109 protein-coding genes, 7 pseudogenes, 2 CRISPR repeat arrays and 1 other annotated feature (2 of these 119 only partly in view) are annotated in these 114332 nt (G+C 70.3%); of the genes and pseudogenes, 65 read left to right on the forward strand and 51 right to left on the reverse strand.

Annotated elements, in window-relative coordinates:
• Both BS75_RS40545 and BS75_RS40550 read left to right on the forward strand, forming a co-directional pair.
• Positions 1-759, forward strand: the 3' portion of a protein-coding gene (locus BS75_RS40545; protein ID WP_081983086.1) for an alpha/beta hydrolase. Its footprint begins 186 nt before the window's first position; the window shows 759 of its 945 coding nt (coding positions 187-945); the start codon falls outside the window, past its left edge; its stop codon occupies positions 757-759.
• Positions 756-2093 (forward strand): aminotransferase class I/II-fold pyridoxal phosphate-dependent enzyme, encoded by a 1338-nt coding sequence (locus tag BS75_RS40550; RefSeq protein ID WP_042438023.1) that lies wholly within the window; start codon positions 756-758, stop codon positions 2091-2093. Before BS75_RS40545 ends, BS75_RS40550 begins: the two co-directional genes overlap by 4 nt.
• Positions 2094-2212: 119 nt before the next feature.
• Here the strand turns inward: BS75_RS40550 and BS75_RS40555 are convergent, their stop codons facing one another.
• The 4 genes from BS75_RS40555 to BS75_RS40570 all read right to left on the reverse strand — a co-directional run bounded on the left by BS75_RS40555 (position 2213) and on the right by BS75_RS40570 (position 5554).
• Complete coding sequence (locus BS75_RS40555; protein WP_034091781.1) at positions 2213-2977, reverse strand: ABC transporter permease; 765 nt, start codon at positions 2975-2977, stop codon at positions 2213-2215.
• Between the two features lie 22 nt (positions 2978-2999).
• The gene (locus BS75_RS40560; RefSeq protein ID WP_034091782.1) at positions 3000-3953 is read right to left on the reverse strand and encodes a daunorubicin resistance protein DrrA family ABC transporter ATP-binding protein; all 954 of its coding nucleotides are present in this window, start codon (positions 3951-3953) and stop codon (positions 3000-3002) included.
• 102 nt (positions 3954-4055) lie between these two features.
• Positions 4056-5228: a glycosyltransferase gene (locus tag BS75_RS40565; RefSeq protein ID WP_034091783.1), complete on the reverse strand. Its 1173-nt coding sequence runs from the start codon at positions 5226-5228 to the stop codon at positions 4056-4058.
• A complete protein-coding gene (locus tag BS75_RS40570; RefSeq protein ID WP_034091784.1) occupies positions 5225-5554 on the reverse strand; it encodes a hypothetical protein in 330 nt (109 codons plus the stop codon). The genes BS75_RS40565 and BS75_RS40570 overlap by 4 nt, the downstream gene beginning before the upstream one ends.
• A gap of 97 nt (positions 5555-5651) precedes the next feature.
• Here BS75_RS40570 and BS75_RS40575 point away from each other — a divergent pair, with 97 nt between their 5' ends.
• The 4 genes from BS75_RS40575 to BS75_RS40590 all read left to right on the forward strand — a co-directional run bounded on the left by BS75_RS40575 (position 5652) and on the right by BS75_RS40590 (position 8541).
• Positions 5652-6584, forward strand: coding sequence for a 3-oxoacyl-[acyl-carrier-protein] synthase III C-terminal domain-containing protein (locus BS75_RS40575; RefSeq protein WP_034091785.1), 933 nt, complete (start codon positions 5652-5654; stop codon positions 6582-6584).
• Positions 6585-6666: 82 nt separating this feature from the next.
• Complete coding sequence (locus BS75_RS40580; protein ID WP_042438024.1) at positions 6667-6966, forward strand: acyl carrier protein; 300 nt, start codon at positions 6667-6669, stop codon at positions 6964-6966.
• Between the two features lie 4 nt (positions 6967-6970).
• Entirely contained in the window at positions 6971-7810 is an 840-nt protein-coding gene (locus BS75_RS49705) for a hypothetical protein (protein ID WP_052070372.1), read from the forward strand.
• Positions 7807-8541 carry a 4'-phosphopantetheinyl transferase family protein gene (locus BS75_RS40590; protein ID WP_052070375.1) on the forward strand — a complete coding sequence of 245 codons (735 nt, stop codon included), beginning with the start codon at positions 7807-7809 and terminating at the stop codon, positions 8539-8541. Before BS75_RS49705 ends, BS75_RS40590 begins: the two co-directional genes overlap by 4 nt.
• A gap of 320 nt (positions 8542-8861) precedes the next feature.
• Here BS75_RS40590 and BS75_RS40595 read toward each other — a convergent pair whose 3' ends face one another.
• From BS75_RS40595 to BS75_RS43735, 3 genes are all read right to left on the reverse strand, one after another.
• Positions 8862-9359, reverse strand: coding sequence for a GNAT family N-acetyltransferase (locus tag BS75_RS40595; RefSeq protein WP_034091786.1), 498 nt, complete (start codon positions 9357-9359; stop codon positions 8862-8864).
• Positions 9356-10675: a DUF6271 family protein gene (locus tag BS75_RS40600; RefSeq protein ID WP_034091787.1), complete on the reverse strand. Its 1320-nt coding sequence runs from the start codon at positions 10673-10675 to the stop codon at positions 9356-9358. Before BS75_RS40600 ends, BS75_RS40595 begins: the two co-directional genes overlap by 4 nt.
• Before the next feature lie 424 nt (positions 10676-11099).
• On the reverse strand, positions 11100-14159 hold the full coding sequence (locus BS75_RS43735; RefSeq protein ID WP_081983088.1) for an AfsR/SARP family transcriptional regulator: 3060 nt from the start codon (positions 14157-14159) through the stop codon (positions 11100-11102).
• Positions 14160-14498: 339 nt separating this feature from the next.
• Here BS75_RS43735 and BS75_RS40610 point away from each other — a divergent pair, with 339 nt between their 5' ends.
• Entirely contained in the window at positions 14499-15158 is a 660-nt protein-coding gene (locus BS75_RS40610) for a helix-turn-helix transcriptional regulator (RefSeq protein ID WP_042438026.1), read from the forward strand.
• A 268-nt stretch (positions 15159-15426) separates the two neighbouring features.
• Here the strand turns inward: BS75_RS40610 and BS75_RS40615 are convergent, their stop codons facing one another.
• From BS75_RS40615 to BS75_RS40640, 6 genes are all read right to left on the reverse strand, one after another.
• A complete protein-coding gene (locus BS75_RS40615; protein ID WP_034091788.1) occupies positions 15427-15801 on the reverse strand; it encodes a VOC family protein in 375 nt (124 codons plus the stop codon).
• A gap of 65 nt (positions 15802-15866) precedes the next feature.
• Positions 15867-16229 (reverse strand): VOC family protein, encoded by a 363-nt coding sequence (locus BS75_RS40620; protein WP_034091789.1) that lies wholly within the window; start codon positions 16227-16229, stop codon positions 15867-15869.
• A complete protein-coding gene (locus BS75_RS40625) occupies positions 16226-17053 on the reverse strand; it encodes a MerR family transcriptional regulator (protein WP_034091790.1) in 828 nt (275 codons plus the stop codon). The genes BS75_RS40620 and BS75_RS40625 overlap by 4 nt, the downstream gene beginning before the upstream one ends.
• Positions 17054-17345: 292 nt before the next feature.
• Positions 17346-18323 carry a nuclear transport factor 2 family protein gene (locus BS75_RS40630; RefSeq protein ID WP_081983089.1) on the reverse strand — a complete coding sequence of 326 codons (978 nt, stop codon included), beginning with the start codon at positions 18321-18323 and terminating at the stop codon, positions 17346-17348.
• A gap of 269 nt (positions 18324-18592) precedes the next feature.
• Entirely contained in the window at positions 18593-18877 is a 285-nt protein-coding gene (locus tag BS75_RS40635; RefSeq protein WP_152645862.1) for a hypothetical protein, read from the reverse strand.
• Between the two features lie 115 nt (positions 18878-18992).
• Positions 18993-19439: an STAS domain-containing protein gene (locus tag BS75_RS40640; protein ID WP_034091792.1), complete on the reverse strand. Its 447-nt coding sequence runs from the start codon at positions 19437-19439 to the stop codon at positions 18993-18995.
• A gap of 224 nt (positions 19440-19663) precedes the next feature.
• On the opposite strand from BS75_RS40640, the gene BS75_RS40645 reads away from it, so the two are divergent.
• The 7 genes from BS75_RS40645 to gnd all read left to right on the forward strand — a co-directional run bounded on the left by BS75_RS40645 (position 19664) and on the right by gnd (position 26774).
• Positions 19664-20110 (forward strand): ATP-binding protein, encoded by a 447-nt coding sequence (locus BS75_RS40645; protein ID WP_052070382.1) that lies wholly within the window; start codon positions 19664-19666, stop codon positions 20108-20110.
• A gap of 115 nt (positions 20111-20225) precedes the next feature.
• A complete protein-coding gene (locus BS75_RS40650; protein ID WP_034091793.1) occupies positions 20226-20558 on the forward strand; it encodes an STAS domain-containing protein in 333 nt (110 codons plus the stop codon).
• A gap of 316 nt (positions 20559-20874) precedes the next feature.
• Positions 20875-22578, forward strand: a complete 1704-nt coding sequence (locus BS75_RS40655) for a PP2C family protein-serine/threonine phosphatase (protein WP_081983091.1) — start codon at positions 20875-20877, stop codon at positions 22576-22578.
• Between the two features lie 41 nt (positions 22579-22619).
• Positions 22620-23723, forward strand: coding sequence for a cobalamin B12-binding domain-containing protein (locus BS75_RS40660; protein ID WP_042438030.1), 1104 nt, complete (start codon positions 22620-22622; stop codon positions 23721-23723).
• Entirely contained in the window at positions 23720-24103 is a 384-nt protein-coding gene (locus BS75_RS45370; protein ID WP_052070386.1) for an STAS domain-containing protein, read from the forward strand. Before BS75_RS40660 ends, BS75_RS45370 begins: the two co-directional genes overlap by 4 nt.
• 199 nt (positions 24104-24302) lie before the next feature.
• Entirely contained in the window at positions 24303-25688 is a 1386-nt protein-coding gene (gene zwf, locus BS75_RS40670; RefSeq protein WP_034091794.1) for a glucose-6-phosphate dehydrogenase, read from the forward strand.
• Between the two features lie 54 nt (positions 25689-25742).
• On the forward strand, positions 25743-26774 hold the full coding sequence (gene gnd / locus BS75_RS40675; protein ID WP_331281464.1) for a phosphogluconate dehydrogenase (NAD(+)-dependent, decarboxylating): 1032 nt from the start codon (positions 25743-25745) through the stop codon (positions 26772-26774).
• A gap of 51 nt (positions 26775-26825) precedes the next feature.
• Here gnd and BS75_RS40680 read toward each other — a convergent pair whose 3' ends face one another.
• Positions 26826-27248, reverse strand: coding sequence for a DapH/DapD/GlmU-related protein (locus BS75_RS40680; RefSeq protein WP_034091796.1), 423 nt, complete (start codon positions 27246-27248; stop codon positions 26826-26828).
• Between the two features lie 16 nt (positions 27249-27264).
• On the opposite strand from BS75_RS40680, the pseudogene BS75_RS52375 reads away from it, so the two are divergent.
• Positions 27265-27945 (forward strand): annotated as a pseudogene (locus BS75_RS52375) (zinc-binding dehydrogenase); the annotation flags it as partial.
• An 82-nt stretch (positions 27946-28027) separates the two neighbouring features.
• Here the strand turns inward: BS75_RS52375 and BS75_RS40690 are convergent.
• Positions 28028-28324, reverse strand: coding sequence for a DUF4193 domain-containing protein (locus BS75_RS40690; RefSeq protein WP_034091797.1), 297 nt, complete (start codon positions 28322-28324; stop codon positions 28028-28030).
• A 512-nt stretch (positions 28325-28836) separates the two neighbouring features.
• Here BS75_RS40690 and BS75_RS45375 point away from each other — a divergent pair.
• Positions 28837-29403 carry a hypothetical protein gene (locus BS75_RS45375; protein WP_052070388.1) on the forward strand — a complete coding sequence of 189 codons (567 nt, stop codon included), beginning with the start codon at positions 28837-28839 and terminating at the stop codon, positions 29401-29403.
• Between the two features lie 137 nt (positions 29404-29540).
• Entirely contained in the window at positions 29541-30248 is a 708-nt protein-coding gene (locus BS75_RS40700; protein WP_081983094.1) for a helix-turn-helix transcriptional regulator, read from the forward strand.
• A gap of 121 nt (positions 30249-30369) precedes the next feature.
• On the opposite strand, the gene BS75_RS40705 is transcribed toward BS75_RS40700, so the two are convergent.
• Positions 30370-31887, reverse strand: coding sequence for a catalase (locus tag BS75_RS40705; protein ID WP_034091798.1), 1518 nt, complete (start codon positions 31885-31887; stop codon positions 30370-30372).
• A 607-nt stretch (positions 31888-32494) separates the two neighbouring features.
• On the opposite strand from BS75_RS40705, the gene BS75_RS40710 reads away from it, so the two are divergent.
• The 3 genes from BS75_RS40710 to BS75_RS40720 all read left to right on the forward strand — a co-directional run bounded on the left by BS75_RS40710 (position 32495) and on the right by BS75_RS40720 (position 33727).
• A complete protein-coding gene (locus BS75_RS40710; RefSeq protein WP_034091799.1) occupies positions 32495-32704 on the forward strand; it encodes a hypothetical protein in 210 nt (69 codons plus the stop codon).
• 264 nt (positions 32705-32968) lie between these two features.
• Positions 32969-33175, forward strand: a complete 207-nt coding sequence (locus BS75_RS40715) for a DUF5133 domain-containing protein (protein ID WP_081983095.1) — start codon at positions 32969-32971, stop codon at positions 33173-33175.
• A gap of 258 nt (positions 33176-33433) precedes the next feature.
• A complete protein-coding gene (locus BS75_RS40720) occupies positions 33434-33727 on the forward strand; it encodes a hypothetical protein (protein WP_052070392.1) in 294 nt (97 codons plus the stop codon).
• Positions 33728-34136: 409 nt separating this feature from the next.
• Here the strand turns inward: BS75_RS40720 and BS75_RS40725 are convergent, their stop codons facing one another.
• Positions 34137-34295, reverse strand: a complete 159-nt coding sequence (locus tag BS75_RS40725; protein WP_034091801.1) for a hypothetical protein — start codon at positions 34293-34295, stop codon at positions 34137-34139.
• 328 nt (positions 34296-34623) lie between these two features.
• Between BS75_RS40725 and BS75_RS40730 the strand changes: the two genes are divergently transcribed.
• The 5 genes from BS75_RS40730 to BS75_RS40750 all read left to right on the forward strand — a co-directional run bounded on the left by BS75_RS40730 (position 34624) and on the right by BS75_RS40750 (position 39022).
• Entirely contained in the window at positions 34624-35427 is an 804-nt protein-coding gene (locus tag BS75_RS40730) for an alpha/beta fold hydrolase (RefSeq protein WP_034091802.1), read from the forward strand.
• On the forward strand, positions 35427-36716 hold the full coding sequence (locus BS75_RS40735; protein WP_034091803.1) for a PP2C family protein-serine/threonine phosphatase: 1290 nt from the start codon (positions 35427-35429) through the stop codon (positions 36714-36716). Before BS75_RS40730 ends, BS75_RS40735 begins: the two co-directional genes overlap by 1 nt.
• Positions 36713-37084 (forward strand): STAS domain-containing protein, encoded by a 372-nt coding sequence (locus BS75_RS40740; protein ID WP_034091804.1) that lies wholly within the window; start codon positions 36713-36715, stop codon positions 37082-37084. Before BS75_RS40735 ends, BS75_RS40740 begins: the two co-directional genes overlap by 4 nt.
• A gap of 113 nt (positions 37085-37197) precedes the next feature.
• On the forward strand, positions 37198-38202 hold the full coding sequence (locus BS75_RS40745) for a YdcF family protein (protein ID WP_034091805.1): 1005 nt from the start codon (positions 37198-37200) through the stop codon (positions 38200-38202).
• A 241-nt stretch (positions 38203-38443) separates the two neighbouring features.
• On the forward strand, positions 38444-39022 hold the full coding sequence (locus BS75_RS40750; RefSeq protein WP_034091806.1) for a flavodoxin family protein: 579 nt from the start codon (positions 38444-38446) through the stop codon (positions 39020-39022).
• A gap of 582 nt (positions 39023-39604) precedes the next feature.
• Here BS75_RS40750 and lanKC read toward each other — a convergent pair.
• Positions 39605-42190 carry a class III lanthionine synthetase LanKC gene (lanKC, locus tag BS75_RS40755; protein ID WP_052070394.1) on the reverse strand — a complete coding sequence of 862 codons (2586 nt, stop codon included), beginning with the start codon at positions 42188-42190 and terminating at the stop codon, positions 39605-39607.
• A gap of 459 nt (positions 42191-42649) precedes the next feature.
• Between lanKC and BS75_RS51155 the strand changes: the two are divergent.
• Positions 42650-42955 (forward strand): annotated as a pseudogene (locus BS75_RS51155) (IS3 family transposase); the annotation flags it as partial.
• Positions 42956-43052: 97 nt separating this feature from the next.
• Here BS75_RS51155 and BS75_RS40760 read toward each other — a convergent pair.
• Positions 43053-44375: an ammonium transporter gene (locus BS75_RS40760; RefSeq protein ID WP_063771491.1), complete on the reverse strand. Its 1323-nt coding sequence runs from the start codon at positions 44373-44375 to the stop codon at positions 43053-43055.
• 705 nt (positions 44376-45080) lie between these two features.
• On the opposite strand from BS75_RS40760, the pseudogene BS75_RS40765 reads away from it, so the two are divergent.
• Positions 45081-45422: pseudogene (locus BS75_RS40765) on the forward strand (IS5/IS1182 family transposase); the annotation flags it as partial.
• Positions 45423-45461: 39 nt separating this feature from the next.
• On the opposite strand, the gene BS75_RS40770 reads toward BS75_RS40765, so the two are convergent.
• The gene (locus BS75_RS40770; RefSeq protein WP_034091808.1) at positions 45462-45833 is read right to left on the reverse strand and encodes a hypothetical protein; all 372 of its coding nucleotides are present in this window, start codon (positions 45831-45833) and stop codon (positions 45462-45464) included.
• A 75-nt stretch (positions 45834-45908) separates the two neighbouring features.
• Between BS75_RS40770 and BS75_RS48885 the strand changes: the two genes are divergently transcribed.
• Complete coding sequence (locus BS75_RS48885) at positions 45909-46619, forward strand: hypothetical protein (protein WP_152645864.1); 711 nt, start codon at positions 45909-45911, stop codon at positions 46617-46619.
• Between the two features lie 71 nt (positions 46620-46690).
• Here BS75_RS48885 and BS75_RS40780 read toward each other — a convergent pair whose 3' ends face one another.
• The 3 genes from BS75_RS40780 to BS75_RS48890 all read right to left on the reverse strand — a co-directional run bounded on the left by BS75_RS40780 (position 46691) and on the right by BS75_RS48890 (position 47760).
• The gene (locus BS75_RS40780; RefSeq protein ID WP_034091810.1) at positions 46691-46894 is read right to left on the reverse strand and encodes a hypothetical protein; all 204 of its coding nucleotides are present in this window, start codon (positions 46892-46894) and stop codon (positions 46691-46693) included.
• A 75-nt stretch (positions 46895-46969) separates the two neighbouring features.
• A complete protein-coding gene (locus tag BS75_RS40785; protein ID WP_034091811.1) occupies positions 46970-47518 on the reverse strand; it encodes a hypothetical protein in 549 nt (182 codons plus the stop codon).
• A gap of 86 nt (positions 47519-47604) precedes the next feature.
• Complete coding sequence (locus BS75_RS48890; protein ID WP_156164336.1) at positions 47605-47760, reverse strand: hypothetical protein; 156 nt, start codon at positions 47758-47760, stop codon at positions 47605-47607.
• Between the two features lie 735 nt (positions 47761-48495).
• Between BS75_RS48890 and BS75_RS40790 the strand changes: the two genes are divergently transcribed.
• Complete coding sequence (locus tag BS75_RS40790; RefSeq protein ID WP_034091812.1) at positions 48496-49077, forward strand: hypothetical protein; 582 nt, start codon at positions 48496-48498, stop codon at positions 49075-49077.
• Here BS75_RS40790 and BS75_RS40795 read toward each other — a convergent pair.
• Positions 49046-49282 (reverse strand): response regulator transcription factor, encoded by a 237-nt coding sequence (locus tag BS75_RS40795; protein ID WP_081983096.1) that lies wholly within the window; start codon positions 49280-49282, stop codon positions 49046-49048. The genes BS75_RS40790 and BS75_RS40795 overlap by 32 nt on opposite strands.
• A 20-nt stretch (positions 49283-49302) precedes the next feature.
• Positions 49303-49497 carry a hypothetical protein gene (locus BS75_RS40800; RefSeq protein ID WP_034091813.1) on the reverse strand — a complete coding sequence of 65 codons (195 nt, stop codon included), beginning with the start codon at positions 49495-49497 and terminating at the stop codon, positions 49303-49305.
• A gap of 114 nt (positions 49498-49611) precedes the next feature.
• On the opposite strand from BS75_RS40800, the gene BS75_RS40805 reads away from it, so the two are divergent.
• The 8 genes and pseudogenes from BS75_RS40805 to BS75_RS49710 all read left to right on the forward strand — a co-directional run.
• Positions 49612-50706: a helix-turn-helix transcriptional regulator gene (locus tag BS75_RS40805; RefSeq protein ID WP_231608047.1), complete on the forward strand. Its 1095-nt coding sequence runs from the start codon at positions 49612-49614 to the stop codon at positions 50704-50706.
• Positions 50707-50775: 69 nt separating this feature from the next.
• Positions 50776-51288, forward strand: coding sequence for a hypothetical protein (locus BS75_RS40810; protein ID WP_152645865.1), 513 nt, complete (start codon positions 50776-50778; stop codon positions 51286-51288).
• A gap of 166 nt (positions 51289-51454) precedes the next feature.
• Entirely contained in the window at positions 51455-51631 is a 177-nt protein-coding gene (locus tag BS75_RS48895) for a hypothetical protein (RefSeq protein WP_156164337.1), read from the forward strand.
• An 88-nt stretch (positions 51632-51719) separates the two neighbouring features.
• Positions 51720-52649, forward strand: a complete 930-nt coding sequence (locus tag BS75_RS40815) for a TauD/TfdA family dioxygenase (protein ID WP_081983098.1) — start codon at positions 51720-51722, stop codon at positions 52647-52649.
• A 104-nt stretch (positions 52650-52753) separates the two neighbouring features.
• Positions 52754-54001, forward strand: a complete 1248-nt coding sequence (locus BS75_RS40820) for a glycosyltransferase (protein ID WP_081983099.1) — start codon at positions 52754-52756, stop codon at positions 53999-54001.
• Positions 54002-54055: 54 nt separating this feature from the next.
• Positions 54056-54736, forward strand: a complete 681-nt coding sequence (locus tag BS75_RS40825) for a sterol desaturase family protein (RefSeq protein WP_052070396.1) — start codon at positions 54056-54058, stop codon at positions 54734-54736.
• Position 54737: 1 nt separating this feature from the next.
• The gene (locus BS75_RS40830; protein ID WP_034091817.1) at positions 54738-55781 is read left to right on the forward strand and encodes an alpha/beta hydrolase; all 1044 of its coding nucleotides are present in this window, start codon (positions 54738-54740) and stop codon (positions 55779-55781) included.
• A gap of 3 nt (positions 55782-55784) precedes the next feature.
• Positions 55785-55965: pseudogene (locus BS75_RS49710) on the forward strand (IS5/IS1182 family transposase); the annotation flags it as partial.
• A gap of 25 nt (positions 55966-55990) precedes the next feature.
• Here the strand turns inward: BS75_RS49710 and BS75_RS40835 are convergent.
• Together BS75_RS40835 and BS75_RS40840 are read right to left on the reverse strand one after the other, a co-directional pair.
• Complete coding sequence (locus BS75_RS40835) at positions 55991-57379, reverse strand: condensation domain-containing protein (RefSeq protein ID WP_034091818.1); 1389 nt, start codon at positions 57377-57379, stop codon at positions 55991-55993.
• Between the two features lie 647 nt (positions 57380-58026).
• Positions 58027-59025 carry an ArsR/SmtB family transcription factor gene (locus BS75_RS40840; protein WP_152645867.1) on the reverse strand — a complete coding sequence of 333 codons (999 nt, stop codon included), beginning with the start codon at positions 59023-59025 and terminating at the stop codon, positions 58027-58029.
• Positions 59026-59299: 274 nt separating this feature from the next.
• On the opposite strand from BS75_RS40840, the gene BS75_RS40845 reads away from it, so the two are divergent.
• The 3 genes from BS75_RS40845 to BS75_RS52380 all read left to right on the forward strand — a co-directional run bounded on the left by BS75_RS40845 (position 59300) and on the right by BS75_RS52380 (position 61613).
• Positions 59300-59716 carry a hypothetical protein gene (locus BS75_RS40845; protein WP_152645868.1) on the forward strand — a complete coding sequence of 139 codons (417 nt, stop codon included), beginning with the start codon at positions 59300-59302 and terminating at the stop codon, positions 59714-59716.
• 205 nt (positions 59717-59921) lie between these two features.
• Positions 59922-60749: a hypothetical protein gene (locus tag BS75_RS45380; RefSeq protein WP_152645869.1), complete on the forward strand. Its 828-nt coding sequence runs from the start codon at positions 59922-59924 to the stop codon at positions 60747-60749.
• A 408-nt stretch (positions 60750-61157) separates the two neighbouring features.
• Positions 61158-61613: a transposase family protein gene (locus tag BS75_RS52380; RefSeq protein ID WP_052070399.1), complete on the forward strand. Its 456-nt coding sequence runs from the start codon at positions 61158-61160 to the stop codon at positions 61611-61613.
• Between the two features lie 44 nt (positions 61614-61657).
• Here the strand turns inward: BS75_RS52380 and BS75_RS51160 are convergent.
• The 5 genes and pseudogenes from BS75_RS51160 to BS75_RS40870 all read right to left on the reverse strand — a co-directional run.
• Positions 61658-61753: pseudogene (locus BS75_RS51160) on the reverse strand (FAD-dependent oxidoreductase); the annotation flags it as partial.
• Positions 61750-61896, reverse strand: coding sequence for a hypothetical protein (locus BS75_RS51165; protein ID WP_231608048.1), 147 nt, complete (start codon positions 61894-61896; stop codon positions 61750-61752). The pseudogene BS75_RS51160 and the gene BS75_RS51165, both read right to left, overlap by 4 nt.
• Before the next feature lie 563 nt (positions 61897-62459).
• Entirely contained in the window at positions 62460-64592 is a 2133-nt protein-coding gene (locus BS75_RS40860) for an IPT/TIG domain-containing protein (protein ID WP_160312261.1), read from the reverse strand.
• Positions 64593-65192: 600 nt separating this feature from the next.
• Complete coding sequence (locus tag BS75_RS40865) at positions 65193-65528, reverse strand: hypothetical protein (RefSeq protein WP_034091821.1); 336 nt, start codon at positions 65526-65528, stop codon at positions 65193-65195.
• Between the two features lie 32 nt (positions 65529-65560).
• A pseudogene (locus tag BS75_RS40870) lies at positions 65561-65770 on the reverse strand (sortase domain-containing protein); the annotation flags it as partial.
• Positions 65771-66021: 251 nt separating this feature from the next.
• Between BS75_RS40870 and BS75_RS40875 the strand changes: the two are divergent.
• Entirely contained in the window at positions 66022-68058 is a 2037-nt protein-coding gene (locus tag BS75_RS40875) for an alpha/beta hydrolase (protein ID WP_034091823.1), read from the forward strand.
• A gap of 77 nt (positions 68059-68135) precedes the next feature.
• Here BS75_RS40875 and BS75_RS48900 read toward each other — a convergent pair whose 3' ends face one another.
• Both BS75_RS48900 and BS75_RS40885 read right to left on the reverse strand, forming a co-directional pair.
• Positions 68136-68303, reverse strand: coding sequence for a hypothetical protein (locus BS75_RS48900; protein WP_156164339.1), 168 nt, complete (start codon positions 68301-68303; stop codon positions 68136-68138).
• 288 nt (positions 68304-68591) lie between these two features.
• A complete protein-coding gene (locus BS75_RS40885) occupies positions 68592-69770 on the reverse strand; it encodes a hypothetical protein (protein ID WP_034091824.1) in 1179 nt (392 codons plus the stop codon).
• 1028 nt (positions 69771-70798) lie between these two features.
• Here BS75_RS40885 and BS75_RS40890 point away from each other — a divergent pair.
• A complete protein-coding gene (locus BS75_RS40890; protein ID WP_152645870.1) occupies positions 70799-71170 on the forward strand; it encodes a hypothetical protein in 372 nt (123 codons plus the stop codon).
• Between the two features lie 288 nt (positions 71171-71458).
• Here BS75_RS40890 and BS75_RS40895 read toward each other — a convergent pair whose 3' ends face one another.
• A complete protein-coding gene (locus tag BS75_RS40895) occupies positions 71459-71854 on the reverse strand; it encodes a glycoside hydrolase domain-containing protein (protein ID WP_052070402.1) in 396 nt (131 codons plus the stop codon).
• A 93-nt stretch (positions 71855-71947) separates the two neighbouring features.
• Entirely contained in the window at positions 71948-74332 is a 2385-nt protein-coding gene (locus BS75_RS40900; protein ID WP_052070404.1) for a lectin, read from the reverse strand.
• Between the two features lie 214 nt (positions 74333-74546).
• Between BS75_RS40900 and BS75_RS52385 the strand changes: the two genes are divergently transcribed.
• Positions 74547-74897, forward strand: a complete 351-nt coding sequence (locus BS75_RS52385; RefSeq protein WP_152645871.1) for a lantibiotic dehydratase — start codon at positions 74547-74549, stop codon at positions 74895-74897.
• The gene (locus BS75_RS49720) at positions 74861-75136 is read left to right on the forward strand and encodes a transposase family protein (protein ID WP_160312263.1); all 276 of its coding nucleotides are present in this window, start codon (positions 74861-74863) and stop codon (positions 75134-75136) included. The genes BS75_RS52385 and BS75_RS49720 overlap by 37 nt, the downstream gene beginning before the upstream one ends.
• On the opposite strand, the gene pdxR is transcribed toward BS75_RS49720, so the two are convergent.
• The gene (pdxR, locus tag BS75_RS40910) at positions 75108-76511 is read right to left on the reverse strand and encodes a MocR-like pyridoxine biosynthesis transcription factor PdxR (protein WP_034091827.1); all 1404 of its coding nucleotides are present in this window, start codon (positions 76509-76511) and stop codon (positions 75108-75110) included. The two genes, BS75_RS49720 and pdxR, sit on opposite strands and share 29 nt — an antisense overlap.
• A 47-nt stretch (positions 76512-76558) precedes the next feature.
• Between pdxR and BS75_RS40915 the strand changes: the two genes are divergently transcribed.
• Together BS75_RS40915 and BS75_RS40920 are read left to right on the forward strand one after the other, a co-directional pair.
• Positions 76559-78283, forward strand: coding sequence for a DUF885 domain-containing protein (locus tag BS75_RS40915; RefSeq protein ID WP_231608049.1), 1725 nt, complete (start codon positions 76559-76561; stop codon positions 78281-78283).
• On the forward strand, positions 78280-79500 hold the full coding sequence (locus BS75_RS40920) for an MFS transporter (protein WP_042438041.1): 1221 nt from the start codon (positions 78280-78282) through the stop codon (positions 79498-79500). Before BS75_RS40915 ends, BS75_RS40920 begins: the two co-directional genes overlap by 4 nt.
• 270 nt (positions 79501-79770) lie before the next feature.
• On the opposite strand, the gene BS75_RS40925 is transcribed toward BS75_RS40920, so the two are convergent.
• The 5 genes from BS75_RS40925 to BS75_RS51175 form a co-directional block, all read right to left on the reverse strand.
• Positions 79771-80172, reverse strand: coding sequence for a DUF6193 family natural product biosynthesis protein (locus BS75_RS40925; RefSeq protein WP_231608050.1), 402 nt, complete (start codon positions 80170-80172; stop codon positions 79771-79773).
• Positions 80173-80436: 264 nt separating this feature from the next.
• The gene (locus BS75_RS40930) at positions 80437-80628 is read right to left on the reverse strand and encodes a hypothetical protein (RefSeq protein WP_034091828.1); all 192 of its coding nucleotides are present in this window, start codon (positions 80626-80628) and stop codon (positions 80437-80439) included.
• Between the two features lie 499 nt (positions 80629-81127).
• Positions 81128-81352, reverse strand: coding sequence for a hypothetical protein (locus BS75_RS40935; RefSeq protein ID WP_034091829.1), 225 nt, complete (start codon positions 81350-81352; stop codon positions 81128-81130).
• 16 nt (positions 81353-81368) lie between these two features.
• Positions 81369-81641, reverse strand: coding sequence for a tetratricopeptide repeat protein (locus tag BS75_RS51170; protein ID WP_034091830.1), 273 nt, complete (start codon positions 81639-81641; stop codon positions 81369-81371).
• Between the two features lie 64 nt (positions 81642-81705).
• Positions 81706-84009, reverse strand: a complete 2304-nt coding sequence (locus BS75_RS51175) for an ATP-binding protein (protein ID WP_267970468.1) — start codon at positions 84007-84009, stop codon at positions 81706-81708.
• 449 nt (positions 84010-84458) lie between these two features.
• Here BS75_RS51175 and BS75_RS40950 point away from each other — a divergent pair, with 449 nt between their 5' ends.
• From BS75_RS40950 to BS75_RS40975, 6 genes are all read left to right on the forward strand, one after another.
• A complete protein-coding gene (locus BS75_RS40950) occupies positions 84459-84680 on the forward strand; it encodes a hypothetical protein (RefSeq protein WP_034091831.1) in 222 nt (73 codons plus the stop codon).
• A gap of 117 nt (positions 84681-84797) precedes the next feature.
• Entirely contained in the window at positions 84798-85256 is a 459-nt protein-coding gene (locus BS75_RS40955) for a hypothetical protein (protein WP_034091832.1), read from the forward strand.
• Between the two features lie 92 nt (positions 85257-85348).
• Positions 85349-86620: an ISKra4 family transposase gene (locus tag BS75_RS40960; RefSeq protein WP_456243017.1), complete on the forward strand. Its 1272-nt coding sequence runs from the start codon at positions 85349-85351 to the stop codon at positions 86618-86620.
• A 65-nt stretch (positions 86621-86685) separates the two neighbouring features.
• Positions 86686-87915, forward strand: a complete 1230-nt coding sequence (locus tag BS75_RS40965; protein WP_034086849.1) for a tyrosine-type recombinase/integrase — start codon at positions 86686-86688, stop codon at positions 87913-87915.
• A 131-nt stretch (positions 87916-88046) separates the two neighbouring features.
• Positions 88047-90428: a tyrosine-type recombinase/integrase gene (locus tag BS75_RS40970; protein WP_156164192.1), complete on the forward strand. Its 2382-nt coding sequence runs from the start codon at positions 88047-88049 to the stop codon at positions 90426-90428.
• 24 nt (positions 90429-90452) lie between these two features.
• Positions 90453-90638, forward strand: coding sequence for a hypothetical protein (locus BS75_RS40975; protein WP_052070412.1), 186 nt, complete (start codon positions 90453-90455; stop codon positions 90636-90638).
• Between the two features lie 34 nt (positions 90639-90672).
• On the opposite strand, the gene BS75_RS48910 is transcribed toward BS75_RS40975, so the two are convergent.
• Positions 90673-90909: a hypothetical protein gene (locus tag BS75_RS48910; RefSeq protein ID WP_152646390.1), complete on the reverse strand. Its 237-nt coding sequence runs from the start codon at positions 90907-90909 to the stop codon at positions 90673-90675.
• Positions 90910-90990: 81 nt separating this feature from the next.
• Here BS75_RS48910 and BS75_RS40985 point away from each other — a divergent pair, with 81 nt between their 5' ends.
• The 8 genes from BS75_RS40985 to cas2e all read left to right on the forward strand — a co-directional run bounded on the left by BS75_RS40985 (position 90991) and on the right by cas2e (position 102642).
• Positions 90991-91575: a hypothetical protein gene (locus BS75_RS40985; RefSeq protein WP_034091833.1), complete on the forward strand. Its 585-nt coding sequence runs from the start codon at positions 90991-90993 to the stop codon at positions 91573-91575.
• Between the two features lie 246 nt (positions 91576-91821).
• Positions 91822-92277: direct repeats of the CRISPR family, unit length 29 nt; unit sequence CGGTTCACCTCCGCCTGCGCGGAGAGCAC.
• A gap of 207 nt (positions 92278-92484) precedes the next feature.
• A complete protein-coding gene (locus tag BS75_RS40990; protein ID WP_034091834.1) occupies positions 92485-95433 on the forward strand; it encodes a CRISPR-associated helicase/endonuclease Cas3 in 2949 nt (982 codons plus the stop codon).
• A 332-nt stretch (positions 95434-95765) separates the two neighbouring features.
• Entirely contained in the window at positions 95766-98117 is a 2352-nt protein-coding gene (gene casA, locus BS75_RS45740) for a type I-E CRISPR-associated protein Cse1/CasA (RefSeq protein ID WP_081983106.1), read from the forward strand.
• A gap of 232 nt (positions 98118-98349) precedes the next feature.
• The gene (cas7e, locus tag BS75_RS41000; RefSeq protein WP_034091835.1) at positions 98350-99564 is read left to right on the forward strand and encodes a type I-E CRISPR-associated protein Cas7/Cse4/CasC; all 1215 of its coding nucleotides are present in this window, start codon (positions 98350-98352) and stop codon (positions 99562-99564) included.
• Positions 99561-100472 carry a type I-E CRISPR-associated protein Cas5/CasD gene (gene cas5e, locus BS75_RS41005; RefSeq protein WP_081983107.1) on the forward strand — a complete coding sequence of 304 codons (912 nt, stop codon included), beginning with the start codon at positions 99561-99563 and terminating at the stop codon, positions 100470-100472. The genes cas7e and cas5e overlap by 4 nt, the downstream gene beginning before the upstream one ends.
• A complete protein-coding gene (cas6e, locus tag BS75_RS41010) occupies positions 100469-101254 on the forward strand; it encodes a type I-E CRISPR-associated protein Cas6/Cse3/CasE (RefSeq protein WP_034091836.1) in 786 nt (261 codons plus the stop codon). Before cas5e ends, cas6e begins: the two co-directional genes overlap by 4 nt.
• 83 nt (positions 101255-101337) lie before the next feature.
• Positions 101338-102318, forward strand: a complete 981-nt coding sequence (cas1e, locus tag BS75_RS41015) for a type I-E CRISPR-associated endonuclease Cas1e (RefSeq protein WP_034091837.1) — start codon at positions 101338-101340, stop codon at positions 102316-102318.
• Positions 102319-102324: 6 nt separating this feature from the next.
• The gene (gene cas2e, locus BS75_RS41020) at positions 102325-102642 is read left to right on the forward strand and encodes a type I-E CRISPR-associated endoribonuclease Cas2e (RefSeq protein ID WP_034091838.1); all 318 of its coding nucleotides are present in this window, start codon (positions 102325-102327) and stop codon (positions 102640-102642) included.
• Between the two features lie 18 nt (positions 102643-102660).
• Positions 102661-104824: a CRISPR direct-repeat array (repeat unit 29 nt; unit sequence GTGCTCTCCGCGCAGGCGGAGGTGAACCG).
• A gap of 37 nt (positions 104825-104861) precedes the next feature.
• On the opposite strand, the gene BS75_RS47450 is transcribed toward cas2e, so the two are convergent.
• Positions 104862-105736 (reverse strand): IS5 family transposase gene (locus BS75_RS47450; protein ID WP_408022579.1). Its coding sequence is split into 2 segments (ribosomal slippage): positions 104862-105359 and positions 105362-105736, totalling 873 coding nucleotides; the frame shifts between segments, so codons are not numbered across the junction.
• 354 nt (positions 105737-106090) lie between these two features.
• Between BS75_RS47450 and BS75_RS41035 the strand changes: the two genes are divergently transcribed.
• On the forward strand, positions 106091-106435 hold the full coding sequence (locus BS75_RS41035; protein ID WP_034091841.1) for a hypothetical protein: 345 nt from the start codon (positions 106091-106093) through the stop codon (positions 106433-106435).
• 386 nt (positions 106436-106821) lie between these two features.
• Here BS75_RS41035 and BS75_RS41040 read toward each other — a convergent pair whose 3' ends face one another.
• From BS75_RS41040 to BS75_RS41070, 5 genes and pseudogenes are all read right to left on the reverse strand, one after another.
• A complete protein-coding gene (locus BS75_RS41040; RefSeq protein ID WP_034091842.1) occupies positions 106822-107370 on the reverse strand; it encodes a hypothetical protein in 549 nt (182 codons plus the stop codon).
• Between the two features lie 88 nt (positions 107371-107458).
• On the reverse strand, positions 107459-107614 hold the full coding sequence (locus BS75_RS48915; RefSeq protein ID WP_156164341.1) for a hypothetical protein: 156 nt from the start codon (positions 107612-107614) through the stop codon (positions 107459-107461).
• A 299-nt stretch (positions 107615-107913) separates the two neighbouring features.
• Positions 107914-109163 (reverse strand): IS3 family transposase gene (locus BS75_RS41045; protein ID WP_152646428.1). Its coding sequence is split into 2 segments (ribosomal slippage): positions 107914-108827 and positions 108827-109163, totalling 1251 coding nucleotides; the frame shifts between segments, so codons are not numbered across the junction.
• Positions 109164-109236: 73 nt separating this feature from the next.
• Positions 109237-110439, reverse strand: a pseudogene (locus BS75_RS47455) (IS256 family transposase); the annotation flags it as partial.
• 115 nt (positions 110440-110554) lie between these two features.
• Positions 110555-111148, reverse strand: a complete 594-nt coding sequence (locus tag BS75_RS41070) for a DUF4291 domain-containing protein (protein WP_034091848.1) — start codon at positions 111146-111148, stop codon at positions 110555-110557.
• Between the two features lie 118 nt (positions 111149-111266).
• On the opposite strand from BS75_RS41070, the gene BS75_RS48920 reads away from it, so the two are divergent.
• Entirely contained in the window at positions 111267-111611 is a 345-nt protein-coding gene (locus BS75_RS48920; protein ID WP_052070414.1) for a hypothetical protein, read from the forward strand.
• Between the two features lie 96 nt (positions 111612-111707).
• Here BS75_RS48920 and BS75_RS52390 read toward each other — a convergent pair whose 3' ends face one another.
• The gene (locus BS75_RS52390) at positions 111708-111845 is read right to left on the reverse strand and encodes a S1 RNA-binding domain-containing protein (protein ID WP_081983480.1); all 138 of its coding nucleotides are present in this window, start codon (positions 111843-111845) and stop codon (positions 111708-111710) included.
• A 30-nt stretch (positions 111846-111875) separates the two neighbouring features.
• Here BS75_RS52390 and BS75_RS48925 point away from each other — a divergent pair, with 30 nt between their 5' ends.
• Both BS75_RS48925 and BS75_RS41085 read left to right on the forward strand, forming a co-directional pair.
• The gene (locus BS75_RS48925) at positions 111876-112037 is read left to right on the forward strand and encodes a hypothetical protein (RefSeq protein WP_034091849.1); all 162 of its coding nucleotides are present in this window, start codon (positions 111876-111878) and stop codon (positions 112035-112037) included.
• Positions 111998-112126: a sequence feature (AL1L pseudoknot), on the forward strand. Its footprint overlaps the gene before it by 40 nt.
• The gene (locus BS75_RS41085) at positions 112034-112462 is read left to right on the forward strand and encodes an IS3 family transposase (protein WP_034091850.1); all 429 of its coding nucleotides are present in this window, start codon (positions 112034-112036) and stop codon (positions 112460-112462) included. Its footprint overlaps the feature before it by 93 nt. Before BS75_RS48925 ends, BS75_RS41085 begins: the two co-directional genes overlap by 4 nt.
• Here the strand turns inward: BS75_RS41085 and BS75_RS41090 are convergent.
• Positions 112446-113042, reverse strand: a complete 597-nt coding sequence (locus BS75_RS41090; RefSeq protein WP_034091851.1) for a TetR/AcrR family transcriptional regulator — start codon at positions 113040-113042, stop codon at positions 112446-112448. The two genes, BS75_RS41085 and BS75_RS41090, sit on opposite strands and share 17 nt — an antisense overlap.
• 167 nt (positions 113043-113209) lie before the next feature.
• Between BS75_RS41090 and BS75_RS41095 the strand changes: the two genes are divergently transcribed.
• Positions 113210-114332, forward strand: the 5' portion of a protein-coding gene (locus BS75_RS41095; protein WP_231608053.1) for an AMP-binding protein. It continues 401 nt past the right edge of the window; the window shows 1123 of its 1524 coding nt (coding positions 1-1123); its start codon is at positions 113210-113212; its stop codon lies beyond the right edge, outside the window.

Raw genomic sequence — 114332 nt, forward strand, 5'->3', positions numbered from 1 at the left:
CTGACCCTGCGGATCCACCGCCCGTTCGCCCACGCCGTCCCGGCCGGTCCACTGCCCGCCCTGCTCTACCTGTTCGGCGGCGGCTGGACCCTCGGCTCACTGGACACCGGCGACGCGATCTGCCGCCGACTCACCAACGCCGTCGGCTGCGTCACCGTCTCGGTCGACTACCGACTCGCCCCCGAGCACCCCTTCCCGGCAGCCGTCCACGACGTCGCCGCCGCCGCCGAGTGGATCGCCGGGCACGCCGCCGACCTGGGCATCGACCCCGAGCGGCTGGCCGTGGCCGGCGACAGCGCCGGCGGCAACCTCGCCGCCGCGCTCACCCTTCTCGCCCGCGAGCGCGGCGGCCCCGCGCTGCGCCACCAACTGCTGGTCTACCCCAACACCGACCACGGCGCAGACACCCCGTCGCTCCGCGAGCACGACGACCCGCTGCTGTTCAACCGCCGCTCGGTCGACTGGTATTGGGGCCACTACCTGGCCGACCCGGCCGACGGCGCCGACCCGCTGGCCTCGCCGCTGCGCGCGCCCTCGCTGGCCGGACTGCCGCCCGCCACCGTGATCACCGCCGAGTACGACCCGCTGCGCGACGAGGGCGAGCTGTACGCCGAGGCGTTGCGGGCCGCCGGCGTCCCGGTGCAGGCTCGCCGCTACGAGGGCATGCCGCACGGTTTCTTCGCCATGGCCGGCGTCCTGGACGGCGGCCGTGAGGCGCAGCGGTACGCCGCCGAGCGGCTGCGCGAGGCCCTGCAGTGAGCGCCGCCGCCACCGGGGCGACGACCGGTCCGGAGACCGCGCCCCTGCTGCTGGGCGAGCTGCACGCCAGCCTCGCGGACCCGCTGCTGGATGCGATGACCTTCCTCAACGAGGTCACCGAGCGCTATCCGGACGCGCTGTCCTTCGCCCCCGGCCGCCCGCACGAGGGGTTCTTCGAGCCCGAGAGCGTCCACGAGTACCTGGACACCTACCTCGCCCACCTCGCCGATCGCGGCCTGAGCCGCAGCGCCGTGCGCAGCGCACTGTTCCAGTACGGGCCCACCAAGGGCATCATCGCCGACCTGGTCGCCCGCACCCTGGCCAACGACGAGGGGCTGGACGTGGCCCCCGAGTCGCTGGTGCTCACCGTCGGCGCCCAGGAGGGCATGCTGCTGGTGCTGCGCGCCCTCTGCGCCACGCCCGAGGACGTCCTGCTGGTCAGCTCGCCCTGCTACGTCGGCGTCACCGGCGCCGCCCGGCTGCTCGACCTGGCGACGGTCCCGGTGCCCGAAGGACCCGGGGGCGGCCCGGACCCGCAGGCCGTGCACGAGGCGGCCCGCGCCGTCCGGGCCTCCGGCCGCCGCCCGCGGGCGCTCTACGTGGTCCCCGACTTCGCCAACCCGTCCGGCACCAGCATGCCGGTCGAGGCCCGCGCCGGACTGCTGGCGGCGGCGGCCGAGGAGGGGCTGCTGGTGATCGAGGACAACCCGTACGGCTTCTTCGCCCGAGGGCCCGGCGCCCGGCCCACCCTGAAGGCCCTGGACCGGCGCCGGCAGGTGGTCTACCTCGGCTCCTTCGCCAAGACCTGTTTCCCCGGCGCCCGGCTGGGCTACGTCGTCGCCGACCAGGAGGTGGTCACGCCGGCCGGCCGGACCAGTCTGCTCGCCGACGAACTGGCCAAGCTGAAGAGCATGACCACGGTCAACACCCCGGCGCTCAGCCAGGCCGTGATCGGTGGGCTGCTGCTGCGCCACGACTGCCGGCTGCGGGCCGCCAACGCCCCCGCGAGCGCCTACTACGCGGCCAACCTCGCAGCGCTGCTGCGGGAGTTGGAGCGACAGTTCCCGGCGGCCGAGCGGGCCCGACTGGGTCTGTCCTGGACCGAGCCCGAGGGTGGCTTCTTCGTCGTGCTGGACGTGCCGTTCACCGCGGACCAGGCGGCGATGGAACGCTGCGCCCGCGACCACGGGGTGCTCTGGACCCCGATGGCCGCCTTCTACCCGGCGGGCGGCGGCGAGCGCCGGCTGCGGCTCTCCATCAGCGCCCTGAGCGAGCAGCAGATCGAGGCGGGTGTGGCCCGGCTGGCCGACTTCGTCCGGGAGTCCGCAGGCTGAACGCAACCGGGTACGGAAGAAGGGAGGGGCCGGGTTCTTCGCCCGGCCCCTCCCCTCTTCTCTTCTCCTCCGTACCGGCTCAGGAGCTCCGGGACAGCTCCCGGACCGCTCCCGGACCGCTACCGGATCCGGGCCGAGAACAGCCGGGCCGACCAGTAGACCGCGGCGACCGTCATCACCAGGACGATCAGCAGCCCCTGCCAGACCACGTTGTCCCCGAGGTGGCCGGAGAACAGCGCCCGCATGCCCTCCACCGCCCAGTAGAAGGGGTTCCACTTGGCCATCGACTGCAGCCACATCGGCGCGAGCGCCAGCGGCAGCAGCGTTCCGGAGAGCAGGGCGATGGGTTGGGCGAGGGTGTTCACCACCGGCGCCATCGCCGAGTCGTTGGGCAGCACCAGGGCGATGCCGTACGAGATGGCCGAGGTCATCAGCGCCAGCAGCCCGAGCAGCAGGTAGGCCAGCAGCAGACTCAGCGGGGCGACCCGCAGGCCGAACGGCAGCGCGATCAGCGTGATCAGGACCGCCTGGGCGAGCAGCGCCACCACCTCGCGCAAGGCCCGCCCCAGCAGCAGGGCGAGCCGACTGACCGGGGTCACCCGGGAGCGCTCGATGATGCCGGCCTTCAGCTCGCCGAGCAGGCTGAATCCGGTGTAGAGCCCGCCGAAGATGCAGAGCACCGCCAACAGGCCGGGGACGTATATCTGGTAGGCCTCGGCGTAGGTGGTGGCGCCCATGGGCGCCAGTACCTTCCTGAGCAGCGGGGCGAACAGCAGCAGGTAGAAGATCGGCTGGATCACCCCGACGACGATCCAGATCGGTGTACGCCACATCAGCAGCAACTGCCGCTGGAAGACCAGCCAGGTGTCACGGGCGAGCTTCACGGAAGGGACCCCAGGGAGATTGTCAGGACTGTTCGATGGAGCGGCCGGTGCGGGCCAGGAACACGTCGTCCAGGCTCGGCCGTTGGAGCTGGACGGTCCCGGGGACGACGCCGGCCCCGTCCAGGACGCGCAGCAGCTGCGGGATGGCCGCGGCGCCGTCGTGCAGGTAGAGCCGTAGACCGTCCTCGCCCTGCTCCAGCCGGTGCAGGTAGGGCTGGTCGCGGAGGGCGTCGGCTGCGGGCCCGGTCTCGTCCGCGGCGACTCCGAGGAGGACGACGTCGCCCGAGATCTCGCGCTTGAGTGCCTCGGGCGTGCCCTCGGCGACGACCTGGCCCTGGTCGACGATCGCGACCCGGTCGCAGAGCGCGTCGGCCTCGTCCAGGTAGTGGGTGGTCACCACCACCGTCATGCCCTCGGTGCGCAGCCGCTTGATCTCGGCCCACACCTGGCTGCGGCTGGCCGGGTCGAGGCCCACCGTCGGCTCGTCGAGGAACAGCACCTTCGGGGCGTGGATCACCCCGAGGGCGATGTCCACCCGCCGGCGCTGGCCGCCGGAGTAGGTGCTGCAGGGACGGTCGGCGAAGTCGGTGAGGTCGAAGGCCTTGAGGGCGTCCTCGGTCTGCCCGTGGGCTTCGGCCTTGCGGCTGCCGTGCATCCTCGCCTGCAGCACCAGTTCCTCGCGGGCGGTGACCGCGTCGGTGGTGCCGCCGCCCTGGGCGACGTAGCCGATCCGGCGGCGGACCCCGGCCGGGTCGGCCATCAGGTCGGCGCCGGCGATCAGGGCTCTGCCGCCGTCGGGGCGGATGAGGGTGGCGAGCATTCGCAGGGTGGTCGTCTTCCCGGCGCCGTTGGGGCCGAGGAAGCCGAAGATCTCACTTGGTCGGACGTCCAGGTCGATGCCGCGGACGGCATCGACCACGGTTCGGCCGTGTTTTCCGGACGGATAGGACTTACGAAGTCCCTGGGTCTCGATCAACCAGAACTCCCGTGCTGGGATGGGATGCGGGGCTCCTGGGAACCGGTGCTTCGGCCTCACCCTAGAGGCTCGGGCACCCAGGAAACAATGGCCTAGACCAATTTAGGAAACTGTCGGCGAGCCCGTGACCAGTGCTTCGAGCCTGTCGGCGGCCGACACGGCCCCACCACCGGACATCAGTTGACGTCCGATCAGCTGCGCAGCGGTTCGGTGGGCGGTTTCGTCGAGCACCTGCCGGAGCCGCTCGGCGATGACCTGCGGGCCGACCCGGGCGAACGGAACCCGGAGGCCGGCTCCGGCCTCGGCGACCCGCTGCGCCACGAAGGGCTGGTCGTTCCGGATCGGCGCCATCAGCAGGGGGACGCCGTGGGCCAGCGACTCGCCCACGGTGTTCATCCCACCATGGCAGAGCACCGCGTCCAGCGCACCCTTCGACAGGAGCTCCAGAATCGGTGCCCGATCGACCACCACCACGCTGTCCGGGAGGTCGGCGGGCAGTGCCCCCCGGGGCGCGGCGATCACGGCCTGGATGCCCTCGCCGTAACGGGTCACGGCGCGGACGGTGCGGTCCAGGAAGTCCGCGCCGACCGCGTCCGACATGGTTCCCATGGTGACCAGGACGGTGCGCCGGCCCGGGTCCAGCCGCTCCCACGGGAAGGCCGGATCCGCCGAACGCTCGGTCAGCACCGGTCCCACCAGGGCACACTGCGGCGGTAGCGGGAGGTCGCCGAGCAGCGCCCGGCCGGTGGTGGCCAGCACCAGGTGCGGCGAGAACCGCGGATCCGTGAACTCGGCGGCGGGGAGCCCGGCCCGCCGCCACAGCTCTGCCAGCAGGCCCGCCGTCCAGGCCTCGACCTGCGGCAGGGCCCGGTACGGGCGGCCCAGTTCCATCGCCCCCGGCGCCAGGCTCGCCCACGGAAGTCCGTGTCGGTGCGCGATCAGCGCGCCGGCCGGGGTGTGCTGGTCCACCAGCAGCGCGTCGGGCCGGAACTCCCGCACCACCGCGTCCAGCGGCTTGGTGGTGAACCGCGCGTACGGGACGACGAAGCCCTCCCACAGCGAGCGCAGCGAGGCCAGGCCGTGGCCCCCCAGCGCCCGGAACGCCCGGGTGCCGGTGCCGAAGACCCGTGCGTCCGGGCCCAGCAGCGCACGGAACACGGTCTCGGTGCCGGTCCAGGCCACCTCGTGGCCGCGCGCGGCCAGCTCCTCCGCGATTCCGGACGCCGGATTGACGTGCCCGGTCAGCGGGGGCACCACCATCAGGAAGCGGCTCATCGGCGCACCAGCTCGGCCAGGTCGCCGACGGTCAGCGCGGCCAGCGCATCCAGGTCCAGGCCGGCCCGCAGCGCGCCCAGATCGGCGCCGAAGCGTTCCCGCAGCAACGCGTCGAGGACCGCGAACTCGCTTTCGTCCAGGGCCAGATCAGCGTCGAGTCGGGCATGGGGCACCACCAGCTCTGCCCATTCGGGCAGCGCATCGGCGGCGGTGACCAGCAGCGCCACGAGCTCCGGGTCCAGCGGGGGCGGCGGCGCGGACGGCGTGTCGGGGGACAGGTCGGAATCGGTTTCGGGGTGTACGAAGGAAGCCTGGAAATCGGTCATCTGGGGCTCCACCTGCTCGACGGCATCGGGGTGAGAGGGAGGGCTCCGGGTCGGTGATCACTTGTGCGACCCGCGGAGCGTGGGAATACTAGCCCGGGTGACAGCACTGGAGGCAGTGGCCGTCCACCTCCCCCCACGACTCGAATCGATCGAGGACGTGGGCGCGCGGATCGGCCTGACCCCACGCCAACTTCGACTCTTCCGCCGCTTCCACGGCCTGGACCAGGTGCGCCTGGACCCGGACGGGACGCTGCTCGACCTGTTGGACGCCGCAGTTCGGGGCCTTCCCGAACTGCGCGGCAACGAACACCGGGTCCGGTACCTGCTGCACGCACGCAGCATGCCGGTCGCGGTGCCCTATCCGCTCAACCCCCTGCACCAACTCCAGGAACGCTTCGGCCTCACCCGGGCCAACGCGTTCACCGTCACCCAGCAGGCCTGCGCGGCCTCTCTGCTGGCCGTCGACCTCGCCGGGCGACTGCTGGCGGACGACGCCGATCCGTCGGCGCTGGCGCTGGTGGTGGCGGGGGAGAAGACCTTCACCCGGGACGCCCAGGTCGTCCCGGACACCTCGATCTTCGCCGAGGCCTCGGCCGCCTGCCTGGTCAGCCCCGACGGCGCCCGCGACCGCGTGCTCTCCTACGCGGTCCGCCAGCGGCCCGAGTTCGACGGCCGGCTGGCCGAGGACCCGGAACTGCTGGTGCGCTACCAGCGGGAGTACCAGTCCACCATGATCGAAACCTTGGAGGCCGCGCTCGATCAGGCTGGTCTAAACCTCTCCGGGATCGCGCTGGTGCTTCCGCACAACGTCAACCAGGCTTCCTGGCGCATGATCTGCCGTCAGCTGGGCTATCCTGTCGACCAGGTGGTGCTGGACAACGTGCCCTCGGTCGGGCACAGTTTCGCTGCGGACGCCTTCATCAACCTCCGCACGGCCATCACCGGCGGACTGCTCCGGCCGGGTGACCACTACCTGATCGCCGCCGCCGGCGTCGGCGCAACCTTCTCGGCCATGGCCCTCCGGCACTGACGTGCCGTCGGCGGACTGCCGCCGCGCGCGCACCAGCGCCTCGCCCCCGTATCCCCATCACCCACCACGGGACGGTTCACCCATGTCAGACTCCGCCCTCTCCACCACCGAACCGGTCGACACCGAGTTGCGCGGCCGCATCATGCGCGGCATCGAGGAAGTCCTGCCCCGCGTCCTCAACATCGAGCTCGCCGCCATCCCGGAGAACGCCTGCTTCTTCGAGGACTACGGCCTCACCTCCTCCGGCACCATCGAGCTGGTCCTCGAAATCGAGGCGGAGCTCGACATCCAGGTCGACATCGAGCACCTCGGGGTGGACGACCTCCGCTCGGTCAACAGTCTCACCGACTATGTCGCCGGGCACCTCGTCGACGAGGACTGACCCGGTGCCCGCCGAGGCCCGGGGGCTGCGCGTCACCAGGGCGGTCGCGGCCGGATTCGACGGCCGCTCCGAAGCCTCGCTCCATCCTGATCTGCGGACCTTCGTCGGCGACCTGGTCCGCCCGTACGGCCTGCCGCTCCGCGAGGACCTGCTGAGCGAGGGGGTCGGCCACGACTACGGTCAGATGGCCGAGGGCCTGGTCGGGAGGGCCCTGTCCGCAGACGAACCCGCGGACCTGTTGATCCTCGCCTTCTCCTCCCCCGACGTCCGGCCCGGGGCGCCCAGCGCCCTCCACCTCAGCCGGCACTGCCCGGGGCAGCCGACCGCCTTCGCCGTCTGCGACCAGGGCAGCGCGGCAGCCTTCACGGCTCTTCGGATCGCCGCCGCCCACCACCGCACCGGTGGCTGTCGGCGGGCAGTGGTCGTCCTCGCCGAGCAGAGCGCCCTGCACTACGAGGCCCCCGAGCCGGTCGGCCTGCCCGAGGAGCACCGCGCTGTCGTCCTGGTCTGTGAGGAGGGCGCGGGGGCGGGCATGCGCATCCGCCAGGAGGCGCAGCCGGACGGATCGCAGGCCCTGCGGTCGGTACTCGCCGACCACCGGGAACTCGGCCTGGGGGCCGGACTGTTGCTGGCCGCAGACCTGGCCGGCGCCGCCCGGCCGGCGGACTCCGACCCCCACGGCGCCCCCGAAGCCGTCGGGACGGCCCGACCGGGACAGCCGTTCACCGGCGTCTGGACCCTGCTGGCCGACCGCCTCGCACAGCGCCCGGAAGCCTCCGGCCCACTGCTGGTCGCGGACCACGACCGGCGTCTGGGCAGGCTCAGCACCCTGTCGCTGCCGTGAACGCCGATCCCGTCGGCGAGACGGTCGACGCCGCCGACGTGATCGACGTCTGGACCCTCTGCACCGACCAGCCCCCGGCCGTCGTGCGCCGACTGCGGGGCCTGCTCGACCCCGATGAACGGGACCGGGCCGACCGGGCCCACGACCCGGTTCAGGGCGAGCGCTTCACCGTGGTCAGGGGCGCTGTCCGGCTGCTGGTCGCCGACCGGCTCGGCACCGGAGCCGCCGACCTGGTGTGGCAGCGCGGCCCGCACGGCAAACCCGCGCCCGTCCTCCCGCCGGCCTCCGAAAGGATCCACGTCAACTGGTCCGCCTCGGGCGCCCTGGCAGTCCTGGCGGTCGCCTACGGGCGCCGGGTCGGCGCGGACGTCGAGGAGATCCGCCCACCCGGCGTCGGCGCGCGGATCGCCCAACGCCACTTCCCGGCCCCCGACGCCGCGCTCGTCCTCGAAGCACCGACCCCGGCCGTCAGCGCCGACCGCTTCACCCGGCTCTGGTGCCGTCGCGAGGCCTGCGTCAAGGTCCACGGCGGCCGGCTCGCCCAGGGCCTCGGCCTCCCGCTGGCCGGCCCCTCGCCGCTGCGGCTGGCCGACGCGGGCCCGCTGGGGCCCGGCCCGCTGTGGTTGACCGACGTCACGGTGCCCGGCCCGTTCCGCGCGGCGGTCGCCGCCGACGTCGACCGTCCCTTCACGGTCCGTCACCGCAGCTGGGTCGCCCCGCGCCTGCCCTGAACGCCCCTGATCGACGCCCGGGCAGGCCGGAACGACGGCTGTCCACCCGCCGTCGGCTGGTGGACAGCCGCAGCCATGCAGAGTGCGCGGCACCCCGGGGCCGGACACAGCGGCGTCCTGCGGCCCTGGCGCATCCTTCCTTCGGCCGCCGGAATCCGTCACGGCAAGCGGATCTGAGTACCCGTCACCTGCACAGTGGAGTGGAGGCGCGTCCGGGTGACGCCGCCGACGGGCCGACGCATCCCCGACGGGGCGGTCGACACGGCAGCTGGTGCAGGGGGCGGACCCGCCGGCGGCGTCACCACGCACAGCGTCGCTTGTCAGTGCACGGGCATCGACATGTAGACCGCGCGCCGCCCGTAGGACGCGGGGACGGCCACCTCCCGGTTGGCGCGGTAGCCGAGGAGCCGCAGCAGGATGTCGGTGCCGCGCACCGCGACCATCGAGATCTGCTCGAATTCCAACTCCGCCGCCCGCGCCTGCAAGTACCGCATGAACTCCTCCGCGATCTCCCGGCCGCGCAGTTCCTCGGCGATCACCAGGTCGTGCACGTGCAGGTTGCCCGACTCGAACGCGGTCTCCTCCGCCTCGGCGAGGTCCGGGCAGCGCAGCGGCGGGTACGGCAGGCTGAGCAGGTAGCCGCGGACCGCGCCGTGCTGCTCCAGCACGAAGCAGGTTCCCGGCGAGCCGAGGGCACGGGACTGGAGTGACTCCCGGCCCTCCGACAGGCCGTCGGCCGCGTAGGCGTCGTGTTCCAGCGCGACCACGGCGTCCCAGTCGTCGTCGGTCAGCTGCCGGATCAGGAACTCCCCGCTCACCCGGCCGCGCCGTCCACGCCGAGGCCCTCCGCGCGGGCGGCGGCGACCATCCCCGCCCAGGCCTCCACCAGCACGGCCCAGCGCTCGGCGTCCTCCTGGGCCTCGTCCAGGAGCTGCTGGCGCTGCCCGGCCACCACGTCCGCGAGCTCGGTGTACTTGCCGCCCAGCGCGCGGTACGAGCGGTCCACGACGTCCAGGCAGTGCTCGTTCCCGGCCCGGTCCCAGCCGACGGTGCCCCGCACCAGGTCGAGGATGGGTTCGACCATCAGCCCGTTCTGCTCGTCCAGCATCCCGCGGCCGAGGTCGATCATCCCGCCGTAGACCGGGTAGAGGTACAGCATCGAGAGCAGGAACTTCACGAACCGCATCTGGTAGGAGATGAAGCCGGCGCCGATGCGGCGTTCGGGGGTGTAGTAGTTGACGATGTGCCGCTTGTGGACGACGCCGGGCAGCCGGGCGTGGACCAGGGCGTGCAGCAGGGCGTAGTCGCTGCCGATGGTCTGGATCGACGGCAGCAGCGGCAGCACCTCGTAGGCCCGGTGGTCCAGGGCGATGTTGCACATGTAGACGTCCCAGATGTCCGGCACGCCGAGGACGGAGTCGTCGGCGCCGAACGGCTCGGAGCCGGCGCCCTTGAAGGAGACGTCCACCATCGCGTCCCGGTCCTCGTCCGACCACACCGGCGGCGTCCACAGGCGCACCAGGTCGCGGTAGACGGCCGGGTTCAGCTCCTGGATCTCGCCGATGTCCACGTTGAGTTCGCCGATGAAGGAGCCGCTGACCAGCATCACCGGCTTGTCCGCGTCGGCGGGGTCGAGCTTGGAGAGGGACACGCCGGCCACCGCCTCGCCGGCCGGTTTGCCGATGGAGAGCAACTCGTGGTGGATCGGGAACATCTTCCGACCGTCGACGACCTGGAAGTCGAAGTCGTCGTTGCGCAGGTGCGCCGAGGTGCAGCCCAGGGCGGCCGCGGCGAGGAAGAGCCGGTTGACGCAGGAGCCGTACGCGACGCCCTGCGGGAGCATCAGGTCGAGCAGCAGCTCGGGGTCGGCGGCGCCGGAGCGCTCGGCCACCCCGCGCAGGAACTCCCGCTGCTGCGCGTTGCCGAGGTGGTGGACGAACACGCCGGGAGTGGGGGTCAGTGAGGCCACCGCGTCCGCGTTCTTCGCGAACTCGGCGGCTTCGGTGGTGTCGAGGACGAGGAGGTGGACCTCGACCCCGAAGGTCGCGACGGCGTAGGCCGCCTCCTCGGCGAGGTCCACGACAGTGCCGGGGCAGGCACGCATGGTGGGCAGGGCGAGGCAGACTCGCTGCATAGTGTGGGACTCTCCGTCTGGTCGTCAGGTTCGTTGCATCAGTAGTCAGTTGATCGATGAGAGGGGGAGGCGCCGGCGGAAGAGCCGGACGGTCGGCGAACCGGGCGTACCCGGCCCGGGCGCGCGTGCGCGGCCCCCGTGCCCACGGCCGCGATCGATCGATCGTCAGGTCCGGGTGCGCGTCCGAGGACCAAGGCACGGCAACGCCGCATGCGCCCTCGAAGCTGCCATGATGTAGTCGGGTTGGATGGGCTGGGTGAGTCCCGGGCGGGCCGGGGAGCGGGGCTCGTGCGGTTGACCTTGCTGCACCACATTGGACTAGACCAAAGTTTGGTGTCAATGAGGTGACTTCAGGGATGGCGTGGCGCAGGCCGACAGTGCCCAATCGGGCAGGCCTCCCTGCCCGCACCCGGACGCGGGGGACTCACCCACCCAGCGTGGCGAGTCGTTCGAACTCGGCCTGTGCCTCAGCCAGGCAGGCCCGGCCGCGGTCGTCCTGCCCGAGGTCGCACAGGGCATGACCGAGGGCGGTCAGCGCGTTGGCCCTGCGGTGTTCCAGACCGACCTCCTGGGCGATCGCCAACGCCTGTTCGGCCGCCTCCAACGCCTCGGTCGGCCGTCCGGCGGCCCGGCAGGACTCGGCCAGTCCCACGAGCACACCCGGCATCCGGTCCCAGGAGCCGAGCGTGCGCAGGGCGCCGAGACACTCCTGGTAGTCCTCGCAGGCCGCCTCGAACAGGCCCAGTCCGTGCAGCGCCGTCGCCCGGGCGTAGAGCATGTGGACCTGACCGACGAAGTCGCCGAGTTCCTCGAAGGTCGCCAGACTGCGCTCGGCCCGGCGGCGCGCCGACTCCGGCCGGCCGATGGCGACATCGGCCAGGGCAGCCATCCCCTCGACGAAGGCGTGCGAGGACCGGTTCCCCAGTTCCACGGTCCGGCTGACGGCCTCGTCGCACCAGGCAGCGACCTCCTCCGCAGCGCAGTGGCCGATGCTGCTCAGCGCGAGTGCGATCAGTGCGGGGGGCAGCAGGGCGGCCTGCCCGGTCTGCCGCGCCAACGCGATCACCCGGGTCGCTTCGGCGTGGGCCTGCCGATTGCGCTGCAACTCCCGCTGGGCCCAGAGCAGCGTGTAGCGGGCACGCGCCTCGCTCCGCGGCAGGCCGGCCGCGCGGGTGGCCTCGGCGATGCGCCCGGCCAGGTCGCACAGCTCCTGCACGGCCATGCCCAGGTCGATCAGTTGGATCAGCACCAGCGTCAGATCCGCGGCCACCGCCAACGGACCGTCAGGGTCGCGGGAGACCTGCTCGGCCACCGCCAGGACGGCGGGGATCTCCTGCCTGGCCCAGCGCAGTCCGTCGACCGGTCCGTCGAACCTCCGCTCGGCGACCTCCGACGCCACCAGGTCGGGGAAGGGGTAGCCGGGCCTGACCACTCGGTACAGGCCGGCCACGGTCGCCAGGTAGTGCCGCAGCAACCGCTCGACGGCGGCCCGCTCGGCGACGGCGCCGTCCTCCTCCTGGACCAGTTGGCGCGCGAACAGCCGCAGCAGGTCGTGGTACTGGTAGCGGCCCGGGTACGGGCAGGACAGCAGTCCCAGATCGGTCAGTGACTCGGCCAGCCGTTCGGCCACCTGCTCCGGCAGCGCCAGCAGCACTGCGGCGGCCGCCGACGATATGCCCGGGCCGTCCGGCAGCGCCAGCAGCCGGAACGCGCGGGCGGCCTCGCGGTCGAGCTGGTCGTAGCTGAGCCGGAACGACGCGGCGACAGCCAGCTCACCGGTCTCCAGTTCGGCCAGACGCCGGCGTTCGGAGGCCAGGCGGGCAACCATGTGCGACAGGTGCCAGGCCGGGCGGGCAGCCAGGCGGGATGCCGCGGTCCGCACCGCCAGCGGCAGGAAGCCGCAGGCCTCCGCCAGCCGGTGGGCCGCATCGGGCTCGGCGGCCACCCGTGACTCCCCGGCGATCGCCGCGAACAGCCGCACCGACTCCTCCAAGGTCAGCGGCTCCAGGCCCACCTGCCGCGTCATCGGCGTCCCCGCCAGATATGCCCTGCTGGTCACCAGCACCGCGCACGACCGGCTGCCGGGCAGGAGCGGCCCGATCTGGGAGCCGTCGCGGGCGTCGTCCAGCAGTATCAGCACCCGCAGGCCCGCCACCCGGGACCGGAACAACGCGGCTCGTTCCGCGGTCCCCTGGGGGATCGCTGCGTCGGCCACGCCCAGCGCGCCGAGGAAGGCGGCCAGCACCTCGCCGGGGTCGGCCGGAAAGGCACTGGCCCCGCGGAGGTTGATGTACAGCTGACCGTCGGGGTACCGGTCGCACACGGCATGGGCGACATGCACGGCGAGCGTGGACTTGCCCACCCCGCCCATGCCGGACACCCCCACCACCGGCATGGCCGGGCCATCAGCGGTCAGGTCGGCGCACATGGCCCGGCCGAGCACGTCCCGGCCGGTGTAGTCGGCGATGTCGGCGGGCAACTGCGCCGGAGGGAACCAGGAGGAACCGGGCGGCCCGACCCTTGCGCCGCAGGCCGGCACCGGCAGCACGGCCGGCGCGGCCAGCTTCGGATCGCCCGACAGTATTCCCTGATGGAGCTCGCGCAGGCGTGGCCCCGGGTCGACGCCCAGCTGCTCCATGAGCGCGCGACGGCCGTCGGCGAACACCCCCAGCGCCTCGGCCTGCCGTCCGCTGCGCCACAGCGCCAGCATCAGCAGCTCCCGCATCGGCTCCAGCAGGGGATGCTGGTTCACCCAGACGGTCAGCTCACCGATGACACCTGCGTGCCTCCCCGCCTCCAGCTCCGTCGCCAACCACGTCTGGACGGCAGCCAGTCGCCGTTCGACCAGCCGGGCCCGATGCGCCTGGGCGAAGGGCCCCGGCAGCCCGGCCAGCGGCTCGCCGTTCCACAGCTCGCACGCCTCCTTGAGCAGCTCGACCGCACCGGGGGTGTCACCCAGGGTGCGGGCCCGGCCTGCCGCCGCGACCCAGGTCTCGAACACTTCGACGTCCACGGATTCCGCGGCCAGCCGCAACACGTAGCCGCTGCCCGAGGACACCAGAACCGTCGGATGCGCCCGGTCCGTCTCCAGCACGCGCCGCAGCCGCGAGACGTAGGTGCGCACGACGGTGACGGCGCGGGCCGGAGGCTCTTCCCACAGGGCGTCGATGAGCTCGTCGACGGAGACGATCCGGCGCGCCCGGAGCGCCAACGCAGCAAGCATCGCCCGCTGCTGGGGGGGACCGAGATCGAGCTCGGTCTCTCCCAGCCAAGCCTGCACCGGCCCGAGCAGGCAGAGGCGCAGCTGTCTCCCGCCACCCGGGGTCGACGCACCGTGGGGCTCTCCGATGCCCGTCACCGCCAGACGGAAGCGCAGCCGGACGGACCGCAGCCGGACGGACCGCAGCTCCGGGCCCGCCGCATTCCGGTCACCGACGGTGGCGTCGTGTCGGTCACGTGTCCTCGCGCATTCGATCTGCCGCACGCAGGTACGCGCGGAACCGGCTGTACGACACGGATCGTCCTACCAAGGTGCCGACATTGCAAACTGCGCCCGTCGGAGCGAGCGCGAACCACCCTCGGCGGCACCACAGGTAGGGTCCCGTCAATCTTTTGTTGATCGGCAGCAGCTAGCTTGCGCCCAACGCGCATGTCAGCCGAGCCGTCGGCGGACATGGGGAACTCCTGCGGTGCCACCAGCAGCACAGGAGAAGGAATGACGGTGTCGCGTGCGGTCGATGCCTTTGCCGACCGGTCCTGACGGGGTGCTGCCGCCTGGAGGCGGCAGGTGCACCGTCAGGCGCAAAGAAAGGAACCAAACGCCGTGCCGCAGCAGGCCGACGACGTTCGTACGACCCGATCGATCCCGGTGGCCATTCATGCCCCGGACCCGCTCTCCCGGGCCGGCGTGGTGAGCTACCTCCGGCCGTGTCCGGAGATATCGCTCGTGGACGGCAACCAGCAGACCGGAGCCGGGGTGGCGCTGCTGATCGCCGACACCTTCGACCAGACGGCCCTGACGAGGCTGTCCCAACTCGTTCGGGGCGAGAGGACGCGCGTGGTGCTGGTCCTGGAGCGGATCCAGGAGCCGGAGCTGCTCAATGTCGTCTCGCTCGGTGTGACCACGATCCTGTGGCGCCGCGAGGTGACGGGGGAGCGCTTGCGCCAAGCCGTCCTCACCGCCGACCGGGGACACGGCGACCTTCCCCCCGACCTGCTGGGGAAACTGATCGGATGCATGGGCCGCCACCGGTGGGGCGAAGGCCCGGCGCAGGAGAGTACCTCCGCCGACTTCGGCCTGGAGCCGCGCGAGGTCGACGTACTGCGGCTGGTGGCCGACGGTATGGACACCGGGGAGATAGCGGTCAAGCTCCTGTACTCGGAGCGGACGATCAAGAACATCCTGCACACCGTGACGACACGGTTCAAGTTGCGCAACCGTGCCCATGCGGTGGCCTACGCACTGCGCGAGGGCTACATCTAGCACTGGCGGGTCCGGCTGTGCGCCGACCTGACGTGCAGTGCTCCGGAGCCGACCCGGCTTTCAACCCCTCCTTGCAGCATTCGGGCTGATCGGGGCCTCGTGCCCCGATCGGTCCCGATCCGCTCTCTCCGCCGCCGACCATGGTTCGGCTGCGGCACGGACGGCGGAGCATCGCTGTGGCAGGGTCGGCCCCGGTCTCCCGCTGGTGGGCAGGGGCCGGGGCCGTTGTGGGGAGGTCAGGAGAACTACTGCAGTTGCACCGCCGCGACTACGCAGGCTGCGATGTCACCAGGTCGAATTCGTTGCCCTCCGGGTCTGCGAACGTGGTCCACCGCAACGAGGGCTTCTCGAAGTCGCCCAGGGACTCGGCGCCGAGGCCGATCAGCCGCAGCGACTCGGTCTCGAACCGGTCGGTGCGCAGGGCCAGGCGCAGCCGATTCCTGACGGGCTTGAGCTCCGGGTCATGGTGGAGGGTGATCTTCGGCCCGCCGGCGGGGTCGGTGGCGTCGATCGCCGCGTATGCGGGGGTCGCGCCCGGGTTGACCGGCCGGCCGAGGACTCGTGCCCAGAAGTCCGCCAGGGCGACGGGGTCGGCGCAGTTGATGCTCAGAGCCGCGATGCTCAGGTGCACCGGAGTGCTCATGCCTGTTTCCTTTCGACGGGTTCGTTCATGAGGGTCGATCAACTTCGCTCGCTGATGACGTGCTGTCACGCCGCCTCGGCGGCCACGTCGAATTCGTTGCCCTCCGGATCCAGCAGCGTGGTCCAGCGCACGCTGCCCGACTTGAGGTCCGCCTTCCAGGTCGCGCCGAGGCCGACCAGCCGCTCGACCTCCGCCTCGAGGTCCGGGGCCACCAGGTCGGGGTGCACCCGGTTCTTCGCGGACCTGCCCTCGGGAACCTGCGCGAAGAACCAGTGCGGCTCGGGTCGGCCGGGGTCCTGCAGCCCGATGGAGGCGAATTCCTCGACGGCGCCGGGATCCAACTCCCGGCCGAGTGCCTGGGCCCAGAATCCGCCGAGCGCGGCGGCGTCCGCGCAGTCGAAGGTCAATGCCTGCAGACGGATCGTCATGATTCCTTTTGTCCTCTCGTGGAGAGCACCGGCCAGCACAGCTCAGTGACCAGTGCCTGTTCGTCATCGGTGTCAAACCGGCTCACCAGGTAGTTCTCCCGGATCGCCGTGCGTTCGCGCGAGCCCAGCCCTCGTTCGGCGACGAAACTGCCCAGTGCGGTGTAGGTCCGGTCGAGTTCGCCGAGCGAGCCGCGATGCACTGCCACCGCAACCGGCCCCTCGGCCCCGATCGGACAGCTGTGACCGGCGGACGCGCTCAGTGGAATGAAGGCGGTGACCTCGCCGATGTGCGATTCGAAGAACTCCGCGCTGTAGACCGCGCCGTCCGGGCCGGCGCGCAGATCGCTGTCCGAGCCGAGTTCCCGGCGTAGGTCCGCGAGCGTGTCGGGCAGCCACTGGAAGGCCTCGTCCCAGGCCACCCGCGCGCTGACCAGGAGGGCCGAGGCGCCGGCCAGGGTGCGGAAGGCGACGTCCAGCGCGGGTGATCCACCGCCTTCCAGCAGTTGCCGCAGCGAGGCCACCGCTGTTCTGGTCTGCTCCAGTTGGCGCTCCATGCTGCGTAGGTGACCGGCGATGACCTCCTCGCGCACCGTCGGATCGGTCGCGGTCAGCACGACCTTGACCTGGTCCAGCGGCATCCCGAGATCCCGGAAGCGCCGGATGAGCTGGGCCGTAGGGGCCTGGGCCGTGGCATAGAACCGGTATCCACTGCCCGGGTCGATCCGCGCGGGGCACAGCAGGCCCAGATCGTGGTAGTGACGAAGGGCCTTGACACTGACATGGGTCATCCGGGAGAACTCCCCGATGCTCAGCAAAGCAGCCACCAGTTCACTCCTCCGTCCCGGCGGGCGTCCCAGGGCGCGCGACGCCCGCCGGGACCTCCCCGCCTGCCGGGGCCGCAGCCATGGCGGCCCGTACCTCCAGGGCGCACTTCACGGAAACTCCTTCCAGGTGTCTTCCAACCGGTGCACACGACTCTCGTCCCTCCCCCTACAGGAGAGTCAACACGTGATCAACCCCGTGCCGCCAACTGCGACAGGACCACCGAGTCCAAGTCGCCGACCTCGACGACGACCGGGACACGAGCCTTGCCGCAGGCCCTGCCGCCCACGAGGGTCAGTGTTCGAGGGTGTCTGCGAGCAGCGCGGCCATGGTGGCGTCGTCGAGTCGGGACGCGTCCCAGGTCGCGGTGAACCGGGTGATGCGGTCGGCCGGGTCGAGTTCGACCGCGATGATCCCGTGACTGCCGAGGAATCCGTTGCCGATCCACTCGTAGCCGCCTCCCCGGCCGCTGCCCAGGGTGCGGCGCACGGTGGCGCCGACGCCGTAGGGCAGACGGGTGTATGCCCGGCCGACGTAGGCATCGACGGCCAGAGCGCCGGTGAACTCGGTGTGCAGCGCGAGGTCCTCGAAGACGGCGTCCTCGGCGAACAGCCCCGTGGTGTCACCGGTGGCGAGCGCCGCGCAGAGGCGGTCGAGTACCGGGCGCAGAGCCGGCGAGGAACGCTCGGCGACGTACTCCTCGCCATAGGTCGTCGGGAACCGGGCGTCCGGGGTGCGCAGCGCATTGACGGCAGCGATGCCGAAATGACGCCCGTCCCAGTAGTCGACCTCGCGCACGATCAGGCCGTCCCGGAAGTCGACGGCGGCGATCGCCCGTATCTCGTGGCCGAACAGCTCCGGCGAGTCGGTGAACTCGACGATCGCACTGTTCTCGTCCCCGATGATCCGGGTGGCGTAGGAACGCGCGGTGTCGGGCCACGTCGGCATGTACTGCGCGAAGACCGCCTCCAGTGCTGCCCGACCCGGCACGTACCAGCCCAGGGTGGCGTCCGTGTAGTACAGCGAGTTCGGCGAGAAGTGCGACATGAAGCTGTCGACGTCGCGGGCCGTCTTGTCCCGGAACAGGCTGTTGACCCGCCGCACGAGCAGGGGCGTCGCATGCGTGACGTCCTGCGGTGGATCCGGGAGGGGGACCACGGGCGGCGTGCCCGGGGCCGCGGCAAGGGCAGGGCTCGACGCGCCGGCAAGAGCCGTGGCGGCGGCGATCGCCCCCGCTGCTCCCAGTACGGCACGACGGGTGGGCTGGCGCATGATGGCTCCTCAGAGTTGACTTCACCGTTCTCCGGCCGGTGCCACGACTCTCGGTCCTCCCGCTACAGGAGAGTCAACACGCCATCCATGGTGCGGAGACGAACGGATCCGGTGCGGCAGCTACTCCGATGGACTCCCCGCCGCCCTCGTCGATGCGCAACGCGCCGGGCGCGATGTTCTCCACCGCGCTGCTTCCGCACCGCTGCGAGGACGACCGGGGGTGAGGTGTTGCCGCGGGTGCCGGACCTGAGACCGGCACCCGCCGTGCCTCAGGTGTGCAGCAGGTCGGCCTCGGTGACCGAGTGGCACAGCGTCAGCCGCAGGGCATGGGCGGGTTCGGCGTCCCGGCGCTGCCAGTGCACAGCGCGGACCGTGTAGCCGGGGCCCTCGCGCAGCCAGTCGGCCGCAGCGGCGAACAGGTCGGCGGGATCCTCCCCGGCCAGCACCAGTGTTCCTCCGGTCTCGACCGCGACCCACAGGCCCACGTGCCCGTCCGCGAACACCCCCGCCCGCTCCCGCAGCTCCACGGCCACACCTTCCTGCCCTGTGTCCACCTGATCCACTCCCTTTCGTGTCGACGCCCGGTGGTGCCCTCCTGCCCCTCCGGACACCGGGCACTCCCACGTCGTCAAGAGCACCTTGCCCCTACGGGCGGCGTTGTGGCTGCCGCTACGGAGCGGTGGGGAGCTCTGCCGCGGCGCCCAGTGCGTGGGCCAGGTCCGGATGGGTGGTGAAGGATCCGGTGGTGCCGGTCGAGTCTGCGATCTTCAGGAAGGCGTCGGGGAGCGGGCTGAGCAGGCTGATCCCGGGGTGGTGTCGCGCGGCCAGGAGTTGGGCCAGGACATCGACGTGCAGGTGGGTGACGGCGGAGAGGTCCACCACCAGCGGGCGCCCAGTGGCACGCGCGTCGTCGATCAGGGTGCCGACGAAGGCTTCGGCCCGCCAGTCGAGGACACCGCGGAGGATGACCACGTGCGCCTCGTCCCGGTCGAAGTAGCTGACGCAGGCGTCCTGGAAGCGCTCCAGGGGGGCGTTGTCCCAGGGCCGGTGGTTATGGGTGCAGGAGGTGGGGGAGGAGCCCACCGACAGCGGGTCAGGACGGGTGGGCGGATCCATGCGGGCACCTTTCCTGAGCCCGGCGCCACGAACGAGCCGGTTGCGGACGGGGTCCCGCTCAGCGTACGCGCTACGGGCCGGAGAGGAAGCGGCTCGGTGAGCGCTGGGCATGTCCGCGACCAGGGCCATGACGCCGCCCACTGGATCCGTGCCGGGAATGCAGGGCCGTTAGGCTGGTGCGCATTTGCGGGCGAAGGCCCGGAGAGTGAATAGCCTCGGGAGGTGTGGTGCAGCGGGTGGAGGAACCGTCGGGCCTGCCCGTGCGCTCACAGAGCTGGGAGCTCACCGGCCTGAGGAGAGCCCTGGGACCGGCCCGTGACCACGCCCGACAGTTCCTGGAGGCCGGGTCGGACGACCTTGCGGAGGATCTGCTGCAGGACGCGCTGGTGGTGGTCGCCGAACTGGTCTCCAATGCGATCCGTCACGCCCCCGGCCCCTGTGTCCTCACTCTCTCCCAGGACGGTGGCCGGCTGCTGGTCTCGGTCCGTGACGGCAGCGCCAGCAGCCCGGCCCCGCGCCCGCCGGACCTGTCGGCCGGCGGGGGAGGGTTCGGCTGGCACCTGGTCCAGCGCCTGTCCGAACGGGTCGAGGTGTACACGCACGGCGAGAGCGGCAAGACGGTGACGGCGACCCTGGTCCTGGTCGGCGGCGTGAAAAGATGCGAAGTATGAACGTGCGTACGACGGATGGTGGGTCGTGGGATCCGCGCGGGGCCCTCGCCCCCAGCCGCGGGGATTCCGCTCCCACGGCCGGGACGACTGCTGCGCGGGGAACGGAAGCCGGACGATGATGCCGCTGACGCTCCTGTTGCGCACCACCGCCGACGGGCTGCTGGTCGAGGTCGGCGGGGCACTGGACTTCGAGACCGCGCAGGACTTCCACGACCTCCTGCCGACGTTGGCGCTGCTCCCGGGGCAGCAGCTGAGCCTGGACCTGGGAGCGGTCGAGTTCTTCGACTCCAGCGGGGTGCGCGCCCTCCTCGCCGCCCGCAGTCGGGCCATCGGTGAGCAGGCGGACCTGGCGCTGTTGGCGGTTCCGGGTCACGTCGCCCGAGTCCTTGACGCCCTGGGCCTGCAGGGGAGCTTCAGCACCGACCGCCTCCCGCCTCCGGCGGGTTGAGCGAGGCCTGCCCGTGGGCAGCGTGCCGAGCGTCTGGCGGCAACTCAACCACCGTGTCCCGGAACACCTGAGGGGTCGCCTCCTGCCTGCGCTGCGGCGCGCGGGGTGGTGACCGGCGACGCCGGGGAGTGTGCTGGGCCGTCCGGGGTAGGCGGAGGGCCTGACAGAGTTGTCCGTCTTTCCGGCGACCCGGGCACGGGCTTGCCTTATCCGTCTCACAGCGAGACGGTTGCCATGCGACAACGTTTGTTGTCGGCCGTCGAGACAGAGAAAAGAGTCGGCCCGGTACCACCGGTGACTGGGCCTGTGATCCTTTATGACCTCCTCTCCGCCCGCACCCACCAACCCAGCACCGCCGGCTTCGACCGCGTCCGGACGGACGCCGCGGCCGGCTGTCGGGGCGCCGCTGCTGCGCGCTCTGGTCGACGCGGCAGCGCCGGTGCTGGTCCTGGCCGGGGACCCGGTTCGGGTGCGTCTGCACAACAAGGCCGCGGAAGCGCTCTTTCCGGCCCTGGGCGAGAGCGACGCCTTCACCGTCGACGTGGTCGCCCCCTGGCTGGTGCAGGCGCAGGAGCAGGGCGTGGATGCACTGGACGGTTCGGTGGGCGGCCGGATGTTCCGGGCCACCGCGCAGCCACTGCCGGGGGAGTGCACCGGCTGGCTGCTGACCGATGTCACCGCGGAACACGCTGCTCTGCAGCGCCTGAGCGACGAACGGATCCGCACCCAGTTCCTGGTGCGCGCCTCGGCCCGGCTGCTGGCCTCGCTGAACCAGCGGCGCTGCCTGCGGGTGACCGCGGAACTCGCCGCTGAGCAACTGGCCGACGCAGCGGTGGTGGTCACCCCCGCCCGTGGGCGCCGCGTCGCAGTGACCCGGATGGTGAGGGGTCGGCAGATCGAGGAACTGACCATCGGCGTGGACGTCGACGGGGTACCGGGGCTCAGCGACGCACTCGACGGATTCCCGCCGGTGCCCTCGCGTTGGGTCGACCCCGACCTCGCCCCGGCCTGGCTCGTCCCCGAGGGCTTCGGCGAACTCGGATCCCTGGTCGTCACCCCGCTTCCGGGCAGCGGCGCGTCGGTCGGGGCACTGATCCTGCTGCGACGCGTGGGGAGTCCGGGATTCGACGAGGAGGAGGAGCTCTTCGCACGGATCTTCGCCGCCCGGGCCGGCGCCGCGATCTCGGCCGCCGTCCTGTACGCGGAGCGCACCGAGACCACCGACATCCTGCAGCGCGCCCTGATTCCCCCGCCCATCGACCGCCTCGACGGCATCGACCTGGCCAGCTCCTACCGCCCCGCCCGCGCCGCCGACCTGATCGGCGGTGACTTCTACGACGTCCACCCGCCCCTGCCCACCCCGGGCGAGGACGACGGGCCGGGCGAGACGCTGCTGATGCTCGGGGACGTGTGCGGCAAGGGCCCCGGTGCCGCGATCCTGACCGGGAAGATCCGCAACACCCTGGCCGCGCTGCGTCGCCTCGAACCGCGCCACGGCCACCTGCTGGAACTGCTGAACGCCACCCTCCTGGACGACAGGGACGCCCGCTTCGTCACCCTGGTACTGGCCGGAGTCACCCCGACGGACAACGGACGCCTGGAACTGAGGCTGACCTCCGCCGGGCATCCCGCCCCACTGATCGTCCGCGTGGACGGCAGCGTGGACCAGGCCGCCACCCGCGGCACCCTGATCGGCGCGCTGCCCGACATCACCTCCACCACCTGGACCACGGTGCTGGAGCCGGGGGAGATGTGCCTGCTGTTCTCCGACGGCGTCACCGAGGCCCGGGGCGGCCCCAGCGGCCGTGAGATGTTCGAGGACCAGCGCCTGCGCGACACCCTGGCCGAGTGCGCCGGGATGCCGGTGGAGGCGCTGGTGGAGCGGGTGGAACTGGTCACCTCGCAGTGGCTGGGCGGTGGCGAGCACGACGACATCGCCCTGCTGGCCCTGGGCGCACCGCGCCGCGGATCGCATCTGACGATGGTGAACGGCCACGGACGGGGCAGGTACACCGGATGAGGTGCCACTACCGGGTGGCGCCGCAACGGAAGGCAGCCCCGGTGACTGATCAGGCAGACACGATCGACGCCCGAACCGCCGCCGCCTGGCACCAGGACTTCTTCGCCGCACTGGCCGACATGGACGAGTACCGGGCCACCGACATCGTCCTGCGAGCCCGGGACAGCGGCCTGAGCACCCAGCGGATCCTGCTGGAGGTCATCGCCCCGGCTCAGGCCCTGGTCGGTGAGGAGTGGGCAGCGGCGCGGTTCACCGTGGCCCGGGAGCACGCCGCGACCGCCATCAGCGACCGTGCCATCGCCGCCCTCTCGCACCCCACGACCAGCGGCCGCAGCATCCGCGGGCGGGTCACCGTCGCCTGCGTGGACGGCGAATGGCACGCCCTGCCGGCCCGCCTGGTCGCCGAGACGCTGCAACTGCGCGGCTGGCAGGTCGACTTCCTCGGCGCCCACGTGCCCACTCCGCACCTGATCGCACACCTGCACGCCAACGGTCCCGACGCCGTCGCACTGTCCTGCTCACTCGCCACCCGCCTGCCCGCGGCCCACGCCACCATCGCCGCCTGTCAGGCCGCCGGCGTCCCGGTGCTGGTCGGCGGCGCAGCCTTCGGCCCCGACGGGCGCTACGCACGGCTGCTGGGCGCCGACGCCTGGGCGCCGGACGCCGACAGCGCGGTGGCCCGGCTGGAGGATCCGGAGGCGATGACGCCGACGTACCGGGACCCGGGCGACCCCCTCAGCGCGCTGCCGCACCTGGCCGACCAGGAGTACACCCTCCTGCGCCGTAGTCGGCGGCAGCTCGTCGAGCAGACCATGACCGGACTGCAGAAACGCGTGCCCGCGATGAGCGCCTACACCGAAGCGCAGCGTGAGCACACCCGCGAGGACATCGGCCACATCGTCGACTTCCTCATCGCCGCCGTGTACATCGACCGGGCCCAGGTGCTGGCCGATTTTCTGGAGTGGACCTCCGGCATCCTGCAGGCCCGCAACGTCCCCGCCCGCACGCTGCTGTCCGCCCTGGACGTCATCGCCACCCAACTGCACGATTTCCCGCGTGCGCTGGCCACCATCGACACCGGCCGATCCGCGGTGACCCGAGCCACCAGACCCGCGCACAGCCGTACGACCGAGGACCGTGTATGAACACCACCGAACCGTTGACGATCACCGTCCAGCACAGTGCCCCGGGACGCGTCGTGCTGACCCTCAGCGGACCGTGTGACTTCGAGACCGTCGACGACCTGCGCCGTGCCGCCGACGGAGCCCTGGCCCGCGTGCCCGCACCGCAGTGCCTCACGCTGGACTTCACCGCCGTGGACGCCTGCGACTCCTCCGGCCTGTCCGCCATGATCTGGATCAAGCGCTGCACCGACACCGACGGCGTCCAGCTCCACCTGGTCGGCCTGAACCAGCACCAGCGCCAGGTCATGGTCATCACCGGCCTGGACGGCTACCTCGCCGACGCCCTCACCGGTCCCTGCCAGGACCACGGTGAGGAGACCGCAGCAGCCACCGCTACCTGAAGCGCAGCCGGCAACGGCCGATCTCTCCCCGACCCGGCGGCCCGCGGCGGCTCCCCCTGGTCCGGAGACCGGTGGAGCTCGGGGCGCATCGCTGCATCGCCGGGTTCAGCCCGGCCGCAAGGGGTAGCCGCAGAACGGGCGGCCACGGTGGAGCCGGGCGTGCACCGCCTCAGGCAGCGAGGGAAGGAAACGACCGAGGATGAGTGAGAGCGCAGGTCGGAGTTGCGACGCCATGGTGGTCTTCGGGGTCACCGGGGATCTTGCCCACAAGATGACCTTCCCCTCCCTGTACCGCCTTGAGGAGGCCGGGCTGCTCGACTGCCCGATCATCGGGGTCGCGCTGGAGGACTGGTCACCCGAGCAACTGCACGCCTCGATGAAGGAGGCGGTGAGCGCGGACGAGGAGTCGGTGGACGACAAGGTCCTCCAACGGCTGGTGGACCGGCTCAGCTACCTGGGCGGTGACTTCGCCGACCAGGCCACCTACCAGGAGCTGGCCCACCGGTTGGAGGGCTGCTCCAGGCCGCTGTTCTACCTGGAGATCCCGCCTTCGCTGTTCGCCACAGTGGTGACCCAGCTGGGTCGGGCCGGGCTGACCGAGGGCAGCCGGGTGATGGTCGAGAAGCCGTTCGGCCACGACGCCGACTCGGCCAAGGCGCTCAACGCGCAACTGCACCAGGTCCTGGACGAGGAGCAGATCCTGCGGATCGACCACTTCCTGGGCAAGCAGCCGGTCCTGGACGTGTCGTGCCTGCGCTTCGCCAACACCCTGCTCGAACCCGTGTGGAACCGCGACCACGTGGCCGCGGTGCAGATCACCCTGGCCGAGGACTTCGGGGTCGAGGGCCGCGGCGCGTTCTACGACGCGGTCGGCGCGCTTCGGGACGTGGTCCAGAACCACCTGCTGCAGGTCCTGGCGCTGGTCGCGATGGAACCCGCGCGCGACACCGGCTCGGACGCACTGTGGGACGCCAAGACCGAGGTGTTCCGCTCCGTCGCGGACGCCGACCCCGCGGACTGCGTGCGCGGCCAGTACCAGGGGTACGACCAGGTCCCCGGCGTGGCGACCGGCTCCGATACCGAGACGTACGTGGCGCTGCGCCTGGAGGTCCGCAACGACCGCTGGGCCGGGGTGCCGTTCTTCCTCCGGGCCGGCAAGGAACTCGCCACCCGCACCACCGAGGTCCGGCTGATCTTCAAGCAGGCGCCGCCCCAGCCCTTCCTCCAACTGTCGGACGAGGCCCGGCCCAACCAGCTGGTGCTGCGCATCGACCCTGATCCGGGCATGAGGCTGACGATGCTGTCCAAGGCGGCGGACGGAACCGGCTCCCGGGAGGTGAACCTGGACCTGACGTTCGCCCAGGAACTCGGCAGGCCCCCCACACCCTACGAGCGCCTCCTCCACGACGCGCTGACCGGGGACCGGTCGCTGTTCACCCGGGAGGACGCGGTCGAGGAGACCTGGCGGATCCTGCAACCCCTGCTCCAGCAGCCGCCGGCACCCACGCCCTACCCCCGCGGCAGCTGGGGGCCCGAGCCGGCGGACGGCACCGGCGAGGGCCACCTCCCGTGGCAGACCGCATAGCCCGCGACGCCACTCCGCGCCTCGCACCCGTGTACCCCGAATGGAGCTTCCGCAATGACGACAAGCACTCCGATGCAACTCGGTATGGTCGGCCTGGGCCGGATGGGCGCGAACATCGTCCGCCGACTGCTGCGTGACGGCCACAGCTGTGTGGTCTTCGACACCGACCAGGACACCGTCAAGGCACTCGAAGCAGAGGGCGCCGTCGGCGCGAGCTCGACCGCCGACCTGGTCGGCAAGCTCACCCGGCCCCGGACCGCGTGGGTGATGGTTCCGGCGGGTGACACCACCGGAACCGTCATCGAGGAGTTGGCCGCCCACATGGACTCGGGGGACACCGTCATCGACGGTGGCAACTCCTACTACCGCGACGACATCCGCCGGGCTGCCACCCTCCGGGAACAGGGCATCGACCTGGTCGACTGCGGAACCAGCGGCGGAGTGTGGGGCATCGACCGTGGCTACTGCCTCATGATCGGCGGCCGTGAAGAGGCGGTCGACCGGCTCCGGCCGATCTTCGCCACCATCGCCCCCGGCATGGAGACCGCGTCGCGGACCCCCGGGCGCACCGGCGATCCCGACCCCAGCGAGCAGGGCTTCCTGCACTGCGGCTCGCACGGCGCGGGCCACTTCGTGAAGATGGTCCACAACGGCATCGAGTACGGAATGATGGCCTCGCTCGCCGAAGGCCTCAACATCCTCCAGCACGCCGGCGCCGGTGAACTCGCCGTCCAGGGCGACGCCGAGACGGCACCGATGGAAGAGCCCGAGTTCTACCGCTTCGACATCGACACCGCTGCGGTCAGTGAGGTCTGGCGCCGAGGAAGCGTCATCGAGTCCTGGCTGCTGGACCTGACCGCCTCGGCACTGTTCCAGTCCCCCGACCTCAAGGAGTTCACCGGTCGGGTCTCGGACTCCGGGGAGGGGCGGTGGACGTCCATCGCGGCGATCGACGAAGGCGTCCCGGCCCCGGTCCTCACCGCCGCCCTCTACTCCCGCTTCGCCTCGCAGCGCGGGGACGAGTTCGCCGACCGGATCCTTTCGGCGATGCGCAAGGGCTTCGGGGGCCACGAGGAGAAGAGCTGACCTGCGTTCCCGGCACCGAAGGCGGAAGCGCCGTCCGCCCCGGAGCGGCCGTCACCACCGGCGGTGCACGGTTGCCTTGCCGCCGGTCACCAGGCTTGCCGGCGGAACGTCGTCAGCCACGACCGCGCCGGCGGCGATGACGGCGTCACGGCCGATGCTGACGCCGGGCAGGATGGTGGCACCGGCGCCGATCCACACGTTCTCCGCGACGTCGATGGGTGCGCCGGTGAGGTACAGCCGCCGCTCCTCGGGATCGACCGGGTGGCCGGCCAGGTCGAGGTGGAGGCCGTGGTCCGTGTAGAAGGGCGGATGGATCGTGACCCTCGGCGGCAGTTGCTTGCCGAGGATCTGCTCGAACAGTTCCGCCTTGCCCGCTTCGTCCTCGAAGGGCAGGACGTTCAGGCGGGAGGTGAGCTCGGTGACCCGCAGGACCCGCTCGGCCATGGCTTGGAACTCGGCGCTGTGGATGCGCATGAGACGGTCGCTGGACGGCTTCGCAGTCGGCGACCGGGTGTTCGGGGGCGCCCTGTCCCGTGCGGTCGCCGACTTCGTGGTGATCGACCCGGCGGGGGAGACGGCGGCGAACGAGGCCCACCACACGCCCGACGGCGTCGACGACCGTACCGCCGCCACCCTCACGATCGCCGGCCGCACGGCGTCCGCCGCCCTCGCCACGATCGCCCCCGGCCCGAACGACACCGTGCTGATCGGCGGCGCGGCGGCCGGGGTCGGGCTGTTCGCCGTCCAGCTGGCCCGGATCGCAGGAGCGCGCGTGATCGGGACGGGATCGGTGACATCGGCCGACCATCTGCGCGATCTCGGAGCTGAGCCGGTCGCCTACGGCGACGGCCTGGCCGACCGAGTCCGAGCCCTCGCTCCCGGCGGCGTCACCGCCGCGATCGACCTGCACCGGGTGGAGACGGTGCACGTCGCGAGGGAACTCGGTGTCCCGGACAGTCGTATCTGCACCATCGCCTCGCAGGTCGAGGGCGTGCCGGCGGCCAACGGCGCGAACGCGGCCCCCGGCGCCCTGGAGGAGATCGCCCGCCTGGTCGCGGCGGGCCGGCTCCGGGTACCCGTCGCGGCGAGCTTCCCGGTCGAGCAGATCCGCCGCGCGGCCGAGCTCCAGGCCGGCAGGCACGTGCAGGGCAAGGTCGTCATCGACCTCTAGCCCCGGGTGACCGCGGGGTGCCGTCGGCGATCGTGGCGCCGGCCGCCACGGCTTCGGCACCGCGACCGCCGACAGCGCTTGGTCAGTCGCAGTCCCGGCAGATCGGCTGACCGTCCTTCATCCTGGCCAGTTGGCTGCGGTGGTGGACCAGGAAGCAGTTCGTGCACGTGAATTCGTCCTCCTGCTTCGGGAGCACCCGGACGGCGAGCTCCTCGTCGGAGAGGTCCGCGCCCGGCAGTTCCAGACCCTCAGCCGCGTCGAAGTCGTCGACGTCGACGCTGCTGGACGTCTTCTCGCTCCGTCGGGCCTTGAGCTCCTCGATACTGTCGTTGTCGGCGTCGTCGTCGGTCTTGCGCGGCGCGTCGTAGTCGGATGCCATGGTGGTGTCCCCTCGCGGTGCAGTGGATCAACGTCAGCTCGTCAGTCTGGTCTGCTCCACCGCCAGGGAGCCCGCGACACCGTCGCCCGTCGCCCTTTCAGGTGTACGAGGCCGCACGCGGCGACGTCGGGAGGCGGTGCTGGGCCACCCCACTGGGTGAGCACCGGTACAGCCATCCGGGCGATCGTCACGAGGGTCGCGCCATCGCTCACGCCGAAACTGCTCTACCGCCGTGCCGTCCGCGCCGACGCGGACGGCACGGCGCTTCCGGTCTGCGCAGACGGCCGGACCGGGCGAAGTCGACTTGCTGTCGCCGCAGGGCTGGGAGGGCATCTCTGGGGGGACATGACAATGGTTCGGGAGCGATCGGGCAGCAAGGTGCCAGGCCGTCCCGTGTGCGGTGCGCCGGTGGATCGGACGAGGTTAGCGTCCTGGTGTCTGCCGCAGCGATCGTCCGACGGCCGAGGACGAGGTCTGCATCAACCGTTCCCTGTACGAGGAAGGAATCCCAGATGAAGGTCCTGCCCCGCACACGTCTGGCAGTGCTCGCCGCGACCGCCGTGGTCGCCGGCGGCCTGCTGGCGACCGGCGCCGCCGCCCAGGCCGCCACCGTCCACCCCGCCACCGTCCACCCCGCCACCGCCACGCACGCCGGAATGACCTGGACCGTGGCCCAGCAGCAGTCCAACGGCGAGGTGCACGTCAGTTACGACGCCACGACCAACGCCTACGCGGGCGACACTCCGGCCACGGCCGTCCTGCCGGTGCTGTGCCTGGTCGCCAACGGCGCTCCGGCGCCGGCGGACATCACGCCCGGCTTCTATGCCGGTTGGGGCGAGGGCTGGGTCGGCCTGACCCCCGCCGTCTCCGGCACCACGCTGACCAGCGAGGCGACGGCGGACGCCCTGTGCGCCAGCGACTTCGGCACCGGGGCCAAGGAGGCCGAGTTCCACGACGGCCACTACGGCACCGGGCTGTCCAGCACCGGCGGCTGGTCCTTCTGGGCCTACGGAACCATCCCCACCGGGGTCCGGTTCTGGGTCGCGATCGACGACCAGCCCGCCAACCCCTGGAGTTGACCCGGCGCTGATCCGGCCCTGACTGCCTGGGTCGACAGCCCCCGTCCGGCGGGCGCCGCGCGCCGGACGGGGGTTTGGCCGTGTACGGCCAAAAAGGCCCTGCTGTCACGCCTCCGCCATCGGTACGTTGAGGTGACATGACATCAGATGGCTTAGGCCACTCCCTTGTTGACGCCACTCCCGGCGAAGCAGACGCGGTCGGGGCGGTGCCGCTGGTGGGCACCGGTGCGATGCTCGGATTCCTGGAGCGGGCGGCTGCGACCGTGGCCTTCGAGTGCCTCGCCGTGCTGCCGATCGAGGACTGCACCACCGTCACCCCCCGCGCCGCCCACCACCTCTACCAGCGGGTGCTGGCCACCGGCGCGCAGCTGCGGATCCTCTACCCGGCGCGTGCCCGGAGCAGCAGGGGCGTCTGCGACCATGCCCGGTGGGCGGTCGCCCGGGGAGCCGCGGTGCGCACCGCGGCGGTCCCGCCCCCGAACATGCTGATCTTCGATCGCAGGCTCGTCCTGCTGCCGACGGACCAGGGCGATCGCAGCAAGGGCTCGGCCCTGATCGGGGACGACAGCGTGGTGTCGGCCCTGCGGCTCTCCTTCGACCAGGCCTGGAGCACCGCCGAACCGCTGGGGGAGTCGGCGGACCGCGATCGGCCGCCGGAGCTGACCGACACCGAACGGCTGCTGCTGCAGCTCCTGGCCACCGGCAGCACCGACGAGCGGGCCGGGAAGCAGTTGGGCATGTCGCTGCGGTCGGTCCGCCGGATGACGGCACGGCTGATGGAGCGTCTGGACGCGGTCAGCCGCTTCGAGGCGGGGTGCAAGGCTGCCCGCAGAGGGTGGCTCTGAGGGGTCCGGGACGTGGTGAGGCCCGGCACAGCGCGCCTGGCGGCTGTGCCGGGCCCTCGCCACAGGGCCACCCCTCATGCGGTGCCGTCCGGTGACCGGCCGGCGCCGGTAGTGGGCGGGGCTACGCCTTGTGCTGCATGGAGCTGCGGGCCGGGTTGGCCTGCTTCTCGGCCTTGGGGTCCTTCTCGTCCGCCTTGGCCTGCACGCCCGCGCGGATGCGGTGGCCGATGTCCGGGTCGATGTTCGTCCAGTACTCGAAGGCGCGCTGCAGGACCGGTTCGGTGACGCCGTTGAGCAGGTGGCCGACCACGTTGTCGACCAGCCGGGCCCGCGCGTCATCGTCGAGGACCTCCCTGACCATCGTTCCGGCCTGGCCCCAGTCGTCGTCCTCGGCGTGGTCCACGTAGGCCGTGCGGGTGATCTCACCGCTCACCTGCCAGCTCGGCGGGGTGCCGAAGCGGGCGGTGTCGGCGGCCGGTCCGCCCTTGGAGTTGGGCGCGTACACCGGATCGGTGGTCTTCCGGAAGGCCATCGCCCCGTCCTTGGAATAGCTGTGCACCGGGACCGTCGGCGCGTTCACGCTCAGCTGCTGGTAGTTGGTGCCGATGCGGTGGCGGTGGGCGTCGGCGTAGGAGAACAGCCGTGCCAGCAGCATGCGGTCGGGGCTGGGACCGATGCCGGGCACGAAGTTGTTGGGCTGGAACGCCGCCTGCTCGATCTCGGTGTGGTGATCGGTGGGATTGCGGTCCAGTGTCAGCCGGCCGACCTCGATCAGCGGGTAGTCGTCGTGCGGCCAGACCTTCGTCAGGTCGAACGGGTTGAACCGGTAGGTCGCGGCGTCCTCCTCCGGCATGACCTGCACGTGCAGCGTCCAGCTGGGGTACTGTCCGTCGCGGATGTGCTCGAACAGGTCCCGGGTGTGGTAGTCGGTGTCGACCGCCGCCATCTGGTCGGCCTCGTCCTGGGTGAAGAACTCGACGCCCTGGTCGGTCTTGAAGTGGTACTTCACCCAGCAGCGTCGCCCCTGCTCATTGATCCACATGTAGGTGTGCGAGGTGTAGCCGTTCATGTGCCGCCAGGTGCGCGGGATGCCGCGGTCGCCCATGAGCCAGGTCACCTGGTGGGCGCTCTCCGGGGAGAGGGTCCAGAAGTCCCACTGCATGTCGTGGTCGCGCAGGTTGTTGTCGGCGCGGCGCTTCTGGGAGCGGATGAAGTGCTGGAACTTCATCGGGTCCTTCACGAAGAACACCGGGGTGTTGTTGCCGACCATGTCGTAGTTGCCCTGCGAGGTGTAGAACTTCAGCGCGAACCCGCGCGGGTCGCGCCAGGTGTCCGGGCTGCCGCGTTCCCCCGCCACCGTCGAGAACCGGGCCAGCACCTCCGTGCGGGTGCCCGGCTGGAAGACGGCCGCCTTGGTGTGGGCGCTCACGTCGCCCGTCACCTCGAAGTGGCCGAACGCACCACTGCCCTTGGCGTGGGGCTGGCGCTCCGGGATCCGTTCCCGGTTGAACTGGGCCATCTGCTCGATCAGGTAGCCGTCCTGCAGCAGGATCGGGCCGTCGGGCCCGGCCGTCAGCGAGTGCTCATCGCTCTCGACCGGTGCGCCCGAGTCGGTAGTGGTCGCCGGGATGTCGGTCATGCAATCCGCCTCCCAAGAGTTCTCGGGGGAGAGCCAGGCACTCCCCACGGCCGCGCGGCGCGCGCTCTCGGTGATGGAGCTGATGTCGCCCGCGCGACACCTGGACGGGTAACCCCTCACCGCCTCCGGTAAACCGTCCACGCCGCAGGGCACATCTCGCGGACGCAGCGGCGCTCGGGTGCGGAGCCGCCTTCACGGCTGAGTTCCGGTGCGGGGCGAGGACGGCGCTGTCGGTCAGGGGTCGGCTCTCGGCCCCGGCCCGCCCGCGTTCAACGTGGTGATCATGGGGTAGGCGCCGGTCGCACTCCTGGGTGGGGGCCCGGTGCCTCGCCGGGAAGCGGAGCGGCGGGGCGCCGACCCGGCCGGAACGACGCCGGCGATGAAGACCGCGTGCTGCCCATTTGGACACATGTTCGATTACCGGCATCGCCACGCCACGCCCGCCCCGGTGTGGGTCGCCGCGCAGAGATCGACCGAAGACGACCTGGCCGGCCGAGTCGGAGGGGCCGGAGCGGGGGGTAGGCCGACCGCTGCCTCCACACTGACCCGGGCCCTGACCTCGGGCGGCAGTACCTGGTCCCGGTAGTCGAGAGGTTGGTGGCGCGAGATGGTCGGTGACGCCGGACGCATCGTCAGCCTGGAGCACTACGGCGCCTCCGCCGACTACCAGCGCCTCTACACGAGTTCGGCATCACCCCCCCGGGCCGTCACCGCCGCCGCGCACGACAGTGTCCGTGACCGCCACGGGACCCCGCGTCCCGGCGGGCACCAGCAGACCGCCTCTCCCGCCCAGGGCGGAACCGCAGACCGGGGCTGAGGGTCGCGGCCGCGGTCGGTCCGGGGTGCCGACAGGGTGAGTCGGACCGACACACGTTCGGCGTCGCCCCTTCCTGCCGGTCACGCCCCGGCGCAGCCCCAGGGTCGCAGGGTGACCACCAAGGGAGAGCCCGCACCTTCACGGGTGTGAGGCACCCGGGACGGGGCAGGTGCGGCACAGCACCATCGCCTCGACCTTCCCTGAACCCCAGCGTCGTGGGGACCCGGCACGCGGTTCCCACCGTCTCCCTTTCTGGAGCAGGCCATGCCATTGATCAATCTTCCGCTGCTCGAACGCCTCGTCGCCGACCTCGACGCGTTGCCGGACCAGCCCGAATCCGAATCGCGGCGCGAAGACCTGTACTACACGCTGTGCGTCTCCACCGGAGTCCGCGAACCGGACCGCGCCCTGGCCCGGGCCCGCTGCCTGCTGGCCTCCCGCCGCGAACACTCCCTGGCGACCGCCGCCTGAGAGCGGCCCCTGCCCGCGCGGGCTCCGTCGCCTCGGCACGGACCGCTCGCCTGCGGCCGGTCCGCCGGTGTGCGGCAGCTCCTCGCGGTGCCGTCCCCCCGCCACGGGACCTGGAGGGCCGACACCGAGGAGTCCGCGACGAGCAGGGGCGGCCGGAGCGCCGCCGGCGGGCCGCCCCGAGCTCGACGTGAGACCGACACCCATCGCCTGCGCCTGGCATCGATCCCAGGACGGCGCAGCAGACAACGGAGGCAGCTCATGCATAAGCCCACCTTCATCGCCGGGCTCGCTGTGGGCTATCTACTCGGCACCAGGGCCGGACGCGAGCGCTACGAGCAGATCCGGAAGGCCTCGCACGCGATCGTCCAGGCTCCGGCGGTGCAGTCGGCCGCGCGCGCCGCAACCCAGGCAGCCGGATCAGCGACCCACACCGCTGCCCACGCCCTGGCCGAGAAGATCGGCCACCGCCCGCACCGGGCTGGCGACCACCCCGCGCACTCGACCGAAGCCGCCGTCTCCGGACTCGCCGACCTCGCCACCATCCGCGCCTGACACGCCCGACACAGATGCTGGCACAGCTGCTGACTCCCAATGTCATTGCCGCAATGACATTGCCGCAATGACGTTGCCGATCCCGGCTGGTGACGTGGCGACGTGAGCCGTGGTCGCGAAGACCCCGGCGACACGGGTGGTGAACATCCCCGCGGCCCGCTTCTTCGTGCAACAGCCGAGGAGCCATCGGTCCGGTGCGGCCTGCCCGCGACCGTCACCGCGCTGCTGCTGTCCCTTCGACGGCCCGCCCCGTTCCGTTGTGCCACAGGCGCCGTGGCCCCGGGCCGGCCGCACGTATCTGCTCCCATCCCCGCCGCTGAGGACGGCGCCGGTCCGACGCAGAGGCGGCGCACCCCGCGTCTGCAGGGTGCGCCGCCTCGGTCCGGTCGAACTACCGGCTGCTATCAGGTCACCATCGGTACCAGCGGCCGCCGCCGGAGCCGCGGAACGCGAAGCCCAGCACCCAGACGACCAGAACGATGATCGCCACCCACCACAGGATGTGTATCGCAAAGCCGGCGCCACCCAGGAGCAGGGCCAGCAGTAGAACAAGCAGAAGAGCACCCATTGTTGTCATCCTCCTTCGAAGCAGCGTGTAACCCCGCTCCGCCGACCCATGCCTGCTCCGAGAAAATTCGGGCCTGGCCGACGGTGACCCTGGGCGACAGCTCTTGCCCGTCGGGGACTACGTGTCCACAGGTGTCCGCGACCCCCGGACAGGCAGGGAGGCGGAGTCCTCCGGACCGCCACCTCGGGGCGCGGAACGGTTCCGGGCCGACCGCCGACGCGGCCTGCCAGCGCGCAGGATCGTGGGTCGGGGTAGTCCGCCCGTGAGAGGGTAGGCGTCGGTGTGGCCCTCGCCCGGGGGTTCTGGTGAGGGCTGGGAGACTGGTGGGATGGACGTTCGTCGCAGGAACAACGTGAGGGTCACTGGTCGGGCGGACGGGCCGGTGGTGCTGCTCGCGCACGGCTTCGGCTGCGACCAGAACATGTGGCGGCTGGTGCTCCCCGCCCTGGCGCGCGACTTCCGGGTGGTGCTGTTCGACTACGTCGGCTCGGGCCGCTCGGATCCGGGCGCGTGGAGCGAGGAGCGCTACAGCTCACTGGAGGGCTACGCCCGCGACGTCACGGAGGTGTGCGCCGAGCTGGACCTGCGGGACGTGGTCTTCGTGGGGCACTCGGTCAGTGCGATGGTCGGGGTGCTGGCGGCGGCGCGGGCCCCGGAGCGGTTCTCCGCGCTGGTGATGGTCGCGCCCTCGCCCTGCTACATCGACGAGGAGGGCTACCGCGGCGGGTTCAGTGCCGAGGACATCGGCGAGCTGCTGGAGTCGCTGGAGTCGAACTACCTCGGCTGGTCGGCGACGATGGCTCCGGTGATCATGGGCAACGGGGACCGGCCCGAGCTGGGCGAGGAACTGACTGCCTCGTTCTGCGCGACCGATCCGGACATGGCCCGGGTCTTCGCCCGCACCACGTTCCTGTCCGACAGCCGCAGGGAGCTGAAGACCGTGGCGGTGCCGACGCTGGTGCTGGAGTGCGCACAGGACGTGATCGCCCCGCGCGAGGTCGGCGCCTACGTACAGGCCGCGATCCCCGGCAGCCGTCTGGTGACCCTGGACGCGACCGGGCACTGCCCCCAGCTGAGTGCGCCGCAGGCCACCGCGGAGGCGATCGTGGACTTCGTCGGCGCCGCCCGGTGATGTGCCGCACCGACCAGGTGCCGAACGAGCCCTCGGACCGGGACCAGGACGCGGGGGCCACCGACGCGGCGTTCACCTCGCTCCTGGAGGACAGCGCCGAGGAGCTGTACGAGCAGGCCCCGTGCGGGTACCTGTCCACTCTGATGGACGGCACCATCGCGAAGATCAACAACACGCTGCTGGACTGGCTGGGCCTGCCCCGGCAGCGAGTGGTGGGGCGGATGCGGTTCACCGACCTGCTGAGCGTGGGCGGCAAGCTGTACCACGAGACGCACTTCGCACCGATGCTGCGGATGAACGGCGAGATCAACGGCATCGCCCTGGAGATCAAGGCGGCCGGCGGGTCCCGGCTGCCGGTGCTGGTCACCTCCAAGGTGAAGACCAGCTCCGACGGCGAGCCGATACTGATCCGCACCACGGTCTTCGACGCCCGCGACCGCCGCACCTACGAGGCGGAGCTGCTGCGCCGACACCGCGAGGCAGAAGAGGCCCGCAGACAGGCCGACGCGGACCGGGCGCGCCTGCAGGAAGCCCTGGAAGTACTGCAGCAGAGCCTGCTGCCCGCGACCCTGCCGGCCGTGCCGGGAATGGAGGCCGCCTCCTACTACCACACCGCCTCCCCGGACCTGCTCGGCGGTGACTTCTACGACCTGTTCCCGCTGGACGGCACCCGCTGGGCGTTCTTCCTGGGCGACGTGTGCGGCAAGGGCCCCAAGGCCGCCGCGGTCACCTCGCTGACCCGCTACACCCTGCGCGGCGCCGCGATGCACGACCGCGACCCGGTCAGCGTGCTCAGGACACTGAACGCGGTACTGCACGAGCGGTACAACAGCGGCGACGCCCGCTACTGCACCTCCATCTTCGGCTTCCTGGAGCCCGACGGGGACCGCACCGCCGTACAGCTGGCCTCCGGCGGCCATCCCAGCGCCCTGATCCAGCGCGCCGACGGCAGCGCCGACTACCTGCCCACCCCCGGCGGCATGCTCATCGGCATCCTGCCCGACGCGCAGTTCACAACCGCCCGCACCGTGCTGTCCCGTGGGGACACTCTCCTGCTCTACACCGACGGCCTGACCGAGGCCCGCATCGGCCCCGGCCGCGACCTGTACGGCGAGGACGCCCTGCGCGATTTCACCCGCGCCCAGCCCCCGGCCGGACCGCAGGCGCTGGTCGCCGCGCTGACCACGCTGTTGACCGGGTTCGGTGACGGCCTGGACGACGACACGGCCCTGCTCGCCCTCGGCATCCCCGCCACCCCTCCGGCTGCGGTTGGTGATCCCCTGGCATGATTCCGCTGAAAATTCACACCCGCGGCGCTGCCACCGGTCCCGTACTGGAGATCACCGGCGACCTTGACCATGCAACCGCCCCCGCCTTGCGTCAGTGCCTCGCCACCGTCGCCCTCACCCCGGGACAGTGCCTGGTCCTGGACCTGTCCGGCCTGGACTTCTGCGACTCCAGCGGCATCACCGCCCTGCTGACCGCCCGCAGCCTCGCCACCGCGCAGGGAGCCGACATGGCCCTGGCGGCCGTGCCCGCCAACACCACCCGCATCCTGCGGATCACCGGCCTGGACCGCGTCTTCGTCCTCCACCCCGACACCGAAACCGCCACCCGGCCCCCCGACGTCCCGGTCACCGGAGACCGGCCGGCCTGACGCCGGACCTCGTCCTGCGGGCCTGCGGCCCGGATTGCGCCCGGAGTGTGCGGGCAGGGGTGACCTTGTTCGGGCCGGACGGCTCGGGAACACTCGAAGGCGATGGGAGCAGGATGGGCCAGGGTCTGGTCGCCGGGGGCTTTGCCCTGGCGTGCGCGGTGGGCGCCCTGTGGGTCGGGCAGCCGTTCCGCCGGTCGGTGCTGACGGCGCTGTCGGCGGCTTCACTCGGGTCGGCGGTGGTGTCCCGGCTTGCGGTGCCGCACGGTTCCCTGTGGACCGCCGCAGCCGTCGCCCTGGCGGGTCCGGCGGTCATCGGAGCGCTTGCGCTTGCGGCACTTCTGGTCGCGGACGGTCTGCTGCTGATCCGGTCGCAGGGCACCGCGCCGCCCCAGTTGGCGGCTCTCGCGGCCGGCACCGGTCTGGCGGCCCTCACCGCGTCGAGCATCCTGACCGTCTGCTGCTCCGGCAGTCACACGCTCGCTGAGGTCTGCCTCGTGCTGGATGCGACGGCCGCCTATCTGTCCCTGCTCTTCGTCCTGTTCCTCGGTCATGCCGTACTGAGCGGACGCCTGCAGCCGCGTCGGTCCGCCGACTACGTGGTGGTCCTTGGAGCCGGACTCGTCGACGGCGAGGTTTCTCCCCTGCTCGCCGGTCGGCTGGAACGCGCTCTGACCGTGTACCGAGCCCTGCTCGCTCGCGGCAGCCGCCCGACCCTGATCACCTCCGGTGGACGGGGACCGGACGAGGAGCGTTCGGAATCCGAGGCGATGGCGGCCTATCTCTCCGCCCGCGGCGTACCCGCTGACCGGATCCGCCGCGAGGACCGCTCCCGCAACACCGAGGAGAACCTCGCCAACAGCGGCGACATCATGCGCCGCGCGGACCCCGACTACCACTGCACCGTGATCACCAGCGACTTCCACGCCTTCCGCACCGGCCTGCTGATGCGGCGCCTGGGTGTGCGGGGAAGAGCCGCCGGTGCCTGGACCGCGCCCTCGTACTGGCTGGCGGCTGCTCTGCGCGAGTTCGTCGCCGTCCTCTGGTACGACCGGGCGGTGTTCCTGTCCCTGAGCGCCCTTCTCGCCCTCCCCGTACTCGCCGCGCTGCTGCGGTGGTGACCGTGCGTCAGGTCGACGCGCGCCTCTGGAGGGCACGAAGTCTCCTGGACGGACGGTGGCGCTTGCACCTGTGTGCTGGACCTGAGACCTGAGACCTGAGACGTCAGCGCGGGCAGCGCCAGGACGACCGGACATGGCGGTGATCCCGGCGATGACCTTCGCCACGTGGGCGCCGGCGGAAATACTGCGGTGTCGAGTGCGGTTGGCTGTGTCGAACTCAGTCGCCACAACTGGAGCCCACGTGAACCGTTCGTTCGTCTTTCTCCTCGCCAGCACCCGATCGGACGGTAACACCGAGCTGCTGGCCCGGGCCGCAGCGGAGCAGCTGCCGGGCAGCACCGAGCAGCGCTGGCTGGACCTGGCACAGCTGCCCCTGCCCGACTACGTGGACGCGCGGCACGCCGACCGGCCCTGGCCCGAGCAGACGAACGAGGAACTGCTGCGGCAGGCGACGCTCGGCGCCACCGACATCGTGATCGTCTCGCCTTTGTACTGGTACTCGATGTCCTCCCACGCCAAGCGCTACCTCGACTACTGGTCGAAGTGGCTGGCCACCCCGGACCCGGGCTTCAAGGGGAAGATGGCCGGACGCACCCTGTGGGGCGTAACGGCGATGGCGCATCGTCAGGAGGTGGTCGCCGAACCTCACGTGCTCAGCCTGCACCACACCGCCGCCTACATGGGCATGCACTTCGGGGGCGTGCTGCTCGGGAACGGCTCCCGGCCGGGGCAAGTACTCGCGGATGAGCAGGCGATGATCCGAGCCAAGACGTTCTTCGCCCAGGAGGCGCCACTCGCTCGCTTCCCCTATGAGGAGTGACACGTCTCCGCCGGGCACCGATGACCTAGGCGATGGCGGACAACACGCCTGACACCACCGCTCCTGGTGCCGAGAGAAGTTGACCGTATGCGCGGCGTCCTGTACCTCCGGGGCGGCGTCGGTACGCCACTCGCGCTGCTCCACCTTCATGCAGTACCGCCTGCCGGAGTTCGGCGCTGTTCTCGGCGGACCCGGTCCGGTCGGTCAGGCGCAGGAGTTCCGCCCCCTGCGGTGTAGGAGCCGTGCGGGTGCGCCGGGGTGGCTGTCAGTGCCCGACCGGCGCCGTGCCCGACGGGTGCCGTGCCCGACTGGAGATAAGGTGGCATCCGGCCGCGAGCGGTGGCCACACGCAGCGGTGCCCACCCGATTGAGGCTCGGGTGGGCACCGCTGTCAGGCCGACACGACCGTCACATGTGCGAACGTCACATGCAGGTGCGCGAGGACCAGTGGCTGCAGAACAGCGACTCGATGATCGACTCGGACTCCTCGTGCAGGCCCTGAAGGTCGAGGATGAAAGCCATGACACACCTCAATTCTTTCGGTTGCCGGTGACTATGTGGTGCCACCGGCGGGAGTGGGTGTTACTTGTGCACCGCGGACACCGGAGCGCCGTGGTGGTCCAGGAGGGGAAGGGCGGTGCCCTTCCGGGCCGACGCCGCGTGCAGCGCCAGCAGGATGCCGGCCGAGCCGGTGGCCAGGTCGGTGGAGAGGCGGTAGAGGAGCTGGCCGGGGAAGGCCGCGCGGTCCTGGTGGCGGACCAGGTGCCAGGAGAGCAGTGACACCTGCCGCTCCAACTGCCGCCCGTCGCCACCGGCCGCGGCGAGCGCGCAGATCATGCCGGCCCGGCCCTCGAACAGCCCTGGCATCAGCAGGAATTCGGCTTCGCAGGCGCGATCCAGCAGTTCCACGGCCTGGGCCAGCTGGGCATCCTCACGGTGCCGCAGCAACCCGCGAGCGACGAACGCCGCGCCGGCCGATCCCGCGCCGAGGTAGGCGGTGCCCTGGCCGTCCTGGGCGAGCAGCATGCCCTTCTCGTCCACCTGCGCGCCGGCCAGGTCGCGGCCCAGCGCGCCGAAGGCGAGATCCAGCCAGCGCTCCTCGCCGGTGTGCTCGTACAGCCGGGTCAGGAAGAGCGCCACGCCCGCGCCACCGTGCAGCAGCCCGACCCGGCCCTGGCCGAGCGGCGCGCCCGCGGCCAGCCGCTCGCCGTACTCCCGCGCCTGCTCGGCGAGCGCGCGGTCGCCCCGCCGGTCGGCGAAGTGCAGCAGGCTCAGGCCGAGGCCGGCCAGGCCTCCGGCGAGGTCGGCGCCGAAGACCCCGAGCCGCTGCCGGTGGTCGGTCAACTCGCGGGCGCGGTCCAGGATCTCGCCGGCCTCGTCGGCCAGTCCGAGCCGGTCCAGGGCGAACGCCGCGCCGTGCAGGCCGTCGTACAGGCCGGGCCGGACCACCTTCGGGTCACGGGCCGCCCGCAGCAGCCACTCGACGTGCTGCTCGGGCACCGGGTAGCCGGCCTCCGCCAGCGCGTAGATGACGCCGGCGGCGCCGTGCGCCAGGTCGATGCCGCCCCGGTTGAACTGCTCCGGGTCGCCGGGGTAGAGCCGGCCGGCGCGCCCGGGGGTGGCGGCGGCCAGGATGCCCTCGGCCAGCTCGTCCATCACCCGGCGCCAGTCGTCGCCCGAGGCGCCGTCCGGCACGAAGAGCGGGCGCCCGGTCCCGGTGCGCTCGGTGGTTCCGGCCGGCAGTTGCCCGCCGGCCGCCGCGTGCAGCTCGGCGACCAACTGCGCCGCCCAGCCCTCGGGCAGTGAGAAGCGCTCGGCGGCGGCCTGGGCCAGCGCCTCGGCCTTGGCCGAGTCCAGCTCGATCAGGAAGGTCAGCGGCAGGAAGAGGAACAGCCGCATGCAGGCCAGCGCGTAGGTGTCGATCGCGCTGCCGGTCCGGGCGGCCCTGGAGATGAAACCGGGCGCCCCGAAGCCGGGCGGCACCCCGTCGACCAGGTCGAAGGCCAGCTCGAAGTCGACCAGGGCGAGCCGGCCGTCGGGCCGGACCAGCACATTGCCCGGGTGGAGGTCGCCGAAGGCCACCCCGTGCTCGTGCAGGGTGCGCAGCATGGCGGCCAACTGCTCGCCGTAGTCCAGCGCCATGGCGGTGTACTCGGCCAGCGTGGCGGCGTCCGGCTCGGCGCGCAGCAGCGGGTAGCGGCCGGTGAACAGGTGCCGCTCCAGCTTCTCGCCCTCGATGAACTCCTCGACCAGGTACTCGTGTTCCCAGACCACGAGGTGGTCGTGGAGCTCGGGTACGAAGTCCAGTCCGGACAGCCGGCGCAGCATGTCGCGCTCGCGGTGCAGCCGCTCGACGGCGTCGGTGCCGCGGTGGTCGAGCCCGGCCATCGGACGGGCCTCGCGCAGCACCACCACCTGGCCGGTGCGGCGGTCGCGCGCCTTGTAGACGCCGCCGCCGTTGGAGAAGTGCAGCGCCCGCTCGATGTCGTAGGGGAAGTTCTCGGGCGCGGCGCCGGCCCGGGACTCGATCTGCTCACGCAGGAAGTCGGGGACGGTGATCCACTCGGGGACCGAGAAGACCGGTCGGCGCAGGTCCGGGACGAGGTTGCCGGTCGCGTCGCGCAGCGCGGAGACCGTGCGGCCCTGCTCGTCCAGACAGTACAGCTGGCGGTAGGCGCCGTAGCGGACGAAGAGCAGGCTGTCACGCCAACGCAGGTCGCTGAGGATGTACGGGCCGCGCCGGTCGGCCAGCAGCGGTTCCAGGCCGGTGAGCACCCGGTGCAGCTCGGCCTCGTCCCGCGGGTAGAGGGTCAGCAGCTTCCCGCTGGAACCCCGCGGCGCGTATTTCGAATTCGCCTTCAGGACGGTTTCCCGACCGCGCAGGAATTTGACACTCAGGTCCTGTTCATGACAGAACTTGAGGACGATGTCGATGATCTCCGGCGCCTCGTCGAGAGCACCGGAGACGTGCACCTTCCAGCCCTGGTCGGGCAGCGTCTGGCCGTCGGGGTGCAGGTAGACCCAGACGCTGTCCCCGCTGCGGCGCCAGCCCTCGGGCACCGGTGCGACGGCCGGTGCGTAGAGGCCCTGGACGTCGTCCTGGGCGCCGGGGTCGTCGTAGAAGACGGGATCCGCCTGGCAGAACTGCTCGTAGTCCGAAGGCCGCACCGGGAGATCCCTCCACATACTCGACGGGCCGCGCGGGGTGGTGCCCGGCCTTCTCCACCGGCCGGCCCCGTTGTGTGGCCCGGCGTTAGGTCGGATTTATAGCCGGGTTTCCCTGCCGGACTCAAGACCTTGCGGGAGCGTCAACGGAGTGTTAATCGCGCACCTGTGGACGACTTTTCCGGAACTCCAGAACGGCCGGAAAAACGTGAACCCGTGGCCGGGGCCGCGCCGTACACCGGTGTCGGACCCCTGCCGGACCATGGGTAACGCGAGGCCCTGCGAACACGAACAGCAGGCCCGTCGGCACGCTCCAGGAGCCGGAGGCGAAATCCGGCCAACCTGACTGCTCTTCGTCCGGGGGGGCCGGATCGCCCCCGGCGTTCATCCATTTGCTGTGGAGCGGTGACGAAGAGTCACGTCCCGCTGGGGCGACCGGGTGCCGCTCCCAGTTCGTTCGCCGACCACCAGCACGCCTTCGGCGTCAAGCGGTTGTGCCAGGCCCTTGGCCCGTCCCGATCCGGCTTTCTACCGCTGGACGGGCGGTGCCCCGGCCCGCGCCGCGGGAGCGGCTGCCGATGCCGCACTCTCGCGGCGCGCGTACGCGCCGTCCACGCCGTCCACGCCGACTCCGAGGGCACCAACGGCGCCCCGCGGGTGACGGCCGGACTCCGCGAAGCCGGTCTTCCGGTCTGCCGGTCAACCACGAGCGAGCGGGTCCAACGGGTCATGCGTCGGTTCGGCACCGTCGGCGTCCACCTGCACAAGGAGCCGGGACGGTGATCGTTCCGGTCGGCCCAGCGGGCTACTGTTCGTCGACACCTGCCTCGGGCCGACCGGAGTTGTGCGCACCGGGAGTTGTGATCTAGGAGTCCGCGGCCTGCGGCTCGCCGATGCTGTACTCGCCGGAGTCGATCGGGTCGGTTGCCTGACTTTCCGACAGCGCGTACGCGGTCTCGCCGTGCAGGCTGAGGTCCAGGCCGAGTTCCTCGTCCGTCTCGGAGACCCGGTTGCCCGTGATCCGCTTCAGTACGAGGGCGATCACCAGGGTCGCCACCACGGTGTAGCCGAACGCCGCGCCGACGCCGACGGCCTGCTTGCCCAGTTGCGCCGCCCCGCCGCCGTAGAAGAGGCCGTTGGCCCCTGCGGCGTTGATCGACTTGGTGGCGAACAGGCCGAGAGCGAGCGCCCCGAACACGCCGCCCACCAGGTGTACGCCGACCACGTCGAGCGCGTCGTCGTAGCCGAGGCGGTGCTTCCACTCGACGGCGAACTCACAGAGCACGCCTGCCGCAGCGCCGATCGCCAGTGCGCCCAGTGGGCTCACGTATCCGGCACACGGGGTGACCGCGGCGAGCCCGGCGACGGCCCCGCCGGCCGCGCCGAGGGTGGTGGTCCTGCCGTGCCGCAGCCGCTCGACGGCCAGCCAGCCGAGGAGTGCCGCCGCGCCGGCGGTGTTGGTGTTGAGGAAGGCGCTGGCAGCGAGCTGGTTCGCGCCGAGGGCCGAACCGCCGTTGAAGCCGAACCAGCCGAACCAGAGGATCCCCGCACCGACCAGCATCAGCGGCAGGTTGCTCTGCGGCATCGGTCGGTCCGGCCAACCCTTGCGCTTGCCCAGGACGATCGCCATGACCAGGGCAGCTGCCCCGGCCGTGGTGTGCACGACGATCCCACCGGCGAAGTCGAGCACACCGAACTTCGCGAGCCACCCGACCGGCGAGAAGATCCAGTGCGCGACCGGGCAGTAGACCAGCAGCGACCACAGCACCACGAAGGGGACGAACGAGCTGAACCGCCAGCGGTCGGCGGTGGCACCGGTGATCAGCGAAGGCGTGATCACTGCGAACATCATCTGGTAGATCACGTAGACCAGCGGCGGGATCACCATCGCCGTACTGCCGCTGAAGCCGGGAACCATCTCATTCATGTGGGTGAGGTCGACGAAGTGCAGATCGCCGATGAAGCCGTTGCCCTTGCCGAAGGCGAGGCTGTAGCCGATGACCACCCATGCCACGCTCACCAGGGCGATGGTGACGAAGTTCTGCATCAGCATTGCCATGACGTGCTTGGTGCGCACCATGCCGCCGTAGAAGAATGCGACACCTGGCGTCATGAAGAGGACGAGCGCGGCACTGACCAGAACCCAGGCGGTCGAACCGGTGTCGACCCGGGTGAAGTCGAATTTCAAAAGGCCCTCCGAGGCCGGATGCGAACGGCGGGCCATGGGTCTGACCTGCGCCGACGTAGGGGAACCCAGCCGGGGCGCCGTCGGGGTCTCCGTAGGCGGCGGACTGGGTGCCGAGGGGAAAGATAAGGCCACCCAGGAGCGGACAGCGGTAACGGGATGGCAAAAATCGCCCGCGCGTCCTCGCCGGCCACAACCCGAGGAAATTCAAGCCGTCCTCAACGCCCGGACAGTCCTCCCCGGAACACGACCGCACCCGTTTCGGTCACGCGGAGCAGCAGGCCCATGAGCGGTTGCCTGTCACTGAATCGGGTCCTGTCGGCTGCCACCTGGGAATCCACCACTTCGGAAACTGCTCCACCGGTTCAATCCGCATAATGGTCGGATGACTGGGAACTCCCACTCTTCGAACTCCCACTCTTCGGCCATCCGAATTGTTGGCCGCGAGGTGGAGATTCTCGCCGACGGCCGGCCGTCGGAACCAGCCAGCCGTGGGCGGTGAATCTGCGCGTTGTCGTCGGAGCGGAGGCGCGCACCCGGCTTCCGGCCTCACCTCAACCGAAACGGCGAGGTTGGACTGCGCCGGCGGTGCTCTTTGCGAAGAACGACCGGCGCAGCCGGGGCGGGTCCGTCAGCCCGTGCCCCGGCTGCGGCCGTTGACCTGCGGGAGCGCTCCGTCGCTCTTACGGACAGGTACAGACTCCGTCGATCAGAGTGCCGCGGCTCGGTCCCGGCCGGCCCCGCACCCGGCCGAACCAGGTTCGCGGCGACCGGGCATACGGCTCCCGAGCGAACCGCGCGTACCTGCTCCGACTCGGTATCCGCTGCACGATCCCGGAGAAGGTCGACCAGATCCGCAACCGGAAGAAGCGCGGGATCCATGGCGGTCGGCCCCCGAAGTTCTGCAAGACCGACTACCGCGAACGCCATGCCGTGGAGTGCGGAATCAACCGGTTGAAGCGTCACCGGGCCGTGGTCACCAGGTATGACAAGCTCGCCGTTGGTCACGGGGCGACTGTGATCGTCGCGGCCATCAACGAGTGGCTGTGAGACTTCGGACGGTCTGTTACTGCTCGGGCATCCCTTCGGTCATTGCCCTGCTTCGGTCGGGGGAATCCAGGGCGTCCACGACAGTGCTTCGCGCCATCCGGGGCGACCGAACGCCCAGTTCTTGAGCACCGTGGCGACGGCTTCGTGACCGGCCATCTCGAACGGCCCGGGCACATGAGCCTGGAAGTGCTGGTCGGGGCCGCCCTCGCGGTACTCGACCTGGCAGCTCATGTCGTCGTTGAGGTAGACCTGCATGAAGTGCTGACCAGGGGCAACTGTGTGGAGCCTCTCGACAATGACAAACCGGTGCCTCAGGTTCATCTCACTCAGCAAGTCGAACAAAGTGTCCTCGGAGGGGTCGTCCCAGGACCCACCGCTCCATGTCTTCGCCCGCAGGGTTGGTGTCGCCATGTCGGCACTGTATCCGCCGACACCATGTCGCCCGAGCCCCACTGATCAACTTCTGAAACAGGCCCTAAGGGAGGCATGGTCACCTCCGTGTTCGAACTGGTTTGCTGGGTTCGTCCTGGCCGCGATAGTTTGCGCTGCTGGCCAGTTCGGCCAGCATCGCGACTTGGGGGAATCTTGGGATCAACGTCTCGGCGCGCAGGTTCCGCAGCGGTAGGGCTCGCCCTGCTGGCGACGCTCTTCGCGTCGGCGAGCGAAGCGTCCGCCGCGCAGAAGGTGTCAGCGGGCAGTGTCGCCAACTGCAGCGGGATCACCGGGCGCAATGATATCAACGGCCCCGTTGCCCGATGGGCGGGGCAGCGGATCAACGTGTCCACGCCGATCCACAATACGAGCGGCACCACGCGCTCGGACATGACAGTCAACTACATGATCATTCCCATGCCGGAGTCGCTTCCGCTGGCCCCCGGATCCCCGGCCCACCGGCAACGCCTCGTTCCCACGGTGTACTGGCAGGTCGACAAGGGGCGCTGGGAGACCATGACCTTCGTCTGGCATCCGGCGGTCTACCCGGATGCCGCGTACTGGCTCAGTGAGCCTATCCGCTTGCCCACGTTCGCGGGGAATGCCACTCACACGTTCCAGATCTCCGAGTGGTTCCACCCTGACTCGCTGGAGGCCCTCTACTGGGGGGAGCTCAACTACGCGGCCCTCGGCTGCGGTGCTGACAGGGTGGAACTTGGCTCCTCCGAGGTCGACACCGTCTATGGGCCGATCTTCCGGCGGTAGTCGGGCGCCACACTGATTGGACTCGCGGCCCCGACTGGAGGTCGGTCAGGGCCGCGAGCTTCCCGCGACCCTCAGCACGCGGGCCCGGGTCCCGCCGGCGCCGAGTGCAGCAGCAGGGAGAGTAGGGGGCAGGAGACGTTCTCGCTGTACAGCTCGTCACCGATACGGATGTACGACGGCGCCGGGATCCGTTCGGTGATCGCGATGCGCCAGTTGGCCGGGTCGGCGGGGAGGCCGGGGCGCGGGCAGGTGCTGGGGGCGAGCGTGGGCGGCATGGGATCAGGATGCACCCGTCGCCGTCCGGGACTGTTAGGAAGTCAGGAGCTGTCCGGCTGAACATGCGCGCGGATTCAGGCTGACGCGGGTGGCTTTCGTGTCGTCGTGTAGGCGAACGGGCCGTGGACGCCGGAGCTGTGCCGCTCGGCGGCTTCGAGGGCGACCTGCATCCGCTTGCGGACCGGCAGCTCGGTGGTGGCGTACAGCGCGCCGAGGGCGATGTCGGCGCCGCAGCCGACGGCGGCGTAGCGGGCGTGGGGCTCGCCGACCTGGTAGTCGGAGTCGACGATGAACAGGCGTCCGGCTATGCCGACGAGGAACTGGCCGCCGGATTCCTGCTCGGCGTTCTTCGTGGCCCAGCCGCCGTCCTTGAGGCAGGCGCGGACGGAGTCGACGAACGTGGTGACCATGAAGCGCGGCAGGTCTCCGGTCGGCTCCGGGGGAGTGAAGGCGTACCGGAGCAGCTGGCCCATGCGGTACGAGGTGGTGAAGCCCATCGCGTACGGGCCGTTGCGGAAGACCTTCTCGTCCGCCCGGAGCGTCAGGGACCAGCCGGAGACGCCGGCACTGTCGGCACCGAGGTGGACGCGGCCGTTGCGGACGATGCCGACTACAGCTGTCATGGCGTCAGGGTACCGGGCGGGCAGCGGACCCGGAGCATGCAGCGGCGCCCGCCATCGCGAGGACGGTGGGCGCCCGGCTGCATTGTTCAGTCCTGCTCGTCCGCGTCGGGGCCGACCGTGGTGAAGACGGCCAGTCGGTACGGCGCGTCAGGACGGTCGGGCCAGACATTGGCCTCGATGGCGGCCTGGGCGCGCTCGTAGTCGGCGACGAGCACTGCGTGCTGCGGGCTGATCCACTTCATCGGCTGCGTCCTGACGCGCGTTGGTCTGTCCGAGTATGACAGCGCGAAGGCGTCAGCCGGGCTTGTTCATGCAGGTGACCTGGCAGTCGAGCGGGGAGTGCTGGCAGTTGGCGGCGACGACGATCTCTCTGCTGAGCGGGTCGCCCCACAGCGGGATTGGTGGGGCGGCTGAGCACTTACAAGCCTGCGACTGTCGGGGGGTAGGCACGGTCCGCTCGGACCAGCCGTACTCGGAAACGGTCATGCCCCGCACCGTACGGGCGGTCGAGGGCGTTGCCCACCGCCCAACTCAACCCCGGCGCCCGGCCCCGGCCTTCCGGCCAGGCGGCCCAACCGAAGGAGCAGCGCATGCGCGGCGGTCGCACGGCGGGGGAAGGCGTGAAGCTACCCCCAGTCCGTCACGTCGCTCAGGCCGTCCGCATCCGCATCCAACTGCTGCCGAGCCTCACCCGAGAGGAACAGTGTCAATGCCCCGCAGTCACGACACCCACGCCCCAACGGTGCGTCATATACAGGCTTCGACTTGAACAGGCCCGCCGCCCTGAACCGGAGCTGCAGTCGGCTGCTCCACTCTCCGCGTTCGCCTACCTCGCCGAGGGGGCTGAGCCGCTCTGAACCGCATGTTCCGCATCGCATTCCGCGGACGATACACCGGGCGTTCTCGCACGCAGCCGGTGGGTCCGCAATCGGCGCGGTACACAGCGCAGCGACTGAAGCGGCCGAAGGAGCAACACCGTGACCGAGCGCACCTACCGGGGTATTGCCGCACCCACCAGCCTGCGCGATGGCTGGGAGCGGTACCTGTGGCAGTCCGGCGTGGACGCGGCTGTGAAGCACGGATTCCTGGATACGCACTACGGCGCCCTCGGGGACCGGCTGAAGCTCGGTGAGCCGGTCGACGTCGAGGTCACCGTGCGCAGGCGCTGGTTGCGTGTCGCGGCGACGTTCGGGGCCGCGCCGGGATCCCACATGGGCCTGTGGCACCCCGACACGGGCTCGTGGATCGGCGGCACCGGGGTGCACCGCTGGAACTACCGCGTCGGCAGCCTGCGTCGGTGCCTCACGCTGCGCCTCGGTGAGGAGGAGTGCGACTCCCCGGAGGAAGCGATCAACTACCTGCACTGGAGCGCTGGAGCGCCCCGGCGCCGCCGCCGGCGCCAGGGACACCGCGACGAGGGTCTGTCCAGTCGACCGTACGGACCCTCGGGTCGGGCCTCGGGCTCCCGGTGCGAGACGGCTCCTCCGGTTCAAGGGCGAGGGGCCGTCCGCAGGAGTCCGCTGGCGCTCAGATCGAGGTCTCCATCGTGGGGGTGCTGACCTCGGCGGCGAGCAGCGCCAGGCGGATGCGGTTGTCGGCCCCCGTCTTGGCCCGGATGCGCCGCAGGTAGGTGTCCACGGTGTGGGTGCTCAGACCCATGCGGTGGGCAATGGCGGCGTAGGTGCAGCCTCGGGCGAGATGCTGCAGGACCTCCAGTTCGCGTGGGCTGAGGGCCGGGTTGCGGTCAGCGGTTCCGATCGTCATGGAGTTCTTCCTTCCGGTTGTCACAGGGCGGGCGAGACGGCCTCGGGCTTCGGGGGGATGTAGCCGCCGCCCCAGGCGCTGTCCGCAGGCGCGACAACGGTGGCAGTAACGGGCGACACCCGGCCGTCGGCCTGCCGGTGGTCCAGGTCGACGGGGTGGATCGCCGTGACTGCACTGAAGGCGAGGGCGATGACGGCAAGACGCAGAGCGGGCATCAGCGAACTCCCAGGGGTGATCGTCTGGGGCACCTTCTGCGGTGCCCTCGGTTGCTTCAGACTGGCCCCGGGCACCACGCCCGCACCACCTGACAGACTGCTCACCAAGCTGCCATGCAGCAAGACGAGTTGGGAACAAGTATGGACATATCAGGAGAGGTTTCCCTTTCTGCTGTGCTTGCCTCTCTGACCGGCGATCAGATGGGCGTGTATGCCTGGATCGCCCAGCGTCCAGGTGCGGAGCCCGACAGCGTCGCAGGCGCTCTGGGGTTGTCGGCTGCGGATGCGCGCTCCGCCGTCAGTGCCCTCGAGCGGGCGCAGCTGCTGATCGGCAGCGACGAGCGTGGGGGACTGGTGGCCGTGGACCCCGGCCTTTCGGCGGCTGCCGCGACCCAGGAACTGAGCCAAACCATCCGGGCGCAGCAGGCGCAACTTGACGGGATCAACGCCCGCATCGGCGCCCTGCGCTCGCACTTCCATGCCGGTCGCGGCAGGGGCACCTCGGATGTGGAGCCCATCACGGAACTGGAGGGGGTCCGCTCGGCCCTCAACCGGGCCTCCGAGGCCTGCCGGCAGGAGATGCTGACCTGCCAGCCGGGCGGCAACCGGGTGCCCGAGGCACTTCAGGAGTCGATCGCGCGTGACACCGCACTGCTGGAACGCGGTGTCCGGATGCGTACGCTCTACCAGCACACGGCGCGTTTCAACGGTCCGAGCCAGGCCTACGTGGCTGCGGTGTCCGCGTTGGGGGCCGAGTACCGCACGGCGCACGAGCTGTTCGGCCGGATCATCGTCTTCGACCGCGAGACCGCGTTCATTCCGGACCGGCACGGGAGCTGGGGCGCCGTCGTCATCCGCGAGCCCTCGATCGTCGCGTACCTGTGCTCCATCTTCGAAGCGGCCTGGAGCACCGCCAAGCCCTTCGGGGACGCCCCTGCGGACGGGCTCGAAGCCGTGTCGAAGGAGCTCGACCGGACGATCCTGCGTCTCCTCGCGGCGGGGCTCAAGGACGAAGCCATCGCTCGGCGACTGGGCATGTCGCTGCGCACCCTGCGCCGCCATATCGCCGACATCATGGCCGGCCTCAGGGCCGACAGCCGCTTCCAGGCGGGAGTGCGGGCCGCGGGCTCCGCCCAGTTGGCCGACGGCGCCGTGGACGACGCGGCCGATGAGCACGCCGGGCCGGCGGGTCGGCGGAGTCCCGCATAGTCGTGACTACCCCCGTGCTGCTGCCGAGGCAAGAGTGGTTGTCCTTGTAGGTCCACGGGGGAGGCATGGATGAGTATTGGCCGAAGGCTTGCGCGAGAAATGGAGTCCTTCGCCCGCGACGTGGGTTTCTGCTTGACGGCGAACCGTGCAGTCGGTCCGGCCGTCGTATGGCCGTCCGGTGAGCCCGGCCTCTCCGAGGAGTTCTGTTCCAGGGCCGTGTCGCCGTCCGTCCCTCCGGCGGCCGATTCCTTGTACCCGGTTTCCGTCAACGAGCAAGTCGAGGAATTGACGGACCATCTGGGTGTGCTGCTGGGAACGCAGGTGCGGGCCTCGGCCTGGGATCTGTCGCGGGACCGTGCGACCCAGCCGCAGGCAGCCGGGCAGGAAAGGCTTTTGATGCCTTTGACCTGTGGATTCGACTGCCGTATCGATGGTTCGGCCGAGGTCGGGGAACCTCACCCCACGGTGAGCATGGAGCTGCGGCTGCGGCGCGGGAGCGTCCTCTATGTACCCGCGCATTTCAGCTACACGCTCTCGAAAGGGCATGCGCGCACCGTCGCTCTGGACCTCTCGATCGGCTGATCAGTGGCTTCGGTAACTGGATCCCGTGACTTTCCCGCTGCCGGCGCCGACGGCAGGATTCATTCCAGCGAGAGGGAGGAACCCGAATCCGAGTGCAGAACTGCGGTCGGTCTCGCGGAAATCACGGTGCCCGGTGAACGGGCGCCTCTTTCACCAAGGAGTTCACATGTCCCGCACTGTTCGATTCGCTTCCACCGCGGCCGTCGTCATGGCCCTCAGTTCGATCGTGCTGCCCGCTGCCATGGCCGCCACCCCGCAGGCGGTCCAGGGCCGTGCCGCTGTGACGCAGACCATCACGCCGAACTACACCTGCGCCGAGCACATCGAGTGCGACCCGAAGTAGTGGCGTTCGGCCGCGGCCCGGCCTCCTGTGGGGTCCGGGCCGCGGCCGCCCTGGCGACCAACCCCTGAAAGGCGAACGTGACCAACCCATGACCGACCTCGCAGCCCCTCCGTACGCCGGGCCGAGCGCCCCCCATCTGCTCGACGATGCCACGCCCGGTGCCGTGCGAGCTGCTCTGCGGCGGCACGGTGCGGTCCTGTTGCGCAGAGCGCACCGGACCGTGACGGATTTCGAAGACCTGGCCGACGCCCTGATGACGCCGTTGATCCACCACTCCGTCGCGGGCCGGGAGCGTGAGCCGGTCAGCGCGGACGGTGCCACGGCCACCGTCAACAAGGGCTCGCACGCGATCCCGCTGCACCGTGAGCTCTCCTACGCCCCGGGCACACCCGACCTGCTGATGTTCTACTGCGAGCAGCCACCCCGGGACGGGGGCGCGACCACCCTGTGCGACGGAGCGGCACTGCTGGACCGGCTGCCGACCGAGATCGTGGAGTTCCTGCGGGCCAACGAACTCGTCTGGACGTGGAGCGCCTCGCCGGAACGCTGGCACTCCACCCTCGGGGTGGACACCCCCGCGGCGGCACAGCAGGTCGTCGCAGCACTCAACCGCAGGTACGCGGGCCTCGGACACCTGGGAGCCTCGTTCGACGGCGACACGCTGAACGGAACCTACACGACCAGCTTCCTCGTCCGCTCGGGCGACCCGGCTCGCGACTCGTTCTGCAACTCACTGCTGACCACCCTCGCGCTCAGCCAGGCGTTTGACTTGCGGATGACCGCCGGCGGAGCCAGCGCCACTCTCGGTAACGGATCGGCCTTCCCTGCGGCTTACCTGAACGCCATCGCCGCCTGTGCCGACGACGTGACCCACGACGTGGCCTGGCAGCGGGGTGACATCGTGGTCGCGGACAACACGCGCTACATGCACGGCCGACGTCCCATCGCCGACAGCGAGCGCCGCATCCTCACCCGTATCGGCCACGCCCTCGGCGAGCACGGGCCCGCCCAGTCCTGACCGGTACCCACTCCTGGCCATCGGTCGCAACACCCGCGTCCGCGCCGCGGCCGTCCGCCGTGCGGCGTCGAACGCCGCGCGGCCATCGAAACGAGGAACTTGACATGAGCACGCCTGTATTGCCAGCTCCCTTCACCGTTGTCTGGATCACTGCGAGTTTTCCGCCCGAGGTAACCGGGGTCTCCTTGGGAAACCTGGAGCGTGCCCGGTGGTTCGCGGCACAGGAGGGCGTCCGGTTGTGTCTGCTCACTCCGGAACCCGACGCCTCGGAGGAGAGCCCGGCGGCGCCCGCCGAGGGACTGGAGGTCTTCCCCTACGCCGCGAAGCCGTGGCTGCCCTATCCGGTCCTGCGAGTGCCGCGCCGGGCCGCGCTGGGACAGATCGACGCCGCACTGGAGAGGATCCGCCCAGACCTGGTCGTGGTCACCGACCCGGAGCGGTCCTTCCTGTTCGCGTCCTGGGGCGCTCCGGGCCGGGCCTACGCCCGTCGCCACAAGGTGCCCTACATCGCCCAGTACCAGGGCGACTACCTGAACTTCGCCCGCAGCTACCCGGGCTGGCGGCATTTGCGCACTCCGCTGATCCGCCCCGCGATGCGCTATCTGTACCGGCGGTTCGACGCCGCGCTGTGCGCGACCCAGCACGCCGCCCAGACCCTGCGCGGCATCTCCCGGGTGCCGATCGAGCAACTCCCCTTCATCGGGATCGACATCGCGGACTTCGCCGCCGGCCGACGCGACCCGGGCGTGCTCACGCGCCTGGCGCCCGCCCACGACGGCAGGGGCAAGGCCGTGCTCTTCCTGGGGCGCCTCGCCCGTGAGAAACGCCTCGACCTGGTGATCGCCGCGTTCCTCCGGCTCAGCGCCGAACCGGGGCACGAGGACCTCTCACTGTTCGTCGCCGGCGACGGCCCCGCCGACGTGGTGGCGGAACTGCGGCGCCTCGCCGAGCAGTCGTCCCGGATCCACTTCCTGGGCTTCGTCCACGGCAGCGACCGGACGGACCTGTACAGCTCCAGCGACGTGTTCTGCACCGCCTCGCCCTACGAGACGTTCGGGCGCACCGTCGTCGAGGCGATGGCCTCCGGAACACCCGTGGTCACCACGGCGGGTGGCGGCATCACCGACCGCCTCCAGGACGGCGGCAACGCGTACCTCTTCACGCCGGACAGCGCCGACGCCCTGCAGGACGCGCTGCGCCGGGCGCTGGTCGAGGACTCGGCGGCGCTCCGGTCCCGAGCCGGCGCCGAAGCCGCGCGCTTCACCGTGGAGGACGGCTGCGCCCGCCTCCTCGACTGCTACCGCGCACTCGCCGGGGCGCCCGCCCGGGCTTCCGCCGCCGTCAGTGCCTGAAACCTCCGTGGAGGCCGCAACAGTGTTCCCGAACCGCACGACGAAGGAAGAACCATGACGACCGATCTCATTCACGACAGCACCCGGGACGCCGCGGCTACCGCGGCCCGCGTCAGCCGCGCGGAGTACCGGCGCAGCTCACCGCCCCTGCTGCGCAGCCGGGCTCTGGACCGGCTGACCCGGACCGGCCTGTGGCTGCCGATCGCCTTCTACCTTCCCGTGTCACTGGCCCTGATCCTCCTGGGGGTACGGGTTGTCGGGACACTGCGCGGGGCGGCCCTCGTTCTCGGCGGCTACGTCCTGTGGACCCTGACCGAGTACTGGCTGCACCGGCTGGTGTTCCATTGGGCGGCCAAGCCCGGGACGGCCATGGCCGCCGTCCACTGGTTCGTCCACGGCGTCCACCACGAGCACCCCGACGACCCGGAACGGGTGATGATGCCCCTGGCGGGGTCGATCCCGCCAGCTGCGGCCTTCTGCCTGCTGTTCCGCCTGGCATTCGGCGCGGCGTCGTGGCTGCCCGTCGCGGGCGGATTCCTCGGTGGATACCTGCTCTACGACGTGGTGCACTATCTGCTGCACCACCACCGGCCCAGGACCACCGTCGGTCGGGAACTGCGACGGCGCCACCTGCTGCACCACTACCAGGACGGCCGGACCGGCTTCGCGGTGAGCGCCCCCTGGCTCGACCATGTGTTCCGGACCGCGCCCGCGCCCCGCCCGCGCAGGGGCTGACGTGCCACCGACCGTGGCGGCCAGGCTCCAGGCCCGGGCCGTCCGGCAGCTCTCCGCCCTGCCCCGCCCGCTCCGGCGGATGCTGGCCGGCCGGCCGCCCCGGCAGGCCGGCCGGGGCCTGGCCCTGGACGCCCAGTTGCTGCTGAGGCTCCAGCGACTGTTCGTGACCTCACCCGTCGACGCAGCCCTGAGCACGACCCGTGCCGCCATGGCCCGCTCGGGCTACGTCCTCGGCGGCCGACCGGTCGGACCGGTACGGACCAGCGAGGTGGTGGTTCCAGGACCGGCGGGCGCGATCGCGGCCACCCTCTACACCCCGGACTCGGGACCGCAGGCCTCCGCGCTGTTGCTCTACTTCCACGGCGGCGGGTGGGTGGCCGGTTCCCGGGAGAGCCACGACAGCACCGCGCGGTTCCTCGCCCACCGGTCGGGCGTCCAGGTACTGCTGCCCGAATACCGGTTGGCGCCCGAGCACGTCTTCCCGGCAGCGGTCGACGACGCCATGGCCGCGTTCGCCTTCGCCCACGCGCAGGCGGGCAGGCTGCGGGCCGATCCCGCCCGCATCGCCGTCGGAGGAGACAGCGCGGGAGGCAATCTGGCTGCCGTGGTCGCCCAGCTCAGCAGGGGCGGTGCCGAGTCCGCCGCGTACCAGCTGCTGCTCTACCCCAACCTCGACGCGTCCACCGTGCGGCGGTCCCATGAGGCCTTCGGCGAGGGCTTTGTGGTGACCCGCTCCGAACTGGCCTGGGCCCTCGACCACTACGCCCCCGCCGGGGTCGACCGCGCCGACCCGCGGCTCTCCCCGCTCCTGGGCGCGGACCTCCGCGGACTACCCCCTGCCTTCATCGCCGTGCCCGGCTTCGACCTGCTGCGTGACGAGGCACTGGAGTACGCCCGGCGGCTGCGCGAGGCGGGTGTCCCCACCACCGTCAACCTGCAGCCCGACCTCACCCACGGCTATGCGAGCATGCTCGGTCTCGGGCAGCGGTTCCGTGAGGCCACCGCCGAGGCCGCAGACGCCCTGCGCGCGGCCCTGGCCCGGTAAGCCCGTGCGCGGCGCTGGATGAACGATTGCGGCAAGCTGCGGCGCTGCACTGAGAAGAGCGGCAAGGTCGTCGACTTCTACCTCCACCTCGCCGCTGCCCCCCGTCACGCTCCGCATGCCCATCCGACGCGCGACCAGCCAGTGTCACTGGGACGACCGCCCCACCACCCGGCGCCTCAAGTGATCCATTTGCCGGTCGGTCCACATGCTCATGGCTGTGCAGTCGTCGCGGTGGTGGTGATCAGTTCCTCGATGCCGAAGAGGAACCGCTCCATCTCCTCCCGGGACAGCAGCGCGCTGTCCGCGGTCATCGACAGCCGTACCGCGTCGCCCGCGCCCAGGGCGTCCACCGCGAAGCTGACGCCCTGGCGCGGGGGGAACACGATCGGCCAGCTCAGGGTGGTCAGCGACCTGGCCTCGGCGATGCCCGCGGGATCGGCGCGGGCCCCGGGGTCGAACGCCTCGACCGGTTGCGTGCCCAGCTCGCGCGTGTCGTTGAAGAAGCAGCTGCGGTCGGCGACCGGGCCGTCCCCGGCCTCCAGTTCCGCGATGTCCCGCTCCAGCAGCAGCCGGTCGTAGTAGGCGTGCCGGTAGGAGGCCAGCGAGACGCTCTGGGTCCGGCGCAGCAGCTCGACGAAGTCCTGGTCGGCGTCCGGGAGGTGCACCAGCGCCTGGCCGGACAGGGTGCTCACGGCGTGGGCCAGTCCGGGCAGGAAACGGTTGTTGACCACCACCTGCAGGACCGCGTCGGGGCAGCCGGAGATCCGGGCGGTCATCGTCGCGACCGCCGCCAGCAGCACGGCGGAGGGTCCCACCCGGTGGACGGCGGCGACCCTCGGCAGGGCCAGCGCCAGGGCGGGGGAGTGCAGCAGCGCGTTGGGGAACGGCAGGGTCCCGGGCTGCCCGCCGGTTCCCTTGTCCCGGAACAGCCGCGGCGGGCCGGCCTTCAGCTTGCGGAACCAGTACTGGCGCGCGGCGGCGTCCCGGCGCCGCCCGCGCTCCGAGCACTGGAACTCCGCCTCCTCCAGTGGCTGGAGGGAAGGGCGCAGCTCACTGATCCGGGCCGGGGGCTCGCCCAGCACCAGTGCGGTGAGATTGGTGGCGACCTGGTGCAGCCCCCAGCCGTCGGCGGCGGTGTGGGCGAGGACCAGGGCGATGAACCGGACCTCGCCGCCGGACTCCAGCAGTCCGACCCGGACCGGCCACTCGGCGTCCAGTGCGAACGGCTGCCCGACCAGTTCGGCGAGCAGTGCGGCGCCCTCCTCGGCGATCTCCGCCGGGTCGTCGCTCACGCACGGACGGAGTACGACCGGCACCCGCCCGTCGGGTTCCACGGTCTGCCGCAGCCGACCCGTCTCATCCGCGGCGAGGGTGGTGTGCAGCGAGTCGTGCAGCTGGAGCAGTTGCCCGAGTGCGTCCAGGACGGCGGGCACGGGCAGGGCGACGGTGACCGGCGCGCCCAGCGAGACGTTGTAGCGGGCCGCGTCGTCGCCCAGCGTGCTGACGGTGTCCCAGATCGAGTGCTGGCCCCAGGTGGCGGGGCCGGTGCCGGAGCGTCCTGACGACAGCTCGATCTCCAGCGTGCGGGTGGTGGTCAAGGCGGACCTCTCCGGTGCGGTGGGGATTCCGCTCGGTGCGGGGCGGAATCAGCACCGAGTGTGGCCTCAGCGGGTGGTTCGCGTCGAGACCGCCCGGACGGGGCGCCCGGCGTTGGCTCAACAGCCGCCCGGCAGCCCGAATCGTCGCTGGTAACCATGGCGTGCTCTTGTCCCGGTCTGTGTCTGCCGCACCCATGGTCGCGTGGCCTCCGCAACCGCGGGCACGAATTCCGAAAGACCGCATACCTCTCCCGGCAGGGGCGCCAGAGCTGACGCAACGTCAGCAGAGGTGCACATGGACTGGACCCGGGGGAATTCCGGGTTCCGCCCGAGGCGTGCGACATGATCGCCCGGGTGCCCCTCTGCGGCATGGGCGGGATCCGCCCCGGCATGTCGTTCCTGGATCCCGCCGAGAAGCTGTGAGCGTGGGTCGACATCAATGCCATGGCCGTCGCCGCAGCGGGATCGCGGCTGGTCACTGCCGGGAGAAGGGGTCATCCGAGGCTTTGACGTCCCCTGGCTCCCCATCCCCGTCCTTGACGCTACTGACCCCAACGCCGACCTCAACAGCGCCGGGTTCGCCCTCACCCTGCGCCTGTCCGCACCAACAGCCGGGGCCCTTTCGGGCCCCGGCCGGCTCCCCCTCATTACGGGGTTCCCGAGCCGAGTAGAGCGGTCGCGCCGGGCGTCTGCTCGTAGAGCACGCGGTGGGACTTTCGGGTTCGGGTGACCAGCCCGGCGCGATGCAGGATGCCCAGGTGGTAGGAGACCGTGCTGGCGGCTAGGAAGTGGCGTTCGCCCAGTTCGCCGGTGGTGCGTTCGACCTGCAGGTCTGCGAGGAGACGCGCTCGGGTCATGCCGAACAGCGCCTGTGTCGTGGGAGCGGCTGAAGGGCCGGTGGCCGCGCTGCGCAGGGCCGGGTAGGTGATGATGGGCGGCCGGGGCACCGGGGCCGGCGTGCAGTCCATGACCAGGAACAGGTTGGTGGTGATCGCCGACGGCATCAGGGTCAGACCGGAGTCGGCGAGGCGACGGCCCTGGAGTCGCGTCAGCAGTTTCAGGTGGTCGTCGTCCCAGACGACCCGGGGGTGCAGGTCGGCCAGCATGCCTGACAGTCCGTGCCGGGCGATGGCTCGGGCCCGGTGACCGATGTCGCTCTCCAGGCGAGCGCGCAGGGTTGCCCAGTGCGGGGCGATGGCCTGTTGCCACACCTGGTCGAGTTCGTCGGCCAATCGCTGTGCGAGCGCCTGCTCGCCCTGCTGCAACACGTCCTTGAGCACCCTCGGAATGCGGCGGCCGGACAGGTTGTCCTCGGGGTTGCCCAGGGCCATGATCTCTATCTCCCAGCGCAGACGCCCGGCGTCGACGTTGGCGATGGCGTGCAAATCCTCATGGAGCGTCGGTTCCGGAACGTACGGCTGCGGAGTGATGAAGTCCGGTACGTAGTCCCACGAACCACTGAACAGGGAAGTCAGAACAGCGAGTTTCCGCTCGCGGAGCGCCTTCTGGATCATGGATTGCCAACCTCCGCCGCATGGTTGTGCATCCGCACGCATCAGGTGCAGAGCATCAACCGTGACGCTCGCCGGTGAGATAGCGAACCTCGTGTCGGCCAGAACCCCAATGTGCATGTCGATCCGCAGCACACCAACCCCCGCTCAGTGGCGCCACTTGACGGGCTACCCCCGTCCCTGGGGCCTCATCGAAGCATTCGGACCCTTACATGTCAGCTGATTCCAACCTTCGAACCTGGTCGAATGATTCGACCGTGGACATTCCAGCTGGTTCCATGGAGCCGCACCGATCGCACCCGCACCAAGCGCGGGCCGGAATTCGCCGAGCCACCGCGCATCCATCAGCGGCAACGAGACAGGGGCACAACTCATGTTGAAGATCAGGACTGTGTTGACGGGGGCCACCGTGGCCGGACTTCTCACCGCGGGACTCGCCCTGGGGGCACCCGCGGCGGAGGCGAGCGGCCCGGGCAACTGCGTTTCGGGCGACGGAGCCACCGGCACCGGCGGTGACAGCTGCCTGTTCTACCACCAGGGCTTCGTGGGCGGGTACTTCGGCAGCCCCTACTCGATCAACTACCAGGGCAACAGCTTCGGCGGCTGCAACAACAACAGCTGTGACGGTGACGGCGACGCGGTCCGCAACGACGCGGCGTCGGTCGCGAACTTCGACACCGCCTGCACCGTGACCGTCTGGGTCTACCCGCTCGGGACCGGCGGCAACATCGGTCAGTCGTTCGGCCCGTGGGGATCCGGCAACCTGAACACGAGCCTCCGCAACAACGATGCCTCGCAGACCTGGAGCGGCCCCAGCGGCTGCTAGTGGGCAACACCGAGACGTGGCACCCAATCGGGAAGGGCCGGCCGTCCATGCTGAATGAAGCCATGAAGAGAAGTCGGGTCGGTGCCGCCTCGGTTGCGGGCGGTCTACTGGTCGCGGGCCTGCTGCTGGCAGGCTGCGCGGGCGGCGGATCCGCCCACCTCGCCGGGGCCCCGTGTCCACGGGGTCCCCGGTCACCACGGTTCCGGTGCCGACGGGACCGAACCAACTCAGTGCGCTGCCGATCACGCACTATGAGCTCACCGCCGCGCAGCAGGCCGTGCTCACCAACGCCGAGGCGGCCCTGGTGCACTCCTGCATGGAGCAGCTCGGCCTTGACTACACGCTTCCAGTGGCCGCTCCGAGCAGTGGAACTGATGACCTGTCAGGTGATCTGCCGGACAACGATCCCGCCCTCGCGGCCACCCAGGGATACCGCGACAGGAGCGTGGCCGCCGCGCAGATCGCCTACGAGCAGCGGTCCAAGGCCGCCGCGCCCGTCAGTCCTCGGATCACCACGGCGCTGCTCGGGGCGAGCACGCCGTGGAACTCCGCCACCCCGGACGGCGGCTGCCTGGGGCAGGCCCGACGCACGATTGCCGGCGCGAAGGCCGCCGACCCCGACGTGGACTTCGACACCCCCCAACTGGTCACCAATATCCAGCTGAACAGCTACTTCGCGGCGTTGGCGGACGGGCGGGTCAAGGACGTCTTCGGTGCATGGTCGGCCTGCATGAAGGCACGGGGGTTCGACTACCCGAGCCCGGTGGCCGCCGTGGACGATCCGCGCTGGAAGGCGCTGCAGCCGGCGACCGCGCTGGAGATCAGGACCGCCACCGCCGACGTGTCGTGCAAGTACCAGCACAACGTCGACGGAGTCTTCCACGCCGTACAGGTGGCCGACGAGAACACGGCGATCGATGCCAACCTCGGCGCACTCCAGCAGATCAGGGCAGGTCTGGACAGCGCGCTCGCCACCGCCACGCGGATCGAAGGCCAGCCGGCCCCCGGGCCGTCCGGTGGCGGTGCCGGGTGACTGCCGCTCCGGGACGGGTCTCGGCGGTTCGCGCAGGTCGTGGCGGACGGTGGTGGCAGGGCCTTCCGGGCGCTCGGCCGAGGTGGGCCCTGCCGTCAGTGGTGAGCGGACCTTCGCGTCGGGGGAGTGGCCGTGGCCCGGCTCCGGCCGACCTCGGTGCCGCGCCGGTGATCCCGCTGATGCGGTGGCTGGTCGGCGGGACCGTGCAAAGGCAGGAGCGCGCGGTGCACGCCCTGTGGTCCGTCGCTCGATCCTCCCCGGCCGTGAGCTCGGCAGAGCGGATCTATCCAGCTCGGCGGGTTCACCCCGGTGAGGCTGGGCCGTGGGCGGGCGCTCCGGGAGTGTCCAATTAACGGCGCTGCCCCGTAATCGGTGGTGACAGGGTGTCATCCTGGGTCATGATGAAGCGTGCTTGAGCTCAAGGCCCTTGTGGACACGGTGTTTTCAGGGTTGTCGGCGCTGGTCGTCGAGGACGTGGTGGACGACGGCGAGGCCATCCGGGTGGTGGCACGGACCCCCGACGGCGCTGTGCCCTGTCCGGTGTGCGAAACACCGACCGGGCGGGTCCACGGCTTCCACAGTCGGACCGTGTCCGATGTGGCGGTGGACGGCCGGCAGGGGGTGGTGAAGGTCAGGTTGCGTCGCCTGGTGTGCCCGGTCGGCGAGGGCGACGTCGGTTCCCTCGGGCGCCGTGAACGGCGCTGCGGCAGCCAGCGCCGCCGCGTGCTCAGCGAGTCCCGTCGTGAACGCGTCGAACGCCTCTCGCTCGGCCCCGTCGAAGGGGAACCGCCCGTGCAGCACCTCGCAGTGAAGCAGCCACAGGTCGCGCTCGTCGCCTCGTCGTCCGCCAGCTCGATGCCGTAGCCTGCGTATTCGTCCAGGATCGCGGTGTGCTGCCCGGGCGCGACCCATTCCGCGCCCAGGTCCACCATGACGTCGGTCCCCGGGAACTCCCGCGACCAGGCCCGTCCGCCGACGCGGTCCCGGGCCTCGAAGACCTTCACTGCCAGGCCGCGTTCCGCCAGATCCCGGGCCGCGACCAGTCCCGCGAGCCCGGCCCCACGACGATCACGTCCCACAGGGGGTCGTCGCCCACCGCGTCCGTCGGGTTGGTTCCGGACACAACGGTGGTTCCATTCGTGCTCATGCGGGGGCTCCTCGTGCACGCCCTCCCAGCTGGGCCTGATGCGGTGCACGTTCGCGGGTCCAGGGACGCCCGGGACGCCCCGATGGCACCCGCACCGTCGTTGAGTGTCCATGCAGACTGGTTACACGAGCAAGCAGTTCACCGACGCCGCACCACGGACGAGTTGGCCGGCCGGGATATTGCCTCCCGACGTTCTGGCACAGGCGCACCCCGGCCGCAGCAGCTCACCGGTCTCAAGGCCCCACGGCAGCTGGTGCAGCACCGCGGCGGAGGCGGTGCGGTCGGGCATCGAACACGAAGTGGACGCCGACCCGTGAGGGCGGGTCCCGCAGTCGGCGCCGCACGGTCAGGGTCTCTTCCAGGACCGCGTCAACGAGTTCGAACGGTGGGCCCCGGATCAGCTCGCCCGGATGACCGAGTACGAACCGACCCCCGGCCACGGTGAACTCGCGGGACACGGTCGCGGCCGGGCGTGATCCGGTCTTCGGTCGCGAGAGGGCTCGGACAGGGGCTCGGCCCGGCGCAGGAGATCCGCCGGGCCGAGCAGGAGGGACGGGGTGCTGTCAGAAGGCGAAGTAGGCGGTGTGGGTGCTGCCGTCGGTCAGGGTGAGGGTGAACTGCTGGCAGGTGCCGTGGAAGGAGACCGGGGTCTTCCAGATGTAGGCGTAGATGCCGAGCAGGGGGGTGTAGCTGAGGCTGCCGGTGGCGGTGGTGCTGCTACCGGTGGGGGCGTGGGTGAGGCAGTTGACGGGCTGGCTGGTGGGTGATCCCGCGGCGATGACGCCCAGGCCCTTGTTGCCGTGCAGGCTGAACGGGACCGTGACGGGAAGGCCCGGGATCCTGGGGTTCACGAAGGGCGGGTTCACTACAGGAAGGAGGAAGCCGGTGAAGGTGAACGGGGTGACGTAGGTGTAGTGGTCGGCGCTGGTGGTGGTACTGGTGCCGCCGGGGGTGGTGACGGTGACGTCCACGGTGCCGGCGCTGCCGGGCGGGGTGGTGGCGGTGCAGGTCGTGGCGGTGGCGCAGGTGAAGCTGGTGGCGTTGGTCGCGCCGAAGGTGATCGCGGTGGCGCTGCTCAGGGCGGTGCCGGTGATGGTGACCGTGGTGCCGCCGGCGGTGGTGCCGGTGGCCGGGGTGACGGCGGTGACCGCCGGGGCCGCGAAGTAGGTGTACTGGTCGGCGCTGCTGGTGGTGCTGGTGCCGCCGCCGGTGGTGGCCCGGACGTCGACCGTTCCGGCGGTGCCGGCGGGGGCGGTGGCGGTGCAGGAGGTCGCGGTGCAGGTGACCGCGGTGGCGGGGTTCCCGCCGAAGGTCAGGGAGGCGCCGGTCAGGCCGGTGCCGGTGACGGTGACCGTGGTGCCGCCGGCCAGGGGCCCGCCGGCGGGGCTGACGGCGGTGACGGTGGGTTGGGCGATGTAGGTGTACTGGTCGCCGGCGCTGGTGGCGGAGGTGCCGCTGGGGGTGGTGACCTGGACGTCGACGGTGCCTGCGGTGCCGGGCGGTGCGGTGGCGGTGCAGGTGGTCGCGGTGCAGGACACGGCGGTGGCCGGGTTGCCGGCGCCGAAGGTGACGGAGGTGGCGGCGGCCAGGTTGGTGCCGGTGATCGTGACCGCGGTGCCGCCGGAGGCCGGCCCGCCCGCGGGGCTGATCGCGGTGACGGTGGGTGCGGGGAAGGGTACGACGCCGGTCGCCACGGCCTGCGGGTTGGTGCCGACGGGGATGGTGGCGGTGACGGTGTCGGTCGCGGTGTCGATCACCGAGGCGGTGTTGCCGAGGAAGTCTGCGACGTAGACGTGGGCGCCGTCCGCGGTGGCCGCCGCTCCGATGGGGTAGCTGCCGACGGGGATGGTGGCGGTGATGGTGCCGGTGGCGGTGTCGACCACAGCGACTGCCGCGCCGGACAGTTCGGTCACGTACAGGTGGGCGCCGTCGGGGGTGACCGCGACACCAAAGGGTCCTGAGGGGACCGCGATGGTGGAGCTGACCGTGTCGGTCGCCGTGTCGATGACGGCGACGCCGGTGCCGTCGTCGGGCACGTAGAGGTGGGCCCCGTCCGGCGAGACCGCGATGTCTTCGCCGAAGGCGGTGATGGTGGCGGTGACGGTGTCGGTGGCGGTGTCGATCACCGAGATGGTGCCGGCGCCGTTGTTCAGGACGTACAGGCGCGTGCCGTCCGGGGAGATCGCGGACTTGACGGGCCCGTTGCCCACCGTGATGGTGGCAGTGACGGCGTCGGTGGCGGTGTCGATCACCGAGACGGTGCCGGGGTCGGTCTGGTTGGTGACGTAGGCCTGGGCGCCGTCCGGGGAGAACGTGATCCCTCTGGGGCTGCCGCCGACCGGGATGGTGTCGGTGACTGCCTTGGTGGCGGTGTCGATCACGGAGACGGACGCACCGCTGGAGTTGCCGACCCAGACCTGGGTGCCGTCAGGTGAGAACCCCAGGGTGCGGGGGCCGGCGCCCACGGGAATGGTGGCCGTCACCGTCCCGGACGCGTCGTCGATGACCGAGACCGAATTCGCGTTGGCGTTGGCTACGTACGCGGTCGTCGTACCGGCGGACGGGGCAGCCTGCGCGGGCGCGGCCAGGCCAACCACGCCGGTCAGCGCCAGCACGCCCCCGACGGCCAGGGCCACCAGGCGCGAGGCACCACGCGCGAGCGGTGGACGGGATCGGGTAGCCAGAAACAAGGACATGAAGGTCTCCCCCCTCATCTGCGCACCCCGGCAGCAGGACCGAGGGGCCCTTTTCGACCGCCGCGGGCGCGGTACCGCAACGGCCACCACCCCAGGGGACGCACGCGCCGAGGACAGCAGGGCGCAACGGCCCGGCCGGTCAACTTAGCTGTGAATCAACGGACTTGAGAGCGCTGGTCGTCGTCTCCACCATGACACACACATAACCTCCACCGGATCCGAACAACCACATCAACCCGGTAATACTCATGTACTCCGCAAGATGATCAAAAGGTACAAAGAAGTCGCTCTCTTATGATCAGAAGCGGTCCGATTCGCTCAAGTCGGTGTGGGGCTTTCACTGACACGGTGAAGATGACCTGGCAGTGCGGGGCACGGGCCTTGATCTCGCGGGCGGCGAGGGCTGCCTCGAACCGCGGGAGCCCCCGGTTGGATGCGGGTGCTGACCTTCTTGCTGAGGCTCTTCTCTCGGCCGGTGCTGCGCTCAGCGAGTGCGACCGGCTGCGACGACCCGGTACGGGTACATCGAGACCCGCCTGGTCGCGTCCGAGCACGGACTCCGCTCCGGCGGCGGCAGCCGGGCAGCACCTGCTCAGGACATCAGCGGACGTAGTCGACCTTCGGGGTCAGCGTGCCGAACATGGAGTCGGCCGGCAGGCCGCTGCCGCCTAAGTACTGGGCGGTCAGGTCCTGGGTCTCCCCGGTGACATGGAAGGGGACCTTGCCGACCTCGAAGCCACCGAGGGTGGGTCGGCCGCCGGCGGCGACCTCGGCCGGGGTGGTGTGGGCCAGCAGGGTCTCGGGGCTGACCTCCGCGCCGACAGTGGGCCGCACGTGGCCGCCGCGCCACGGGGGCAGCGCGGCCCGGCCGTGCGAGGCGGCGAACTGACGCTTCCTGTACAGGACGTCGCGCCGTTCACGGCACGGACCTGGCACGCACCCTTCACTTCGAAGGATCCGCATCCAGCTCACTTTGAGGTGAGGGTCGCGGTGAGGTGGGCGTAGGCGACGACGTTGCCCAGGTACTGCTGGTGTTTCCTGTCGAAGCCGGCTCCGCAGGTGATCAGGCGCAGTTCCGGGCGCTGGGCGGGGGCGTAGACCTTGCGGCTGGGGAAAGCGGCGGCGGAGTACACCTCGACGGCGTCGATGGTGAACACGGCGGTCTCGCCGACTCGGCGTCAGATCGAGCTGCATAGTTGAATTCTCAAGGTTGGCACCAGGATACTGCGACTGTTCTGAGTCCGCTGACGCTGCGGACTACCGCTTTCAGCCGCCGGCCCGCCACCGACCGTCCGTGAGTACTTGCGTCGAAGCGAACTCCGCTTCGCGCAGTGCAATCGAGAAGGGGAAGCCGATGAACCGCGCCCAACCCTGCGCCGAAGACCGAGAACCTCGGCCCCGATCCGCCCGACGGCCGTCCCGGGGGCGAATGCGGATACTGGCCGCGACGGTCGCGGCGGCAGGACTCGCCATCACCTTCACCGCCCCCGCCGGCTCTGCCGCGGCGACGCCGTCCACGGCGGCCGCCGCGGTCACTGTCGGCTCGGTCGCCCTGTCCCCCTGCGGCTCGCAGCTGCCTGGATACTGCGGTTCGGTCGGCGTGCCGCTGGACTGGCAGGCCCCGGCCTCCGCGGGCGATCCGGACATCACGGTCGGATTCGAGTGGCTGCCCGCCACCGGAGCAGCCGAGGGCACCATCGTGACCATCGAAGGCGGCCCCGGCTACTCGAGCACGGGGTCGGAAGGCCAGTACGCCGCGATGGTCGGCCCACTGGCCGCGCATCACAACACCCTGGTGTTCGATCTGCGCGGCACCGGACTGTCCACTCCGATCAAGTGCTCGGCGCTGCAGAACTACACGGGCGTCGCCTCCGGATCGGCGTTCGACGCCCTGGTCGGCGACTGCGGAGCGAAGCTGAACCGTACCTGGAAGAACTCGGCCGGCCGGTACGTGCAGGCCTCCGACCTGTTCGCCACCGCCAACGCCGCACGAGACCTGAACTACACACTCGGCCGACTCGACCTGAAGAGCGTCGACCTGTACGGCGACTCCTACGGCAGCTGGTTCGCCCAGGCCTTCGCCTCCCGCTACCCACAGGACCTGCGCACGGTCACCCTGGACAGCACCTATCCGGTGCTCAACCTCGACCCCTGGAGCACCGCCACACTCACCGAGGCCGAGTACGCCTTCAACGCCTCGTGCACCCGCTCACCCGCCTGCGCGGCCCAGGTGCCCGGCGGTGCGTGGCAGGACATCACCGCCTTGGCCGAGAAGCTGGACCAGGAGCCGCTGACCGGAAACACCGTCGGGCTGGACGACGCCCAGGTGACCCAGACCGTCGACACCAGGGTCCTGATCGACCTGGTGGAGAACGCGGGCTTCGACCCGGCCGTCTACTCCCAGCTCGACGCGGCCGCGCGCGCCTACCTCCATGACGACGACGGCGCTCCGCTGCTGCGGCTCGCGGCCTGGTCGGTCGGCTACGACAACGACAACGGAACCGTGCCCTCGGCCTATTCGGACGGCGTCTACTTCGCCACCGTCTGCACCGACTATCCGGAGCTGTACGACATGGCGGACGCCCCGGCCACCCGGGACGTGCAATTCCAGGCGGCGATCGCGAAGGAACCGGCCGACGCCTTCGCGCCGTTCACCCCGGCCCAGTGGGTGACCCAGGACGCGTACAACAACGTCTTCGACGCCTGCCTCGACTGGCCCTCGCCGACGGCCAACGACCCGCCGGTGACGGCCGACCCCCCGCTGATCCCGTCGAGTGTTCCGGTCCTGATTCTCTCCGGCGATCTCGACGCGGTCACCCCGCCTGCCTGGAACACGGCCGCCGAGGCACAGGTGGGCAGTTCCGCCCGCTATATCGAAATCCCGAACATCACCCACGTGACCGCGCTGCCCGACGCGGCCTGGCCGAACCAGCAACTGTGCGGCGACGACCTCTACCGACAGTTCGTCACCGACCCGGCGAAACTCGACTCGCTCGACACCTCCTGCACCGCGAGCACGCCACCGACAGCAGTCCTCGGCGAATTCCCGCTGGAACTTGCGGACGTGGCCCAGCCCACCGTCGAGAGCGGAAACCAGGCGGGACCGGACGGGCTGCGCGCGGCATCGGTGGGTGCGTCCACGGTCGCAGACGCGATGGCCCGGTCCGGCTACCTGGACGGCTCCAAGGACCTCGGCCTGCGCGGGGGCTCCTGGAAGGTCACCGGAAGCAATACCCTGAAGTTCACCCTCACCGCCGACCAATGGGCAACCGACGCCTCGGTCTCGGGCACCGCCACCTGGAACCTGACGACCGGCGCGGTCGACGCGACACTCACCATCTCCTACGACGGCGGTCACACGGCCACGGTCGACGCGGCCTGGAACACCCTGCACACGCTGACTCCGGCCCAGCTCACCGGCACCGCCGACGGAGATTCCATCGCCGCTGCAGTCGCAGTACCGTGATCGAAACGGCTCCTTGACCAGATCTCTCCACGGCTCTCGGCCGGGCAGCCTCTCCGCCTCGATGAACGGGTGCACGTTCACCGGGTCCCCGCTGCGAAGAAGGCTGTCGCGCGCCGCAGGATCTCCACGTCCTCGCGCAGGCGGCGGTTCTCCCGCCGCAGCGCCGCCGGCTCCTCCCTCTCGTCGCTGGCCAGCCCCTCGCGTTCACCGGCGTCGACCTGGGCCTGCTTGACCCGGTCCCGCACCGCGGTCCCGGTCAGGTCGAAGTCCTCGGCGACCTGACCGATGGTGCGGTCCCCGGGACCCCCGGTGTCCCAGCCATTGTCGCCGGTGCGGCGGCGGCTTCTCAGCCGCGAGCCGAAGCGGAAGGCGCCGACACCTCTTCCTCAGGGCAGCCATCCGGCTACCTGGCACGGCGGGTGATCCGCCGTTAATTGCACTCCCGTCACGAATGGTTGCGGCCGGCGGAACACCGGGATCCGACACTGGGGTGGAGTGCGGCAAAGCCGGCCGCACTCCACCCATCGATACCGTCAGAACTTTCCGTACAGGGAGCCGAGTTGAGCCACCTCGCAGGTGGCGGAGCCAATGAGGCACATAAGGTTGCCGTACTTGCTCGTGTAGACGTTGGTGACCTTGCCGCCGTTGTAGATGTAGATGTAGTGGTTCGGCATCAGCCGGAGCGTGCCAGAGGTTATCGAGTAGTTTCCGCTTGTCGTGAGGTGCATCGTGAAGGCGCCGTCAATGCCGCCCTTGATGGGACCAAGGCCCTTGCAGAAGGGATTGCTGGCGTGCGTGACCATGCGTACGTCCACATAGTCCTTGCCGGAGCCCAGCTTCTTGGCCGACATTTCCTTGTCGGTGGCGGTCCTGGTGGCGATGAGTTTGCCGGTGCTCTTCTGATAGACGTGGCTGGCACGGACCTCCTTGTAGCCCTGGACGGATTTGTCGCTCCAGTTGATGACTGCGTTCAGGGACGTGCGGTAGTCGGATTTCCTCCAGTCGAAGCCGGAGCGGTTGTCGCCACCGAACTGGTAGCCCTTGCCGTAGTCGCAGCCCGCCGGCGGAGCGTCGATGCGGTCCTGCGGGATGAAGGTCACCCACGTCAGGGTGGTCGTCTTGGCTGCCTTCGCCGCAGCAGTGCGAGCAGCGGCCTGGCTGCGCAGCGCGGTGGTGGTGTCCTGGTTCTCTGCGGCGGAGGGGATGGCGACCTTCATGCCCCAGGCGCGGGCCCGGGGGTCGGTGGCCTGAGGCTGCGTCGCGGGCGTGATGCTGTAGCGGTAGGTGCTGCCGGGGGTGACGCGGGTGTCGTGGAAGGCGGTCACTCCCGGGGCAAGCGTGGCGACTTCCCTGCTGTCACGGGTGACGAGGTACCGGGCCCGGTTGGAGTAGCCCTGCCAGGAGAGGTCGACGAAGTTCGTGCCTGCGGCCGCGGTGATTCCCTGGTCGGCCAGCGAGCGGTCCACAACCGCGGTCTGTCCCGAGGCTGTGCGGATGACGCTGAGGGCCTCGGTGTTCGATGCGCTGCCGTGGGCGCTGGACTGGCTCGCGTCGGTCAGGTCCTGTGAACTGCGTCCGGACGTGGAGGGTGCCGACTGGCTGCTGCCGGACTCGTTCGTGGGGCCAGCTGACGCCTGGGCTCCGGTCGTCGTGAGCACGAGCGGAATGACGGCGATCGACGTCGCCTTCAGGGCAGAAGCGTAGAGGTTCATGGGATACGTACCCTTCTTGGGGCTGAAGCCTGGTTCTGGTCCGGGTGCCATGCCTTTGGGGACCCTCGCGGAAGACGGCTTCAGGATCATGCCGGTGGTCGCCGCCCTGTCGCGGCGGGGACGGCGGTATCTGAGCGTCAGAAATCCCATCGGCGTTGGCGCATGCGCGGACGTCACCATGTCGGTGGACGGTGGAACGGTTCCAGCCGTCTCGGCGTCGCAGGCGTTTGGCTGCTTCCACTGACGGAAAGGGACTTCTGGCGATGTATCCGGGGTTGAGCGGCTGTCCGTGCGCCGGCTGCGGGCGAGGTGCGGCCGGTGGTCGCTGCCGATCTAGCCGTGGTGGTCTGGTCCGTGGAGTTCGCTGGGCTCCCAGACGGCGCTGCGCAGGCCCGTAGGTTCAACAGCGGCTCCGCCACGATGGCGGCGGGCGTCGCTGGTGAAGGCCTGAGCGAGCGCTTGTCTCTCGGCGCCGGCCCTGGAACAGGACTCGACGATCCACATCTGAACTCCGTGGACCTCCCGGCCACCCAGGTTGCGATAGGTGGGGACAGTAACAGCCCACCGGGTCATGGGAATTCACCTCCCGTCCGACAGTCGATTCACCATGGGAAACGGTCAATCGTTTGGTGTCGGGCTCTTCTGCTTCCAGGCTGCTCGTGGTTGTCGACGGCGACAAGGACGCAAGGTCCGCCTTTTACGCCATATCCGTCCTCCGGACAACGCCTTGCCTGGAGGATGGACAAGGGAGAGCGGTCGCCGCGGGAGCGGGGTCGAAATGCGCGGTAATGCTGAGCCAGGTGGTCTGCTGCCTTGACGTGCAGCGGGTACTTCCCACCCACGGGCCCCAGGGCGAGGCCGTCAGTGCTGTCAGGCTGCCTTGGCTGGGCAAGGCAATTTTGTGGGGTGAGGCATGTTCACCTGACACCAGGACTGTTCGTAGGCAGCCAGGAGGGACGGATAGAATGGGTTGTAGTTGGTGCCCATCAGTTTGGAGGCGTGTCGTGGGAGATCTAAGGCGTGAGTCGTTGCCGCTGCTGATCTGGGTGGTGGTTCTCCCATGGATTCTGGCGACAGCGGCGACAGCGGCGTGGGGGGACAACCAGGGCTTGGCCGGGCCGAGTCTGCTGTTCGGCACGCGCATGGTGCTGGTTCCGCTGCTGCTAGCTGCCGGAGTGCCGGGCGTGGTGGCCGGGTTCAAGCGGTGGAACGGGCTGAGGCGTAACTTCTGGCCCGGAGCCGGCCTGGTCTTCGCTCTGGCGGCACTGTTCATCGACATGGTGGTGAGCGCGACCTGGGGAGGGGACGGAGCGATCATGTGGGTGTGGGCACTTTACTCAGGCTATGTATTCTTCGTATTCATTCTCGGCGGCATCGCCTGGAAGCGAACGTTCAGCTGAGTTGCCGCAGCAAGTAAGCGCCCCCGGAGTCCTTGACCCCGGGGGCGCTTACACGCAGTGTCGGCGGCCGTGGCAAAGTCCAGGTGTGCGGCCAGTTGAGGCCCGGCTGATGGTCACCAGAAGTCCAGGTGCATGGTCGTCCGGCCTGCGGGAGTGGACGGCTCCGTCGAACAGCTCCCACCGCAGCGGCCGGCCGGGGTGTGCCGGAGCAGGGCCCCGGCCGGCGTTGCTGCTCGTCCGAGCCACGGCGGTGCTCTGTGAAGAGAGCCGGGCCTTGAATGCGGCTGGTCAGTCGACGATGGCGACCGGCGCGTCCCAGTAGCTGGTGTCGACATCGAGAGGGATCCCGCCGAAGGCTACCGTGTGCTCGCCCAGGTACTGTCGGGACCGGTTCCGGGCGCTCCACAGCGCGTCCGGCAGGACCGGGTCCCAGGTCGAGGTGATGATCCTGGATGTGTCGCAGACCCAGCGTGCGCTCCAGAGTTCATCGGGCAGGTTCTCCGCGCCTGCCTGCGCTGCGGCGCTCAGCTGGGTGATGCCGGAATCGGCACTGCTGTAGAAGCCGGCCAGATAGCCCTTGGCGTGCATACAGTGACCGGCGGTCAGGATCAGGTTCTTCCCCGGGTTCTTGACGACGCTGGCCGTGCAGTTGTGCGCAGTCCGGTCCTTGCCGAGGCAGTACAACGCGCCGACCGACGGGATGCCGGCGAAGTGCCGACCCGTCGGTACGACGCCGGACTTCGCCTCCCGCCCGCCGGTAGTGAGCTGCTCTTGGTTTCAGCGCCGCCGCGGCTGGACCGATCGGCTGCGGGGGCTGCCGGGGCCCGGGTAGGACGGCGGTGCGGAGGCCGGGCCTGATGCCCAGTCGGGGTGTGGCGCGGTCGACAGCTCGAAGTCCAGCGTGCCGCCACCGCGGAGGGTCTCGGCCGGGGCGTAGGCGTTGTTCCAGTCGCTGCCGTTCCACTTGGCCGACTGTACGTAGGGGGCGTTGTCTGCTGCTCCGCGGCCGTTGATGACCAGGGTGTCGCCGGACGGCAGGGCGACCACGGCGTGCGGGAACAGCGGGCTGCCGAGCGCCAGGTCGGCGGTGCCCGGTGTCTGCGGGTACATGCCCAGCGCGGACCACACGTACCAGGAGCTCATCTCGCCCAGGTCGTCGTTCCCGGCCAGCCCTGAGGGGCTGTCGGCCCAGATCTGGTCCTGCACGTCGCGTACCGTCCGCTGGGTCCGGTAGGGCAGGCCGATGTAGTCGTACTCCCAGGGGATGTCCAGGCTCGGTTCGTTGCCCAGGTCGGTGTGGCCGCCGCCGCCGGTGAACGAGGTCAGGTCGGTGTCCAGGAAGGACGCCAGCGCCGGGTCGCCACCCATCGCGGCGGAAAGTCCGTGCAGGTTGAACGGCACCATCGGGGTGTACTCCCAGGAGTCTCCCTCGACGAAGTTCCTGCCCGAGGTCGGCGAGAAGCCGGGCGTCCAGCCTCCGTCGGCGTCGCGCGGCTGGACGAAGCCGCTGGCCGGGTTGAACAGGTTCTGCCAGTCCTGGGCCCGGCGGGCGAAGAACTGCTGGTGCGCGGTGTCGCCGAGGGAGCCGGCCAGGGACGAGACGGCGAAGTCGGCGGAGTCGTACTCCAGGGTGGTGGCGGCCGGCCCGTAGGAGTTGCAGCAGCCGTAGCTGCCGTCGGTGGGCAGGTAGCCGAGCCGGTCGAGGTAGTCCAGGCCCGGGCGGTTGTTGTTGGCGGTGGTGGCCTCGGCGACCATCCCGGCCAGCGCGGCGGTGCTGTCGAAGCCGGTGGCGCCGAAGGCGTGGTAGTCGGCCAGGATCTCGTCCGCCGGGTCGCCCACCATGACGTAGCTCTCGCCGTTGTTCTCCGACCACTTGGGGAACTGGCCGGTCTGCCGGTAGTCGTCGACCATGGACTGCGCGGTGTCCGCGGCCGTCTCCGGGTCGACCAGGGCTTCCAGTTGGGCCTGCGAGCGGTAGATGTCCCAGCCGGAGTAGTTGGCGTAGGCGGCGCGGTGGCCCGGGTCGACGGTGTGCACCGCCGCGTCGAACCCGGGGTACTGGCCGTTGCTGTCGCTGATCACATTGGGGTGCAGCAGCGCGTGGTAGAGCGCGGTGTAGAAGACGGTCCGCCGAGCGGGGGTGCCGCCGCCGATCCGGATCCGGCCGAGCTCGGCGTCCCAGGCCTGCCGGGCGGCCCGGCGTACCTCGCCGAAGTCCCACCCGGGGTTCTCCGCCGCACGGTTGAGCACCGCGTTGGCGGTGGACACGTAGGACAGGCCGACCTTGGCCCGGACCTCCTGGCTCTGCGTGGTGTCGAAGGTGACATAGCCGTCCTGCTCGGCCGACCGCCTGGGCAGTGGCCGCGACGGAGGCAGGGTGCCGTGCAGGGTGGGCCGGTGCTGCGTCTCCGGGGCGTCGGGGCGGTCCCCGGTGCCACCCCGCGCCGGCTGGGTCCCCGGGGCGACGGCCCGGGTGCCGCCGGTTTCGAAGGGCCGGTCGAAGACCATGTCGAAGTAGACGGTGTACTGGTTGCCGGCGCCGCAGAAGCGGCCGCTGGTGACCTGCCCGCTCACCTCCCGGTCGCCGACCGGCGTGAACCGGGTGTCCCAGGCGCCGCCCTGACTGTCGGCCAGCTTGAACAGCAGATTGGCCCGGTCGGTGGCGGGGAAGGTGAACCGGGCCATGCCGCTGCGCTGGGTGGCGGTCAGCTCGGTGGTCACCCCGTTGTCCAGGGCGACCTTGTAGGAGCCCGGCGAGGCGGACTCGTCGGCGTGCGAGAAACCCACCGCCGCACCGGTGTCCACCGCCCCGACAGTCGGCAGCACCGGGATGTCCCCGGCCGCCCGGCAGCCGGGCCCGGAGAGGTGGGTGAGGCTGAAACCGGTGATCGTCGAGTCGCCGTAGGCGTAGCCCCCGCCGTGCGGCCGGGAGGGGGTGTCCGGACTCCACTGCACCATGCCGAACGGCAGGTCGGCCCCGGGGAAGTCATTGGCCGAGTTGGCGGTCCCGATGAACGGATTCACCAGCTCGGCCGGGGAGCTGACCAGTTCGGGGCCGGCGGAGACGGTCGGCAACGGGGCCGCTGCGAGGGTGAGCACCGACGCGGCGCAGAGGGCCAGCAGTCGGCGGACAGCCAGGTGTGGCCGAACCGGTCGTTCCATTCTCGGACACTCCCTGATGGCGCGGGCGATCGTGCCCGACGGGTCAGGCCCAGGGCAGAGGGGAATCCGAGGCCTCACCTGAGCCTCTCGATTCCCGTCGCATTTCAAACGGCGGATTGTCCATGATCACTCGTTTGGGGTGGGTGACCAGATGTGAGCACCGGCCACCACTTGCCGGGCGTTCCTCCACAAGCCGCCGTCGCCCGTCGAACAAGTGGTCGTCGGCGATGCGGCCCAGCTGCGCTTGGGGGAGCGGCATCAAATCGTCGCCCGCCCGGACCCGATGGTCCTGAATGTGGCGATCGGCGCCCGCGAGGCGGACTGCGAAGTGATGGCCGGCATCGAGGTCTGCGTCACCAGCCTGGCCCGTGTCCGAGACCAGCAGGTCCGCATTCACCGTCGCACACCTGAGCACAGGTGCGGGAACGCTGTCCACGCTCGCTCACCCGTACGCACGGCCGGGGGACTGCCCACTGTCGAGGTGGACGGGGCGGTCAGGGAGCAGTGGTCAGCTTCAGGGTCCAGTCCATGGACAGGGCCGTGGTGTCCGTGGTCGTGGCGGTGACCATGGTTCCTCCCGACGGTGTCACCAGTTGGTACCACGCCTACGTCATCATCGACATCTTCAGCCGCTACATCGTCGGCCACACCGTCGAGTCGGCCGAATCGGCCCCGCACCACAAACCTCATAGCGTCACGACCGTCTCACTGGACTTGAAATCTTCCGGCGACGGGCCCTGTGGTGCTGTGACACAGTGGTCCACTGCCGACGGTTTCATTGGAGCAGGTCTGCGATCTCGCTGATTCCGCTGATGATGGCCTGTGCGCTGACGTTGCCGAAGCCCAGGACGAGTCGCGCGGGGGTGGTCCGGGGGCGGGCCTGGCAGGCGCTCATGCCGTAGAGGCCGACTGCCCTCTTGCGGGCGGCGGTGATGACGTGCTGTTCATCGACGCTGTCGGGCAGGTGTGCGACGGCGTGGAAGCCTGCTGCAAGGCCGGTGACCTTCACTTGCGAAGCGTGGGTGCCGAGTGCGGCAAGCAGGGCGGTGCGGCGGTGGGCGTATGTGGAGCGGACACGCCTCAAGTGACGGTCGAAGCGCCCGGATTCGATCAGGTGCGCCAGGGCGAGTTGATCGAGTGTAGGCGTACCGCGGTCGCTGACGTGCTTGTGGGTCGCGACGGAACCGACGAGCTCAGGTGGGCAGAGCATCCAGCCGATGCGCAGGGCGGGGGCGAGGGACTTGCTGACCGTGCCGATGGAGATCACCCGGTCGGGCGCGAGGCCGTGGAGCGAGCCGATCGGCTCGCGGTCGTAGCGGAATTCCGCGTCGTACTCATCTTCGATGATGTACCCGTCGCGCTGCGCGGCCCAGTCGATCAGCGCCAGCCGCCGCTGCGGGGCCAGGGCGACGCCCGTGGGCCACTGATGTGCGGGAGTGACCACGACCGCGCGAGCCCGCGTCCTGGCGAGTGCCCGCACGTCGATGCCTTGTTCGTCGACCGGCACCGGCAGCGCGGTCAGGCCTGCCGCAGCGGCTGCGGCGCGAACGCCGGCCAGCGGCCCTGGATCCTCGAAGGCCACGTCACGTACGCCGGTCTCGGCGAGCACGCGCAACGCCAGGCTCAACCCCTGGGCGTAGCCGTTGCAGACGACGATGTCGTCCTGGACGGCCGCAGCGGATCGGACTCGCCGCAGGTAGCCGGCGAGCACGTCCCGCAGCACCGCGCAGCCGCGTGGATCGCCGTAGTCGAGCGAGGCGGTGGGCATCGTGCGAGCGGCCTCGCGCGTGGCCCAGAGCCAGTCCTGAACCGGGAACGAAGCCAAGTCCGGTACGCCCCAGCGGAAGTCGGCGACAAGTCGTGGCGGCGGCGTCGACGCGTGGTGCGGCAGGGAGGCCGGCGCGTTCGCCCCGGCAGCGACTCGGGTGGCGGAGCCCGGGCGCGTCACCAGATATCCCTCGGCCTGGAGCTGGGCGAAGCACTCTTGTACCAGTCCGCGCGAGAGCCCGAGCGTCCGGGCGAGCTCACGGGATGAGGGGACACGCTCGCCGACCTGTATGCGTCCGGTGCGAATTGCGTCTCGCAGCGCTCTCTCCAACTGCGCGCGCAGCGGTCGACCGCAGGTTCGGTCGATGACCAACAGAAGTTCGGGCGACGAACTGGACCATTCCAGAGGCATGGAACTGGAGCTTACTGATGATCCGGCCAGGCCCTTAGCGTCGTCTTGTGACACAGACCCACGACCCCGCCCCCGGTTCCGTTCCACCGAGTCCCGCGCCGCGCCCGCCGCTGACCGTGCACGCGGTGTGCGACCGGTTCGTCGCGCGCTACGCCGAGCTCGATCCGGTCGCCGCAGTCGGGTTCGGCATCACCGCTGCCGCCGATCAGCTCACCGACTACTCCCCGCAGGGCTTCGAAGCGCGCGCCGCGCTGCGGGAACAGGCCTTGCGCGAGGTACGTACGGCAGCCGTGGACGGCACGGACGAGGCTGCGGCCCGGGACGCGTTCGCCGAGCGGATGAGCATTGAGCTGGAGATCCATCAAGCGGGCCTCGACGCCAGCGTGGTGAACACGATCGCAAGTCCGCTCCAGCAGCTACGCTGGGTCTTCGACCTGATGCCGACGAACGACGCCGAGGACTGGTCGGCGATCGCCCGGCGGCTGGCCGCGGTGCCGCAAGCGATGGCCGGGCTCAAAGCGAGCCTGGAACGGGCCGCAGCCCAGGGCCGGGTCTCCGCATCGCGCCAGGTGCTGAGCACAGCGGAACACTGCGATCTCTGGGCTGAAGACCTGTCGCGTCTGGTGCGGCCGGCTGAGACGACCTCCACGCTACGCGCCGAATTGGACATCGGCGCCGTGGCGGCCGCCGCGGCGTTCGACGACATGGCCGGCTTCCTGCGTGGCCAGCTCGCGTCGCGGGCTCCGGTGCAGGACGCGGCGGGACCGGACGCGTACCGGCTCTGGTTGCGGTACTTCACCGGCTCGCGTGTGGACGCCGAAGACGCCTACGCGTGGGGATGGCACGAGTTCCACGCAATAGAGCGCGAACTTCGGCAGGTTGCGAGCCGGATAAAAGCTGGCGGCACCCCGCGCGAGGCAGCCGCCGCGCTGGACGAGGATCCCCAGCACACCGTGCAGGGAGGGGAGGCCCTGTGCCGCTGGGCAAGTGAGTTGTCCGGTGCCGCCCTGGAGATCCTGAGCGGCGTCCACTTCGACATCCCCCACCCGCTGCTCAGCCTGGAACACCGCATCTCCCCACCCGGCGCCGGCGCAGGCGCCTCGTACACAGGGCCGTCGGAGGACTGCTCGCGCCCCGGAATCGTGTGGTGGCCGGCTCCCCCCGGCCGGGTCCGAGTACCTACCTGGCGCAGGGCGACCACCCTCTACCACGAGGGCGTGCCCGGTCACCACCTGCAGATCGGCACCGCAGTTCATCAGGCCGGCTGCCTGAACCGCTTCCAGCGGTTGATGGGCAAGGTCGCGGGACACACCGAGGGCTGGGCACTGTACGCCGAGCGGCTTTCACGGCAGCTCGGCCTGTTCCGTACGGATGGCGAACTGCTCGGTTTCCTCGACGCCCAGCTGTTTCGCGCCGCCAGGGTGATCCTCGACATCGGCATGCACCTCCAGCTGCGGATCCCGGCCGGCGCGGGCTTTCACGACGGGCAGCGGTGGACTCCACAGCTCGGCCGTGACTTCCTCGCTGCGCGCACGCTGACCGTCGCGAACCGGGTGGACGAGGAGATCGACCGCTATCTCGGCTGGCCGGGGCAGGCACCGGCATACAAACTCGGGGAACGGATGTGGATCGATGCCGCCGAGGCCGCCCGCGCGAGCGGTGGCGCGGCCTTCGATCTCAGGACCTTCCACGCCGAAGCCCTGTCAGCCGGACCGATGGGCCTCGATCAGCTGCGCGAGCGATTCTCGGCGCCGGGAGCGTGGGACGAATGAGCGCGAGCAGTGCACAGACGGCATCGGCACCCGCGGCCGAACAGCGGTCCCGGCTGGTGACCCGGCCGCTGCTGCTGCGTTTCGTGAGCATCCTCGGGGCCTCAACGAGCTTCTTCCTCCTGCTCTCGGTGATCCCGTTGTTCGCCAGGTCGCGGGCGGGTGATCAGGCAGCAGGTGCGTCGACCGCGGCGCTGATGCTCGCAACCGTACTGGGTGAGCTGGTCACCCCCTGGTTCGTGGCCCGCTGCGGCTACCGGCTCGTGCTCGGTTGTGGGCTGGCCCTGCTCGGTGTGGCCACGACCGGTTTCCTCGCCTGCCACTCGCTCGCGGCGATCATCCTGGTCTGCGGGCTGCGCGGTCTGGGATTCGCGGCCACGATCGTGGCGGGCGGAGCGCTGACCGCCTCGCTGTTGCCGACCGACCGGCGCGGCGAAGGCCTCGCGCTCGTCGGCATCGTCTCGGGACTTCCCTCGGTGGCGGGTCTTCCGCTCGGGGTGTGGATGGCGGCGCACTTCGGGTACCAGTGCGTGATCCTCATCGGCGCGCTCTCGTCGCTGCTTGCGGTGACCTCGGTGCCGGGACTTCCCGACCGTGTGGGTGGCGCGGCCCGACCCGTCGGAATGATATCGGGGCTACGCACAGGGAGCCTGGTGCGCCCAGCCGTGGTGTTCGCCTTCACCGCGCTCGCCGCCGGCGTACTGGTCACGTTCCTGCCCATCGTGGTACCGAGGCCCGGCGTGGTGAGCCTCGCTCTGCTGCTCGAATCCCTGTCCGCCACATTGATCCGCATGCTCGTCGGCCGCTACGGCGACCGCCACGGCCCGGGTCGGCTGGTGCTTCCGGGCCTCGTGCTCTCTGTCGTGGGCACGCTGGTGTTCGCCGACCGCGCCACGGCCGCTGTGCTCGCCGGTGCGATTGTGTTCGGCGCCGGGTTCGGCGTGACCCAGAACGCAACCTTGTGCGTGATGTACGCGAGAGTGCCGGAGGCCGCCTACGGCATGGTCAGCGGCGTGTGGAACCTCGCCTATGACGGCGGTATGGGGATCGGGGTGGTCGGATTCGGACTCCTCGCCGATGGTTGCGGCTACCCGACGGCGTTCTGCGTCACCGGCGCGGCGATGCTCGCGGGGGTGGCCCCCTGGGCAACGGACAGGCGCCGGACAGGCCGCCCACGGATCACCACGCCGGGCTCCCTCGCGGCAGGATACCGAGGTTGAGGCCACCGATCTCTCCCGGTCCTGGACCGCTTCCGAGGCCGGCCCCGACGTCTCCGGTGCCGGACACGAGGTCCTGAGTTGGCTCAGTGGCCGGCCCGGCGGCACCTCTCTCCCGGTCAAGGCCTGCCGAGCCCGCCTGCCTGGCCGCAGCCGCCGTGCCCTGGCTGGGGCTGAGAGCCAGGACGTCCCTCTGGGCAGCTCAATTTGACGCAGAGAGTGTTCGTGGCGTCCTCGGCCGCTGGAATCAGATGCGTCAAGTCCGGGGATCTGTCAGCTGAGCGGCTCGAGGATGTCAGGCGTGCCGTCCACGGCGGGGCCCCAGCCTGGCGGAAGGTGTGCGGCAACGGTCTCGACGGCTTCCTCGGCAGTGAAGGCCCCGCCGATCCGCTCCCGCCCGGAGCCTCGTGGTTCGTGCAGTCGGAGCACGCGGAACTGTTTACCGCCGAGGGGGAAGATCGAGGGCAAGTCCTGCGACCAGGGGAAGTGGGTGCACCGGCTGAACTGCAGCGATCCGTGGCCGACCATCGGGAAGAGGCTTCGGAGAGCAGGGTTGGCGTAGGCCGCTTCGACGAGATCCTTGTTGATGAGGCTCTCGTCCATCTCGCGAACCAGCTGCCACTTGGCTGCCACTGGATCCCCAGACGGCACTTGGGATGCGCTGCTGTCGTTCATCCTCGGAGCTTAGCCGACCGGCGACGAACGGGTTCGGGTGCAGCTCTTCCTGAGTGAACGTGATGCCAGGCTGCGCGGTTGAGTCCGTCCTGGCAACAGGACTGGTGGACCAGTTGGTGCTCCCGGGTGTAGCAGCGCGATGCGCACGGACGTCGGACAGCTGTCGGCCGCGTACCAGTCCGACATGCCCTCCCCGACCTGGCTGCCGTGGACATCCGCGCCGGTCCGCGCGGGGGACGGTCGGCTCCGCCGTCCCGGGGCCCGTCAGGTGATCAGCACATGCGCCGCCGTCACGGGGAGGGAGACGCTTTTGCCGTGGCCGGCGTATCCCGCGACGAAGAACGCGACGATGGCAGCCACTACCAGGAACGCGGCAAGGACACTGCCGATCCTGGGCCGTGTCACCACCACTGGCTCGCCAACTGCCTCGGCGGCCGGCGCCTCGTCGAGGACCATGGCGGCCTCGCGGCTCCGCTCCGGGCGTTCCCCCAGCGCACGAACATGAATGGAGATGCCCCCCGAACCCTGGGGACCATAGGTCAGAAACGTGCCGCCACCATCGCTGTCACCTCTGACGATCGGCCACCGCCGATCGATAGCAACACCACCCGCATCGGGTAAGGGGACGGGGCCGGTTGAGGCACTGGGCATCGACGAGACGACGCGTGGCCGCACGCAGTGGCGGCGGAAGCCTGTGGCGTTGACGGTCCGAAGTGGTTCAGGCACGGATTCCGTGAAGTCGATCGAGTCCCCTGGCGGTCCGTCACGGTCCGTGGTCGGCCCGTTTCTTCCTCGGACGCTGAGACCGGGCGACTCGCGGTGAGAGAGAATGCTCGGCCTGACGACTTGAAGCGCACCGGCCGGGCGACGGCATTGGCGAAAGGTCGGGAGCTGGGACGCGTTCGGAGACGCGAGTGATCGAGTTCCTGGACCGCCGGGCCCGAGGCAGCAGAGGTCAGGGTCGGCGGCTGGCCGCGATCAGGAGGAGCCGCTTGCGCAGCAGCGGCGGTTTCGCTCTGCCGAACATGCTGTGCTTGAGGGCCTTCAGGTCGTCGACGCGGCCCTCGACGGGCCCGGAGGACCAGTCCGTGCTCACGCCGTAGACGACGGCGTCGCGGTCGGAGACCGGTCCGGCGGCGAAGCCTGCGGCGGCCGTGAGCTCGGGTGAGCGAGCCAGCAAGCCGGGTGCGCAGCGGTCACCTGGAGACGGTGTCCGCGAGGCGGGCCCGGACCCGCTGAACGTCCGCGCCCATCCCGAGGCGCTGGTAGATCCCCAGAGCCTGGCGCAGGTGTGCTGCACCCTGGACGGGGTCGCCGGTGGCGAGGTGGTGGTCGGCGATGCCTTCGAGGGAGATTGCCTCGTCGTCGGGTTTGTTCAGTTCCTGGTTCATGTCCAGGGCCTGCTGGTACACGGAGAGGGCCCGGGGGCGGTCGCCGGTCGCGGCGATGGCGGCGGCGTAGTGGTTCAACGCCCAGGCCTCGTTCCCGCGCTCACCGGTCTCGTGGTAGATCTCCAGGGCCCGGGTGAGGGCGTCATCGGCCCCGGGATGGTCCCCCGCGCTCTCCCGTACCCGCCCCAGGTAGGTCAGAGCGGTGGCCTCGCCGTTGAGGTTGCCGAGCGCACGGTAGATCTCCAGGGCCAGGGTGAGCGCGTCTCCGGCCCCGAGACGGTCTCCGGTCAGGTGACGCACGCGCCCCAGGGCGGTCAGGGCGGTGGCCTCGCCGAGCCGGTCGCCGAGCGTGCGGCAGATCTCCAGGGCCCGGGCAAGCGCATCCCCGGCCCCGGAATTGTCCTCCGGTCACGGACCGTACACGCCCCAGGTCGTTCAGGACGGTGGCCTCGCCGAGCCGGTTGCCGAGCGCACGGTAGGTCTCCAGGGCCCGGGCGAGCACGTCCCCGGCCCCGGAATGGTCTCCGGTCACGTATCGCACGCGCCCCAGGGCGGTCAGGGCGGTGGCCTCGCCGAGGCCGTCGCCGAGCGCACGGTAGATCTCCAGGGCCCGGGCGAGCACGTCCCCGGCCTGGGGATAGTCCCCGGTCAGCTGTCGCACGGACGCCAGGTCGTTCAGGACGGCGGCCTCGCCGAGCCGGTTGCCGAGCGCACGGTAGATCTCCAAAGCCCGGGCAAGCACATCCCCGGCCCCCGGATAGTCCCCGGTCACGGACCGTAGGCGCCCCAGGTCGTTCAGGGCGGCGGCGTGGGCGGCGGCGTGGCTCAGGCGTTCGGCGGTTGTGGCGGCGGCTTGGTGCAGGTCCAGGGCACGGGTCCAGGGGCCGTCGGTGTGCAGGATCTCGGCGAGTCCTGCGGCCAGTGCGACGGTGTGGCCGTCGAGGTGGTGGGCGTGGGCGTGGGTGAAGGCGGCGTCGATGTTGGGGTGTTCGGTGCGAAGCCAGGCCCGGGCGGCGTCCGGGTCACGCAGGTCGGGCATATTGGCGGGGGCGGGTCCGCTCGGCTCAGGGCGGGGAGAGCGGGTGATGGCCTGGGACGCTGTCTGCGCGGTGTGGGCGTAGTAGTGCAGCAGGCGGCCGAGGGCGCGGTCGCGCTCGGGTTCGGGGTCGAGGGCGACGGCCCTGCTGCGGGCGTAGGTGCGGATCAGGTCGTGCATCCGGTAGCGGCCGGCGGCCGGTTCGGTCAGCAGGTGGTGGTCGACCAGGTCTTGCAGGAGCCGTTCGGCACGGGCCGGGTCGGCGTCCAGCAGGGCGGCGGTGGCGTATGCGTCGGTGTCGGGCCCGGGGCTCAGGCCAAGGCGGCGCAACAGGTCGCCCTGGTCGTCGGCGAGGGCCTGGTAGGACAGGTCGAACACCGCGGACAGGTCGCGCTCGCCGTCGGTGAACGGGCCCAGGTCCAGTGGTGCCGCGCGTAGTTTGTCGGCCAGGTGTCCCAGTGTCCAGGCGGGGCGGTGGCGGATCAGGGCTGCGGCGATCCGCAGGGCCAACGGCAGGTATCCGCACAGGGCGGCGATCTTCTGCCACTGCGGGTCCTGGGCCGGCGCACGGGTGGGCTCCACCAGCGTGCGCAGCAGGGCGACCCCGTCCGGTGGCGGGAGCACGTCCAGGGCCACGGTGTGGGCGTCGTCGAGGGCTTTGAGGCGTCTGCGGCTGGTGATCAGGACCAGGCATCCGCTGTCCCCGGGGAGCAGGGGCCGGATCTGCGCTTCGGTGGCGGCGTTGTCCAGCAGGATCAGCGTCCTGGTGCCGGCCAGGCGTTCGCGGTAGGCCGCGGCCCGGGCGTCCAGTTCCGCAGGGATCTGCCCGGGCGGGACGTCCAGCGATTTCAGGAGGGTCGCCAGCGCGTCGGCGGGGTCGCGCGGGGCCATTCCCTGGGTGTAGCCGTGCAGGTCCAGGAACAACTGCCCGTCGGGGAACCGGTCCCGAAGGCGGTGCGCCACGTGTACGGCCAGGGCGGACTTCCCGACCCCGCCCATCCCGTCGATCGCGGAGATCACCACCGTCCGGGTGCCGCCCTGCTCCCTCTCCGGTCGGGCCAGTGCAAGCAGCTGCTCGACCTCCGACACACGCCCGGTGAACAGGCTCGTGTCGGCAGGCAGGTGGAAGGCCGGGCCGTGCCGGCCGGTGCCGATCACCGAAGAGGCCGAATCGTCGGGAGCGCCGGCCAGGGTGTCCGGTGTGCGCGCTGCTGCGATCAACCGCTCACGGGTGGCCTCGTCAAGGCCCAGGGCGGCAGCAAGGTGCGCCACGGACGAGAGCCGCGGTCGCCGTCGACCTGTCTCCAACATGCTGATGGCGTGCCTTGAGACCCCGGCCTGCTCAGCCAGTTCCTCCTGCGTCCGCCCACTTCGCAGCCGTAACTCCTTGAGCAGCGCACCGAATTCCACAGCCAAGCCCGCCCCCGCTAGACGATTCCCTGCGGGTCAGGGCCGGCCTCGACGCGGACTTCCTCGGCGTGACGTGACCACCTGTTCCCGGACCCAGACCCTATGGGCCGCTGGTGCCGCAACGCCACACGAACGCAGCATCGACGCAATGGAGAAGCCGGAGGCCTCCGGACAGGATGGTTCTTGTCCGGTACGGCTCAGCCCCATCGGTCGGGCCGGATGTACGGCCGAGGACCCATCTGTTCCCGGGTGCTCTCCGTCAGGCGTTGCAGAGCAACAACCAGGAGGAGGACGGCACGCCATGCCCAAAACCCGGCGTGCAAGCCGCTTCTGACGGGACCGGCTGCGTCCGGCCGACCTGTACCGCTGCACCACCCACCCTCCGGTCCGTCCGAGCAGAAACGTGGCGGGGCGGCCGGACCACGGCTACACCGATTCAGGAGAGTCCCATGACCATTGGACGGAAGATCGCATCGATCGCCCTCGCCGGCGGCATCCTCGCGGGCGGCGCCGTCGTTGCGGCGGGTCCTGCGCAGGCGGCGGCCCCCGCCGCCTGCAGCGCCGCTACGTTCAACCTCTTCACCTCCGCCACCGGGTACTGCTACGCCGGTGCTGGCGCCGACTACCCGGACCTCGGCGGTGTGAACTCCTTCGGGTGCAGTTCGAAATGAGTGACCTTTCGGGTGGTTTGTAGGTCTTTCCAATGCCTTGGGCGGGTTGGGTTTCTATGGTGCTGGTGTCGGGGCCGTCGGGGTGGCGGTCTGGGTGCGGGCGCGAAGGAGCCTGGGGTGGGATCGGTGTTGGAGCAGTTGGAGCGCCGGGAGGCGGTGGCGCTGGCGCGGGTGGAGGAATTGCGCGCTGAGGCGCTGGCGGTGGCCGATCGGCTGGACGCGGCGCGGATCGAGCTGTCCCGCTTGGTGATCGCGCGGCGGACGGTGGTTGAGGTGCTGGCCGCCCCGCCAGTGCGGGGCATTGATTCGGTCGCGCCGACGGCTTTGGGTGGTCCGGCGCCCGGGGTACGGGGTGCACTGCGCGATGTGACGGTGTATCAGCGGATCGCGGCGGTGTTCGCTTCGGCTGCGGGGCCGCTGCGGGCGCGGGAGGTAGGCGACGCGCTGGGGCTGGGCGCGGAGGCGAAGTTCACGGAGGCGCTGCGTTCCAAGCTCAAGCGCTTGGTGGCTGACGGGGTGCTGATCGAGGTGGAGGCGGGGCTGTTCGCACGCGTGGGGGCGGGGGTGGCCGGGTGAGTGGGGGCAGTGAGGACGTGCCGGTCTCGGCGGCCGGCCTGGAGCAGGTGGTCGCCTCCTTCTCGGCCTCGTGGAGTCTGTTCGGCGCGCTGGTGGAGGAGTTGGAGGACGAATCCGCAGATGTTCTGACGCACGGTCAGTTGGAGGATCTGATCGCCGCTCGTGGGAGGGAGGTGATGCGACGACTGCTGCAGGACCATCTGGACCTGCGGTCCATACGCGAGCCGCGACTGACCGAGGTGAGGGGTGCGGACCAGGTGGTGCGGCGCAGGATCGAGCCGGGCCATGAGCGACTGCTGGCCACGGTGTTCGGGGCGGTGACGGTGACCCGGACCGCTTACCGGGCCCTGGGTGCGTCGAACCTGCACCCCATGGACGCCGGGCTGAACCTGCCCGGTGAGCGGTCCAGCCACGGCTTGCGGAAGCTGGCCGCCGTCGAGGCGGTGCGCGGCAGCTTCGACGACGCCCAGGCGGCGATCGAGCGCTCGTGCGGGACGAGGGTCGGCAAACGGCAGATCGAGCAGCTCACCGTGCGGACCGCCGTCGACGTCGAGGCCTTCTACCGGGCGAAGGCCCCGCTGCCGTGCACCGCGGACACGCTGCTGGTGCTCTCGGTGGACGGCAAGGGCATCGTGATGCGCCCCGAGGCGCTGACCGACTCCACCCGCAAGGCCGCCCAGGCCAAGGGCGACAACAAGATGCGCACCCGCCTCGCGTCCGGGGAGAAGAACGGCCGCAAGCGTATGGCGATGCTCGGCGCCGTCTACGACGCCGAGCCCGCACCCCGCGCCGTCGAGGACGTCATCACCCCCGACCATGACCGCAGCGGTGCTCGCAACCGGGGCCCGAAGGCGTTCAACAAGTGGCTGACCGGCAGCGTCACAGACGACACCCGAACCGTGATCTCGGCGGTATTCGACCAGGCCGAGCAGCGCGATCCGCTGCACGCCCGTACCTGGATCGTCCTGGTCGACGGCGCGAGAGCACAGATCGAGCAGATCCAGACCGAGGCCGCCCTGCGCGGCGTGAACGTCGACATCGTCGTGGACTTCGTCCACGTCCTGGAATACCTGTGGAAGGCCGCCTGGTGCTTCCACACCGCCGGCGACCCCGCCGCTGAGGGCTGGGTCGCCGAGCAGGCCCGCACCATCCTGGCCGGGAACAGCGGTCTGACCGTCACCGAGATCCGCACCGCCGCCAAGACCGCCGCCCTCGGCGAGGACAAGCTCAAGACCATCGAGGGGGTCTGCGGCTATCTGGAGAACAAGAGCCCCTACCTGCGCTACGACGCCGCGCTGGTCGACGGCTGGCCGATCGCGACCGGCATCATCGAGGGCGCCTGCCGCCACCTGACTGTTGACTGAACTACCACTCCAATCTTCGCAGTTCACAGCATGGGGGTGTGTTGTTGTGGCTACCGTCTGGACGCATGTCTGAGGCGCGTGAAGGCTCCGGTGAGGTCGCGGCATTGGTGGTGCCGCCGGTGGGGGCGGTGGTGGAGACCGCCGATCCTTGGGAGCCGTACCAGCTGCTGGATGCTTCCGGGGCGGCGGTCGGCCCGGTCGCGGAGTACTTGAAGGACTTGCAGGCGATCGGGCGGCCGGCGACGACGCAGCGCTCGTATGCGCTGGCGTTGCTGAGGTGGTTCCGGTTCCTGTGGGCGGTCGAGGTGCCCTGGCAGCAGGCCACCAGGGTGGAGGCGAGGGACTTCAGCAGGTGGCTGCAGGTGGCCGAGAAGCCGAAGAGGGACGGCGCGATCCCGCGGGGACGCGTGAACCCGGTGACCGGCAAGAGCGGTCCCGGGCGCCAGTACGCGCCGCGGACGCGGGCACACAGCGAGACGGTGCTCCGCAGCTTCTACGCCTTCCATCTGGAGATGGGGAGCGGTCCGCTGGTCAACCCGTTCCCGCTGGTCAGAGGCAGAGACGGGGAACGAGCGGGGGCTCACCGGACTCCGACGGCCCCGGTGCGGTTCGACCGCAGCGGTCTCTACCGCCCGAAGATCTCCCAGCAGGCCCCGCGGCGGATCCCGGACGACCGGTTCGACGAGCTGTTCTCCCGGCTGCCTTCGCACCGGGACCGGGCGCTGGTGGCGTTGTGGGTGTCGACGGGGGCCCGGGCGTCGGAGCTGCTGGGGGTGCGGGGCGGGGAAGTGGACCCGGGCCAGCAGCTGGTGACCGTGGTGCGCAAGGGCAGCCGGGCTCTGCAAGCGCTTCCCACGTCCCCGGACGCGCTGGTGTGGTTGCGCCTCTACCAGGCGCAGATGGACGGGCTCATCGAGACAGGGGTGGATGCTCCGTTGTGGTGGACGTTGCGCCGCCCGTTCCGGCCGCTGTCCTATCCGGCGGCATATCGGATGTTCCAGCGGGTCAACGCCATGATCGGAGCGAACTGGAGCCTTCATGATCTTCGGCATACCGCGGCCTACCGGATGGCGAGGGACCCGGGGATGCCGCTGACCGATGTTCAATGGGTCCTGGGACACGCCCAGTTGACCACCACGCAGCTCTATCTCTCTCCTGTTCCGGAGGACGTGATCGCTTCGGTGCTGGCACACCACCGCCGGGCAGCCGACCGCGCCGCCGCGCCGCCGGCGCCGACCGCCCCCGGCTACCGGAGCGAGTCACTCGACGTCCTCTTCGGTCGGGGACCGGCGTGACGAGCAGGGCGCCGGCACCGCTCGGCACGCCAGTCATCGCCCCGCCGCCGGAGCGATCGCCCCGGGGCCGGGATTCGCAGGATCTGCGTCGCCGGTTCCCGCCACGACCGTCACCGACGTGCTGGCCGGCCATGTCCTGGAGTCGCGCGATGGTGCTGTCCCGGCTGGCCGCCCCGCCGCTGACGGTGGGCACGCCCTCGAACCAGCGGCGCCGACGACGTGCCGCCGTCCTGTTCCTGGACTGGCTGGAGCAACACCCCGGCGGGAACTGGCAGGAACGCTGGCAGTCCAGCGGAATCGCCGATGACCCGCGCGCCGACTGGCGCACGGCTGCGGCACAGTGGCTCCAGGACCGCGGACGCACCGGCACGATCGGGCACGAGGGACTCGCCGCCGCGCTCACCTCCGGCCTGGGCCAGCTCATCTACGCCGACGTCCTACGCCCACCGATGGCCTGGCTCGTGACCAGCCCGATCCGGTTCCCCCTGGGCCGGGAGATCCCTCGCCTGCGCGATCCGCGCGGCTTCGCCGCGCTCGCCGTGCAGGCCACCGCGGCAGGGCTGAGTTTCGACCAGCGCCGCCACGCTGCCGAGCAGGTCTCCGTGATTCTGACCGCCAAGGGCGGCACCATCGCCGATATCGCCGTCGGGGACTGCTTGGAGCTGATCGAACTGCGCGACCAGCGCAAGGCCGAAGGCGCCGGCCATCCGGGATGGGGTTTCTACCAACTCCTTTACGCGCTCGGACACTTCCCGCCCGACGCGCCGACCACCCTGCGCATGCTCGACCGCCGCTTCGGCCACCAGCTCAGCGTCGAGGAACTCGTGGACCAGTACGCACCGGCCTGCCGACCGGTGCGTGACCTGCTGGTCGCCTACCTCGCCGAGCACCGCCCCCGCCTGGACTACGCCACGCTCAAGCAACTCGCCTACCACCTGGTGAAACTCTTCTGGAAAGACCTGGAGAACCACCACCCCGGGATCGACTCCCTGCGGCTGCCGCCGGACGTCGCCACCGCCTGGAAGAGCCGCACCTCCAGGAAGACCGTCACCGTCCGCACCGCCGACGGCCGCCGGGTGGAGACGACCGAGCCCCGCACCGACGCCGCCTCCTTGCTGGTCACGGTCCGCGCGTTCTACCTCGACCTGTCCCACTGGGCCAGCGAGGAACCCGAGCGCTGGGCCGCCTGGGCGGTCCCATGCCCGATCCGCCGCACCGACATCGGCGCCACCAAGGACGCCGCCCGCCGCAAGTCGCGGATGGACCAACGCACCCGCGAGCGCCTGCCCCACCTGCCCTCCCTGCGACGCCACGTCGACGACGCCCGCCTCCAGGCGGCCGCCCTGCTCAAAGCAGCCGACCGGACACCACCCGGCGAGATGATCGATCACCCCACCATCGTGCTGCGACGAGCCCGGATCGCCACCGGCACCTCCCGCACCTGGGCCGAGGACCCCGCCACCGGCACACGCCGCGATCTCACGCGCGAGGACGACACCGCGTTCTGGACCTGGGCCGCAGTGGAAGTCCTGCACGCCACCGGGATCCGCATCGAGGAGCTCACCGAACTGTCCCACCACAGCCTGGTCCAATACCGGCTGCCCTCCACCGGCGAACTCGTGCCGCTGCTGCACGTCGCCCCGTCCAAGAACGACCTCGAACGGCTGCTTGTGATCTCACCCGAGCTCGCCGACGTCCTGGCCGCGATCATCCACCGCATCCGCGACGAGGTCGGCGCCGTCCCGATCGTCGTCCCCTACGACGTCCACGAGCACGAGTTCACCCCGGCCATGCCCGTCCTCTTCCAGCACCGCCACGGCGCCGACGCCCGCCCCATCAGCGCGACGACCCTTCGCCGCTGGATCACCGACGCGGCCAACAGCATGGGCGTGACGGATGCCTCGGGCGCGCTGCTGGACTTCAAGCCCCACGATTTCCGCAGGATCTTCGCCACCGAAGCGATCATGAACGGGATGCCGCCCCACATCTGCCAGCTGATCATGGGTCACGCGAACATCAACACGACCATGGGCTACAAGGCCGTCTACCCCGAGGAGGCCATCACCGGCCACCGGGCCTACCTCGCCCGCCGCCGTGACCTGCGGCCCTCCACCGAATACCGGTCCCCTACGGATGAGGAGTGGGAGGAATTCCTCGGTCATTTCGAGCACCGGAAAGTCTCCCTGGGCAGCTGCGGGCGAGCCTACGGCACCGGCTGCATCCACGAGCACGCCTGCATCCGCTGCCCACTTCTGCGGACCGACCCCGCCCAGCTGCCCCGGCTCATCGAGATCCGCGACAACCTCCTCGCCCGGATCGACGAAGCCCGCGAACACGGCTGGCTCGGCGAGGTCGACGGCCTCAACGTCAGCCTCTCCGCCGCCAACAACAAGATCGCCCAACTCCAAGAGTCAGCACACCGGACCACCGACCTCGGCATGCCCCGCTTCCACGACGTCGCCCCGCACACCATCACCCCGAACACCGGCCCGCACCCCGATCCCGGCACCTGAAACGGCCACGCGCTGGTTCAGATAATGGTCAAAGACCGCCTCGACATCACTGGGGCCCGCTGGTCACTGGCCGGAGCCGAAGCCGTCCTCACGCTCCGGGCCCTGATCAGCAACCGCGACTTCGACGCCTACTTCGCCTGGCACCTCACCCGGGAGCATCAACGAGTCCACCAGTCCCGCTACCAGGACAAACTCAACCTCGCAGCCTGACATCACGCTCACTCAGGAAGAGCTACACCCATGCTCATGAGCCGCCGGCTGGCCCGGCGGCGAGTGTGAACCGTCCCGGGGTGGGCTCGTCGGCCCAGCCCCGGTCGGCCAGCCGCTTCATCTTCGACCAAACTCCTTCCACACTTGCCGGAACCGGCTCCAGTCCGAGTACGGCAGTGATCTCCTGACAGGACATCACTGGCTTCCCGTCGAATGCTTGTTCGGTGAGCGTGGCGAGGATGCGCTGGTAGCGGGGAGCGAGCGCGTCCATGGAAAGCGCGGGACACCACACCGGGACAATCAACGGATCGGCCCCCTTACCCGACGCGGGTGGTGTTGCTATCGTTCGGCGATGGCCGATCGTCAGAGCTTCCGGCGGTACCCCGGTGCGCTGGGCGTGCTGTTTGCGCTGGGCGGTGTTTTCTATGCAGTCCTCGGGTTCTCTGCCATCAACTATGGTCAATCGGTGACGGAGCGGGTCGCCCTGCCGGTCGTCGGCCTGGGCGGGGTCGCCGTTGTCTACCTGATCTGCTGCGCGGAGCGCATCGTCATCACGCGCACCCACGTCATCGTGGACAACATGTTCCACCGGTACCGGGTGCCTCGCTGCCTGGCACCGGAAATCGTCAGAGGTCACAGCGATGATGGCGGCACGTTTCTGACCTATGGCCCCAAGGGTTCGGGGGGCATCTCCATCTATGTTCGTGCGCTGGGGGAACGCCCGGAGCGGAGCCGTGAGGCCGCCATGGCCCTCGACGAGGTGCCGGCCGCCGAGGCAGTTGGCGAGCCAGTGGTGGTGACACGGCTCAGGATCGGCAGTGTCCTTGCCACGTTCCTGGTATTGGCTGCCATCGTCGCGTTTTTTATCGCGGGATACGCCGACCACGGCAAAAGCGTCTCCCTCCCCGTGACGGCGGCGCATGTGCTGATCACCTGACGGGCCCCGGGACGGCGGAGCCGACCGTCCCCCGCGCGGACCGGCGCGGATGTCCACGGCAGCCGGGTCGGGGAGGGCATGTCGGGCTGGTACTCGGCCGACAGCTGCCCAAGTCCGTGCGCATCGCGCTGGTACACCCAGGAGCATCAACTGGTCCACCAGTCCTGTTGCCAGGACAGACTCAACCTCGCAGCCTGGCATCACGTTCACTCAGGAAGAGCTGCACCCAACGGAGATTGACACGGACGGTTCACCTCCGCCTGCGCGGAGAGCACGAACCGCACGGCCGCTCGGTCCTGCTGGCTGACGGTTCACCTCCGCCTGCGCGGAGAGCACATCGAACCCCCGATCGGCGCGGCGCTGAGTGCCGGTTCACCTCCGCCTGCGCGGAGAGCACTTCGGCTCGTACACCGCCAACCCCGACGGAAGCGGTTCACCTCCGCCTGCGCGGAGAGCACGTCCGGGCCAGGGGGTCCGGCAATTCGCCATGAGGTTCACCTCCGCCTGCGCGGAGAGCACGTACAGCCGTCGGGGCCGCGCAGCGCCTTTACCGGTTCACCTCCGCCTGCGCGGAGAGCACACCCACTCCCTGCACGGCGACGGCCCGATCTGCGGTTCACCTCCGCCTGCGCGGAGAGCACAGCCCCGCCACCAGCACGGACGGCGGCTGGGGCGGTTCACCTCCGCCTGCGCGGAGAGCACTCTTCCTGACCTGCAGCTAACTAGCCACTTTGCCAATTCGTAACCAGTGCTGACGGAGCATAGCGCCATTGGCTGCGGGGAGTGGACAAAATGACCCCTTGGGGCTCCAGGCAACGTTCGCCAACCGTGATTGTCAGTGGGGCGTGGTGTCGTACTCATGGGTGCCTCCAGTGCGGTGGAGGTCGTAAGCATGGCATGGAGGTACGGATGAGTCGGACGGTTGAGGTGGACGCGGGCCTCGTCGGCAAGGAGAGGGGGCTGCCCACTCCCTATCCCATCATCTGTCATCTGCTGGACACCGCTGCTGTGATGGGGGTTCTGGTGGACCGGATGGTCAGCGAGCGGCGCCGGTGCGCGTTAGCGGATGCGCTCGGGGTCGAGCTGAAGTACCTGCGGGGCCTGCTGATGTACTGGGCCGCGTTGCACGACATTGGGAAGATCACTCCTCCCTTCCAGCACAAGGTGCTGCGAACCTTCGAAGCGCTCACCATGTCAGGCTGCTACTCGACGGACGCCATGACGGATGAGGATCTGCGGTTCCATCACAGTGCGGCGACGCACTGGATCCTAGGGGATCTGTTTCGTGAGCAGGGCTACCCGGTGCAGGGCAGGGTGAGCGCGCAGGGGGCTCACCAGGTTGCCCAGCTACTGGGAGGCCACCACGGGCGATTCCATTCCGCGCTCGAACGGCACTGTATGCAGAGTCCCCGGGAGTACCGGCCGACGTCGCTCGGACGCGAGCAGGGCTGGGGCGAGCAGAGCCGGGCCCACGCGGCGGTTCTGCGCGAGGTGCTGGGTGAGGGCGCGTCAGTCGCACCTGCCGCAGCTCTGCCGACGGAACTCGCTGTGATCGTCGCCGGCCTGGTTGTGGTGGCTGACTGGCTGGCCAGCCAGGAGGAGTACATCCTGCGTCCCGGGCGGCTGCCCGGGCCCGGGTGGAGGGCGACACCCGATGCGCTGCACGACCACTTCGCCCATGCTGTTGCGGATGCCCCTGGCCTGGTCGCCGAGGCTGGGCTGGGGCCGGCCAGGTTCCGCCCGGTCACGCAGGGGGTGGCGGGATTCCGTGAGCGGTTTCCGGATGCCGGATGGGAGCCCAACCAACTGCAGGCGTCGCTGGCGGCCGATCTGGCGCGGGTGGCGACCGGGCCCGGTCTGCTGCTGATTGCGGCGCCGCCGGGTGATGGCAAGACGGAGGCGGCTGAATACAGCGCTGCCCACCTGGCAGGGGTGTCCGGCGTGAGCGGCATGGCGTTCGCACTGCCCACGATGGCGACGGCCGACGCGATGTTCCGCCGGATCTGGCGCTTTGCCAAGGAGAATCTCGACAGCCCGGCCTCGCTCGCATTGCTGCACGGTATGTCATGGCTCAACACTGATTTCGACCGGCTGGTCGAGCAGTCGTTCAGCGGATCAGCTGTCCTTGCCGGAGATGCAGGTGATTCCGTGTTCGCGGCCGAGTGGCTGCGCGGGGCGAGGCGCGGGGTGCTCGCTGCGGTGGCGGCCATGACGATCGATCAGGCACTGGTTGGAGTCCTACCGGTCAAGTACAACGCGCTGCGGATGCTGGGGTTGGCAGACAAGGTGCTGGTGGTCGACGAGGCGCACAGTTATGGCCCGTGGATGCACCAGTTGTTGCTGGGGCTGCTGGAATGGTTGGGGGCGCTGGGGGCACCGGTCGTCGTGATGTCAGCGACGCTCGCCGGTCGGACGGCGCGGACCCTGTTGCAGGCCTACCGGCGCGGGTGCGGTCATTACGACGACGTTGACATTCCAGCCTTGCCCTACCCGGGATGGATGTTCCTGGACGCGAGTACCGGTCAGGCGTGTGCCCCGCGTCGGTTCGGCTCCGACCGCACGCGTGAACTGAGCATCGAGATGGTGCCGGTGACGCGGCAGGGCGAGTCGAATCCAAGCAGTGCCAGGGACGAGTCGACCGTTACGGGGCCGCGGGATCGGCTCGCCGTGCTGGGCGAGCTGCTGCAACCACTGGTCGGGTCCACCGGCCGGGTACTGGTGTGCTGCAATACCGTGGCCGAGGCGCAGATGACGTTCGATCACCTCCTCGACGACTTGGGTGCGCGGGGTGTTGAGGTCCTGTTGCTGCATTCCCGCTTCGAGGCACACGATCGGGCCCGGATCACCGCCGACTGCGAGCGCCGATTCGGGAAGGATGCACCGGCCCGCGATGTGGACCCGACCCCGAAGACGGACTCGGACGGCGGGGGACCGGGCAAGCGTCCGGTGGTCTTGGTGGCCACGCAGATCGTCGAACAATCAATCGACTTGGATTTCGATGTGATGATCAGCGACCTGGCGCCGATCGCACTCCTCATCCAACGTGCCGGCCGCTGCCAGCGGCACAACCGCACCGACCGGCCGGACTGGGCAGGGACATCGCCCCGGCTGGTCGTGCTGGAGCCGGTGGACTCGCGGGGCGAGTTCCAACGCCCCCGGGCGTGGGGGTGGGTGTACTCGATGTCGCTATTGCTGCGCACCAGCGAGCTGCTCAAAGCGCGCGGCTCGGCTGCCGTCCACGTACCGGGGGACGTTCAGGAGCTCGTCGACGCGGTCTATGCCGACGACTTCGTCGACGGACTGGAGGCCGCGGTGTCCGAGGAGCGTCGGCAACTGCTGGATGCGCTGGACCAGGAGGACCGGGCAGCGCAGGCCGCCGAAGAGCAGCTGGCCCGGGTGGTCCGGATACCCGGCCCGCGCGACGTCACGAATCTCGCCGTTCTCAGCGGGGAGGGTGGGACGGGCCTGCTCGCGGACGACAGGCTCGTCGCTACGCGCCTGGGCGCCGACGGCATTCGACTGCTGCCGGTGTTCGTCGACTCGGAGGGTCGGTCGACTCTGGATGCGCCGGGTCGGATTCCGCTTCCGGGAACCAGTATCGGAGCGGCTGGAGGAGCGGCCGTCCGGCTGAACAAGGACGGGCTGCGCCAGGTGCTGGAACATACGGTGCCCGCGCCCGGATCCTGGGCCTACGGTGTAGCCGACGCACACCGTCCCCCGCCCTCCTGGGGGGATTCGGTGCTGCTGCGGGACCTACTGGTAGTCGAGGGGAAGGCGGCGTCGGACGGTTCGTGGCACGGCGAGCTCGGTGCCCGGGCACTCTCGTACGACGCAGCCACAGGACTGAGACGTCGGTGAGCGGGTCTCGACGAGAGCCAACGACACATAGCCTTAAGAGAATTGAATGCAAGCACGCACTCGTGGGAGTAGGGTCGAGTGGAGCCGCAGATCGCCGAGGCGGTTGGAGCGGCTGTTGAAAGCGGTTCGGTTCGGACGCAGCCAGCGTCCGAACCGAACCGTGGCGGCACATCACACCCGCTGGGGCGCGGGTAACGGGTTGGTTCCGGCATTATCCCGCGACACATAGCCGGCTCACCCTCGCTGAGTGCGAGGAACGGTGCCACCGATCACGCTACTGCACCTGTTGCAGGGCGGACAGATCGGTAGGCCGAACAGAGGGGAGTGGTTCTGTGGCTTCGACTGTCCCGACAGCGGGCGCGTCGGCCGGTGCGGGGGTCTCGGTCGATGTCGGCGACTGGGTGCCGGTTACCTGGCGTGCCGGCGCCCGCGAGGCGCTCGGACCGGTTGCGGAGCGTCAGGCCCTGGGTCTGCGCGAATTACTGGAGTGCGCGCCATGGATCACTGCGGTGGAGGTGGCTTCGCCGCCGGCGCTCTCGGGCCTGTACCGGGTCCTGTACGCCCTGACCGGCCGTGTGTCCGGACTAGACGAGGCACGACGGGGCGCTCGGGACTGGGCGGCGCGGCAGGATGACCTGCTGGCGGACGGATCGTTCCCCGCCGAAGCGATCGAGGCGTACTTCGCGCGCTACGCGGACCGGTTCCCGCTGGTCGACTCGCACGGGCGACCGTTCCTGCAGGATCCGCGACTGGCCGCGCAGTGCAAGGACACCGCGGGTGTCAACAAGCTGATCACCGGCCGCCCGGCCGGCAATAACCACAGCTGGTTCTCCGGTCACCACCAGGACGCGACGCCTCGGACGGCCACGTTCCAGCAGGCGCTCCTCGACGTGATCGTCTGGTGCTACTACGGTGCGCCGGGCCGCTGTTCGACCCGGACTGTCGGCACCCTGTCCAAGGCTGACACCAAGGCAGGGCCGCTGCGGGCGACGCTCTCGTACCATCCTCTGGGCGAGACCCTGTTCCAGACGCTCGTCGCCGGGCTGCCACAGCCGGAGGCCACGGTCAGACGCGAAGAGGATCTGTGTCCGTGGGAATGGCCCGAACTGCCCGACCCCCTGGCCGCCCCGCCGGAGGCGACGGGTCCGTGCTCACTGCTGACCGCCCGCATGCAGCATGCACTGCTGCTCGTCCCCGACGAGGTGGGCACCGGTGTCGGGGACGCCTACATCACTTGGGCCTATCGAGAGGCAGTGCCGGTGCGGGGCACGGGCCATGACCCCTATCTGATCTGGCAGCTGAGCCAGCAGCAGGTCCGCTACGCCCGCCGTGCCGATGCCGGCCGTGCGCTGTGGCGCGATCTTGACGCCTTGGTCGGCACTGCCACCTCCGACTCCGCTCAACCGCAGCGTCCCGCAGTGCTCACCGACCTCCCGGACGCGGGGGGCCCGCTGCGGGTCCAGGCGCTCGGCTTCGAGCAGGAGAGCGGGCAGGCGCGCGAGATCCAATTCGTCTCCGCTGTCACGCCGCCGTCCCTGGACGTGCGGGCGCTGGCCTCCGTCGCCCTCGCCCCACGCGTCGGCGACCTGCGCCGGGCCGGTGAGCTGATGGGGCGTCGGCTCGCTCGTGCGACCCGGCTCGCCTGGCAGGAGTACACGCGTGCGAAGAAGGCCGCCGACTGCGCCTGGGCCGAGGACGCGGCGGCCCGCTACTGGCCACTGGTCGAGCAGGAGTTCTGGCAGCGCCTGGCCGAACAGGACTTCGACGGGATCCAGCGCGCATTCCGTCGGCATGCGGAACGCGCCTACGACGACGTGACCAGGTCGGCGGCGACCACTCAGCACGGCGCCCGAGCATGGGCGCTCAACCGATTCGAGCTCTACGGCGGTCGCCCACGGCGGCACGCCGCACCTCGCCAGGGCAACAGGGAACAGGGGGAAACCCTCATGGGGAGCACATCTCAGCAGGGAGCCGCGCCGGTCCAGGGCGTGGAGCGCCGCCCCGCCGCTGACCCGAACCTGCAGACCGCACGCCGATTCGTCTCCGCGATCACGGCCAGGTGTCAGGACCACCCTGGTGACCGTGCGGCCCTGCGACTGGGGCTGCGCAAGGCGTGGGTGGAGATTCCGAGCTCGGTCGAGCGAGCGCTGATGCGCGCGGGCGTCGACATGGCCGCGTTGTCACGAGAGGAGCAGGCAGCCCATTGCGCGGTTGCCGCCATGATCGCCTCGGTCCCGCGCTCCACCATCCGCGCGTCGTCGGCGGGCTCCGGCACCAACGCGGCGGCGGAGTCGGCCGCGCCCGATTCCGAGCAGGCCGGGCCGACACGTTCCGCCCGTTCCGGTCGAGTCGGCGGCCGAAGCCTCGGCGGCGCACTGGCGGACGCGGTCAGCCTCGGGCTGATGCGTGAAGGATCCGCCGAGGCGCACCTCGCCCTGCTGCTGAAGCAGAGCCCGGGCGGGCTCCACCGGCACCTGCCCGGGGTCGTCGCACAGCTGGCCGCATTGCCCAACGGTGTCGACTGGGCACGGCTGCTGACGGATCTGCAGAAGTGGGCCTGGCGGCGTGACAGCGTCACCCGCACCTGGGGCCAGGACTTCTACCACACACGCTACCGCGACGAATACACCACCGCTGAGCACGACGACGACCAGGCACTGCGCCCGAGCCCCGACCAGCGATAGGTCGCCAGACCCACTCACGACACAGCCTCCACGCCTGTCGGTCCTCGGCCCCGACCCGTTTCGGGTCGGGGTGGCCGTCGGCTGACTGCAGGCGGATGCACCCGACCAGGGCAACTGTCATGGACCAGGCGTCGGGCTCCGTCCCGTGTCCACTCGGTGCGAGTCCCAGCCCGCACTCCACATGTCGTCAGTTCACACCCCTGCCAATCAACTGCCCCGTCAGGAGAGTTTCATGACCGTCCCGTCCGCCGACGTAGCCCGCTACATCGATCTGCACCTCCTGCAGACGATCCCGTTCGCCAACCTGAACAGGGACGACACCAATTCAGTCAAAACCGTGCAGTACGGGGGTGTGAACCGCACCCGCATCAGCAGCCAGTCCTGGAAGCGGGCGATCCGACGGGACGTTGAGCAGGCGCTGGGGGATGAGGCGCTGCGCACCCGCCGTATCGCCGAGCGCTTGGAGCGCTACCTCGTCGAGGAGCGCGGCTGGCCGCGTCCGGCGGCCGCGCGGGCGGGCATCCACACGGTCGTCGCCAGCAGCGTCGGCGCCCAGCCGCCCAAGCAGAGGAAGGGCGCTGATGAAGCGTCCGGCGAGGACGAGGTGCCCTGGGGCACCAACGCCATGGTGTACGTGCCGGCCAGCGCCATCGCCGAGCTCGCGGACATCGCGGAGGAGCACCGCAGCACCCTGGAGACGGCCAAGGACGTCAAGGAGCTCAAGTCCAAGGACGCCCTGATGCCCCGTGACCGGGTGGACGCCGTGCTGCGTTCCCGCAACGGCATCATCAACCTCCTCGGCAGGATGCTCGCCGAGCTGGACGATGCCAAGGTCGACGGCGCCGCCCAGGTCGCCCATATCATGACGACTCATCAGACAGACGTCGAGGTCGACTACTTCAGTGCTGTCGACGACATCACCGCCGCCTGGGGTGACACCGCGGGCAGCGCTCACATGGGTCACGCCGAGTACAGCGCCGGCACCTTCTACCGTTATGTCACCCTCGACCTGCGCGACCTGCTGCGCAACCTCGGCGGAGACCGCATCGCCGCACGACGGCTGGCCTCGGCGTTCCTGACCGCCACGGTCCTCTCCCTGCCCCAGGCCAAGAAGAACTCGACTGCACCCCACACTGTCCCCGACCTCATCACCGTCCAGGTGCGCCGCGACCGCCCCTACTCCTATGCGGCAGCCTTCGAGCGCCCGGTGCGCTTCGGTGCTGATGGCGGCTACACCCACGCGTCCATCACCACACTGGACGCTTATGCGGGCGACCTGATCACACTGCTCGGGGCCTCGCGCGAGCCGCTGAGGCAGGCATACACCGGCATCGGCGCCAAGGACCTGTCCAACCTCGGCCCGCGCGTCGACTCGATCGACCACCTTGTCGAGACCGCACTGGACGTCGCCTTCGCCGTGGCAGCCGAGGCGGAGGGCCAGGCGTGACCACGCCCCACCGCCTCCAGCCGACGGACCCGCATCGGGAACCGGCCCCGGACACCGGCCCGGACACCGGCCCGGCTGCCCGGCCAGGTCTGCTGCTGCACCTGTCCGGTCCGCTCCAGTCCTGGGGCGAGCGTTCACGGTTCAACCAACGCGACACGGCGGCATTCCCAACCCGCTCCGCCCTGATCGGCCTCCTGGCCGCAGCCCTCGGCCAGGACCGGTACACGTCGCTCCACGACCTGGCCCGGCTCAGGTTCGCGGTGCGAGCCGACCGCGCCGGCGTACTGCTGCGCGACTTCCACACGGTCGGCGGCGGCCTCCCGGTCAAGGGAACTGTCCGCACGGCTGCAGGCAAGCCCCGCACTGCCGAAACAGCGACCCTCGTCAGCCACCGCTACTACCTCCAGGACGCGGCCTTCACCGTTGCCGTTACCTGCGCCGACGGCGATGACCACCTGCTCGACCGGTGCGCCGCCGCCCTCGCAGAGCCCCACTGGCCGCCCTACCTCGGCCGCCGGTCCTGCCCCCCGGACACCCCCGTCCTGATCGGAGCAGTAGCCGACGCCTGGCGAGCTCTCACCCACGCGCCCCTGCACCGCGAAGCCCCCCACAGTCGGCTCCCGAAATCCCCCGCAGCGGTCGTCGTCGTTCACGCCGACGAACCGCTCACCGGACTCGTCGCACCCCCCGGCGGCCAACTGCTCGACGACGGGTCCACCAGCCCGATCAACGACGAGCCGGTCAGCTTCGACCCGATGAACCGGCTCTACCGAACCCGTACGGACCACCGACGCACCCTGCACGTCCCCCTCGGCCAGTGCGCCGGCCTGGGCAGCACGTTCCTCCGGGCCGTCCTCGACCACCTCGACCACCTCGACCTAGCTTCTCCCCAGGAGGACCCCCAGTGACCACCTGGCTCACCCGAATCGTCACCAACCCCGGCAGTCGCGAAGTGGAGCGTGACAGCGTCGACATGACGCAGCTGCACCGCACGGTGATGGCGATGTTCCCCGAGGACCTGGGCGACGAGGCACGCCTGAGCGGTGGTGTGCTGTTCCGCTACGAAGCCGGACGTGGGGGCGCCACCGTGCTCGTGCAGAGCGCGCTCCAGCCCGACGTCGGCCGACTCCCTACCGGCTACGGTCAGTCCGCGCTCCGCCAGATCGACCCGCTGCTCGACGCTTTGCGCCCGGGGCACCAGGTGCACTACCGCATCATCGCCAACGCCAGCCGCAAACTCGGCCGCAACACCCAGCAGGGCCGCCCGCTCAGCGTCGTCCCGCTGTTCGGTGCCGAGGCCGAGGAATGGTGGGCCCGCCAGGCCGAGCAGTCCGGCCTGGTTCCCACCCTGGTCACCGCCGAACCGCTCAACCCCACATCCTTCCACCGCCTGATCCCGGCCGGGATGCCCGCCCGGACCACCACCACCCCTGTACGCGCCGAGTCGAGCGAGTCCCACCCTGCAGCCGCAGCCGCCCCTGGGACCGCCGATGCCTCACCTACGGCCGCCGCGGTGGGTCGGCGCGGCCGAGGAGGTGAAGGGCGCGTGCACATCCGGCAGGTGCAGACCCGCTTCGACGGAATCGCCGTCGTCCAGAACCCTGCTTTGCTGCGCGAACGCATCCGGACCGGCATCGGCCGAGGCAAGGCGTACGGCTGCGGGCTGCTCACCCTGGCCCCCGTCCGGTGACCGGTCCCATGGACCTGACGCGGCCTGGTGGAAGCAGCACGGCCGGCTCGGCGCGGCGACGGATCGCCGCGCCGACTGCCGCGATGCTGCCCCGGATCGCCGACGGACTGTCTTTCCTGTACGTGGACATGATGCGGATCGTCCAGGATGACACCGGTCTGATCGCCTTCCCCGCTACACCGGATCGAGAACGGCCTGCCGAGGCCACCAGTCGTCGGCGGGTCCGCATTCCCACAGCAGCGCTGAGCTGTTTGCTCCTGGGGCCAGGCACGTCGATCACAGCCCCGGCGCTCGCCACCCTCGCCCGCCACGGAACCACGGTCGTGTGCACCGGTGCCGCCGGAGTGCGCTCCTACGCCGGAATCACCCCCGCCGGCCAGGACAGCCGCTGGTTGGAGGCCCAGGCCACCGCCTGGGCCGACGATGTGCGTCGCCGCGACGTGGCCGAGCGGATGTACCGCATGCGGTTCGGCGATGACGACCACAGGTCCGCCCGCGCAGCGCCGCCGACCATCGCCCAACTGCGCGGCATGGAAGGCCAGCGCATGAAGGCCCTGTACCGGATCCTCGCCACGCAGCACGGCGTCCGTGCCTTCAAACGCTCCTACGACCCCGACGACTGGGACGGCCAGGATCCGGTCAACCTCGCCCTGTCGGCCGCGAACACCTGCATGTACGGCATCGCGCACGCCGCGATCGTGGCATTGGGCTGCACCCCGGGACTCGGGTTCGTCCACACCGGGACCTCCCACGCGTTCGTTTACGACGTCGCCGACCTGTACAAGGCGGAACTGGCGATCCCGCTCGCCTTCTCCCTGCACCGCTCCACCGACCCGGAAGGCGAGGCGCGCCGCGCCTTCCGGGAACGCCTGCTCCTGATCCGGTTAATGCCCCGCATAGTCCGCGACATCCAAAATCTCCTCGACCCCGACGGTGGCGCCGGGCGAAGCGGGGCCGCTGCAGGGACAGAGGCGATGGACGTGGAAGAAGTCGAACTGGTGAGCCTGTGGGACCCGGAGACCGGTCCCGTCAAGGGCGGCACCAACTACGGCGCGGAGGGCTGACGGCCCATGGCCAACCTCACCGTCATCTCCACCACTGCCGTCCCCGATCACGTCCGCGGCGCGCTCAGCCGGTGGATGCTGGAGCCCACTCCCGGTCTGTATGTGGGAACTCTCTCGGGCAAGGTCCGCGACGAACTGTGGGCAGTCGTTGCTGCCTCCGTCGGCACCGGGGCCGCTGTCGTCATCAGCCCGTCCGACAACGAACAGCGCTTCATCATCCGCACCGCCGGCGAACGTCGACGCACCGTGGAGGATTTCGACGGCCTGATGATGATTGTCCTTAACCCCTTGGAGGCGGATAACGAATCGGCAAAGGCTGTGTAGATCCCCAGGTCGGCAAGTGTGCTCTCCGCGCAGGCGGAGGTGAACCGACGGTCGACCAGAACATCGCCGCGGTGCTGTCGTGCTCTCCGCGCAGGCGGAGGTGAACCGCCGGTGGTGGCGCCGAGGCCGGCGCGGGTGGCGTGCTCTCCGCGCAGGCGGAGGTGAACCGTCCCTTCGTCGGCCGGCCTTCGCGGCTTACAGGTGCTCTCCGCGCAGGCGGAGGTGAACCGTCGGGCGGGTGAGCTGACCGGCATCGCGGACGGTGCTCTCCGCGCAGGCGGAGGTGAACCGAACTCGATGCGTCCGGCCATGAGGCTGGACTCGTGCTCTCCGCGCAGGCGGAGGTGAACCGGCATGGGCCGCGAGGGCACGGGCGGCAGAGTCGTGCTCTCCGCGCAGGCGGAGGTGAACCGCTGTTGGCTGCTGCTCTGGAGGAGGCGTTGCTGTGCTCTCCGCGCAGGCGGAGGTGAACCAGCAACCGGCCGCCCCGGGCCCCTGACCCGCATGTGCTCTCCGCGCAGGCGGAGGTGAACCTTCGACGCGGGCCAGCGCGCGGGTTGCGCCCGGGTGCTCTCCGCGCAGGCGGAGGTGAACCGGGCGAGCACGCGATCGCCCACCGGCTGGGCGGGTGCTCTCCGCGCAGGCGGAGGTGAACCGGGGCTCGGGTGGCACATCGACACCCGGGCCGCGTGCTCTCCGCGCAGGCGGAGGTGAACCGGCCTCGTTGCTGGCGTAGGAGTGGCAGCCGGCGTGCTCTCCGCGCAGGCGGAGGTGAACCGGGTCGGGTGGCGGTGCGGATCAGGCCGCGCGGGTGCTCTCCGCGCAGGCGGAGGTGAACCGATCATGTCCGTGGGCGAGCCGATCGTGTTCGCGTGCTCTCCGCGCAGGCGGAGGTGAACCGGTCTGGCAGTTGACGCCGATGTGCTCGCCGCGGTGCTCTCCGCGCAGGCGGAGGTGAACCGGACGGCATCGCCGTCCTGTCCGACACGCGCCAGTGCTCTCCGCGCAGGCGGAGGTGAACCGGCGTACTTCAGGTCCTGCTCGGGCTTCAGTCCGTGCTCTCCGCGCAGGCGGAGGTGAACCGATGATTTGTCCCGTTCTGTACGGGAGTTGGTGGTGCTCTCCGCGCAGGCGGAGGTGAACCGGCGGTGGTGGACGTCTTCACCGGTGGCCGGTGGTGCTCTCCGCGCAGGCGGAGGTGAACCGCCGTGCAGGGCCCTGCGCTCCGCATCGGCGATGTGCTCTCCGCGCAGGCGGAGGTGAACCGTCCGCTACGTCGTGGTCCTGACCTCCGGAGTTGTGCTCTCCGCGCAGGCGGAGGTGAACCGCCGAGCGAGCGGTAGAGGTGCGCTCCGGCGTCGTGCTCTCCGCGCAGGCGGAGGTGAACCGGCGTACACCGCGTCCTGGGCGGGGGACAACTTGTGCTCTCCGCGCAGGCGGAGGTGAACCGCCGACGGCCTCGCCGTCGTCGTAGGCCACGACGTGCTCTCCGCGCAGGCGGAGGTGAACCGTACGGCTCCATGTCCACACTGACGCGGATCGCGTGCTCTCCGCGCAGGCGGAGGTGAACCGGCCGAGCGCCGCCGCGCGACGTCGTACGGCATGTGCTCTCCGCGCAGGCGGAGGTGAACCGCGGCCCCGGAAGGGGTCGAGGCGGACGTCGAGGTGCTCTCCGCGCAGGCGGAGGTGAACCGTGGTGGACGTGGTCGCTCGCCGACCACCTCGCGTGCTTTCCGCGCAGGCGGAGGTGAACCGAGGACTGAGGACACCGAGGGCCGGTGGGGTCCGTGCTCTCCGCGCAGGCGGAGGTGAACCGCCCTCGCCCGGAACGTCGCCGAGTTGCCCGACGTGCTCTCCGCGCAGGCGGAGGTGAACCGGTGCCGTCGTGCTGGTCGATGACGGTGCCCTCGTGCTCTCCGCGCAGGCGGAGGTGAACCGTTCAATATCGCGCGGAAACGAGCCGAAACGCTGTGCTCTCCGCGCAGGCGGAGGTGAATCGGTCACGCGGTCGTGGTCCATGGCCCAGTGGTCGTGCTCTCCGCGCAGGCGGAGGTGAACCGTGAAGGTCAAGAGGGTTGATCGGGAGGCGGGTGTGCTCTCCGCGCAGGCGGAGGTGAACCGAACCAGCACCAGGACCGCCTGAGACAGGTGTGGTGCTCTCCGCGCAGGCGGAGGTGAACCGCCTGGCGGGGGCACTAGAGCGTGTTTAGAAAGTGCGTTCACAGCCACTCGTCGATCAGGGCGACGTTGACTGTCGCCTCGTAGCGGACGGCCAACTTGTCGTACCGAGTCGCGACCGCGCGTCGGCGCTTGAGTCGGCCGATCCCGCACTCCACCGCGTGGCGCTCGCGGTAGTCGACCTTGTCGAACGTCGGCGGTCGACCACCGGCAGAGCCCCGCTTCCTACGGTTGCGGATCTGGTCCCGCTTCTCCGGAATGGTGCAGCGTATGCCGCGCCTGCGCAGGTAGGCGCGGTTCGCCCTGGACCCGTAGGCCTTGTCCGCGCGGATCCTCCTGGGCCGGGTGCGTGGTCGACCAACTCCGGTGCGGGGCACCCTGATCAGCCCCAGGACCGTCTGAAACTGCGGGGAGTCGCCCCATTGGCCAGGAGTGATCACGATCGCCAGGGGCTTCTGCCCCTGCTCGACCGCGAGGTGGATTTTCGTCGTCAGGCCTCCGCGGGAGCGACCGAGGCCATGGTGGGCCGGCTCGGTCTCGACGCCGCCGGGAGACTCCTTCTGGAGGTCCCCCTTTTACGGGCCCCGGCCGCGTGCTGATGCGCACGGCAGACCGTCGAGTCCACGGAGACGTCCCAGGTGACCAGGCCCTTCGCATCCGCCCGGGCCCGGAGCCCGACCACCACAGCGGCGCAGGTCCCGTCACGCTGCCAGCGCCGGAACAGCCCGTACACCGACTCCCACGGCCCGTACCGCTCCGGAACGTCCCGCCACGGCGCTCCCGTGCGAGTCCGCCACCGGATCCCGTCGATCAGCTGCCGACGGGAGTACATCGCGGGTCGCCCCGGCCTCACGCCCACGGGCAGCAACGGTGCCAGCACGGCCCACTGTTCGTTCGTCAGATCTCCACGTCCCACGACAAGATCATCGCAGACCTTGATCTACTTTATAAACAGACCCTAGTGTTTCCTCAATCGAGTGCTCTCCGCGCAGGCGGAGGTGAACCGCCGCTGGACAGCGAGGATCTCGGTTTGGACGAGTGCTCTCCGCGCGGGCGGAGTTGAACCGCTGCGCGGAGCGAGCGAGCCGGGGTGCTCTCCGCGCAAGCGGAGGTGAACCGGTGCCGTCGGCGACGGTGAAGTCGCCGCGGGCGTGCTCTCCGCGCAGGCGGAGGTGAACCGAACCGGGGGAACACGTAGACACCGGCCGGGCGGTGCTCTCCGCGCAGGCGGGGTGAACCGCAGGCCTGGTCGGAGCAGGGCTGGGACAAGGTGATCGCCCTGCTGCGGGCGCGGGACGACGAGTCGGTCGTCATGTCCTACTCGGCGTGCGAGGGCTTCCCGAACCCGGTCGTCGCCGGCGCGGCCCCGCCGGTCGAGGTGGATCCGGACAGCGGGCACGAGGACGCACGCGACGCGTTCTGTGCGCTGCCGCCGGCAGAGCAGTGGTCGAAGTGCATGGCCGAGCTGCAGACCGGCGTAAACGGACTGGAGTTGAAGCCGGACAACTGGGAGGAGTTCCGGTTCATGCACTGCCTGTCGGTGCAGGACCTGTCCGCTGACGACAGAAAGGGGCGGATGCGCGAGGCGGTCGAGCGGATGAACGCTTCCGCGTAGTCACCTCCCCGAGCGCTGGCACTCCATCGGAGCGACCATGGAACCATGGCGAATCCACAGCGCGGATCAACCCCCGTTGTTGGGAATGCACCTACTGCGGGGCGGCCCTGGAGCAGACGTGGGCAATCTTCAAGGCGCTGGGGAGGGCTGATCCAGTCACCATCACGGACGCGACGATCTATTGCGTGAACGGCCATCCGCAGCCAGAGGCACCCAAGGCGGAGGCGACCCCAACCGCTTGATGCCGGGCACCGTGATCTCCGAGGCTATGCGCCGCCCGCTCAGCCGCTCCCGTCCGTGCTGCTGCTTGTGGTGAGCCCGAGGTCTTGATCAGCGGTGGCCCAGTCGCTGGTGATGGCCCGCTGCGCGGCGGCGACCGTGACACGCTACGGCGTCGTGCTCAGCTTGCGTGTCGTCGTGTAGGCGAACGGGCCGTGGACGCCGGAGCTGTGCCGCTCGGCGGCTTCGAGGGCGACCTGCATCCGCTTGCGGACCGGCAGCTCGGTGGTGGCGTACAGCGCGCCGAGGGCGATGTCGGCGCCGCAGCCGACGGCGGCGTAGCGGGCGTGGGGCTCGCCGACCTGGTAGTCGGAGTCGACGATGAACAGGCGTCCGGCTATGCCGACGAGGAACTGGCCGCCGGATTCCTGCTCGGCGTTCTTCGTGGCCCAGCCGCCGTCCTTGAGGCAGGCGCGGACGGAGTCGACGAACGTGGTGACCATGAAGCGCGGCAGGTCTCCGGTCGGCTCCGGGGGAGTGAAGGCGTACCGGAGCAGCTGGCCCATGCGGTACGAGGTGGTGAAGCCCATCGCGTACGGGCCGTTGCGGAAGACCTTCTCGTCCGCCCGGAGCGTCAGGGACCAGCCGGAGACGCCGGCACTGTCGGCACCGAGGTGGACGCGGCCGTTGCGGACGATGCCGACTACAGCTGTCATGGCGTCAGGGTACCGGGCGGGCGCCGGCGCCAGGGGATGGAGCGGCACCCGCCACCCCAGGCTCAGGTGACGGGCGCCCAGACGCTGCTCAGTCCTGCTCGTCCGCTTCGGCGGAGCCTGTGGCGAAGACGGCCAGTCGGTACGGCGCGTCAGGACGGTCGGGCCAGATGTTGGCCTCGGTGGCGGCCTGGGTGCGCTCGTAGTCGGCGACGAGCGCGGCGTGCTGCTGGCTGATCCACTTCATCGGCTGCGTCCCTACGTCTGTCGGTCTGCCCGAGTATGACAGCGCCGGCGGTGTCAGCCGGGCTTGTTCGACTCGCTCTGGCAAGCCGTCCAGCCGATCGAAGACGACGAACTACTGATGGCATCGTGTATTGGATTGTCGTGATTTCCCCGAGTAGGCGGCGGCGGAAGGGCAAGTCCGTACCCGTAGATGGTTGGGCTCGGTCGTGTCCCTTGGAGTGGTGTAACGGTCGCATGCCAACGGTTAGGCGGTGGGCGGTAGGGGGCTTGCCCCCGAAGAGTGGACACCGGTTCGTAGTGTTATGCGGCAAGTGTCATGGTATCCGACTGCAGCTGGTGCTCTCGCTCCCGGGCGAGGGGGCTGAGTTGGCCGTTGGCCGAGTGCCGGCGCTTGGTGTTGTACCGGTTGAGCCAGCGGAAGACCTGTTGGCGGCAGGCGGCGGCTCCGGCGAAGCGGCGCGCGCCCTTGAGGATCTCCCGCTTGAGGGAGGCGTGGAAGCTCTCACAAGCTGCGTTGTCCGCGCTCGTGCCGACAGCGCCCATGGATTGGGTGACACCCAACTCGTCGCACAAGTCGGCAAACTGACGGCTCGTGTACTGTGCACCGTGATCGGAGTGGAAGACTGCCCCGGTGAGGTCGCTGCGGGTGGCGGCGGCCATCTTCAGGGCGTCGGCCACCAGCTCGGTGCGCATGTGGTCGGCGATCGACCAGCCGACCACCCTCCTGCTGAAGCAGTCCAGCACAGTCGCCAGATACAGGAACTCGCCGTCACCGACGGGCAGATACGTGATGTCGCCCATGTACTTCAGGTTCGGCGCGGGGGCGGTGAAGTCGCGGCCGAACAGGTCCGGCACCACGGTGTCGGACGGCTCGGGGACGGTGGTGCGCACGCGCCGGCGCAGGTGGGTGCCGACGATCCCGAAGGCGCGCATGACCCGGGTGACCTTCTTGTGGTTGACCGGCGCCTCGCCGGTCTCGCGCAGCTCGGCGGTGATGCGCGGGGACCCGTAGGCGCCGTCGAACTCTGCGTGCACCTCGCGGATCCTGGCCGCGAGGGCGGCGTCGGCCCGCTCCCGGGCGGCGCGGGCCGGGGCGGCGGCGCACCACTTGTAGTAGCTGGAGCGGTTGACCTCCAGGACCTGGCACAGCCGCTTGACGGGGAAGTCCTCCCGGTGGGCGGAGATGAACGCGAAGCGGCTCACCAGCTCATCTCCGAGGCGAAAAACTTCGTCGCCTTGCGCAGGATGTCGCGTTCCTGGGCGAGCTTCTGGTTGTCCTTGCGGACGGCCTTCAGCTCGGCCTCCAACGCGGCGATGCGCTCGCGCAGCTCGTCGGGGCCGTCCTGGCCGGCCGGGGTGGTGCTGGTCATGTTCTTCCTGGTGGTGCCGGTGTGCTCGGTTCGGGCGCGGTGGGCGCCGACCCAGTTGCGCAGTGTCTCCCGGGTGATGCCGAGGTCGGTGCCGATCTGGGCGTAGGTGTGGCTCGGGTCCGAGAGGTACAGCGCCACGGCGTCGGCCTTGAACTCGGACGAGTAGACCCTCATCACCATAAATGACTCCTCTTGACCGACCCCTCACGGGGCCGGGTCGAAGGTGTCCACCACTCGGGGGGAGGTTCCGTAGTTCGTCGGGGGTGTGCGAGTCGGGGTAGATCTTGTCCATGCTGCCTTCGGGCAGGTAGCGGCGCGGGAAGGCAATCCATTCATCGTGCATCTCGAAGAGCACGGCGGTGACCAGTCGTAGGAGCGCGTCGTCGTTGGGGAAGACCTGGACGACGTCGGTCCGGCGCTTGATCTCGCGGTTGATCCGCTCCAGGGGGTTGGTCGACTGGATCTTCTTCCAATGTCGCTCCGGGAACGCCGCGAAGGCGGTCAGGTCGTCCTTGGCCTCGATGAGCATCTGCCTGACCTTGGGGAACTGCTTGCCGAGCATGTCGGCGACGGTGTCGAGCTGAGCGCGGACGGCGTCCTGGTTCGGCTGGGCGAAGACCGTGCGGATGGTCGCGGCGACCATCTCCGCCGCCTCCTTCGGGATCACGGCGAAGACATTTCTCAGGAAATGGACGCGGCATCTCTGCCAGGCCGCGCCGAGCATGACCTTGCGGATCGCCTTGACCAGGCCGGAGTGGCTGTCGGAGAGGACCAGGCGGACCCCGGCCAGGCCGCGTTCGCGCAGGGAGCGCAGGAACTCGGCCCAGAACGCCTCGGTCTCGCTGTCTCCGATCATCACGCCCAGGACCTCGCGGCCGCCGTCCTCGGTGATGCCGGTGGCCACGACCACGGCCCGGGAGACGATCTGGTGGTTCACCCGCGCCTTGCAGTACGTGGCGTCGAGGTAGACGTAGGGGAAGCGGGTGTGGTCCAGCGGCCGGGTGCGGAACGCGACGAGCTGTTCGTCCAGGCCGGCGCAGATGCGGGAGACCTCGCTCTTGGAGATGCCGCTGTCCGCGCCGAGGGCTTTGGCCAGGTCGTCGACCGAGCGGGTGGACACACCCAGGACGTAGGCCTCCATGATGACCGCGTAGAGCGCCTGGTCGATCCGCCGGCGCCGTTCCAGCAGTACGGGGAAGAAGCTGCCGGTGCGGACCTTGGGGATGGCCAGGTCCAGGTCGCCGGCCTGCGTGGTCAGCACCCGCTCGCGGTGGCCGTTGCGCCAGGTGGTGCGGGCATCGGTGTGCTCGCCGGGCTCGGCACCGATCCGTGCGGTGGCCTCCGCCTCGATCAGCTCCTGCAGGATCCGCTGGGCCAGGACCCTGATCAACTCAACTCCGTCGGCCGTACGCAGTGACTCCGAGAGCCGCAACAGGTCAGACTGGGACAAGGCCATCGCACACCTCTCATCAACGAGCTTCGCTACTCGGAGAGTTGCGCGATGGCTGCCCCATGACCAGGGGTCATTCCAAGATCCCTGCTACACCACTCGGCGGGACGCCATCTTGGGCTCAGCCGCGCAGATGGGCGAGAAGGGTGTCGCCCGCCGGATAGGGGCGTTCTGCGGGGAGTAGTTGCCGGGCTGCGTCTAGAGCTCCGTCTCTGACGTGGGCATGGATGGCATGCGCGAGCGCGGTGACGTCGCTGATCGAGACGATCCACTTGTCCGCGTAGCGCTCGGCGGCCTCGCCGGCGAGGCCGAGCTGTAGGGAGCGGTGGGCAAGCGGCTGCAGGTGCAGGTCGCGTTCGGGGTCCCACTGCACTCGGGCGGGGGCTCGCTTCAGCTGGCGTTTCCAGGTGGCGCGGTCGGGATGCAGCCCGTGTTCGTAGTGGGCCAGGCAGGCGTTTGCCAGGGCCCACTCGAAGCCCTCGCGGGTGATTTCGATCGCGAGGACGGTCTCCTGTCCCTCCTTGGCCGCCCATCCGCAGCGATACATCATCCAGAGGAACGATGGCTTGATCCACGTCATTCGGTCCAGCTGCCAGGCGCTGGGAAGGCGGCCGTCGAGTGCCGCGGGCAGACCGATCTCTGGTGCGTATGCCTGGTAGACCGTCACGGTGGTGGCCGTATAGAGGGCGCGGATCTGATGCTTGGGTTCTGACACGGTGACCAGCGTCGACGCTGGTCACGCTCCGCGCCATCGAATTATCAGGTTGGATGAGCCTAGTTGCGCGCTGAAACGGACCCGGACCTGCCAGTGGCGCAGAGCAGAATACGGCCTCATGAGCCTGTACTTCGAAGTCGCCCTCACCCGCTTCCTCCGGGACGACACACCCGAAACGGTCCTGGAAGCCCTGCGATGGCACCTCGGCCTGGTCTCCGAGCGCCCGTCCGCAGACGACCACACATACCCAGTGCTCATCCCGGACCCGGACTGCCGCCTCCCCGGAGGAGACGTCGCGTCCCTGCAGCGCCGGTCCCGAGGCTTCACAGCCGGCCACGAGCTCTTCGCTTGGGGACTGCTCAGCCGCAACTACTGGCTCGACGACGAGATGGGCGAGCTCGTCACGATGGCTCCGGTTGAGCGGAGCGCGCGTCCGAGGTCGCCGACGAGATTGCGCGGGTGACGGCGCCACCACCACATGTCGTCGGGTTCGAAACGGCTGGTCCAGTGGAACTGTGACAGGGCCTGGCCGTCGTCGAAGACGGTGGCGGCCTGGACGTCACGGCAGGTTGAACGGCGCCCCGCTGACTGACAGGGTGATCCGGCGCCGTTCGAGGTCGACGTCGCGGATTCTCACGGAGAGCTCCTGGCCCTCTCGGACGGCCTGCGCGGGATCTTCGATGGGTTCGTCGGACAGTTCCGCAAGAGGGACGAGTCCTACGACACAGTGGCCGAGACCGACGCCGGACTCGTGCCCGGGACCACCAGCGCCGAGGCCGCCCGGATCGCGGAACTGGAGCGGGAGGTGAAGGAGCTACGGCGGGCGAACGCGATCCTGAAGTCCGCCTCGGCTTTCTTCGCGGCGGAGCTGGACCGTCCACTGCGATGAAGGTCGCCTACATCGACCGGCACAAGGAACAGTTCGGCGTCCAGCCGATCTGCGACGTCCTCACCGAGACGGACGCGCCGATCGCGCCGAGCACCTACTACGCCGCCCGAAGCCGCCCGCCCTCGGCCCGCAGCCTTCGCGACGAGCACCTCACCGAGGAGATACACCGCATCCACACCGACAACTACGGGGTCTACGGGGCCCGCAAGGTCCACGCCGCCCTGGTCCGCGAGGACTTCACCGTGGCCCGCTGCACGGTCGAACGCCTCATGCGCCAGGCCGGACTGCGCGGGGTCATCCGGGCCAGGAGTCCGCGCACCACCCGTCCCGCACCCGAGACCGACCGGCCCTGCGACCTGGTCGAGCGGCAGTTCACCGCCACCGCCCCGAACCAACTGAACCGCCCCGTCAGGACGGGGCGGTGAAGCCGCTGGCCCAGAAGCGGCCGTGGACCGCGAGGTCCAGCAGCATCCGGGCGGCCTCCTCGGCCGGCATGGGCGGGGTCTCGTGCTCCAGCCACCAGTGCAGGACCGCCAGCTGCTCACCCACCCAGGCGCGGGCGAGCAGGTCCGCGGGGAGCCGGGGCCGGACCGGGCCGTGCTCGGCCCGGTCCCGGAACACCGCCGCGACCCGGTGCACCGACTCCTCGCTGAAGGTGCGCAGCGCCTTGCCGTCGCCCTCGCCGCGCAGGATGGCGAGGTAGAGGTCGCGCTGCTGCTCCGCGTGACGGAACAGTTCGAGCAGGGGCTTGCCGGTGAACCCGACCGCCGTCTCCTCGACCAGCGGCTGCATCCGTTCGTCCAGCTCCTGCAGCAGGTCGGTGGTGATCCTGGTGAACAGGTGGTCCTTGTCCCGGTAGTGGCTGTAGAAGGTGGCCCGCGCGACGTCGGCGCGCTCCGAGATGTCCTCGACGGTGAGCCCCGCGTACCCACGCTCCAGGATCAACGCGACCAGCGCGTCGCGGAGCGCGCGTCGTGTTCTCCGCGTGCGCCTGTCCTCGGCCATGGACGTCCTCCGCCTGCTCATCGAACCGTGCACCGGTCCTACTGGGTCCGCTGCGGTCCACCCTACCAATGCTTGACATCAACTCCACTACTGGACACTCTGTCTGGAACTGGTTACTGAGTCGAGAAATTACTCCTGGTTTGGGATGGTCTGCTGTGAATCTTGGTGTGTATCTGACCCGCAGTGCCCGCTACTGGCCCGACGAGCCCGCTGTGGTCTGCGAAGACCGGCGCTGGACCTTCCGACAGCTGGAGGAGGACGCGAACCGGCTCGCCTCCGCGCTGCTGGCGCGCGGGCTGAAGCCCGGCGACGCGGTGGCCGGGCTGGCCTGGAACCGCGGCGAGCTGATCGTGGTCGAGTTCGCCCTCTACAAGGCGGGGCTGACGCGCGCGCCCGTCAACGCACGCCTGGGCCGCACCGAGATCGCGCACCTGCTCGGCTACGCGCCGGTCAAGGCGCTGCTCTTCGACGCGGCCCATCGCGAGGACGCCCTCGCGGCGCTGGACGCCGCCGGCGTCGACTGCCTGCCGGTCGAGTTCGAGAGCGGCTTCGCGGCGCTGCTCGCCGAAGGCGGTACCGCCCCGGTCCGGGTGGAGGTCGCGGAGGACGACCCGTGCGTGCTGAACTTCACCTCGGGCTCCACCGGCGCGCTCAAGGCGGCGGTGCAGACCTTCGGCAACCGGCTCGCCAATATGCGCAAGCAACTGATGACCGAGCCCCGCCCGCGCGCCGGCTCCCGCTACCTGGCCTGCGGCCCGATCACCCACGCCACCGGCATGCCGCTGCTGGCCTGCGTCTTCGCCGGAACCACCGTGCACGTGCTGCCCAGCTGGGCCCCGGACGCCTTCCTGGCCGCGGTCGAGCGGGAGCGGATCGACGCCACCTTCCTGGTCCCGGCCATGCTCGCCACCGTGCTCGCCCACCCCGGCCTCGGCGGCTACGACCTGTCGAGCCTGACCGACCTGCGCGTGGGCGGCGCTCCCATCTCGCCGCAGCGGCTGCGCGACGCGGTCGCCGCCTTCGGCCCGGTCGTCGGCCAGGGCTACGGACTCGCCGAGACCACCTCCGTGGTCGCCGGGCTCAGCGCCGCCGAGATCGCCCGGGCCGTGGCGGAGGACCCGGAACTGCTCCAGTCCTGCGGGCGGGCCGGCTACGACACCGAGATCCGGGTGGTCGACGAAGAGGGCCGGGAGACCGAACCGCGCGAAATCGGCGAGATCGTCGTGCGCGGCCCGGACTGCGTGCGCTCCTACTGGCGCGAGCCCGAACTCACCGCCGAGACCTTCCAGG

Origin of the sequence: Streptacidiphilus albus JL83, from assembly GCF_000744705.1 — a bacterium.
Classification (GTDB): domain Bacteria; phylum Actinomycetota; class Actinomycetes; order Streptomycetales; family Streptomycetaceae; genus Streptacidiphilus; species Streptacidiphilus albus.

Coding starts and splice junctions, on each gene's coding strand:
- BS75_RS48910 (WP_152646390.1), bottom strand. CDS start 90,909: ATGGACGCGCTCGCTCCCCGCTACCAGCGCATCCTCGCCACGCTCACC.
- BS75_RS40655 (WP_081983091.1), top strand. CDS start 20,875: ATGACCTCCTCTCCGCCCGCACCCACCAACCCAGCACCGCCGGCTTCG.
- BS75_RS40780 (WP_034091810.1), bottom strand. CDS start 46,894: ATGCCGCCCACGCTCGCCCCCAGCACCTGCCCGCGCCCCGGCCTCCCC.
- BS75_RS40620 (WP_034091789.1), bottom strand. CDS start 16,229: ATGACGATCCGTCTGCAGGCATTGACCTTCGACTGCGCGGACGCCGCC.
- BS75_RS40805 (WP_231608047.1), top strand. CDS start 49,612: ATGCAGCAAGACGAGTTGGGAACAAGTATGGACATATCAGGAGAGGTT.
- BS75_RS40725 (WP_034091801.1), bottom strand. CDS start 34,295: ATGGGTGCTCTTCTGCTTGTTCTACTGCTGGCCCTGCTCCTGGGTGGC.
- BS75_RS40920 (WP_042438041.1), top strand. CDS start 78,280: ATGAGCGCGAGCAGTGCACAGACGGCATCGGCACCCGCGGCCGAACAG.
- BS75_RS40630 (WP_081983089.1), bottom strand. CDS start 18,323: ATGCGCCAGCCCACCCGTCGTGCCGTACTGGGAGCAGCGGGGGCGATC.
- BS75_RS40740 (WP_034091804.1), top strand. CDS start 36,713: ATGATTCCGCTGAAAATTCACACCCGCGGCGCTGCCACCGGTCCCGTA.
- BS75_RS40785 (WP_034091811.1), bottom strand. CDS start 47,518: ATGACAGCTGTAGTCGGCATCGTCCGCAACGGCCGCGTCCACCTCGGT.
- BS75_RS40700 (WP_081983094.1), top strand. CDS start 29,541: ATGACATCAGATGGCTTAGGCCACTCCCTTGTTGACGCCACTCCCGGC.
- BS75_RS40770 (WP_034091808.1), bottom strand. CDS start 45,833: ATGGCGACACCAACCCTGCGGGCGAAGACATGGAGCGGTGGGTCCTGG.
- BS75_RS40930 (WP_034091828.1), bottom strand. CDS start 80,628: ATGGTCCTCGACGAGGCGCCGGCCGCCGAGGCAGTTGGCGAGCCAGTG.
- BS75_RS40810 (WP_152645865.1), top strand. CDS start 50,776: ATGAGTATTGGCCGAAGGCTTGCGCGAGAAATGGAGTCCTTCGCCCGC.
- BS75_RS40970 (WP_156164192.1), top strand. CDS start 88,047: ATGTCCTGGAGTCGCGCGATGGTGCTGTCCCGGCTGGCCGCCCCGCCG.
- BS75_RS40735 (WP_034091803.1), top strand. CDS start 35,427: ATGTGCCGCACCGACCAGGTGCCGAACGAGCCCTCGGACCGGGACCAG.
- BS75_RS40885 (WP_034091824.1), bottom strand. CDS start 69,770: ATGAACCTCTACGCTTCTGCCCTGAAGGCGACGTCGATCGCCGTCATT.
- BS75_RS41085 (WP_034091850.1), top strand. CDS start 112,034: ATGAAGGTCGCCTACATCGACCGGCACAAGGAACAGTTCGGCGTCCAG.
- BS75_RS48885 (WP_152645864.1), top strand. CDS start 45,909: ATGGTCACCTCCGTGTTCGAACTGGTTTGCTGGGTTCGTCCTGGCCGC.
- BS75_RS40900 (WP_052070404.1), bottom strand. CDS start 74,332: ATGGAACGACCGGTTCGGCCACACCTGGCTGTCCGCCGACTGCTGGCC.
- BS75_RS40795 (WP_081983096.1), bottom strand. CDS start 49,282: ATGACGATCGGAACCGCTGACCGCAACCCGGCCCTCAGCCCACGCGAA.
- BS75_RS40720 (WP_052070392.1), top strand. CDS start 33,434: ATGCATAAGCCCACCTTCATCGCCGGGCTCGCTGTGGGCTATCTACTC.
- pdxR (WP_034091827.1), bottom strand. CDS start 76,511: ATGCCTCTGGAATGGTCCAGTTCGTCGCCCGAACTTCTGTTGGTCATC.
- BS75_RS48890 (WP_156164336.1), bottom strand. CDS start 47,760: ATGAAGTGGATCAGCCCGCAGCACGCAGTGCTCGTCGCCGACTACGAG.
- BS75_RS48920 (WP_052070414.1), top strand. CDS start 111,267: ATGAGCCTGTACTTCGAAGTCGCCCTCACCCGCTTCCTCCGGGACGAC.
- BS75_RS40950 (WP_034091831.1), top strand. CDS start 84,459: ATGACCATTGGACGGAAGATCGCATCGATCGCCCTCGCCGGCGGCATC.
- BS75_RS40640 (WP_034091792.1), bottom strand. CDS start 19,439: ATGGATCCGCCCACCCGTCCTGACCCGCTGTCGGTGGGCTCCTCCCCC.
- BS75_RS40965 (WP_034086849.1), top strand. CDS start 86,686: ATGTCTGAGGCGCGTGAAGGCTCCGGTGAGGTCGCGGCATTGGTGGTG.
- BS75_RS40600 (WP_034091787.1), bottom strand. CDS start 10,675: ATGCAGCGAGTCTGCCTCGCCCTGCCCACCATGCGTGCCTGCCCCGGC.
- BS75_RS49720 (WP_160312263.1), top strand. CDS start 74,861: ATGGACAGGGCCGTGGTGTCCGTGGTCGTGGCGGTGACCATGGTTCCT.
- BS75_RS40990 (WP_034091834.1), top strand. CDS start 92,485: ATGAGTCGGACGGTTGAGGTGGACGCGGGCCTCGTCGGCAAGGAGAGG.
- BS75_RS51165 (WP_231608048.1), bottom strand. CDS start 61,896: ATGAGCACGAATGGAACCACCGTTGTGTCCGGAACCAACCCGACGGAC.
- BS75_RS41090 (WP_034091851.1), bottom strand. CDS start 113,042: ATGGCCGAGGACAGGCGCACGCGGAGAACACGACGCGCGCTCCGCGAC.
- BS75_RS40680 (WP_034091796.1), bottom strand. CDS start 27,248: ATGCGCATCCACAGCGCCGAGTTCCAAGCCATGGCCGAGCGGGTCCTG.
- BS75_RS40615 (WP_034091788.1), bottom strand. CDS start 15,801: ATGAGCACTCCGGTGCACCTGAGCATCGCGGCTCTGAGCATCAACTGC.
- BS75_RS40705 (WP_034091798.1), bottom strand. CDS start 31,887: ATGACCGACATCCCGGCGACCACTACCGACTCGGGCGCACCGGTCGAG.
- BS75_RS40800 (WP_034091813.1), bottom strand. CDS start 49,497: ATGCCCGCTCTGCGTCTTGCCGTCATCGCCCTCGCCTTCAGTGCAGTC.
- BS75_RS40820 (WP_081983099.1), top strand. CDS start 52,754: ATGAGCACGCCTGTATTGCCAGCTCCCTTCACCGTTGTCTGGATCACT.
- cas7e (WP_034091835.1), top strand. CDS start 98,350: ATGACCGTCCCGTCCGCCGACGTAGCCCGCTACATCGATCTGCACCTC.
- BS75_RS45370 (WP_052070386.1), top strand. CDS start 23,720: ATGAACACCACCGAACCGTTGACGATCACCGTCCAGCACAGTGCCCCG.
- BS75_RS40690 (WP_034091797.1), bottom strand. CDS start 28,324: ATGGCATCCGACTACGACGCGCCGCGCAAGACCGACGACGACGCCGAC.
- BS75_RS40745 (WP_034091805.1), top strand. CDS start 37,198: ATGGGCCAGGGTCTGGTCGCCGGGGGCTTTGCCCTGGCGTGCGCGGTG.
- BS75_RS40875 (WP_034091823.1), top strand. CDS start 66,022: ATGCGGATACTGGCCGCGACGGTCGCGGCGGCAGGACTCGCCATCACC.
- gnd (WP_331281464.1), top strand. CDS start 25,743: ATGACGACAAGCACTCCGATGCAACTCGGTATGGTCGGCCTGGGCCGG.
- BS75_RS48915 (WP_156164341.1), bottom strand. CDS start 107,614: ATGAAGTGGATCAGCCAGCAGCACGCCGCGCTCGTCGCCGACTACGAG.
- cas2e (WP_034091838.1), top strand. CDS start 102,325: ATGGCCAACCTCACCGTCATCTCCACCACTGCCGTCCCCGATCACGTC.
- BS75_RS40715 (WP_081983095.1), top strand. CDS start 32,969: ATGCCATTGATCAATCTTCCGCTGCTCGAACGCCTCGTCGCCGACCTC.
- BS75_RS40825 (WP_052070396.1), top strand. CDS start 54,056: ATGACGACCGATCTCATTCACGACAGCACCCGGGACGCCGCGGCTACC.
- zwf (WP_034091794.1), top strand. CDS start 24,303: ATGAGTGAGAGCGCAGGTCGGAGTTGCGACGCCATGGTGGTCTTCGGG.
- BS75_RS40565 (WP_034091783.1), bottom strand. CDS start 5,228: ATGAGCCGCTTCCTGATGGTGGTGCCCCCGCTGACCGGGCACGTCAAT.
- BS75_RS40985 (WP_034091833.1), top strand. CDS start 90,991: ATGGCCGATCGTCAGAGCTTCCGGCGGTACCCCGGTGCGCTGGGCGTG.
- BS75_RS40815 (WP_081983098.1), top strand. CDS start 51,720: ATGACCGACCTCGCAGCCCCTCCGTACGCCGGGCCGAGCGCCCCCCAT.
- BS75_RS40710 (WP_034091799.1), top strand. CDS start 32,495: ATGGTCGGTGACGCCGGACGCATCGTCAGCCTGGAGCACTACGGCGCC.
- BS75_RS40650 (WP_034091793.1), top strand. CDS start 20,226: ATGATGCCGCTGACGCTCCTGTTGCGCACCACCGCCGACGGGCTGCTG.
- BS75_RS40730 (WP_034091802.1), top strand. CDS start 34,624: ATGGACGTTCGTCGCAGGAACAACGTGAGGGTCACTGGTCGGGCGGAC.
- cas1e (WP_034091837.1), top strand. CDS start 101,338: ATGCTGCCCCGGATCGCCGACGGACTGTCTTTCCTGTACGTGGACATG.
- BS75_RS40570 (WP_034091784.1), bottom strand. CDS start 5,554: ATGACCGATTTCCAGGCTTCCTTCGTACACCCCGAAACCGATTCCGAC.
- BS75_RS41040 (WP_034091842.1), bottom strand. CDS start 107,370: ATGACAGCTGTAGTCGGCATCGTCCGCAACGGCCGCGTCCACCTCGGT.
- BS75_RS40975 (WP_052070412.1), top strand. CDS start 90,453: ATGGTCAAAGACCGCCTCGACATCACTGGGGCCCGCTGGTCACTGGCC.
- BS75_RS40925 (WP_231608050.1), bottom strand. CDS start 80,172: ATGAACGACAGCAGCGCATCCCAAGTGCCGTCTGGGGATCCAGTGGCA.
- BS75_RS48895 (WP_156164337.1), top strand. CDS start 51,455: ATGTCCCGCACTGTTCGATTCGCTTCCACCGCGGCCGTCGTCATGGCC.
- BS75_RS45375 (WP_052070388.1), top strand. CDS start 28,837: ATGAAGGTCCTGCCCCGCACACGTCTGGCAGTGCTCGCCGCGACCGCC.
- BS75_RS40860 (WP_160312261.1), bottom strand. CDS start 64,592: ATGTCCTTGTTTCTGGCTACCCGATCCCGTCCACCGCTCGCGCGTGGT.
- BS75_RS40580 (WP_042438024.1), top strand. CDS start 6,667: ATGTCAGACTCCGCCCTCTCCACCACCGAACCGGTCGACACCGAGTTG.